Source organism: Sorangium sp. So ce693 (genome assembly GCF_051521375.1).
GTDB lineage: Bacteria > Myxococcota_A > Polyangia > Polyangiales > Polyangiaceae > Sorangium > Sorangium atrum.
In genome coordinates this window covers 6,484,045-6,599,387 of sequence record NZ_CP150347.1, presented here as the reverse complement: position 1 = coordinate 6,599,387, position 115,343 = coordinate 6,484,045, and the positions used below count along the sequence as shown (strand labels likewise).

Sequence of the window (115,343 nt, the reverse complement as noted above, 5' to 3'; positions counted from 1 at the left end):
TCAGCTGGGCGAGCGGGCGCGCGCCGACCGAGGGCCCGCCCTGCTTCTTGAAGAGCAGCTGCTCGCGCGCGATGTCGGCCTCGATGAGGTCCTGGTTGTCGTACGCGAACGCGAGCGCGTCGAGCACGCGCGCGGGCCCGAGGTTCGGGTAGCGCTTGAGCAGCGTCTCCACCGACGCGCCGCCGCGGTGCCACGCCCAGAGCCGCCGGACCGGGACGCGCGAGCCGAGGACGTGGGGGCTCCCGGCGAGCACCTGGCTATCGCATCGCACGTGAGGGTGGGGGACGCGGATTCGCGGGAGCACCGGCGCGGCCATCGCGCGGAGGAGCCTAGTACCGGTCGCGATCGGATGGAAGGGCGCCGCGAGCCGGCGGGCACGCTCGGCGCGGCGCCGGGCTGTGTGGGCGCGCGGGCGCGGCGCTCCGCCCGCACGCCCGCGGTCGTCCCCGCGTGGCGCGATCTCCGGCATCTTCATCGCGTCGTCCTCGCATCGTCCTCGCATCGTTCCGCCCGCGCCCGCGGGCGCGATCCGGACTACCCTACGCCGCGGAGGCGCGCGAGCATCGTGCCCGTCGCCGTCACCGACCGGAGCTCACCCACCATGACCCAAGCCGAGAAGAACCCGCTTCGCGAAGGGATGCCCGAGGAGCGCACCGCCTCGCCGGCCGCGCTCGTGATCTTTGGCGCCTCGGGCGACCTGACCCGGCGCAAGCTGCTGCCCGCGGTCTACAACCTGACGCTCAGCCGGCTCCTCACCGGCGGCTTCGCCGTCGTCGGCGTGGCGCGGCGCCCGAAGCCGGATTTCGCGAAGGAGATGCGCGAGGCCGTCGGGAAGCACTCGCGGCGCCCGCTCGAGGAGGCCACCTGGAGCGAGCTCGAGAAGGGCATCAGCTACGTCCAGGGGTCGTTCGACGAGGCCGAGACGTACACCCGGCTCGCCGCGGAGCTCGAGCGGCTCGACGCCGAGCGCGGCACCCGCAAGAACCGGGTCTTCTACCTGGCCGTCGCGCCCGACCAGTTCGCGCCCATCGTGCGCGGCCTGCGCGCGGCGAACCTCGTCGCGCCGCCGTCGCACGAGAAGGACGCGCCGTTCCAGCACGTCGTCGTCGAGAAGCCGTTCGGCGAGGACCTGGAGAGCGCCCGCACCCTCAACCGCGACCTGCTCGCCCACCTCGCGGAGTCGCAGATCTACCGGATCGACCACTACCTCGGGAAGGAGACCGTCCAGAACCTCCTCGTCCTGCGGTTCGGCAACACGATCTTCGAGCCGCTCTGGTCGCGCCAGCACGTCGACCACGTGCAGATCACCGTGGCCGAGGAGATCGGCGTCGAGGGCCGCGGCAAGTTCTACGAGAAGGTCGGCATCACGCGGGACATCGTGCAGAACCACGCGCTCCAGCTGCTCACGCTGGTCGCGATGGAGCCGCCGTCGTCGTGGGACGCGGACGCGGTGCGCGACGAGAAGGTGAAGGTGCTCCGCTCGCTCCGGCCGATCGAGGGCCCGGACGCGCTGTCGTCGACGGTGCGCGGGCAGTACGGGCCCGGCATGGTGCGCGGCGAGAAGGTGCCCGGCTACACGGAGGAGCCCGACGTCGCGAAGGACTCGACGACGGAGACCTACGTCGCGATGAAGCTCCACCTGGACAGCTGGCGCTGGGGCGGGGTGCCGTTCTACCTGCGCGCCGGCAAGCGGCTGGCGAAGCGGGTGGCCGAGGTGGTGCTGCACTTCAAGCCGCTCCCGCACGGCCTGTTCAAGGGCGCCCCCGGCGCGACCGAGGAGCCGAACGCGCTCGTGATGCGCCTCCAGCCCGACGAGGGCATCTCCCTCCGCTTCGCGGCGAAGATCCCGGGCGGCGGCATCGCGATCCGCGGCGTCACGATGGATTTCCGGTACGGCGCCGCGTTCGGCTCCAGCACGCCCGAGGCGTACGAGCGGCTCCTGCTCGACGCGCTGCGCGGCGACGCCACGCTGTTCACGCGCGCCGACGAGGTCGAGGCGCAGTGGGGCTTCGTCGATCCGATCTTCGAGGGGTGGCGGACCCAGAGCGCGCCGATCGCGCGCTACGCCGCGGGCAGCTGGGGCCCGACGGAGGCCGACGCCCTCGTGGAGCCGTCGTCTTCTGACGATGCGCGCGCGGTGTGCGGGGCGGGCGACGGGGGGAAGGCCCCGGAGCGGGCGTGGAGGCGGCCGTGAGCGCGGGCCGCGTCGCCGAGGTCATCAAGCGGGTCGAGTCCGAGCTCGCCGAGTTCTGGTCGGCGCCCGACGAGTCGCGGGCGGAGCCGGCCCCGAAGACGCGCGCGTCGACCCTCAATTTCGTGGCGGTGGGGAGCCGCGCCGAGGTCGAGCGACTGAAGGAGCAGGCGGAGGACCTCGCGGAGACGCACGCGGGCCGCACCCTGCTCATCACGCTCGACGACCGGCTCGACCCGGCGAACGTCCAGGCCGACTGGTCGGCCACGTGCCGCCGCGCGGGCGAGGTGCCGATCTGCTACGACCGCGTGGAGATCACGTTCGGGGTGGCCGCGGCCGAGCGCGTCGCTTCGGTCGTGAGCGCGCTCACGATCTCCGACGTGGCGGTGATCGTCGAGCTCGCGCCCGGCGCGCCGAACGTGCTCGGCGACGCGCTCGCGCCGATCTGCAATCGGCTGGTGTTCGACTCGGCCGAGACGTGCATCGAGCGCATCGCGGAGGTCGCGCGCGGGACGAGGGCGCCGCTCGCGGACCGGGCGTTCGTGCGGACGTTCTCGTTCCGCGAGCTCGTGGCCCGGTTCTTCGACGACATGCCGGAGGCGTGCCGGGCGATCCGGCGGGTGGAGATCGCGCGCAGCGCGGGGGCGAAGCCGGATCCGGCGGCGCTGTTCCTCGGCTGGATGGGCTCGCGGCTCGGCTGGACGTTCGAGTCGCGGGGGCCCGCGCAGTCCGGCGGCGGCGTGGTCGGCCGCGCCCGAGGCGCGGACGGGGCGCCGATCGAGATCGCGCTCGTCGACGGGCCGCCGGCGGACGCGCAGGCGTGGCGGCGGCTCGACGGCGTGCGCCTGTGGACGTCGCTGCGCGGCGAGCCGCTGACGCTCGGCTGCGTGCGACTCGACAAGGCGCCCGGCACGGTGCGGTGGACCATGGAGGGGGCGCGGTCGGCAGAGCACCTGCACCCGCTCGGCTACCGGGACGAGACGTGGGTGCTGGCGAAGACGATCGACTCGCTGGAGGGCGATCGGCTGCTGCGCGAGGCGGTGCTCGCCGCGGCGAAGTGGAGCGCCCTTTGACGAGGGCCGACAGGAGGACCGAGATGAACGGTGGTGAGGAGACCCTCGTCGCGGCGGACGCTGCGGAGCTGGCGCGGCTCGGGGCGGAGCTCATCGCGCGCGCGATCGCGGCGGCGGTCGACGCGCGCGGCGTCGCGCGCGTCGCGCTGTCGGGCGGGAGCACGCCGTCGGAGGCGTACCAGCGGCTCGCGGCGCTCTCGCTCCCGTGGGCCCAGACCGAGTGGTTCTGGGTGGACGAGCGCGCGGTCGCGCCCGATCACCCCCGCTCGAACTACGGCGCCGCGCGCCGGGATCTGGCGGCGGCCCCCATCCCGGAGGAGCGCTTCTTCCGCATGGAGGGCGAGTCGCCGGACCTCGCCGGGGCAGCAGCTGGGTACGAGCGGCTCCTGCGGGCGCGGTTCGGGGTCGCGTCGGCTGTCTCGTTCGACGTGCTGACGCTGGGGATAGGCGACGACGCGCACACGGCCTCGCTGTTCCCTGGGACGGGGGCGGCGGGCATCGAGGACCGCCTGGTCGCCGCGATCCCGGCGCAGCCGGACAAGGGGCTGGAGCCGCGGCTCACGCTGACGGCGCCGGTGATCCAGGAGGCGCGGCTGAAGCTGCTCCTGGCCCGCGGGGCGGGAAAGCGCGGGGTCGTGGCGCAGGCGAAGCTGTCCGGTCCGGTCGACGAGGTGCCGGCGCGGGTCGTGCGCGGCGGGCCCGGGCGGCTCGTCTGGCTGCTCGACGCCGCCGCGGCGCAGGCCGGGTAGCGAGCGGCCGAGCCGGTGCAGCGCGGCGCGTCCTGCGCGTTCCAGCGCCGCGCGTTCGGGTGATGTTCCTATGGGGCGACCCTCGGCTGCGCGGCCGGCGGGAGGTCTTGAGGGGCGCTCCACCGCCTATTGCCGAGCGATCGAATCCGCGAGCTCGAACACTCCGACCTGCTTCAGCAGAGCGAAGAGCCTGACCTTCGTCTTCTCCGAAGCGTCCTTATGCTCGGCGACGAACCTCTCCTGGGTGTCGGCGATGATGCGATCGATCTCTTCGGCGCTGAATCCCTGCGCGGCGAGCACCTTGCGCTCGAACCCGCGGTTCAGGTCGACGCCCAGAAAATCGTCGAGGTAACCGGGCAACATCGCGCGGAACGCCACCTGCGTCTCCAGGGGGAGCCGAGCCCAGCTCGACTTCAGGAGCTTCGCAAAATACTTGGAGTGCCGCCCTTCATCGAGGACGTGGTCGCCCATCACCCGCGCGAACGACCTCGCGACCTCCTTCTCCTTGCCCAGGCTCGCGATCTCGGCGGTGAGCACGTTTTCGGCGAGCGTCACCGCGAGGAGCTGGAAGTCCATCCTCATGCTCTCGGGCAAGCTCGCGCTGGCGCGCGCCGCCGCGTCGAGCTTCCAGTTCGACTCGGGTACCTGCAGCGGCTCGACGCCAATCTTCTGCTTCATCTGGACGATGTAATCGAGCGCCACGTAGGCGTGGTAGCCCTCGTCGATGATCACCGTGAGCGCCTGTAGTTTGTCGACATCGCCGGCGCCCTTGATGTGGTTGTGGAGAATATTCAGGCTGCAGTCGATGACGAACTTCGTCTCGAGCAGCCCGACCCCGTAGAGGAACTGATACGCGGCCTGGGCCAGGATGTACGACTGCACTGTACTGCCGCGCGATGCGACCAGCGGGTGATCGCAAACGATGCTGCGCGCCGTGGGGTAGAGCAGCTCCCCGCTGGAGCGCTCAGGGATCAGGATCCGTGGGGTGTAGCGCACCGTCGCCTTCTCATACCACGACGCTACGGTGTCGCCTTCCGGCGCGCTGGCCTCGACGTGTTGCATATCGCTCCTCTATCACCTCGACGCTGACATCCCGACTCCGGGGCGAACGACCAACAGGGTCTACGAGGTTCGGGGCATCGGGTACCACGAGGTCAAGCCCACCGCAAGTGACGACGTGCATCATCAATCTGGGCGAACCGCCATCGCCCGATCGTTGCTGGATGTGACCTTCAGCAATGTCGGACATCCGTCTGTGAAAGTTTATGCAAGTTCCGACTGGCCTGCTGGCCGGCCGACTGGCCTGCTGGCCGGCCGACTGGCCCGCCACTAGGCCGCGGAGCGAAGATGGCAAGGACGCGGCATCGCTCGCCGATCAAATTGAGTTGATCGAGGACAGGCCCGTGATATGGATTGCCAGCCGTCCTGACATGCCATCCTCATTGTCTTGATGCGCGTCCGCGGCGCGGTCGGCAGGGCCGGTGTACCGGCGCGCGATCGCTGCCTCAAGGCGCTGGAGGCATGCATCAGAAGACGAGCGAATCTCCAGGCGGAGGTGGAAACCGATGCTTGCGAGATGAGGAAGGTCTTCCGAACGGACGCCGTATGGCGCGGTAAACCCTTTCCGTGACGAGGCGCGCGGTGGCTTGTAGAACCCTGATCATCGACAACTTCGATTCATTCACGTACAACCTGTTCCAGTACATGGGGGAGGTCTGCGGCGAAGAGCCGACCGTTGTGCTGAATACGGAAGATTTCGCGGCGCTCGACCTCGCGCGGTACGACTGTGTGATCGTCTCTCCCGGGCCAGGGACGCCTGCGCGTCCGGTGGACGTGGGAATAAGCGTCAAGGCCATCTTGAACGCGCAGGTGCCGTTGCTGGGCGTCTGCCTCGGCCATCAGTGCATGGCGTACATCCATGGTATGGAAGTAGCGCATGCTCCGGCGCCGATGCACGGACGGGTGAGCGCGATCCACCACGATAATGAGGGAGTATTCGAGGGGCTGCCTCGGGAGCTGAGCGTGGTCCGCTATCACTCCCTCGTCGTCCGCGAGCTGAAGGACCCCTTCGTTATCACGGCGTGGGACCAGGATGGAATGATACACGGCATCCGGCACAAGACGCGCGCGCTGTATGGGATTCAGTTCCATCCTGAGTCGATCTGTACGGAGGCCGGTATGGATTTGCTGCGTAACTTCCGGGACATCGCGATGTCTCACAAGGCGCGCCGCTCGGTGCAGAACAACCATCTCGTGGCCTGACGGGGGTAGTCGTGACGTCCTTTCGCATCCACCATAGAAAAATCGGCTATTTCCCTGAAACTGTCGATCTGTTTCGGACCGAGTTCCTTCGCTCGAAGAGCGCGTTCCTCCTGGAGAGCAGCGTGACCCGGTCAGGCTTCGCGCGGTTCTCGTTCATGGGCGACGCCGACGGTCCCCTCGGCGAGACCGTCACGTACGACACGACGACGCGAGAGGCCACGGTCGTCCGGGGAGGGGACAGCCGTGCCGTCAAGGTGGAGAGCGTTTTCGACCTCCTGAGGTCGAAGCTTGCGCAGAGCAGGGTCGAGGTCCCGCAAGGATTGCCCTTCGACTTCAACCTCGGCTACGTCGGATTCCTCGGCTACGAGCTCAAGGCGGAGACCATCGGCTCGGCCGCGCATCGCTCGCCAACGCACGACGCGGCGTTCATCTTCGCGACCCGGGTCGTGGCTTTCGATCACGCCGAGAGGACCTGCTACCTCCTGCACCTCGTCACGGACGACGAGACCGGACGCGCCGCCGAGGCGTGGTTCGACACCGTGGAGGCGCGGATGAGGCGCGAGGCCGAGTCGCCGAGAGCAGCGCCGCCGTCCGCCCGCGTGTCGAAGAGGATGTCGCTGGCGGAGGTCGAGCGGTGGATCGCCGACAGCGCCGTGATGCGCTTCGGCAAAGAGGCATACATCCGGAAGATCCGCGAGTCGCTCGTCGAGATCGTGAACGGGGAGAGCTACGAGGTCTGCCTGACGAACCTGATCGACTTCTCGTTCGAGGAGCCGCCGTTCGAGCTGTACTGCGTCATGAGGAGCCTCACGCCCGCGCCTCACGCCGGCTACTTCCGCGTCGGCGACTTCCACCTCGTGAGCTCCTCGCCCGAGCGGTTCCTCAGCGTCGACAGGAACGGGCGGGCCGAGGCGAAGCCGATCAAGGGGACCCGGCCTCGAGGCCGCACCGAGGACGAGGATCGCAAGCAGGCGGAGGAACTCAGGGCGAACGAGAAAGATCGCGCCGAGAACCTCATGATCGTCGATCTCTTACGGAACGATCTCGGCCAGGTGTGCACCATCGGCTCGGTCCACGTACCGAAGCTCTTCGACATCGAAACCTACTCGCACGTTCATCAGCTGGTCTCGACCATCCGCGGCCAGCTCAAGGCGGGGGTCTCGGCGGTCGAGTGTGTCCGCGCGGTCTTCCCCGGCGGCTCGATGACCGGAGCCCCGAAGAAGCGCACCATGGAGATCATCGACCGGCTGGAGGAGGGCCCGCGCGGCGTCTATTCGGGGGCCTTCGGGTGGTTCGGGCTCTCCGGCGCGTGCGATCTCAACATCGTCATCCGCTCGGTCCCGATCGACCGAGGGCACGCGTGGATCGGCGTCGGCGGCGCGATCACGGCCCTGTCGGACCCAAACGAAGAATTTACCGAGACGATCGTGAAGGCGCGCGGCGTGGTGGAGGCCGTCGAGCAGCTGCGGAGGTCTCGACAGTGAGGAGCGAGGCGTCCATGGCGAACAGCGCGAACGCAGCTTCGGCCCGGTGCGTGGTCGTGGGAGCGAAGGGCTCGATCGGAGCGTTCCTTGCGACGAGGCTCTCCGGCGAGGGCCTCGACGTCACCGGCATCGACATCTCCGATGCGGCTCCCACCCTCCCGGCGACTGCATTCCACGCCGACGACATCACCCGCCCGAGCGATCGCACGTGCGCCGCGTTGTCGCAGGCGCGCACGGTGGTGCTCGCTCTGTCGCAGGGCGTGCTCGAGAGAGCTCTCCCGCAGATCCTGCCGCACTTGCGCCCGGACTGCCTCATCGTGGAGACGCTGTCGATCAAGACACCATTTCGCGACCTCCTCGACCAGCATCGGCCAGCTCAACCGGTGCTCGGGATCAACCCGATGTTCTCGGGCGATCTCGACCCCAAAGGCCGACCCGTCGCAGCCGTGGTTCACCGGAGCGGCGCGGCGATCTCCGGGTTCTTGTCTCTCCTGGAGCGGTGGCAGTTGAAGGTGGTCATCATCGAGCCGCACGAGCACGATCGGACGATGGCGACCCTGCAGTCGATGTGCCACGCAGCCATCCTGTCTTTCGGGAGGGCGCTGTGTCAGGCCGGGGTCTCTGCGTCGTCCATCGCCGCCCTCGCGCCGCCGCCGTTTCGTGTCCTCCTGTCCCTCGTCGCGCGCATGACGCAGAACCACCCCGACGTCTACTGGGAGATACAGTCCGCGAACCCTTACGCCGGAGAGGCGCGCGAGAGATTGCAGGCCTCACTTCGAGCGCTGGACGCCGAGGTGTCCGCAGGAGAGCGGGAGCGATTCCATCACGAGCTCCACCAGCTCAAGGCGGATCTCATCGAGCAAGACCCCCGCCTCCTGCAGACCTGCCGTCGGATCTTCCAGATCGTCGATGTTTGACGTACCGCCGCGCGCGAGGCGCGCGCATTACCAGGGGATAGCCGAGAACATGACACTTGACGGCTTCAGGGACCAGATCGACCGCATCGATGACGAGCTCGTCGACCTCCTCGGGCGCAGGCTGAACATCGTGCGGGAGGTCGCTCTCGCCAAGAAGGTGAGCGCTACGCCCGTCATGCAGCCCGCCCGCGTCATCGAGGTGAAGCGCCGCTGCAGGGAGCGGGGGAGCCACCATCAGCTCCGAGGCGAGTTCATCGAAACCATTTATCAAGCGATCATCGATGAGGCGTGCCGCATCGAGGATGACCTCCTGAGAGGCTGAACATGGCTGACGCAAAATTCGAGGCGATGAAGGCCGCGAGCATCCTGACCGACAACCTCCAGCGGGACTACCGGTACCGGGAGCGGACCCTCAGCCTCACGGCAAACGAGAACTACCCGAGCGCGCTCGTGCGCTTCACGTCGAGCGCGACCGCCGGCGCCTTCTATCATGTCTCGTTCCCCTTCGACGTGCCGCCAGGGGAGTGGTATTTCCCCGAATCCGGCCAGATGAACGAGCTCGCCGACATGGTCCGCGGGCTCGGGAGATCGCTCGTCAAATCCGAGACGTTCGACTGGCGACCGAACGGCGGTTCTCCCGCGGAGCAGGCGCTGATGCTGGCCGCCTGCAAGCGCGGCGACGGCATGGTCCATTTCGCGCACAGGGATGGTGGCCATTTCGCCCTGGAGGCCCTGGCGTCGAAGGCGGGCATCGAGATCTTCCATCTCCCGGTGGACCCGAGGTCGCTCCTCATCGACGTCGCGCGGCTCGACGACATGGTGCGAAAGAACCCTCGCATCAAGATCGTCATCCTCGATCAGTCCTTCAAGCTGCGCTGGCAGCCGCTCGACAAGATCCGAGCCGTCCTGCCCGACTCATGCACATTGACGTACGACATGAGCCATGATGGCGGGCTCATCATGGGCGGGGTCTTCGACTCGCCGCTGCGGTGCGGCGCGGACGTGGTGCACGGCAACACGCACAAGACCGTCCCCGGTCCGCAGAAGGGCTATATTGGATTTCGATCCAGCGGCCACCCGTTGCTAGCAGAGACCTCCATCTGGCTGTGTCCGCACCTTCAGAGCAACTGCCACGCCGAGCTGCTCCCGCCGCTGTGGGTGGCGCTCAAGGAGATGGAGGTGTTTGGCCGTGAGTATGCGCAGCAGGTCGTCAAGAACGCGAAGGCGCTGGCTCGGCACCTGTACGACCTCGGCTTCGACGTCTCTGGGGAGGAGTTCGGCTTCACCGAGATGCACCAGGTCCATTTCGCCGTGGGAACCCCGGACAAGGCGCTCAACCTCTGCATGAACACGCTCCATCAGGGCGGGATCCGCTCGACCAACATCGAGATCCCCGGCAAACCCGGGGTGCACGGCATCCGTATGGGCGTCCAGGCGATGACCCGCCGTAACCTCGTCGAGAAGGACTTCCAGACGGTGGCCGGGTTCATCGGTGATCTCTACTTCAAGAAGATAGAGCCTGCCATGGTCGCGGCGCGTGTCGAGGAGTTCCTCCGAGGCTTCCCGCTCGCGCCCCTCAAGTACTCGTTCGACCAGGGGCTCGACCAGGAGTTGTTGACCTCTTTGTGCCGTGGAGCTCTCAAGTGACCGCCGCTCGACCTATCGCGTTCATCGAACAGCCGATCCTTCGCGCGTCGGAGGAGATGACGCTCGGCCAGATGGTCGGCAGCGTCCTCCTCGAGCACGGCATCGAAGATCTGTTCTGCATTCCCGGCGACTTCACGATGCAGCTGTCGCGCGAACTCGAGCGCACGAGCGGGCTGCGGCTCCGGACGATGTCGCACGAATACGGCACGACGCTCGCCGCGCTGGGCTATGCGGTCGCGCGGCGCGTCCCGGGCGCGCTGTGCTTCACCTACGGCGTGGGGGTCCTCAACGCCACGAACGCCATCGCGCAGGCCTATGTGGAGCGAGTCCCCTTGATCGTGGTGTCCGGCGGTCCCGGCAAGCGCGAGCGGGAAGCCGAGATCTTCCTTCACCATCAGGTCACGGATCATGACGCGCAGTACCGGATCATGCGCGAGGTGACCGCACATCAGGCGCGGATCCACGATCCGCACGTGGCCGCGGAGCAGATCCGTGACGCCCTCCGCGTCGCCCTCGAGGCGTCCCGCCCGGTCTACGTCGAGATCCCTCGGGACCTCTACCTCACGAAGGTCCGTCATGTCCCGAGGAAGGCGCCGGCACCGCCGACGCCGGGGCGCTTCTCCGCGGACGCGTTCAGCGCCGCGCGCCACGCGCTCGATCTGCTGCGCGGGGCCTCGAGGCCGGTGTTCGTGCCGGGGCTCGAGCTCAAGCGCTTTCGGCTGGAGGGGCCGGCCGAGCGGATCGTCGATGCGCTCGGGCTGCCTTGGGTGGCGACGCCCATGTCTCAAGGGACGCTCGACCCTGCCCACCCGAACTACCGAGGTGTCTTCGCTGGTCCGGCATCGCCCGACCTCGCCACCCGTACCCTGGTCGAGGGGTGCGATCTGCTCTTCCTCGTCGGCGAGCCGAACTCGGACGTCAATATGGGCGTCGCGGGGAACGTCCCCGTGGGGCGGCTCGTTCACGCCTACGACGGTCGTGTCCGGGTTGGCCGGAAGATCTTTGCGGCGACCACGATGGAGTTCGTCTCCGCACTGGCGGAGGTCGCCGCGCCTCAGCAGCCCGGGCTGCCCCGCTCTCTCGAGGCCGGCGACGCGCCGTCGAGCTCCGAGAGGGACGTCCGCGAGGAGCCCGACAGCGAGCCGCTGACCCCGTTCACGGTCACCCAGGAGCTCGATCGGTATTTCGCGGCGGAGCCGGACGCGGTCCTCGTCGTGGACTGCGGCGACTCGTTCTTCATGTCGCTCAGCATGCGCCCCGCCGACGTCCTCACGTCGTCGCTCTACATGAGCATGGGGATCGCTGTGCCGGGAGCGATCGGCTATCAGCTCGGCAGCGGCAAGCGCCCCATCGTCCTCGTCGGCGATGGCGCGTTCCACATGACAGGGCTCGAGCTCATGCACGCGAAGCGATTCGGGGTGAGTCCGATCGTCATCGTGCTGAACAACCGCAGGTGGACGTCGCTCTCGACGGACGAGAGCGATCACGCGCTGATCCGGCAGGAGCACCTCGAGTTCTCGAGGTTCGCTCACTATATCAACGTCAAGTCGTTCACCGCGAGGACCGGCGCCGATCTCCGCCAGCAGCTCGCGCAGGCGCTCGATCTGGACGAGCCGATCCTCATCGACGCGGTGATCGACCCCTCGATGCGTTCGTACCTGTGCGAGCGCTTCTTCCATGGGATCAAGCAGCAGCAGCACCTGCCCAAGCAGTGAGCCTGGCCAAGGAGCGGAAGAATGTCTCAGGTTGCCCGCGTACTACCGCTTTCCCCAGCCCAGCAGCCGATCTGGCTGGGCCACCAGCTCGATCCCGATAGCGCAGCGTACAACGTCGCGAGCGTCATCGTCGTCGAGGGGAGGCTCGACCATTCTAGCCTCTTGCGCGCCCTCGCCAGGGCCGTGAACGAGGCAGACGTGCTGCGCGCTCGGTTTCGAGAGAACGAGGGGGACGAACAAGGCGCTCCGGTCCAGGTGATCGAGCCCGAGCTCGCCTTCGACTGCCCCCTGATCGACCTGAGCGCGCACCCCTCGCCGGAGGCGGAGGCCAGGGCCTGGATGGAGCGGGATCTCACCGCCCGGATCGACCTTGGCAGCGGTCGCCTGTTCTCGACGCGCCACTTCCAGTTCGGCGCGCGCTGCTCGTGGTGGTACTTCAAATCGCATCACATCGCGCTCGACGGCTTCGCGATGTCGATGTTCTTCAAGCGCGTGGCCGAGCTCTACTCGTGCCTCGCCGGCGGTAAGGAGATCTCGCCGACGCCGTTCGGTCCTCTCGCTGCCCTCATCGAGAGCGAGCAGGCGTATCAGGGATCGGACGCGCACCGGAGGGACCGGGCGTACTGGCGTGACAAGTGCGCCCGGGGGACCGACGTCGCGAGCTTCACCGGCGAGGTCGCGCTGCCGTCGAGGAGCTTCCTGCGGTGCGACGCCCGCATACCGCAGCAGACGGTGGCGAGGCTGCAGCGCATGGCCGAGGGAGCATCCGCCCACTGGGTTCCGGTGCTCATCGCTGCCTTCGGCGTGTTCCTGAGCCGGGTGAGCGGCCGGCAGCAGGTCGTGCTCGGGATCCCCTTCCTCAATCGCCTCGGCTCGGTCGCGACGAGGATTCCTTCGACCATGGCGAACGTGCTTCCGTTGCACGTCCGGATCCGGCCGGATGATACGGTGCGCGGCGTCCTCGCCAGCGTGTCAGGCGAGCTCTCGCAGATGCGCCTCCACCAGCGGTATCGGGCGGAGGATGTCCGCCGCGATTGCCACCTCCTCGGGGAGGATCGCCGCCTGACGGGGCCTCAGATCAACGTCGACCTCTTCACGTCTGACCTGGACTTTGGCGGGCAGCGGGGAGCGCCGCAGATGCTGAGCGCAGGGCCGGCCGATGATCTGTCGTTCCTGGTCCAGCCCGGGGCCGGAGACGACGGATTGCGCCTGATCGGCATGGCCAATCCGGCGCTCTACCGCGAGGAGGAGCTGCGCCTCAACGTCGCCCGCTTCCTGGAGTTCCTCGAGCGGTTCTCCGATGGCGTCGACACGCCGGTGGGCCGCCTGGACGCGTTCACCTCGGAAGAGCGCCGCTTCTTCTTCGCGCCGCAGCGGGCGGCCAGCGCCGCGCGATCGCCGGGCGGCGTGGAGACCGGGACACTGATCGGCGCGTTCGAGCAGCGAGCGCTCGAGGCGCCGGAGGCCGTCGCGCTCACCTTGGGCGATGAGCACATCACCTATGCGGAGCTCGACGCCCGCGCGAACCGGCTAGCGAGCGCGATGGCCGGCGCCGCCGACTTCGTCGGCAACCCGCGGGTCGCCCTGCTGATCGAGCGGTCTGTCGAGACGATCGTCGCCATCCTCGCGACGTTCAAGGTCGGCGCCGCCTACGTGCCGATCGACCCTGACGCGCCCTCCGGACGCATCGACGCGATCCTGGCCGACACGCGGCCTGTCCTCCTCCTGGCCGACGCCGGCAACGTGCGCAAGGTGGGATCGTCGCCCTTCAAGACGCTGGTCATAGAGCCGGACAAGCTCGCGTCGGCGCGGCCAGCGACTGCCGCTCTCACGCCGTGGAGGCGTGCGGCGGGGAGCCCGTCCGCCGACGACCTGGCCTACATCATCTATACGTCCGGCTCTACCGGCAAGCCCAAGGGCGTCAAGATCACGCATCACAACGTCGTACGGCTGTTCAAGACCACCGATCGGTGGTTCGAGTACCGGCGTGACGACGTCTGGACGCAGTGCTTCTCCTACGTCTTCGACGCGTCGGTCTGGGAGATCTGGGGAGCGCTGCTGCACGGAGCGCGGCTCGTCATGGTCCCGCCGGAGATCGCGCGCGCCCCCGAGGCGTTGCTCGAGCTCATCGTCAAGGAGAAGGTGACGGTGTTTGGACAGATCCCGTCGGCGTTCTACCGTCTCATGGAAGCCGAGGAGGATCGCCCGGAGCTCGCGTCGCAGCTCAGCCTCCGATATCAATGCTTCGGTGGCGAGGCCCTGGATCTCGGTCGCCTCAAGCCCTGGTTCAGGCGCCACGAGGAGGGCAAGCCGAAGCTCCTGAACATGTACGGCATCACCGAGACGACCATCAATGTGACGTATCAGTTCGTCACGAGGTCGCAGGTCCTGGCCGAGAGCGGGAGCCTCATCGGCAGGGCGTACGACGATCTGCGCGTCATGGTGCTCGACGACGCGCTGCGCCCCGTGCCGGTTGGCGGCTACGGTGAGATGTACGTCGCCGGCGAGGGGCTCGCGCCAGGGTACCTGAACCGACCCGAGCTCGACGCTGTCAGGTTCGTCGCCGACCCCTATGGCCCTCCTGGAACACGCATGTACCGAAGCGGCGATGTCGCGGTCTTGCACGAGGACGGCTTGCTCGAGTACGTGGGCCGGAGCGATCAGCAGGTGAAGGTGCGGGGCTATCGGATCGAGCTCGGCGAGATCGAGTCGCATTTGCGCGACCACCCGTCCATCTCGGACGCGGTCGCGTCCGTGCAAGTCGACGCGTTCGGCGATCCGAAGCTGGTGGCGCACGTGGTTCCGGCCACGGACGCCGCGTCGCCGCGCGCGGTCGACGCAGAATCGATTCGGGACTACCTGCGCGAGCGGCTGCCGCCCTACATGGTTCCGCACGCCATCGGGGTCCTCGCCGCGCTGCCGTTCAATCAGAACGGGAAGGTCGATCGGCGAGCGCTCCCCGAGATCAAGGTCACCTCGGAGCGTCGCGTGGAGCCCGCTCGTGACGCCCTCGACGAGCGCGTCATCGAGGGCTGGAGCGCCCACCTCGGGGTCGAGCGGATCGGCATCGACGACAACTTCTTCGAGCTCGGAGGCGACTCGATCAAGGCGATCCGCGTGTGCCGCGCGCTGGGTATGCCGGTGATGGCCCTCTTCAAGGATCCCACGCCGCGTGCTTGCGCGGACTTTCTCCGCGCGGGCGGAGGCGCCGCCGAGCAGAAGCAGGGGAGCCTCCTCCACGCCTTCGGTCGCGGAGCCGGCGACGCCGGCGTCAACCTGCTGTGCGTGCCCTTCGCCGGGGGCAACGCGCTCGCGTTCAGGCAGCTCGTCGAGAGCCTCCCCGGATCCGTCGCGTGCTGGTCGGTCAACCTGCCCGGTCATGATCCGACACAGCCCGGCGAGGAGCTCCTGAGCATCGAGGCGGTCGCCGACGGGGTCGTGAGAGAGGTCATGGCGAGCATCAAGGGCCCGATCGCCGTCTACGGGCATTGCGCCGGAAACGCCATCGCCCTGGCCATCGCGAGCAAGCTGGAGAGCGCCGGCGCCGAGCTCGTGGAGCTCGTGATCGGCGCGATGCTGCCGGATGACGACCCCCAGGCGGTCCTGTCCGGCGTATCCGGACGGACGGGGCGCGACATCATCACGTTCCTGCGCAGCCTCGGTGGGTTCAAGGACGTGCTGGACGATGAGACCCTCGCTGCCATCGCCGACATGACGAAGCACGACTCGATGGAGACGGCGACGTTCTTCGCCGCGAGGGCGAGCTCGCCGCAGCGCCTCGCGGCGCCGATCCACGCCGTCGTCGGCGATAGCGATCCGCTGACCGAGGGCTATCAGACCCGGTACCTCGATTGGAGAGCGTTCTCCGAGCAGGTGAGCCTGTCCGTCATCGAGGGAGGTGGTCACTATTTCGTGACGGATCGCGCCGCCGCGCTGGCGGAGATCCTGGAGAGGCGGCTCCTCGCCCATGCCACGTCGAGAGGCGGTCGCGCGTCGCGCAAGCTGCGGCCGTTCTATAATCCCTTCGACGAGGCCGACGGCTCGTTCTGGCTGCTCGCCAACGAGAAAGGCCAGCGCTCGCTGTGGCCGCAGTTCGCCGAGATACCTGCCGGCTGGCGCGTCGAGCTCGGCCCCGCGTCGCGGGAGGCCTGTATGGGGGCTCTCGCGCCTCGAGGAGGGCTGTCGTGAGCGATGCATTCGAGTTTCCGAGGTGGCCCGAGTCGTTCGCTGCGGCCTACCGCGCCAAGGGATACTGGACCGGCGAGACGCTCGGCGGAATGCTGAGGAGGGTTGCGCGAAGCGTGCCGGACCGCGTGGCCGTCACGGACGGGCCGGTGAACCTCACATACGCGGAGCTCGACGCGAGGGTGGACCGGCTGGCCGACGGGTTGGCGGCGCTGGGGCTCTCGCCAGGCGATCGCGTCGTCGTCCAGCTCCCCAACACCGTCCAGTTCGTCGAGGTGATCTTCGCGCTCTTCCGGCTGGGAGCGATCCCCGTCTTCGCCCTCCCGTCGGATCGGATCTCGGAGATCACCCATATCTTCCAGATATCCGGCGCAAAGGCCTATGTGATCCGGGACAAGGCGCTCGGCTTCGATTACCGGAAGATCGCCGAGAAGGTCGTCTCGCGGATCCCCCGGGTCGAGCGGGTCATCGTGGTCGGAGACCCAGGGGCGTTCGTTCCTTTCGAAACCCTCTATGGGCGTCCGAACGAGCGGCCGGAGCGGGCAGGCAGCGACCCCGCGCTCGTCACGCTCTCTGGCGGCAGTACCGCCCTGCCGAAGCTCATCGCGCGCACCCACGACGACTACCTGTACAGCGTGAGGGCGAGCGCCGAGATCTGCGGGCTCACGCCCGAGAGCGTCTTTCTGTGCGCCCTCCCGGCCGGTCACAATTTCACCCTGAGCTCGCCGGGCATCCTGGGAACGCTCTGCGCGGGGGGCAGGGTCGTCATGACGATCGATCCGAGCGGAGCGACCGCGTTCTCCATCATCGAGCGAGAGAAGGTCACGTTCGCGGCCCTCGTCCCGAGCCTCGCGCTGGCCTGGCTCCACGCCGAGCGGACGTGCGATCTGTCGAGCCTGCGATTCCTCCAGGTGGGCGGCGCCAAGCTCGGCGCGGAGATGGCTGCTCGCCTGCAATCCTCGCTCGGGTGTCGGCTGCAGCAGGTCTACGGCATGTCCGAGGGGCTCGTCTGCTACACGCGGCTCGATGACCCCTCGGAGAGGGTGCTGAACACGCAGGGGCGGCCCATCTCCGTGGACGACGAGCTGCGCATCGTCGACCAGGACGATCAGCCGGTCCCGAACGGCATTCCGGGCGAGCTCCTCGTGCGTGGGCCCTACACGATCCGCGGCTACCTCAACGCCGAGGAGCACAACGCGCGGGCCTTCACGGCCGACGGCTTCTATCGAACCGGCGATATCGTGGCGCGGCGGGACGACGGCTACCTCGTCGTCGCCGGGCGCTCGAAGGACCAGGTGAACCGCGGCGGCGAGAAGATCGCGGCGGAGGAGGTCGAGGGGCACCTCCTCGCCCACCCGCGCGTACGGGAGGCGGCGATCGTCTCGATACCGGACGTTTACCTTGGCGAAGCGTCGTGTGCGTTCGTCGTCGCAGACCCGGAGGGCGAGCTGACCGCCGCACAGATAAGGGCCTTCGTGCGCGGGCGCGGCGTCGCGGCGTACAAGGTGCCCGACCAGGTCCGCTTCGTGCCGTCGCTGCCGAAGACGACCGTCGGGAAGATCGACAGGAAGCAACTTAGGAAGCAGCACGGCGGCTCTGCCGATGCGTTGCCTTGAGGACGATATGGGAATCCCGCGAATCAAGTCCTATGACCTGCCCACCGTGATCGATTTCGCCCGCGCTCCGCACTCCTGGAGGGTCGAGCCGGCGCGCGCAGCTCTGCTGATTCATGATATGCAGAACTATTTCCTCAAGCCGTATGAATCGGCGGCGTTCACCGGCGCGCTGGTCGAACGGATCCACGCGATCCGGAGGGCGTGCAAGCTCCGCGACGTCCCGGTGGTCTACACCGCGCAGCCGGGGGGCCAGAGCAAGGCCGAGCGCGGGCTCCTCCTGGATTTCTGGGGGCCCGGCATGCCGGAAGACGGGGAGGCCCGGAGCATCGTCCGCGGGCTGGAGCCGTCCCCTGGCGACCACATGATCGTCAAGCACCGTTACAGCGCGTTCAAGCAGAGCGAGCTGCTGGAGATGCTCAAGCGATCGGGTCGAGAACAGCTCATCATCTGCGGCGTCTACGCGCACATCGGCTGCCAGGCGACGGCGCTCGACGCCTTCATGGCCGGCGTCCAGCCGTTCGTCGCCGCGGACGCGCTCGGCGATTTCTCGCTCGAGTATCACCGCATGGCGCTGAGCCAGATCGCGAGCTGCTCAGGGAAGGTGTCGACCACCGCCGAGCTGCTCGATCAGCTGGGAGGCGTATCTTGACGCCGGAGCTCGGTGAAAACAGCCTCACGCGCGACCGGTTTCTCGCCGACGTGGCCGAGGTGCTGTGCGTCAGCGCAGAGGACGCGGCCAGGATCGGCGATCCGTTCGACGCTGGCCTCGACTCGGTCCGCCTCCTCGTGCTCGCGGAGAAGTGGCGCAAGATGGGCGCCCGCGTGGGGTTCGTGGAGCTCGCGGAGCGGCGGAGCCTCGACGAGTGGTGGGATCTCGTCCGCTGACGCCCACCTCGGGCCCGAATTGGCCGCGCGGAGAGGAGCGGGGAGGCACGAACACGTGACACATTCGATGAAGCCGAGATTCGAGGACAAGTCCTTCTTGGTGACCGGGGCTGCGCAGGGCATCGGGGCCGCGGTCACGCGGATGCTCGTCGCGCAGGGGGGCTTCGTCCACGCCGTCGACGTGAAGGGCGACGCCCTGCAGGCGCTCGCGGCCGAGTTGAACCAGCGCGAGCGCGTCGTGGAGCCGCGCCGCGTCGACATCCGCGTCCCTTCGGAGGTGGAAGCCGTCGTGGCGGTCGCCGATGAGGCGCGCCCGCTCGATGGTGTCGTCAACGCAGCCGGGATCCTCCGGCCGGCCGCGTTCGAGGCGGCCACCGCCGAGAGCTGGAAGGAGACGTTCGACGTCAACACGAGCGGTGTCTTCTTCGTCTCGCAGGCCGTCGCGCGGCGCATGGCGCGGCGGAGATCGGGCGCGATCGTCACGGTCGCGTCCAACGCTGCGAGCACGCCGCGCGTCGGAATGGCGGCCTACTGCGCCTCGAAGGCGGCGGTCACGATGCTGACGCGGTGCATGGGGCTCGAGCTGGCCAGGCACGGCATCCGCTGCAACACCGTCTCTCCTGGCTCGACCGATACGCCCATGCTCCGCCTGCTCACCGGGGACTCCGCGGAGTCGCATCGAAGGCTCATCGAGGGCGATCCGGGCCGTTATCGCGTCGGCATCCCGCTGGGCCGCGTCGCCGAGCCAGACGACATCGCGCGAGGGGTCGCGTTTCTCCTCTCGGACGAGGCGCGCCACATCACGATGCACGATCTCGTCGTGGACGGCGGCGCCACCCTTGGCTGAGATCACCGTAGAGAGGGCACACGTGGAAATGAACAATCTTCAGCGCTGCGAACAACAGTATTGGCGACCGCAGGGGTGGCGAACCATGGAACAGCGCTGCGTGCCCCCCTACGCCGGCCAGGAGGTCACGGCGGTGACCGGGCGGCTCTCGGAGCTCCCGGGCCTCGTGGACGCCGAGGAGGTGCGCCGCCTCAAGGCGGAGCTCGGGGCCGTGGCCGAAGGACGAGCGTTCGTCCTGCAGATGGGCGACACCGACGAACGGTTCAGGGAGTCGAGCCCGGGTCACGTCTCCGCGCGCATGGCGACGCTCGGCTCGATGAGCAACTACGTGGGCTTCATGCTCGACAAGCCGGTGATCTCCATCGCGCTCGCGGCGGGGAGCTACGCGCAAACGCCCCTCCGCGCGACGGAGGTCGTCGATGGCGTGACGGTCACCAGCTACTACGGGGAGATGGTGAACGACCCGTCGCCGCACCCGTGGGGCCGGACGCCCGACGCGAGGCGGATGCTGTGGGCCTACGAGGCTGCGAAGGCGACGCTGGCGACGATGCGTCAGTGTGGGCTCCGGGTCTTCACATCTCATCAGGTGGCCAACCTGCTCTTCGAGGAGGCCCTGGTGCGGAGGTGCTCGTCCACGGCCAGCTATCACGCTTCGAGCGCGCACATCCTGTGGCTCGCGGCGGAGCACCTGCGCGCCGGGAGCGCTTATCTCGAGTTCCTTCGCGGCGTGGACAACCCCATCGGCGTCCGCGTCGGGCCGGATCTCTCCGCGTCGGAGCTGCTCTCCATCTACACGGCGCTCAACCCGCGGAAGGAGGCGGGAAAGATCGTCGTGATGACCAGCCTCGGGAGTCAGCTCGAGCCCTTGCGGGAGTTCGTCCGGGTGTTTCAGGGCGCTCACGCCCCCGTCGTCTGGATGTCGGCGCCGGTGCGGGCGGACTCGAGGGCGCAGCCGCTCGACGCGGCGATGGCGGAGGTGAGCGCCGAGGTCGAGAGGACCGCATCCGCGCACCTGGCCGAAGGGAGCCGACTCGGAGGGCTGCACATCGAGTCCTCGCGTCGGGCCCCCGCGGGCGGGGACGCTGACGAGCGCGACCCCGCCCCCGCCGAGGGCGGGCGGCTGTTCGAGAAGACGCTCCAGGTTTGCAGCAAGGTTGCCCACGTCTACGCGAGGACCCAATGAAGACGACCCGTGTCATTGCGTTCGACAACCCGCACCCGGAGGTGACGGTCGACGTCTATGCGTCCGCGGTGGCGCAAGCGCTGGAGGCGCGCTACCCGGCCTTCGCCGACGAGTTCCTCGGGCTCTTCAGCCACACCTCCGAGGAGGGGACCACGTCGATCGTGGCCGTCGGGAGCGAGCTCTCGATCGAATGCCACAACGCAGGCGACGCCCTCGAGCTGCGGCTCGTGAACGGAGAGACGGTCGAACGCGAGCGCTCGTGCAAGCTCGACCCTGAGGCCGATTTCCACGAGCAGCTGTTCAGGGCCGTCGCGGCTTTCGTCGACGAGCTCAGGCCCTTCCTTGCGTGCCACCACGGGCTGCCGCCGTCGACCCTCTTCCTCGGCGGATGGCGATGCGGCATCGATCCCAAGAGGCCCGGCGAGGCGCTCGTCTTCACGATCCCACGCGTCGCGTGCCGGCTGGCCGCGGGCGAGTGCAGCTTCACTCACTTCGAGAGCGGCGATCTGCACGACGTCGGGGCGCGGCTCGTGACCTTCCCTTACGAGTTCAGCCTGTCCACCAACCCGCGCGTGACGAAGCGCCAGCTGATCCCCGAGTGCCGCGAGTACGTCGACGCGCTCGTCGGCCTGATCCGCGAGCTCTCGGGTGAAGCCGAGGACAAGGTCGTCATCGGGCGTGAGGTTCGTCTCACGCTCCAGACGAAGATCTCGCCGATCCTGCTGCTCCGGGTGACCGCCCCCGCGCGAGGCAAGAAGTATGAATACGTCTTCCGCTGGCGAGGCGGGGACTCGTGGGTCGGTGTATCGCCAGAGACGCTCCTCATCAAGCAGGGCGCCGACATCGTCGTCGAGCCTCTGGCAGGCACGCGAAAGGGCTCCGACGCGAGGGAGAAGAGCGGCCGGTACCGCGAGGAGCTCCTCCGCGACGCAAAGGAGACGGAAGAGCACGAGACGGCCGCCAGGATGTTCTACGAGAATCTGAGCGCGGTTTGCGTGCCCGGGTCGATCAAGCGGGTCGAGTCTCGCAACGTCATCGATCTCGGCTATGTCCAGCACCTCAAGAGCACCATCACCGGAATGGTCAAGCCGGGCATGAACGTGTTCGGCACGCTCTCCGCGGTATATCCCCCGGCGACGATCTGGGGTAAGCCCATCGCGTTGAGCGGGCAACGCATTCGCGCCTACGAGAAGATCGATCGCGGCTTCTATACGGGAGCCTTCGGTTTCTTTACCTTGGACGATAGTGCAAAATTTGCGCTCGCGATCCGCACAGCGAAGATGAGCGGCAACAATATTCACGTGTACGCTGGCAGTGGAATCGTGAAGGGGAGCGATCCGTACCGGGAATGGCTCGAGACGTCTCTCAAGATGAGCCCATTCCTCACGAGCGAGTTTCTCGTCGGCTGATGCTGGCGACTCCGGTGTGAAAAGAAGGAAAGCAGGTTCTTTTTGATGAGCGCATCGTCTCGCACTCTCACAACCGTCGGTCTGGCGCTCGGGCTATTCCTTGCAGCCCTCGAGTCGACCGTCGTGGCTACCGCGATGCCCACCGTCATCGGCGAGCTGGGCGGCCATGCCTGGTACGCACTTCCGTTCGCCGTCTACATGCTGTCGATGACCGTGACGAGCCCGCTGTGGGGACGCGCCTCGGACCGGCTCGGACGGCGCAGGCTCTATCTGTTCGGCGTGTTCCTCTTCCTCGCCGGCTCCGCGTTGTCCGGCGCGGCGGGCTCCATGCTGACGCTCATCGCGGGGCGCGCGGTGCAGGGCCTCGGCGCGGGGGCGCTCGGCACGTTGACCTTCGCCATCGTCGGCGAGCTCTATCCGCTCAAGGAGCGCTCGCGGATCCAGGGCATGTTGAGCGGTGTCTGGGGCTTGTCAGGGCTCATCGGCCCCCTCGTGGGGGGCTTGCTCGTCGATCATGCGAGCTGGCGGTGGGTCTTCTACCTCAACATGCCCTTCGGCCTGATCGGCGCGGCCTTCGTGGGACGATTCCTCGAAGAGTCGCCGATCCCCGAGAAGGCGGCCCCCATCGATCTCGCGGGGGCCGCTCTGTTCACCGCGGGCAGCGGCGCGCTCGTATGGGGCCTGGAAGCGCGCAACTGGCCTTTCCTGGTCGCCAGCGTCGTCGTGCTCGCCTGGGCGCTGCGCATCGAGAGCCGGCACCCGGCGCCGCTCCTGCCGTTGCGCCTCTTGCAGGCTCGACTCCCGCGGGTCGCCGTGATCGGCAACTTCCTGGCCGGCGCAGCCTTCTTTGGAACGGTGTCTTATCTCCCCCTCTATGCTCAAGGCGTTGCTCGCACAGGGGCGACCGCGGCCGGTCTGCTGCTCACCCCGATGGTGCTCGGGTGGACCCTTGCGTCGATGAGCCTTGGCGCGGTCCTGCCGCGGCTCGGCGTACCGCGGCTCGCGCGGCTCGGCGCCGGGCTCCTCGTCGCGGCGTTCGCCGGGTTTGTCGCGCTCACCGGAGCGCCCCTCCCCCTGATCGGCGCGTGCGGCTTCGTCGCCGGGACAGGGATGGGCGCCATCATCTTGAGTCTGCTCGTGGGCGCTCAGGAGTGCACGCCCCGGCAGGAGCTCGGCGCGCTCACGGCGGTCCTCATGTTCGCGCGCAGCCTCGGCGGTGGCCTCGGCGTCACGCTCATGGGCGCGCTCATCGGTGATACGGAGGGCGTCGACCCCACCGATCTCGCGCGAGGGCTCCGCTTCGCCTTCGTCCTCGGTCTGGCGTTCGTTGCGCTCGGCCTGGCATTCGTGGCGCAGCTCCGAGGGGCGGATCTCAAGCGAGCAGCCGAGGCGACCTGACGCCGGGGGCCCTGGAGAAGGGCCCCACGGCGCCGCGGTGGAACGTCACGTCACGTCGGGGATCGCGCACTGCTCGCGCAAGAACTCGGCGAGCGCCTCGGTCTTCATGAAGCCGCGGTCGCTCCCGTCACGCAGCCGGACGGTGGCGCCCTTCGCCTCCACCTCCTTGTCGCCGATGACCAGCATATGCGGGATCTTCTCGACCTGCGCTTCGCGGATCTTCGCGCCGAGCTTCTCCGAGCTCCGGACGAAGCTCGCCCGGATGCCGTGAGCGCGCAGGGCCTGGGTGACCTGCTCGGCGTGATCGTTGTGCTTGTCCGACACCGTGACGACGCGCGCCTGCTCCGGTGAGAGCCACGCGGGCAGGGCGCCCGCGTGGTGCTCAAGGAGCACACCGATGAACCGCTCGATCGAGCCGAGGAGCGCCCGGTGGAGCATGATCGGCTGCTCGAGCTCTCCCTTGGCGTTCACGAACCCGAGCGTGAAGCGCTCGGGGTTGTTGAAGTCGTACTGGAGCGTCGAGCACTGCCACCTGCGGTCGAGCGCATCGACCAGCTTGATGTCGATCTTCGGCCCGTAGAAGGCCCCGCCGCCGGGGTCCACCTGGTACTCGAGGCCGAGAGCCTGGAGCGCGCCCTCGAGGGTGCGTTCGGCCTTGGCCCAGTCCTCCAGGTCGCCGACGTACTTCTCCGGCCGTGTCGAGAGGTTGATGTCGAACTGCTCGAATCCGAACGTGCGGAGCATCTTCAGGATGAAGCGGAGCACGCGGTGGATCTCCTGCTCGACCTGGTCCGCGCGGCAGAACAGGTGCGCGTCGTCCTGGGTGAACCCCCGCACGCGCATCAGGCCGTGCATGACGCCCGCGGCCTCGTACCGGTACACGGTCCCGAGCTCCGCGAGGCGCATCGGGAACTCGCGGTAGCTCCGCGTCCGGCTCTTGACCATGAGGATGTGAAACGGGCAATTCATCGGCTTGCAGCAGTAGTCGTGGCCGTCGACCGACATGGGGGAGAACATCCCCTCTCGGTAGAAGTCCCAGTGGCCCGACGTCTTCCACAGGTCCGCCTTGGCGATGTGCGGCGAGTAGACGATGTCGTAGCCCTCCTCGAGGTGCATCTTGCGCCACTGGTCCTCGATGATGGTGCGCAGGAGCCCGCCCTTCGGGAGCCACATGACGAGGCCGGCCCCGATCTCCTCGACGTAGTGCGGCTCGAAGTGCACCTCGACGTCGGCGTCCTTCCGGGCGCTCACCGCGGCCCTGAAGGCGCTCTTCGACTCCTGCGCCGCCGCGCCGCGGAGCCGGACGTGCAGGCGCGGGCGCGCCTCTTCGTTGCTGCCGCCCGCGCCGTCCGCCGACGCCTTCGGCGCCTCGCCGAACTTCACCGTTCGCCGGATGGTCCGCCCGGGGAACGCCGAGGCCGCGGCGCCGAGGGCGTGCTCCACGAGCGCGCGGTCGAGGGGCGCCTCCGCGTCCACGCCCACGTAGAGGTCGATCTCGTCCTTCTCGGAGTACGCGTGGGTGTCGTAGCGCTCGGAGACGAGGTAGAGCTCGAGATCCCGCCCGAGCGTCCTGTGGTCGCGCTTCTTCGCCTCCTCCAGGCGGCGCACGTACTTGTCGAGGTCGTCCTTGTTGGGGAAGGCCACGCCGCGCACGCGCTGGAGCGACTGCTTCGTGGCGTCGGCGCGCCAGTAGGCCGCCGAGGACGACGTGATCTTGAGCCCCTTGATGAACCCCGCGTGGGGCAGGTGCGGGCCGCGGCAGAAATCCACGAACTCGCCGCAGCGGTAGATCGACACGCTGTCCTCGGGGATCCAGGACAGGATCTCCGTCTTGTATTCGTTCTTCTGCCCGAGCCCCTCGAAGACGCCCAGCGCGTCCTTCTTGGGGACGAGCTGCCACTCGAACTTGATCTTCTGCTCGATGAGCTTCTTCACCTCGGCCTCGATCATCTCGAGGTCGGAAGGGGTGAAGGTCCGACCGGCAACATCGAAGTCGTAATAAAACTCGTCACCATGGTTCTTCGGACCCATCGTGACCTTGGCGCCCGGGAACAGCCGCAGCACGGCCGTCGCCAGGAGGTGCTCGGCCGAGTGGTTGATCGTGTCCCTGCCCTCGGGCGTATCGGCCTTCAGCAACTCCAGCTTCGCGCCGTCCCGGAGGGGCACGCGGAGGTCCTGGATCGCCCCGTCGACGCGCGCGACGACGACGGCCTCGGCGAGCCTCGGCGAGATGGCCCTGGCGGCGTCGAACGCCGTGGTGCCATCCTGGAGCGCGAGGGCCTTCCCATCAGGTAGAATGACCGAAGTTGCCATGACGTGACCTTCTTTTCTCTTTCCCCCGACTGTACGAGCGTCAGGTGTGTCGGTCTTAAAGCACCGTGGCTCCAACGTGTCAACGCCGCGAGGCCGCGCGCGGCCGCTCGATCTACGCGTGAGGCCACGCGTGGCCTCACGCGTGAGGCCGAGCGCGAGGAGCTCGGCCGCTCCTGCTCGGATCGTGCCCGGCGCGAGGCGGCGCGGGGCGATATGGCCTCTCGGTGCCTCGGGGCGAACTCGCGCTCATCCGCCTTGGACCGACGGCGCCGATTCGGCAGGAGGCATGGAGTCGCGCGCGCGACTCCATGCCTCCGTCATGGGCGCGAGGACACGGGGCGTCAGGACCGCCGGGACGCCGCGCGGGCCCGGGGCCGCTCCGCGGCGGAGAGCCCTCTGGCGAAGGCGAGCGCGCCCCGCACGCCGACCAGGGGATCGGTGACCACCGCGACGGGCACCCCCTCGAGGAGCGGCGTGAGGCGGCCCTTCTTCAGGAAGGACTTCATGAAGAGCTCGCGCCTCTGGGTGACGAGGCTCCTCGCGATGTTCCCGAGGACGAAGATCCCGCCGAGCGCGAGCTCGCGCAGGGCGAGGTTGCCGGCCTCGGCGCCGTAGATCTCGACGAACAGATCGACCGCGCGCGCGGCGGGCCGGAACGCGCGGGCGAGCCCGAGCTCGGCGATCGCCGCGTTGCGGTCGCCCTCGGCGAGGCGGCGCTCGATCGCGCGCGGCACGCGGGCGGCGCGGGAGAAGAAGTCGAAGAGGGCGCCGAGCCCGTCGCCGGAGAGGACCCGCTCGTAGCTCACGTGGTCCGGGTGGCGCTCGGCGAGGAAGCGCCACAGCTCGGCCTCGACCGCGGAGCGCGGGGCAAAGTCGGCGTGACCTCCCTCGGTCGGGAGCGTGACGTGCCGGGCGCCGTCCCAGATGAGCCGGGCCTCGCCGAGCCCCGTGCCGGCGGCGATGACGGCCACGTTGTTCCCCTTCGGCCGCGGCCTGCGCTCCGTGAGCGGCTCGATGGACGCGCGGGCGACGTGCAGGCAGCCCGTGGCGCCGACGACGAGGTCGTTCGCCAGGAGCACGCGCGCGATCTTGAGCCGGCGCGACAGCTCGCGCTCCGCGAGGCGCCAGGGCAGGTTCGTGACGGTGGCGACCTGGTCCTTGATGGGGCCCGCGACGCCGAGCACGGCGACGGCGGGGTGGGGGGCGTCGCTGCGCACGAGGAACGGGAGGGCGATCTCCTCGAAGCTCGCGTGCTCGCGGCTGCGGAAGACGGCCTCGGAGAGGGGCCGGCCGCCGGAGGCGCTGTAGAGCGCGAGCCGGGTGTTGGTGCCTCCTATGTCGCCGACGAGCAGCGACGGGGCCACCGATCTCTTGGTCGTTGCCACGCGGGCGCCCTGCCAGCGCCCTGCCTCGGCGGCAAGGCGATCCATCATCGAGCGAGCGCGGAGGGATCGAGGTTTCCGGGCGGGCTCGAGCGCGCGTGACCACCGCGAGGCGATCGCGCGTCGCCTGTCGCGGGCTGGCGGCCGAGGCCGTCTCGCGTCCGGCGCCGCTTGACCGGCGGCCTGTCTCCGGCCGAGAGTGCCAGCGTGCAGCGGTTGTTCCCCGCGCTCCTGGTCGCGCTTGCCGGCCTCATCGCTCCCGCCGGCGCTGCGTTCGCCGGGCCGGCGCAGGCCGCGTCCGCGCCCTCGCGGGTCGCGCCCGCAGCGTCGCAAGCCGCGCCCGCGGCGTCGCAGGCCAGGCCCGCGCCGTCGCAGGCGGCGCCCGCGCCGTCGCAAGCCGCGTCCGCGCCGTCGCAGGTGGCCCCCGCGCCGTCGCAAGCCGCGTCCGCGCCGTCGCAGGTGGCCCCCGCGCCCTCACAGGCCAGGCCCGCGCCCTCGCACGCTTGGCCCGCGCCGTCGCAGGTGGCCCCCGCGCCCTCGCAGGCTTGGCCCGCGTCCTCGCAGGTGGCCCCCGCGCCCTCGCAGCTCGCGCCCCCGCAGGCCGCGTTCGAGCCCACGCAGCTCGCGCCCGCGCCGGCTTCCGTGCAGCCTCCGCTCGTCCAGGTCGTGCCATCGCCCGAGCCGGCCACGCCCGCGTCCGCGGAGGTCGTGCTGGCGCCCGCCCCGGTCGCGCGGCCTCCCGCGCCGCCGCCTGCGCCGGCGTCCGCGTCGGTCGCGCCGCCGGCCCCGGCCGCTGACCAGGGCGCGCCGGTGGCTCCCGACCCCCAGCCTTCGCCTCCCGTGGTCGAGCAGCCCGAGGCGCGCGTCGAGCTGCTCGGCAGGACGGTCTTCGCCCTCCGCGTGCACCGGGGCAGCCTCTCTCCCCCGGAGCGCGCCCGTGAGGCGGCGCGCGTGCTGGAGAGCGCCGCCCAGGAGAAGGCGGTCCCGGAGGTCCGCGTCGATGAGCAGGACGGCGTGGCGGTCGTCTACGTCGGCGACCGCCCGCTCGTCCACCTGGGCCTCGAGGACGCGGCGGCGGCGGGCCACACCACGGTCGCGGCCCACGCCGCCGCCGTCGCCGGCACGGTGCGCGACGTCCTCGCCAAGGAGCAGAGCCGGAGCCGCCTCGCGACGAGCGTCTTCTCGTTCTCGCTGCTCGTCTTCTCCGGGCTGATCGCGCTGCTCCTGCTCCGCAAGGTCGGCGAGCTCGTCGAGCGAGGGCACGCCTGGGTCGCCGAGCATCCGGAGAGGCTCCCGGCGCTGCGCGTCCGCGGCATCGAGATGCTCCGGCCCGCCGCGTCGCAGGGCGCGCTCTCGGTCGCGCTCGGCGCCGCCGGCGTCCTCGTCAGGCTGGGCATCGCCTACATCTGGATCCTCTTCGCCCTCTCCCTGTTCGCCTCCACGCGCGGCACCAGCGAGAAGCTCACCGGCCTCGTGCTCGCGCCCATGTCGGAGCTCATGGGGCGCATCGCGCGGAGCGTCCCGGTGCTCGTGCTCGCGATCCTCGCGACGCTCGCGGTCGTCGTCGTCATCCGCTTCGTGGGGCTGTTCTTCGGGAGCGTGAGCCGGGGCGAGACGTCGCTGGGGTGGCTCCCGTCCGATCTCGCGGTCGCCACCGGCGTCCTTGTCCGCTTCGGCATCCTCGTGGCCGCGCTGCTCCTCGCGGCCCCGCTCATCACCGGCACCGACGAGGGGGCGCTCACGCGGATCGGCTTCGTCGTGCTCGCGGCGGCCGGGCTCGCCAGCGCCCCGCTCATCGCGTCGGCGGCCGTGGGCCTCTCGGTCATCTACGGGCGGCGCCTGCGCGTCGGCGACATCGCCGACGTGGGCGGCCGCGCCGGGCGGGTCCGCGAGCTGACGCTGATCGAGGCGCGCCTCGAGGACGAGGACGGCTGCGTCGTTCGCGTGCCGCACCTGCTCAGCCTGTTCCACCCGACGCGCATCCGCGGCCGCCCTCCGGTCGTGGCCGTCGAGATCAGCGTCGACCCCGCCGCCGATCTCGAGCGGGTGCGCGAGCTGCTCCTGAAGACGGGCTCGGGCCTCGGCAGCCGGGCCCGCGCCGCGCTCGTCGCGATCGACGAGGGGGGCGCTCATTTCCGGGCCACGATGGCCTGCGACGGCGACGACGTGCGCAGCCGCTGGCTCATCGCGGTGGCGCAGGCCCTCGTCGCCGCGGAGATCCCGCTCGGGCGCGCGCCGGCGTCCTCCGGGGGCGCGCGGCGCGCCGCGCCCGCGCCGGTCGACCGGGGCGCCGCCTCGTGAACGCCGTCTGGCTCCTGATGGGGCTCCTCGTGCTGTCGTACCTCGGCAGCTCGCTCGTCAGCGGCCGCGTGCTCCGGGGCATCGGCCTCCCCTCCGGCGCCGAGTACGTCGTGCTCGGCTTCGTGCTGGGACCCTCGGCGCTCGGGCTGCTCGAGCCCTCGTCGCTCGCCGCGTTCGAGCCCGTGGCGGGCGTCGCGCTCGGCTGGCTCGCGCTGGTCGTCGGCCTCGACTTCGGCTTCGTCGGCAGCCGCCGCGTGCGGCCGTCCCGCATGGCGCTCTGCGTGCTCATGAGCCTCCTGACCGGCGGCGCGGTGGCCGCCGCGGTCTGGTTCGCGGCGGCGTACGGCGCTCCCTCGCTCGAGCGCGGCGACCGCGCGCTGCTCGCGGCGGGCGTGGGCGCCGTCTCCGCCGAGACGACGCGGCACGCGGTGCTGTGGGTCACGCAGCGCTACAGCGCGAGCGGCAAGCTCTCGGATCTCATCGCCGACATCGCCGACTGCGACGATCTCGGCCCGCTGCTCATGATGGGCGGCGCGTTCGCGCTCGTCCCGCAGGCGACGGCCCAGTGGCCGATCCCGTTCTGGGGGTGGACGGTCGTGACGGCGCTCATCGGCGTGGTGCTCGGGCTCATCGCGGTGGTGCTCCTCGGGAGCGATTTCCGCCTGATCCAGAGCTGGGGCGTGCTGCTCGGCACCTCGCTGTTGACGATGGGCACGAGCGCCCGGGTCGGCCTGTCGCCGCTCTTCGCGGCGTTCGCGATGGGCGTGACGATCGCCGCCATCTCGCGGCACCGCGACGAGATCGTCGCCATGGTCGCGCCGACCGAGCGGCCGGTCATCCTGCCGGCGCTCCTGCTCGCGGGCGCGCACGTGAACATGAAGGCGGCGCCGTTCCTGCCCTGGATCGTGGCGATCGCGCTCGGGGCGAGGCTCGTGGGCAAGCTCGCGACCGGGCTCGTCTTCCGCGTCGTGTCGCCCGACGCGCGCGAGACGTCGCCGTGGCTCGGCCTCGGGCTGCTCTCGTCCGGCGCGGTGGCGATGAGCGTCGGGCTCGCCTTCGCGCTGCGCTTCCCGGGCCCGGTCGGGCACACCGTCCTCTTCGCCGCGGCGGCCGCGGCCGTGTTCGGCGAGCTCGTCGGGCCGCAGGCGCTGCGCGCCACGCTCCGCAAGGCCGGCGAGCTCGCCGCGCCCGAGCGGGAGTCGCTCTTCTTCGGCCGCGGCCTGGGCCGCGCCGGGCGCGACGCCGCGCCGGGCGAGGGAGGCGAGAGGGGCGCCCCGCCGTCGCCCGCGGCGCAGCGTGGGGGAGGGATGAGGAATGAAGAGGTGTCACCGTGAGCGCCGCAGCACTCCCTGAGGTCGAGCCGGCCGCGCCCGCCGGCCCGGTCACGCCCGCCGGCCCGGCTGCGCCGGCCGATCCGGCCGCGCCCGCCGAGCAGCACGGCGCGCCCTCCGCGCGCCACCACGGGTCGGCCCCCAAGGGGCCGCTGAACCACCTCACGCACGCGGTCGCGCTCGTGATCCTGTTCGGGCTGCTCTACGCCACGACGCGCGCTGTCCCTCACGAACACGGGCCTGCAGGGGCCGTCGCCTCGATCGGCTTTCTCCTGCTCGCGGGCACGCTCGCGAGCGAGCTCGTCGAGCCGCTCCGCCTGCCGCACATCTCGGGCTACATCCTCGCGGGCATCGTCGCCGGCCCGCACGTCCTGGGGCTCGTCGACCACCACGCGGTGGAGGAGATCTCGCGGGTCAACGCGCTGGCGCTGGCGCTCATCGCGCTCGCGGGCGGCGCCGAGCTTCGGATCGACGTCGTCAAGAAGAGCCTGAAGAGCATCCTCTTGCACAACGTCGTCCAGACGGCGCTCGTCTTCGTGGCGATGACGGGCGTCTTCTACGCGGCGCGCTCGCTGGTGCCGTTCGCGGCCGAGCTCTCGACCACGGCGGCGTTCGGCGTGGCCGTCCTGTGGGGCGTCATCGCGGTGACCCGCAGCCCCTCGGCCGTGCTCGGGATCCTCTCCCAGACGCGCGCGACCGGCCCCGTCGCGATGCACACGCTCGCGTTCGTGATGACGTCGGACATCATCGTCATCGTCGTGACGGCGGTCGCGCTCTCCACGGTGCGGCCGCTCCTCGAGCCGGGCACGACGATGTCGATGCACGAGATGGAGCTGCTCGGCCGCGAGATCCTGGGGAGCATCTCGATCGGCACGACGCTCGGCCTCGCGCTCGCGGCCTACATGCGGCTGATCGGCCGCCAGCTCATCCTGGTGTTCGTGGCGCTCGGCTTCGGCGCGACGGAGGTGCTTCGGTACCTCCGCTTCGACGCGCTGCTCGTCTTCGTGGTGGCCGGCTTCGTCGTGGCGAACCTGTCGAAGCAGGGCGAGAAGCTGGTGCACGCGGTCGAGGACGCGGCGAGCGTGGTGTTCGTGCTGTTCTTCGCGACGGCCGGCGCGCACCTCGACCTGCCGCTCCTGCGGCAGATGTGGCCCGTCGCGCTGCTCTTCGGCGCGTCGCGCGCCCTGGTGACGTGGGTCGCGAACCGCATCGGCAACCGGCTGGCGGACGATCCGCCGCTCTTGAGGAAGTGGTCGTGGTGCGGGCTGGTCTCGCAGGCCGGGCTGACGCTCGGGATCAGCCTGACCATCGAGCGCGCGTTCCCGAGCCTCGGCGCGGGCTTCCGCGCGCTCGTCGTCGGGTGCGTGGCGCTGAACGAGGTGTTCGGCCCGATCCTCTTCAAGTACGCGCTCGACCGCGCCGGCGAGACGGCGGTCGAGGCCTCGCGCGGGTCGCTGCCGAACCTCGGGCGCCACGGGTGAGCCGCGGCCCTGTCACGGGGTGAAGCGGAGCGAGTAGCTCACCACGGTGGGGCCTTTCCTCGGCTTGAGGAAGTCGATCCGCTCGAAGACGCCGACCACGCATTGCGTGAACGCCTTGCCCTTGAGCGCCGTCCGGGGCTTGCGCACCTCGGCCTTGCCGCCGTCCCTCTCGATCCGGAGATCGATGCCGAAGTCGCCGCCCTTGGTCGGGTCCTCGGCGAGCGCGAAGCAGCGGCGGAACTCGTCGAAGTGGGGCGCGACCGAGCGCTTGATCGGCTCCTTGGTGAAGTCGTCGTGCGGGCCGCCGCCGATGTGCATGCCGATGTTGGCGACCTTGACCTTCGGGAGCGGCCCGGCGTCGGCCGGCGCCGCCGGATCGGGCGCGGCGCTGGCGGCGGGCGCGGCGCTGGCGGCGGGCGCGGCGCTGGTGGCAGGCGCGGCGCTGGCGGCGGGGGCAGCGCTGGCGGCGGGAGCAGCGCTGGCGGTGGGCGCAGCGCTCGAGGCCGAAGCGGCGGGCTCGGGGGGAGCTGCCGGAGCGGCGGTCGCGGAGGCGGCCTGCGTCACTTCGGCTGGGGGCGCGGTGCGGGGCGAGCAGCCGGCGACAGCGGCAGAGAAGGCGAGGGGAGCGGAGAGCGCGAGGAGGAACGGAGCGGGACGGCGCATGATGGCGCGCGAATCTACACCGCGGCGCGCGCAGATCCAGGAAGCGGGGCGCTGCGCGGCCACCCCCGAGGCGACGGGAGCAAAGGCGCCCTGATCTCTCGTGGCGTCGAGGGGTGGTCAGTAGGGCCGGTCGCCGACGATCCCGGCGCGCTCCATCTTGCGCACCGCAGGCCAGTAATCCTGGACCGCGTAGTGCTGGGTGCAGCGGTTGTCCCAGAGCGCGACGCTGTTCTTCCTCCAGCGGAAGCGGACCTGGACCTCGGGGATCGCGGCCTGGCTGAGCAGGTAGCTCAGCAGGTGGCTCGCCCCGGGCGCGAAGTCCTGGCCGACGCGGACGTTGTCCGGCGTGTGGAAGTTGACGAAGTGCGTCGTGAAGCTGCTGACGAACAGGACTTTTTCGCCGGTCTCTGGGTGGGTGCGCACCACCGGGTGCTCCGCGTCGGGGTACCTCGCCTTGAGCGCGTGGCGCTCCGTCATCGGCAGGGCGGCGCCGAAGGTGGCCTCCATGCTGTGCCTGGCGCGCAGCCCGGCGATCTGCCGTTTGATGTGCTCGGGCAGGCGGCTGTACGCCTCGACCATGTTGACCCAGATGGTGTCGCCGCCGACGTCCGGCGTCTCGACGCAGCGCAGGACGCAGCCCATCGGCGGCGCTTCGCGCCATGTAGCGTCGCAATGATAGGAGTTCTCGTAGTGCTCCGGCGGGCTGTTCAGGTCCTTGTAGATGCGAACCAGCCCCGGATGATCGGGATCGCTGCCGGCGACGGGGTGGTCCTCGAGCTCGCCGAAGCGCCTCGCGAACGCGACGTGGTCGGCGCGGGTGATGTCCTGATCGCGCAGGAACAGGACCCGGTGCTTCAACAGCAGCGCCTTGATCTCGGCGAAGAGCGCGTCGTCGCGCGCGGCGTCGGCCAGGCTCACGCCGCGGAGCTCGGCGCCGATGGTGCAGGTGAGCGGCTCGACCTCGATGGATCCGCGCGTCACCGCGCGCGCGGCGCCCGAGCCGGCTGTCGCTGAGCTTGTCATGTCCGGTCCTCCTGGATGCACTGGCGTCGGCGCGCGATCTGTGGTCCCAACACGCGTCCCGACACGCGCTACACGACGAAGATCGACGAGCCCGTCGTCTTGCGCGACTCGAGATCCCGGTGCGCCTGCGCCGCGTCCTCGAGCCTGTAGCGCTGGTTGATCTCGACCCGGATCCGCCCCGCGGCGACGTGGTCGAACAGCTCGCCTGCCAGCGCTCTCTTCTCCTCCGGATCGGCGATGTAGTCGGCGAGCGCCGGGCGGGTGACGAACACCGATCCTTTGGCTCCCAGCAGCGCCACGTCGAGCGGCGGCACCGGGCCCGAGGCCGCGCCCAGGCACACGAGCAGGCCGCGCCGCTTCAGCGAGCCGAGCGAGCCGGCGAACGTGTCCTTGCCGACGCCGTCGTAGGCGACCGACACGCCGGCCCCGCCCGTCAGATCGCGCACGCGCCTGGCCACGTCGCCGCGGCCATAAATGAGGATGTGGTCGGCGCCGTGGGCGCGGGCGATCTCCCCCTTGGCCTCGGTCGACACCGCGCCGATCACCGTGAGCCCGAGGAGCTTCGCCCACTGCGACACGATCAGGCCCACGCCGCCCGCCGCCGCGTGCAGCAGGATGCTGTCGCCGGCCTTCAAAGGCCAGATGCGGCGCATCAGGTACGCCGCCGTGAGGCCCCGCATGGTCATCGCAGCGGCCGTCTCGTGGCTGATGCCCTCTGGCAGCCGGATCAGCGGAGCGGCGAGGACGATCCGCTCGGTGCAGTACGCCCCGAGCGTGTCCAGGAAGCCGGTGTACGTCACCCGGTCGCCCGGCGCGACGTTCGTGACGCCCTCGCCGACCGCCTCCACCACGCCGGAGGCCTCGACCCCGATGCCGCTGGGGAGCGGCACGGGATAGATCCCGGTGCGAAAGTAGGTATCGGCGAAGTTGAGCCCCACCGCGACGTGCCGGACCCGCGCCTGGCCGGGGCCCGGGCCGCCGACGACGGCCTCCTCGGAGCGCAGGACCTCCGGCCCGCCGGTCTCGTGGAATCGGACTGCCTGTCCCATGAAACGTCCCCCCATTCCGCGCCGCCGCTCGCTCTCCCTCGTCCCCGGCGGCTCGGAACGCAAGGGCACGGCGTGGATGAGGACGGCGGAGGGGGGCAGCTGCGCTACCCTGTGACCGGCTCGGCTCGCCCGACGGCTCTCTCTCGGCGGCCCCCTGTCGTGCCCGAGAGCGGCGCCTCGCGCAGGAGAGCTCTTTCCCGTGTCGCGCCGCCCGCGCCTAGGGCGCCGTCGCGTCCCTGCGCTTCTGTACGGCGTCGTTGTGGTCGTCCAGGCTCTCGCTGAACCGATGGCGACCGCCGCCCGCGGCCACGAAATAGAGGTACTTCGTCGCCGCGGGCGCCAGCACGGCCGCGATCGACGGCGCACCAGGGTTGGCGATCGGCCCGGGCGGCAGCCCCGGGTGCGCGTAGGTGCTGTAGCGGTTCTTCGGATCCCGCACGACGGCCGGCGTGGGCTTGCCGCTCCAATCTGCGCACGACGGCGCCTCCTCGGGCCAGGCGACGCAGCCGTAGAGCGCCGTCGCGTCGGACTGCAGCTTGCGAGAGCGGAAGCTCGGATCGAGGAGCCGGTTCAGGAACACGCTCGCGATGAGCGGCCGCTCCTCCTCGACGACGGCCTCCTTCTCGATGATGGAGGCCAGCGTGAGCACCTCGCGGCGACCCCAGCCGAGCGACGCCTGGAGCGCCGCGAGCCCGTCTTTCCCCTGCGCTGCGAGCGCGCTCCACCGCCGGTCGGACTCGGCGACGAGGCGCCGCGCCACGTCGCGCGCGTCGGAGTCCAGCGCGAGCTCGTACGTCGCCGGGAAGAGGTACCCCTCCGCGCTCTCCGCGCCCACGGCGCCGCCGCGCTCGATGCCGAGCGCGTCGAGGAGCGCGCCGTCGGCGGTGGCCGCGAGGAACGTCTTCCGGCCGGCGATGCGCAGCTTCTCCAGCCGGGCGGCGATGTCGAAGCGGCTGAAGCCCTCGGGGATCGTGAGCTTCGCCGTGGGGCGCCCCTCCGCGCGTGCGAGCAGCTGCCGGAGCTCCCGCGGCGTCGCGCCCTCGAAGAGCAGGTGAGGGCCCGGCACGAACGCCTCGGTGCCGCCCGTCGCGCCGAGGTAGAGCGCCATGGCGCGCTCGCTCTCGACGAGCCCCTCGGCCGCGAGGAGCGCGGCCGCCTCGCCCGCGTCGAGCCCGTCCGGCCAGTTGATCTCCACGACGCGCCCCTGGTCCGGCGCCCTCGTGCGCCCGAAGCCGAACACCAGCGCGAGCAGCGCGGCGCACGCCGCCGCGACCACGCCCGCGAGCCCGAGGAGCAGCGCGCGCCCGGCCCGGGGCTGGGCAGGGCGCCGCGACGCCGGCGAGCGCTGCCCCGCGCCCCGCGCGCGCCGCGCGGGGGTTGTCTTCCGCGTGGACGACGGGTCGCGCGGCGGCGAGCCTTGCGCGCCGTCGCCACCCGTCCGGCGGTTTCCCGGCCGACTCGCCCTAGGTCGAACGCCCACCGCCGGGAGTCAAAACCCGAAAGCCCGACGCGTGTCAACGCCGTCAACGCCCCGCGTCGCTGCGGGGCAGCGGCTGGAGCGCGCGCTCAGGGTTGGGGCTGGAGCGCGCTCAGGGTTGGGGCTGGAGCGCGCTCAGGGTTGGGGCTGGAGCGCGCCGTCTGCCTCGACCCGCGTCGGCGCGCGAGATCGAAGGACCCCGCCTCGTTGCGGCGGACGGCGCTCTTGCCCTGGCGGGACTGCGCAGGGGCAGGCCGCGGCGCCGCTGCCGCTGGGGCCTGGCCTGCGTTGCCGTACCGGATCACGAAGCCGTCGCTCGTCCTCAGGCTGGTCAGCGACGTGCCACCGAAGCTCAAGGTGCCCGCGAAGCTCCCGTGATGAACACGCTCCACCGTGACATGTCACGGCTGCATCTGCGGAACACCACCGTGAGCTCCCACAGGTTACGAAGCTCGCGACTTCTCCGCCGGCGCTGGCGCACGATCGTCATGTCCGCATGGCAGTGCCGGTCATATGGCCTTGCGATGAAATGTGGGGCCAGCGCCCCGCAGGCTGATGCCTGGTCTCAGCCTGCGGAGATCACCGCCGGATCTGCCGGATGCGCAAGAATCAAAATTTCTTGACAAGTTGTATGTGTGTGACCAAGGATACAAACCGTTGACGTCCCGTCGTGTGCCTAGCGGTCTATCTGCGGTGCAGGGGTGTTGCGTCGATCGTGTCGCCGGTGTGGCGGTGATGTCCCGGGTTCACCCGAGAAGGAGCAGCGTATTATCATGCGAAAATCGTGGTTTGCTGAGCTGGTCAGTGTGGCGTCCGTGGTTTGTTTGAATGCCGGTTGCGGCACGCTACCCGATGGCGATGAGCCTCGCACCTCGGAGCCTGTCACCACCTCCCGGCAGCCGCTGGTTCACGGGTGGAGCAAGCGCTACGGCGACACCTCCTTTCAGTACGCCAGCAAGATCGCTGTGGACGGGTCCGATAACATCATCATCACCGCGTGATCGGATGGGGCCATGGACTTCGGCGGTGGGCCGCTCGTCCCGACAGGATCCGAGTGCATGATTGCGAAGCTCGATGACAGCGGCGGCTATCTCTGGAGCCATATAATGCCGGCTATGGTCGTGAGGGACGTCGCTACGGACAGCGCGGGCAACGTCAACGTCATCGGCTCCGCCTACGACCCGACCTTCACCTTGGCCGACATCTTCATCAAGCAATTCGACGCCTCGGGCAACCTGGTGTGGAGTACTGGCTTCACCTCCAACCAATACGCCGAGGGAACGGCGATCGCGGTGGACTCCTCGGACAACGTGATCATCGCGGGGAACTATTGGGGTACCCTCACGTTCGGCAGCGACACCGGGACTAGCTCCTCCAATGAAGTCTTCCTGGCGAAGCTCGACAGCTCCGGGAGTCCCATCTTCGGGCGGTTCTTCGGCACCCCCTCGGCCGTTCACGACGGGGGGGCTTACGCTCTCGCGGTTGACGGCAACGACAACATCATCATCTCGGGGTGGTATGCCGGCAAGATGGACTTCGGCGGCGGGCCGACCGCCGCTACCACCTTCCCGGCTCTTTACAATGGCTACGTGGCCAGTTTCGACAGCTCCGGGACTTACCTGTGGGAAAGCGAGTTCGGCAATTCCGGAACTGTACTAGCCACCGACGTGGCGACCGACAGCCTCGGGAACGTGGTCGTCGTCGGTTCTTTCGACGGCGACATCGATATCGGCGGCAGCACGCTGACCAGCGCAGGGAACTCCGACATCTTCGTGGCGCAGCTCGACGACAGCGGCACGCATCTCTGGAACCACACGTTCGGCGACACGAACTCGGACGCGGCCAGCTCGGTGTCGATCAACGGCTCGGGGGACGTCTTCGTCGCCGGCGACATCGCGGGCGCGGTGGACTTCGGCGGCGGTACGCTGACCAGCGCAGGCAACAACGACGCGTTCGTGGCCCAGTTCGATGACAGCGGCACCCACATCTGGAGTGAAAGGTACGGCGATACGGACGTGCAGGGCGTCTCGTCCCTCAAGATCGACAGCAACGGGAACGCTGTCGTTGCGGGGTTGTTCTTCGGGTCAGTGAACTTCGGTGGCACGACACTGATCGATGCGGGGAGCGGAGACGTCTTCCTCGCCCAGCTCACTCCCTGAGGGCGTGCGCGGCATGCGCCGTTCGTTCCGAGCGGCGCGTCAGCGCGCGAGATCGAAGGCCTCCGCCTCGTTGCGGCGGACGGCGCTCTTGCCCTGGCGGGACTGCGCCGGGGCGGGCCGCGGCGCCGCTGCCGCCGGGGCCTGCGCGAAGCCGCCCGGCTCCGCGGCGGCGGCGGGCGGCGGCGTGGCGAACGTCGGCGGCGTGGCGAAGTCCGTGCCCGCCCGCTCCAGCGCGGCGAGCTGGCCCTCGAAATCGGACGCCACGTCCTTCGCGCGGTTCGCCGGGGCGCTGGCCTTCGCCTTGTCGGCCGCCTTCTTGAGCGACTCCTGCTGCGCGCCGAGCTTGCTGCGCGCCTCGTCGAGCCGCCCCTGCTCGAACAGGAAGTTGGCCTGCTTCAGCGCCGCCGCCGTCTCGCTGCGCTGCACGCGCCCCGCGACGAGCGCGTCGAGCTCGCTCGCGTCGGCGTCGCGGTCCGCGATCGCGACGCCGAGCCTGCCCACGCACCGGGCGTCGGTCCTGGCGACGAGGTCCCGGTAGGTGAGGCCCACGTCGGCGACGGGGGAGTCGCCGCGCGCGTCGCCGGCGAGGCCGCCGAGGCGCACCTTGAGCAGGACCGTCTTCACCTCCCCCGCCGCGAACGCGCCGAGCGGCACGATGACCTGACCGCCGGCCCGCCGGAACGAGCGATCGAAGACCCGGTCGAGCTCCACGCCGGGCGCGAGGTCGATCGCGAGCTCCGCGCCGCTCGCGACGGACGCCGTGAGCTGCTCGGCCTCCGCCTCGAAGATGCGCGCGAGCGCGGCGTCGTTCTCGACGAAGTAGTGCCGGCCGTTCGAGTCGAGCGCGATCGCCGACAGGATCTTCTCGTTGTAATCGACGTCGACCCCGATGGTCGTGATGGCGACGCCGCGATCGCGCGCCCGCTGCGCCATCGCGCGGAAGCCGGGGACGTCGCGGACCCCGTGGTTGGCGTCGCCGTCGCTGAGGACGAGCATCCGGCTCACGCCGCCGCTCGTCTGACCGAGCAGCGAGAGGCCCTCCTCGATGCCGCACGAGATGCACGTGTCGCCGCCGAGCGAGATGCCGCGGACGCTCGCGAGGATGCGGCCGCGCGTGTCCGGCCCGACGGTGGTGGGCGGCACGACCACGCTGGTCCTCGTGTCGAAGGTGACCACCGACACGACGTCGCCGTCGTTCAGGCGGCTCACGGCCGTCGTCGCCGCCTGCACGGCGTTCGTGAGGCGGGTGCCCTTCATCGATCCGGAGCGATCGATGACCAGCGAGAGGTTCGCCTGCGTCTGCGACCTCGCGGGCGCCCCGTCGCCGCGGACCTCGAACATCAGGAACGTCTCCTGCGCCGAGCGAGGCAGGCGGGCGTGACCGACGCGCCCCTCCAGCATCAGCCTCGATCCGGTGGTGAAGCGGCTCGGATCGACCGCCGCCACGGCGCCGCCCGTCGCCTCGGGGACCTGGCGGGGCGGCTCGGTGATCACCTCGCGGACCGCCGTGACGGAGCTCCCGCCCCCGGACGGCGCCAGGGAGTAGACGGAGAGGCTCGTGAACATCATGCCGAGGGCGGAGAACAGGGCGACGTGGGTCGGCTTCATGGCTCCTCCAGAGAACGGCCTGGGCCCCCCGAGCTTACGACGGACTCACGGCGCGGGGACCGCGGGCGTGGTCCCTTGTACGTCGCCGAGCGCGGAACGATCTGACGGCTCCGCGGTCGGCCGGACGCCGGCGGCGCGGAGGGCGCTCCATGGCGGGATGCTCCCGATCAGGACCAGCACGGCGTCGCAGGGATGCGCCCGGGCCCCCGAGGGCGAAGCGAGGGTCGCCACGAGCGCGCCGCCCGGATCTAGGGCGAGGGCGGAGGCGTCGGTCTCGAACAGGAGCGAGAGGCGGGACGCCGCTGCAAGCCGTCGCAACTCCTCGATGTTTCGCGTCTTCCCGCGGCGGAACCCGGCGCCACGGTAGATGACGGTGACGTCGGTGGCCGGCTGGCGCGACAGCGCGATCGCGGCTTCCATGGCGACGTCGCCGAGGCCGACGATCAGCACGCGGCTGCCGGCGAGGCTCCGGGCGTCGGCGAGGTGGTAGTACACCCGACCTTCCACCTCGGCGGAGAGCTCGAACGGAAGCCGGCGTGGCGAGCCGCGCTGGCCGATGGCGAGCAGCACGCGCCGCGCGTGGCGCTCGGTGCGCGGTCCGCCCTCGCGCGGCTCGGTGACGACGACGAAGCCGGCCGTGGCCTGCGCCTCGGCGGGCGCGCCTCTGCCGGCCGTCGCATCGACGGCGGGCGCGCCTCTGCCGGCCGCGCGGGCGACCGACACCATGCGGGTGTCCTGCAGGATCGGGAGCCGCTCCTTGCGCACGATGCGGAGCCAGTGGGAGAGCAGCTCTTCCTTAGTCGACTCCTTCAGCCACAGCTTCCCGGTCATCGGCAGGTCGAGCGGCTGATCGAAGACCAGCTTGCCGCGCGGGAAGCTCTGGATGCTCTGCGCCACGCTGCCCTGCTCGATCACCTCGAACGAGAGGCCGAGCTCCTTGGCGCGCAGCGCGGCGCTGATCCCGGCGGGCCCTGCGCCCACGATGATCAGGTCGAGCTCCTGACCGCTCGCGCCGCGCGGGCCGGCCTGCCGCAGGTCCTCCGCGATGCGCGTCGCGGCGTGCGCGCCCTGGTGGATGGCGTTCTTGATGAGCGGGAGCCCGGTGACGTCGCCGGCGAGGTGCAGGCCTGGCACATCGAGGCTGCCGAGGTCGTCGCCGAGGCGCGGGCGATCGGCGATCGGCGCGCCGCCCTCGATGGTGAGCGACCCGTTGGGGCAGCGCTGCTCGCACAGGGTGAGGCCGCAGCACGCCTCGGGGCGGGCCACGACCGCGACGTACTTCTCGACGGCGAGCACGTCGTACGGGCACGCGTCGACGCACGCGTAGCAGCCGAGGCAGGTGGTCGTGTCGATCCGGGGCAGGCGCACGCGCGCCGCGGGGCGGAGCATCGCGTCCTCGCCGCCGGCGTCGCGCGCCGCTCGCCGCGCGCGGCGCGCGCGCAGCGCGTGGCCGCCGCGGGCGCCCGCGAACGCGAGGGCGGCGGCGGCGAGGCCTGCGCCCATCCAGAGCAGGGCGGGCGCGCCGGGCGTGGCGCCGGCCTTCACGACGGGCAAGGCCGTGGCGGCGTCGCGCGCCGCGTCCCAGGCGAGGGCGCGGTCCTCGGTGTGCTGGCCGCTGCAGACGCCGGCGGGGCTGGTGTCGCCGCCGGCGCGACCGGCGTTGCGGCCGGCGGGGCGTGTGTCGCCGCCTGCGCGGCCGGTCGCGGCGTCCTCGGGGAGGGCAGGGCGGTGCTCGTCGAAGCAGGTGATCGGACGCGCGTCGCCGAGCGGCGACTGCGCCGCGACGAGGCAGCGCGCGATGGGATCCCGCGGCGCGGCGAGGTCGTGGCACGGCGCGCAGCTCCCGGCCGTGACGATCGCGACGGTGGCCGGCTGGCCCGGGCGGAAGGCCGACCTCGGGAGCTCGACCTCGGCGCCCGGCGCGAAGCGCACCGGCGGCCTCGCTGGATCGAACACGACGCCCTGATCGCCGCGGTGGATGGGGTGGCAGGTGGCGCAGCTCAGCGCGCCGCTCGCGAGCAGCTGCCCGTGGCTCCTGCGGGTGGAGCCGTGGGGGCCGTGGCACCCCACGCAGGCCTGATCGACGCGGGCGCCTGCAGCGGCTCCGCGCGAGGCCGCGGCCTCCCGGGCCGCGATGGCCTCCTGCGGCGCGGAGGGCGCCTGCTCGGCGTGGCAGGACGCGCACGCGAGCTGCGCGCGCGCGTGGGGCAGCGAGAGCGGCCCCGGCGCCGCGTGCCCCCCCGGCGGCGGGAAGAGCAGCGCCGCCGCGCCGGTCGCGACGGCGCCCGCGAGCGTGGCCGGCAGCACGCCACGGAAGCGGGTGACGTCGGAGGTCGCCTCGGCGCGGCGCGCGGCGCGCCCCCGCACGACCTCCCGCGGCTGGGCGGCGCGCTGGCGCGGATCGGAGAGATCGGCGCGGTAGAGCGTCCTCGTGGGATCGTGAGGGCGCGCCGCGTCGTCCGCGCCGCCGGATGGCGGCGCCGCCGTCCGGCGGCCTCCGCCGGTCGGGCTAGAGGAGCGTGACATTCAATCGATAGAAGAAGGTCGCATCGGGGACGAGCGGCGCGGCGCGGAGCCTCACATAGTAAGTGCCCGCGGCGAGGTCGGTGAGCGAGGCGTAGGAGCAATAGCCGACCCCCGAATCGTCGTCGGACGCGAGCACGGTGGTCCCGTCATTGCCGAGAATCTCGATGTAGCTGTCGATCTGCCCCCTCAGGCAAGCCTCGGTATTGTTATCGCCGACGTTCACGTGCAGCGTCGAGCGAGGCCCCGGCACGCTCACGGCGATCACGTCGACGTCGCCTGCGGGCGAGATCTCCGCGAGCCACGAGGCGGCGTACGCGTCGGCCTGCGCGGGGGTGCCGTTGGGCTCCGTCTCGTCGAGCTCGAAGCGGCAGCCGGCGCTGCACCCGTCGAGAGCGTCCGTGTTGCCGTCGTCGCACTGCTCTCCGGCGCTGATCGTGCCATCCCCGCACACCTCGTGGACGAGCGTCACGTCGAGGCGGTACGGGAACGTCGCCGCCCCGGAGCCGAGCACGGAGGAGACGCGAACATAGTAATCGCCCGCGGCGAGCGACGGCGCGACGGCGCGGGCGCAAAGGCCGTTGTCCCCACGGTCGCGCCGCACGATCAGCCCGCCGCTCTCATCGAGGATCTCGATGACGCTGTCGAGCCGGCCGGTCAGGCAGTCGGAGCTCGTGACGGCCGCGGTCTCCGCGATCAGGTCCGTCGGCCCTCTCGGCACGGTGACGCGCACGACATCGACGTCCACATCATCATCGGTCGGGGCATGAATCGCGGCGAAGAACGGAATGGTGTAGGTGTTGGCGGTGGCGATGGTGTCGTTGGGCTCCACCTCGGTCGCCTCGAGCTGGCAGCTATCGCTGCAGCCGTCGTCCGGTTGACCGAGGGCGTTGTCGCACTGCTCGGTCGGATCCTGGATGCCGTCCCCGCAGGCGGTCTGTCGGCTCCGCACGCCGAGCTCGAACGCCCCTGCCTGGTCCGCGTCGGCTCCCGTGACGATCACATAGAACGCATCGCCCTCGCGAACCGGCACGGTCAGCCGGTTGTCGATCTCGGCGCCTATGCTGGGCATGCCGCATTCGACCCGGGTCGTGGGATCGTCGCAGGCGCTGCGCAGCTCGGCGACGAGCGGCGCGTCCGTGTGCGGGGTCAGCACCACGTCGAGGAACCCGGTGGTCGTCGCGGTGAACGTGTAGGCGACGCCCGGGCTCTCCAGCGAGCAGCTGCTCTGGACGGCCGCGTGGCCGCTTGTGTCGCCGGTCGCGGCCCCGGGATCCGCGAGCGCCGCAGGCGCGGCGCACATGTCCGCGCAGGCCTCGTCGCACTCCGGATCGTCGCAGTCGACGGCGCCGTCGCCGTCGTTGTCCCGCCCGTCCTGGCACACCTCGACGCCCGTGCAGCCCGAGGCGTCGGGGATGCACCCGGGGCTGCACCGGACCTCGCCAGCATCGAAGCCGAGGCTCTGGCAGGTCGTGCCCCCGAGGTCGGGTCCGTCGCACGCCTCGTCTTGCTCGGCGACGCCGTTCCCGCAGTCGCCCGGCGGGGCGCCCCCGCTGCCCCCGCCGCCGTCGCCGCCTCCAGCCGTGCCGGCCCCGCTCGAGAGCCCCGGGGGCCTCGGCCGCCCGGCCTCGTCATCGCCGCCGCACGCCGCGACCACCCCTGCCGCGCACACCAGCGCGGCTGCCATGGTGCTTCGGCTCATTCTGTATCCGGACATGAATAGGTGATCTCCCAGTCCTGCACCTGAACGCCGCCCCCTCCGCTGCTCGTCGGATTGAGCCTCATCCGGACATCGAGGTACTCCGTTCGAGCGTCCGGCAACTCTTGCAGCACGTCGAAGAGATCGACCGCGCACGGCGGCGCCGAGGTCTCATCGCAGATCCGGGTGTCGGTCGGCGCAGCGTGGGCGGTCGCGGCGAGCCTGACGGTCGCCGAGGCGAGGTCGGCGGGGTCATCCGCCGCTCTCACGAAGAACTCGACGCTCGAGTCGCCAGGGGTCGTCGTCCTGTACCTGAGGTATCCCCACTGGGTCTTGGTCCCCGGCGGACAGACGCCGTGGTACTGCTCCCAGTTCGTGGTGATGGCCGTGACGCTCGTCGTCGTGCACGGCACGATGGCCCGGACCTTCCCGCCCGGGTTCGCGCGGATGTTGGTGCAGGTCTGCGGGCAGAGCTTCACGTTCGTGTTCCCGGACTCGAAGTACCAGCCCGTACCGCAGCTGCCGATCCCGGCCCGGGGCGTGAGCGTCGTCTCCACGCCGGCGGCGGTCTCGTAGACGACGGACACCGACGCGGGATCCGAGACGCCCGCGGTGGGGACGGTGACGTCGCAGGGCAGCGCCTCACCGCGGATCGAGACGAGCGCATTGAGGAGGGTGGTCTGCAAGCCCGCGCCGGCGTTGAGGTTGAACGCCTGTCCACCGCCTTGATCCGCGATGGAGTTGATGATCTCCGTGTTCGAGTTGCCGAAGCCCACCGCGTGCACGCGGACGCCGTAATTTGCGAACGCGTTTCGCGCCAGGGCCCCGATGTGGTTGGGGACGGTGTCGCAGTCCGACGGGATGCCGTCGGTCACGAGCACGACCGCGACCTCCTCCTCGGGATGGGCGTTCTTGTAGTTGATCGCCCAGGTCGTGGCGCCTTGCAGCGCCGGGTACATGGGCGTATCGCCGCTGGTGCTGGGGCCGGGGAAGAGCGCGTTGACGAGCGCGTTCTCTTGCTGATCCCACGGCGCGGGGTCCTCGGTCAGCCGCCGGGCCGCTGTGCCGTCGAACGGGATGAGCGCATTCCTGCAGCCGTCTCCGAGGGGGACGCCGCAGGAGGAGCCGTCGCAGTTGCCCGGATTGTTGTGCGGCCAGAACCGCAAAGCGACGCCGAGCCCGGCCGACGCCGGATCCTGGAAGAAAGCCCTGAGCGCGTTCCTCGCCGGGTCCCACCGTTGGGCGCTGACGTCCGCCCCCGCCAGCGTTTGCCGCATCGAGTTGGAGCGATCGAGCGCCACGAACAGGGTGACCGGCCTGACCAGCGACACGCTGGCCGTGGCGATGCAGGCGGGGGACTCGCACATGGCCGATTGATAGATGCTCCCGTTGTTGCCGCACCGGCACTCGGCGATATGCCCAGCGCCAGGGGGATTGACGACGAGCTCCATCCCCGCGGTGAGGCCGGTGCAGCCGGCCACGCTGATGCACTCGCCGGGGGCGATCGGCTGCGTCGTCGTGCAGGCGAGGGTGCCGCCGCTCGGGCTGCACGCGTTCAGGATCCGGTTCGGGGCGGAGGACGGAATCTGGTTTGCGCCCGCAGGATAACGGTTGATGTTGATGCCTGCGGGGGCCGCCGTGGTGCCGCGGTTGCAGACCGGGACCGTCCCGCCGCAGGGCACGCCGATCGTGAGGTCCGGGAGGGCGCACGTGGGGTCCGTCTCGTTCGGCATGTACGACTTGCAGAGGCCTTTTTGAGGGCAGGTCTCGCCGCAGACGCTCTCCACGAGGTCAACGCAGCTCTGTGTCCACTCGCCTCCCGGCGCGCAGCAGCTCGCGCCCTGCGGCGTCGCGCAGATGCTCTGCACGCACGGGTTGCACGACGCAACGAGCCGTTCGCCGGTGTAACACTTGTCGTGCGCGCAGCCCGGATCGGTGTCGCAGGTGGAGCCGCACAGCGACCCGGCCAGGGCAACGCAGCTCGCGTCCCATTTCGGCGCGATCGTGCTGCACGTCTTGCCACCGCACTCCGTGGCGACATAGCCCGCGCAGGTCGCGCTCCACGTCCCGGTGCAGCGGCCGGTCCCCAACAGTATGGTCCCAGTGGGACACATCATGGCGGAGGGCCCCATGGTGGGCCAGGTGCAGCGGCCTGGGGCGACGCAATTGCTGTACGGCCCGATGGCGTTCGTGCAGTCCATCGTCGTAGCGCACGTGATATCGCAGCAGCGCGGATGGTTCGCGCAGATGGTCTGGACGCACGCGTCGCCGCAGGTCGTGGTCATGTTGCTCGCGACGCCGGGGGTGTCCACGCAGGCGTCGTGTCCGCAGTCGGCCGGTATGGTCGTATAGGTGCAGCAGTTCGGGTTCGCGGCGCAGACCTTCTTGGCGCACCCGCTGCAGTTCTCCAGCAGCGACACGCCGGTCCCGCACGGATCGTGAACGCACGCGCCCCGCGCGGGGTCGTCGCAGTGCTGGTCGAACTGGCAGTCTTCGCTGGTCGTGCACGGCTGGCGCGTGCCCTGCCGCGCCACGTTATCGGGCAGCTCGTTGATGTCGCCGACCGACCACGTGTACGTCGGGCCGGTCCCCCCGAGGCTGATGGGCCCCCCGTCCGGCGTCTCCTCGAACGACTGGCACGTCGGATCGCACGGGTTGGTCGCGCACAGGCCGCCGTCGGAGGCATCGGAGTTGGCGAGCGGGTGGGGATACCCGCTCTCACCGCCCCCTTGCGGCGCCGAGCCGGACGGCGATCTCCGCATCGTCATCGTCCCGTCGCAGCTGCCGTAACGCCCGTTCTCGCAGCGCCGGATCCCGTCGAGGCACGTCAGCACGCCTTCGTGCTCGCCGACGGTGACGTGACACTCGATCTCTTCGCCGTCGACGCACGGGTCGCCCGTTCCCGGCCCTCCGTCGGGCCAGTCCGTCCCCCCTTGCGGCGGCTCACCGGCGTTGTTGCCTCCATGGCACGATCCGGCGATGAGGGCCGACGCGGTAAGCAACGTCACGAGCAGCAGCGCTCTCGGTGCCCACGCGCTGGCGGAGCCTGATCGGGAGAGCGCTCCCATCCACTTGGTCGAAGGACCAGCCATCGGCTTCTCTACCTTCCACTAGGGTGCTGTCGGGAAAATTGTACCTGGGCGCAGAAGGCAAAGTCCAGGCCTCTCGCCTGCGCGTTGCGTGATGCGCGAAAAGCGGTCGCGGCGCACACGCGTGCGCGTCGCCGCGCGCATCCCCGCGCCGGCGGAGACGCGCGCGGCGCACAAAGAAATGCCATGCCTCGCAACCATTTCATAGCGAGTCCGGGATATCTCGGCGCTCCGTCGCACGCCGCGGCGGCGGTGTGGGGCGGCGTGCGCGAGCTCCCGGTCCGGTGTGCGCTCATCGAGGCACGCTCAGCGCCGTGATCGCGTGGAGCACGAGCAGCGCCGCGGCGACGCCGAAGGTGATGATGTGCGCCGGCAGCCCTCCGCGGAGCGCGGCGAGGAGCGCGCGCTGGGCCGGGAGCGCGCGCAGCTCCACGGCGAGGCGGATGAGCTCCGCCAGGCCGGCGAGCCGCTCCGCGCCGCGCCCTTCGAGGACCGCGTCGACGCGGGCGCGCAGCGCGCGCTCCTCCTCGCGCAGGCCGCGCCCCGAGGCGAGCAGCACGAGCGGGCCGAGGGGGCTCTGCAGGTAGGGCACGAGGATCTTCTCGACGATCTTCTTGACCAGGTCGCTGCGCCCGCTCACCTCGCGGTAGAAGCGGTCGAGCAGCTCGCGCCTGGCGGCGCTAAAATCCTCGGGCAGCGCGGCGGTGCGCTCGATCCGGGCGAGGCGCCGAGGCGCGAGCCGGTACGCGATCGCCGTGAAGGCGCCGGCCGCCGCAGTGGCCCAGAACACGAGGTGCAGCGCCGCGCCCAGCGTCGGGCGGCTGGACCGGGGCCACGGCGCGTGCGCGAGCGCGAGGCCGGCCGTGACGAGGCCGATGGCGAGGTGCCCGGTCAGCTGCGGGCGGAGGCGGCTCTTCACCGGCGCGGCATCGCCGCCCTCCTCGGCCGCGCCGCCGCGCCGCCTGGGCCGCATCCACGCCCATCGCCCGGCGCGCTTGGGGACCGCGTAGAGCAGGAGCAGCGCCATGCCCACCGCGGCCGCGACGCCCGCCGAGAAGGCGGCGCCCTCGCCCGGGCGCGCGCCGCCGCGCGCGTGCGCCGACAGCCCCGCCGCCCCGAGCCCGGCCGCCGCGAGCGCGCTGCCAGCGACGACCGCCGCGCCGCTCCGTGGCGCGGCGGAGCGCTCCTGCTCGCGCCGCGCCCCGCCGAGCAGGTCGCGCACGTCGGCGATCTCCTCCGCCGGGTTGACGCGGAAGATCGAGCCCGTGGGACAGGCCTTCACGCACGCGGGGCCGTCATAGTCGCGGCAGAGATCGCACTTCACGGCGATGTCCGCGAAGTCTGCGCCTCCCGGGCGCGGCGCGGCCGCGGGGCGCGGCGCCATCGCGATGTTCTCCCACGGGCACGCCTTTGCGCAGGCGCCGCAGCCGGTGCAGAGCGCATCCCGGATGAACACCTCTCCCCCGGTGTCCTTGCCGATCGCGCCGGTGGGACACTCGATCATGCAGGCGGGGCTCTCGCAGTGCTGGCACGAGTTCGGCAGGAGGAGGCTGCGCGGCGCCTCCTTCCGCGCGGTCGGTTCCGCGTCGTCCACCCGCGCGCGCACCTTGTCTCCGCGGCGCACGAGCCGTGAGACCCCGTGCACGTCGGCGCACGACCACGCGCAGTGTCCGCAGCGGGCGCACGTCTCGAGATCGATGACCAGGAGCGACCGCGCGACCTGAAGGCGATAGAGGTCCCTGAAGATGTGCGCCGTGTGATTGCGCGCATGGCCGGCGATGACCGCCTCCTGCCTTTCGTGGTGCTCGCCGGTGATGCGCCGGAGTCGGGGGATCAGATCAGGGTGCTTCCGCGCGAGCGCGGCGAACGTCTTCGACGGCACGGACAGGAGCGCCGTGGCGCCGCTGGCCACGGCGCTCGCCGCCCGGCAGCGGTTCTCGTCGAGCTCGACGTCACCAAAGAAATCACCTCGGGTGAGGTACGCGCGCACATGAATCCGATCTCCGTCCTCGGTCTGAATTTGCACCATCCCCTCGGCGATGAGCCACAGCTCGGCGGCCGGATCGCCTGTGCGATAGATGGCCTGACCCCGCTCGAAGCGCCGATGACTCGTTGCGTCAAGCAGAATTTCGACGTCCTCCGAGTCCAGGTCACGCGTGAAGGCGAGGGTGCTGAGGAGGTCGCGTGTCGCGCTCCTCCGCAGCGCGCGCTCGAGCCTCTCGGCGATCTCGGCCTTGCCGGAGCGGCCGGCGGCGCGGCGGAACAGGTGGACCGGGATCTCGGCGAGCACGCTGGTGGCGAGCGCGACTGCGGTGGTCCTGCGCGACATCCCCACGACCGCCTCCTCGCCGACGACGTCGCCCGCGGCTGCGGTGCGCACCTCGGTATCGCGATCGTCTCCGCGGCGTGTCGCGCGCAGGGCGACGCGCCCGGACGCGACCACGAAGAAGGCGTCGCCGGCGTCGCCCGCGCGATAGGCGACCTCGTCCGGCGACAGGGAGCGGAGCCGCCCCGCCCCGGAGATCTCGCGCCGGGCGCGCTCGTCGAGCCCTCGCAGCAAGGGGGCGTCGAACACCGCCGGCGGCCACGGCTGGGGGCGGTCAGACCCGGCGTCGCGCGCGCCGCCGCGGGTGTGGTCCGATGAGGGCATCAGCAGGTCTCCTGGTCGAAGCACGCAGGCCGCCGCTCCTCCCGACCCGCCCTCGCCGCGCGATCACGGCCCGTGCCGCCCCGCGGAGCGAGGTCGACGGGAACCCAGCAAGCGGCGCAAGGGGCGCAAGGCGTGCAAGCGGCGCAAGGCGTGCAAGCGGCGCAAGGCGCGCAAGGAACACAACCGGCGCGAAGAACGTGGGCGCGGGTGCCGACGCGGAGGAGCAGACGAGGCCGGCGTGTCATGGCGTCGGATACCGTCGCTCCACACCGTCGCGCATCCGCTGTCTTAAGGGACGACATGGTCTTACTTCACGTTCGAGAAGGTGCAGAAAAAGGACGAGCGTCCCGAAAATGCCTTGACACCCAAGCCGATTACAGTGAATATCCATCCTGCTAGACTCGGCATCTTCGGCGCCAGGGTTCGTTTGAGGGTTCGGCATGAAATGACTAGCATCTGTTCTTGAGTGCACATGCAATGTCATTCAAAATCAACGAGGTAGAAGTATGAGTAGGCGCACGACGAGTTTGGCTGTTGCTTCCCTGGCTGCCGCGTCTTTCATCTCGCTCGCTTCGGCTTCCGCGAGCGCGAAGGGCCCCGAGGACTGGGCGGTCGAGTTCATCGACAACGCTGTCGTCAACGAGTGGGGCAATGACCCCGATTGCTTCGTGAACTGGGACGACCCTGACCAGTCGAAGGCGTGGACCGGCTCGACCAAGGCCGCGTGCTTCTTCACGTTGTCGCTGCAGAAGGCGATGGGGTACACCCAGCAGGACATCTATGCGATGTGGGGCAAGAACAGCCCGACGTCCGATTACTATTTCCAGCTCGTCAAGACGAGCCCGAAGGTCGGCGCGACCCCTTCCGGGTTCGAGACGTTCTTCCGCCGTGTCGAACGGGCGGTCGACATCCAGAAGGGCGATGTCTTCACCATCGGCGAGGTGCGCGGCGAAACGGGCGTCACCTACGCCGGCCACACGATGATCATCACCGGCGCGCCGCAGGAGATCCTCCCGCAGATCAACCCCCGCTACTCGGGGACGAGGCAGTACGCCGTGCCGATCGCGGACTCGACCAGCTCGTCGCACGGGTGCTCCGAGGGCCAGTACAGGGACAGCCGGTGGAGCGGTCCGTGCACCGGTGGCTACATGGAGCCGGGCGCCGGGACGGGCTACGTGCGTGTGTACACCGACTCGCTCTCGGGCGTCCTGCTCGGCTACACGTGGAGCGTCACGTCGTCGACGACGAGCTACTACTCGCCCTCCACGCGCCCCTACCGGATCGGTAGGCTGTTCAAGCTGCCGGATCCGATCCCGACCGATCCGCCCCCGCCCCCTCCCTGATCGGCGGCGACGCTTTTCATGACCACGGCGCGCTGAGCTCGTCAGCGCCTGACCAGCGAAGCCCTTACCCCGCAGGCCGGGGTAGGGGCTTGCCCCTTTTTGTCGGCCGGCGCGTCGAGGTGCCGGCCTCGTCCGTCGCATCGTTTGCGTCCCTTGCGTCTGTTGCGTCCGTTGCTCCATCGCGGCGACCTCGGCTCAGGGGATCTCGACCTCGGCCCGGGCGAGCTCGACGATCTCGAGGCGTTCGAGCATCGCGTCGGTGACCAGCGGGCCGGTCGGCCGCAGGCCGCGCCGCGCCTGCTCCCGCTCGTACGCGGCGAAGGCGCGGATCAGGAACGGGGGAAACGCCCGGAAGAGCAGCCTCGCCTCGGCCCGGAGCGGGCCGCGCCGCTGGCCGGTGCGGAGATCGTAGGTGTACCGGATCGGCACGCCGGGCGGCACGGAGCGCGTATCGATGATCGCGTCCGGCCCTTTCACGACGCCGCGGCTCGCGTCCAGCGCGCCGACCGGAAAATAGGTCTCGAGAAAGGCGTTCTGCCCCGACAGGTTCGAGCCGCAAGCGCCCGTGTCCAGGTCGTAATCGCCGTCCGCGAACCGATCGGCGTGGTGCAGCCCCTGGCCGGGCCCGGCCTGGCAGGTGCCGTCCGCGGCCACGACGCCGATGCATCGGACACAGCGCAGAAAGCCGTTCTGAAAGTTGATGAGCCCCCGCCCCCGGAACGAGGTGCCGCCGAGCCGTGGGGATGGGGTCCAGAGGGGGACATCAGGCCCGTCGCGCACGTCCGCGCCGAACAACCCGCCTGGAGCACCCGCCGGTGCGAAGGGGCTGTTCGCGTCCGGATCGGTGGTCACCCGAGCGAACACCTTGTCTCTCAGATCCTCGCCGGCGCGGTCGATACGGCCGACCTCGTAGACCACGCGCCCCTCTCCATCCCTCACCACGAGGTGAACCCAGAACTCGCGCTCCTGGCTGAAGCCGGCCGGCACCTTGTGCCCGGCGCCGGTGTTCTCGATCTCGACCGGGATCTCGACGCGATCCCCGGCCGCGCCGGCGCGGCGCGCGGCGCCGAGCTCGAAGCGGAACGTGTGGCGGAGCAAGAGATCGCGGCGGCGGCGCGCGCCCGCCGGAATGCCGTGTACGTCGAGCGACGGCTCACCGATCAGCGCGTCGGGGAACTCGTCCGACAGCGGTACATCCACGCCGGAGAAGTAATGGGTCGCGACGTCCGCCGGAGCGGTCGAGTGATCCGCGATCCGGCCCCGCGGGCGCGCGCCAGGCCTCCGCGGGGCGAAGCGCGTGCCGGGCGGGCACTCGGGATCTCCCGGCGACGCCTGCGCGGCGCCCGCCGCCGGGGCCGCCTCGCAGACACCCGGGTAGGTGCTCATGTGGCAGTCCTGGCAGGTCGCTGCCGGGCGGCCCGCGCGCTCCTCGGACCTCGCCCAGTCCGACCACTCGGTGTAGGCGTTGCGCAGCCGCTTGAAGTGCTCGCCCCGCGCCGCGGCGAGGCTGTCGCTGCCGAAGAGGCGCACGTCGTGGCACGCCCCGCAGAACTCGCTGGAGCGCAGGTACGCCCTCGCGCTCGCCGACGGTCGACCGTGCACCACGGGCTCGATGGCGCCCGCCGATCCCGTCGGCTGGAGCGCGGCGCGCGGCGCCGCGCCCTGACCCGAGGGGAGCAGCAGCTCCTCGGGGCGGAGGTCGTAGCCGCTGTTGGCGATCCCGAACAGGCCGCGGCCGTCCTCAGGGCGCGCAGCGAAGACGGCGCCCGTCACGAAGGACGTCCACGTCGGGTTGCCCTGGTACCCGGCGCGCCCGCGCGGGCCGACCGGGCCGTGCACCTGATGGCAGAAGCTGCAGGAGATCCCCTCCAGGCCACGCCGGGTGAGCAGGTCGCGCACGGGGAGGCGCGCGCGGGGATCGCCGCCGGCGCGGCCATCCCACGCGGGCATGGTGGCGTCGAGGTTCTCCGCCGGGCTGTGGCAGTTCACGCACCAGTGCTCGCCGCCCGAGCCGGTCACCGCGACGCCGCTCCGCCCGTCGCGGCAGGCGCGCGCGGGATCGGCCTTGCGCAGGATGCCCGCGCCGTTCGGGCAGTCGACGGTGCGGCCCACCTGCTCCTCGATGAGGCTCTCGAGCGCGTTGAAGAGCGGGCTCTTCACCGAGTGCGCCATCACCGAGCGGCGCCACTCCGCGGCCTGGCGGCCGTGGCACGCCGCGCAGTCCTCCGCCGCCGTCCGCGCCTGCGCGAGCGGCACGACCGGCGCGACGGCGATCGCGCGCGGCGCCGCTGGACCGGGCTCGCCCTGCGAGAGCGCCAGCGCGGCCGACGCGATCAGCGCGCCGGCGCCGAGGGGGGCGATCCGCCACAGCCGAGCCGCGGCGCCGGCTGGGCCGCGCGGCGGGTGGTGGTCGCCCGCGTCGCCCGGGCGCGCGCGCTCGCGCGGCGCGGGGCCGGTCCTCGCCGGGGTGGCCGCGCCAGCGCGGCGGGAGGTCCGGCCGGCGTGCACGGGAAGCGCCGGCGGGCGCTCGTCGAGGAACCCGCTCAGCGCATCGGCGATCTCCTCGGCACGCGGCGGCCGCTCCGACGGGTCCGGATGGAGCAGCCGCAGCACGTAGCCCTGCAGGCCCGCGGGGAGCGAGGTCGCGACGCCCTCGATGAACGGCGGCGGCTCCGCGCGAGCGGCCTCGCCGAGCGCGTGCCGCAGGCCAGCGCCAGCGAACGGGTGCTCTCCCGCGAGCAGGCGGTAGAGCACGAGCCCGAGCGCGTACCGGTTCGCGGCGCTGTCCCAGATCGCGCCGTCGGCCTGCGCGGGCGGCGTCCAGAGCGGCGGGATCTCCGAGGACACCCGCGCGCCCTCGCCGCGGGGCGCCGTGGCGGCGCCGCGGCTCGGCGACGCGCCGACGAGGGCGGCGACGAGCGCGCTCGCGGGCAGCGTGACGTGGCCCCCGTCGTCCACGAGGACCGCGTCGGGCGAGAGCGGACCGGGGAACAGGCTGGCCCGCTCGCACGCGGCGAGCGCGCGGGCGACCTGGATGGCGAGCCCGAGCGCCTCCTGGAAGGGAACGGGCCCGCGCCGCGCGCGCATCCAATCCGAGAGGGGCGCGCCCGCGAGCCGCCGCACGAGCCAGACGCGCGCGCCGTCCGGGCTCGCCGCGGCGGCGCGCTCGCCCTCGGCCGGCGAGGCGACGCCGCCGTCGATGAAGCCCCCGACGCCGGCGCTCCCGAGCGACAGGAGGCGCGCCGCGACGGCCTGGGGCTCGGGCCCTGCCGGAGCGGGAGCGTCCTGGTCCGCCCCGCCGAGCCGCCACAGCTCTTCGACTGCGCCTGCGCCGCAGCGCCATCGCGCGGCGCAGCCAACGGCCGGGAGGGGCGCGCCTTCCGTGTAGCCCGCTTGCTCCGGCGACGCCCGCATCACCGCGTCCCCTCCGGGGAGGCCGGGGTCGCGGTGCTGGCGGGCGGCTCCGGCGCGCCGTTCGTCGAGCGCAGCGCGCAGGTCCCGAGGCCCGCGAGCGCCGACAGCGTCACGATGATCGCGATCGCGAGCCTAATCGGGACGTCGCGCGGCCTGTCGATCTTCTCGACGAGCGCGATCGTATCGGCGCGAGGCGCGTCCGCTCCGCCGGTGACGCGCGCGGCGATCGGTGAGCTCGCGCGGTCGTGGTCCTCGGCGCGGTGCGGCGAGCTCACGCGGTCGCCGGCGCGATGCGTCGAGCTCGCGCGGTCGCGATCTCCGGTGCGATGCGGCGAGCTCGCGCGGTCGCGGTCGCCAGCGCGGTGCGGGGCGATCTCGCGGTCGTGGTCGCCGGCGTGGTGCGGCGCGCTCGTGCGGACGCGATCTCCGGCGCGGTGCGGCGCGCTCACCGCGGTCTGGAACGGCTCCAGCCGATCCACGATGTCCTGAGCGAGGTACGGCCGATCCTCGGGCGCCTTCTCGAGCAGCTGGAAGAGCAGCTGCTCGACGCCGCGGGGCAGCCCGCTCCGCACCTCGTCGCTGAGCGGCGGCGGCTCTGCCGTGCACTGCAGGTTGAGCAGCTCCCGCGGCGAGGCCGACTGGAACGGCGGGCTGCCGGAGAGCGCCTCGTACAGGATGAGCCCGAGGCAGTAGAGATCCGAGCGGTGATCGATGGATCGCGCGTCGATCTGCTCCGGGCTCATGTACTGGAGGGTGCCGACGCTCTGCGTGTTGGTCTGGTTCATCGCCTCCACGACCTTGGCGATGCCGAAGTCCATCACCTTCACGCCGCCGTCCCGCTGCACCATGATGTTCTCGGGCTTGAGATCGCGGTGGATCACGGGCGGCTGCTGCCCGTGGGCCGCCGCGAGGGCGCTCGCCACGCTGGCGGTGATCCGCACAGCTTCCGGCCAGGGGAGGCGGCCGGCGGCGCCAAGGACGGACCGCATCGTCTGGCCGTCCAGGTACTCGAGCACCATCACGAGCTCGCCGGAGGCCTCGATGCTGGCGAGGCTCCGGACGATGTTCGGGTGCTCGAGGTGGGCGAGGATCTGCATCTCGTTCAGGAAGAGCCGGCGCCCCTGCTCGCTCCGGGCGAGCTCGGGACGGAGCACCTTCAGCGCGACGCGCCGGCGGGACAGGCGCTCCTCGCCCTCGTAGACCTTGCCCATCCCGCCCTCGCCGACGAGGCGTCGAACGAGGTACTCGCCGATCTGATCCATGCGCGCCGTCTCCTCTCCCTGGCCGGGGCGTCTCTTCTACGTGCGAGCAAGGCCGAGGGCTTACACCTGAGCCTGGGCTCGGATCGCGCCGGGTCCCTCCTGCGAGCGCAACGTCCCCCGTTCGGGCGGCTCGTCGCCCGAGGAGAGGATCGCGGTTCCCGGCCGCGCGGGGTATCGAAATCCTGCGCCTCGACGGAGGGCACGGTGGTAGAACCGCCTCCATGCTCCGACGCCGGGTGTCGTTCGCTCGAGCGGCGATGATGGCGCTCGCGGTCTCGGCCTGCTCGAGGACCCCGGCGGAGCCGGAGCCGCCGCCGGCCGTCTCCAGCGCGCCCGCCGCCGCGCGGCTCGCGTGGGACGTTCCGGGGAGCTGGGCCGCGCTCGACGTGCCGCGCGACGGCTCGCGCAAGGCCCTCTACAAGGTGCTGAGGGCGGCGAACGACAAGGAGGACGCCGAGGTGCAGGTCCTCTCGTTCGGTCTGGGGAGCAAAGGAGACGTCGACGCGCGCTTCGACGAGTGGTTCGCGCAGTTCGATGGCGACGTCGGGGCGAAGGCCAAACGCGCGTCGTTCGAGGTGCGCGGCATGCCGGTCGAGCTGGTCGAGGTGGCCGGCACCTACAAGATCGCGCTCGGGCCGCAGTCCGGCGCCCGCAAGCGATCGCCCGTGGAGATGGTGAAGGACGACTACCGGCTCATCGGCGCGGCGGTGAGGGCGCCGGATCGCGGAAACTGGTTCTTCAGGATCGTCGGCCCCGACGAGACCGTGCAGTCGGCGCGGTCGGCGTTCCGGAGCATGATCGAGTCCGCGCGGTGAGCGATCGAGAGGCCCAGAGGCCGCGCTGCCGTGCGCGCTGCGAGCGCGGCGCGCTGCGCTCGCAGCACGCGCCGAGCACATGATACGTTGCGCGCCATGGATGACCGAAAGCGAGAGGCGCGCACGCCGGCCGAGATCTTCCGTGTCGAGGCGGAGGCCGAGGCGGAGCAGAGCCGGCTCTGCGAGGAGAGCAAGCACCAGCTCGCCAACCGCTGCCCGGAGTGCGGCAGCCTCGGTAGCATGGAGCTGGTCGACGGGCTCATGCGCTGTATCGATTGCGACGAGGTGGTGGCCGCGACCCGCCAGCTGCCGGGCTTCGGCCGCCGCTGAATCCCTGTCGTGCCACCTCGCGACCTCCGCTGAAATCTCGATGAAATCTCGATAGATCCCGGTGGAAGTGAAAGTGGAAGTGGAAACCGCCGCTCGAGCCTCTGCCGGAACGAATCCGCCGGGCGTGGCGCTTTCCAGGTGATTTTCAGTCGAATCCATGACTATTCTGCGAATATTGGCGTTCTCGCGCCCGGTTCGGTTTTCGCCCCAGACGCGGTGCACGGAAGTCCACGCAGGTCAGCCGGCCGGGGCGTGAACAGCAGGACTGAAGTCTTGAAGGAGTTGGAGATGAAGCGGATCGCAGCGGACAGCTCGGACCACTCGTCGCGGGAGACAAGCCAGGGATCCCGGGCGAAGACGGCACGAGGCGCGAGCGGGGGCCTGCTCATCCTGATGATCGAAGACAGCGCGATCACCAGCTTCGGTACGACGCCAGAGGGCGAGTCGACCAACGGTCCGCGTCGGTCCCGTCCGAAGCACTGACCCGGAGCGCCGCGAGGCGCCTCGCGGACGTGGGCTCCCACCGGAGCGTTGGCACGCCGCGACGCGGTGCTGCCATACATCAGGAATTCCCTGATGAAATCTCGGAACCTCGAGATGGTTGCGCCCCGGACCCCACGTCCAGCGTGCGGCGACGATCCCTCGTGAGTCCGGCGCGGGCCGCGGGGCCGCTGGCCGTCGGGTTGCCGTTTTTTCGCCCCCTCTGCTGAATCGTGGCACCTCGTCGGTGTGGACACCCGGGGAACGACACGGAAAACCATGGTCCTGGCGCTCGCCGCCGCCGCTCTCGGCGGGGCGGGGCTCGGTTGCAGCGATCCGAGCGAGGCGATCGCGCGGATCTCCCGGGAAGAGCTTCCCGCGCTGAACCGCCTGGCAGAGGGGAGGCCGGGCGGCGGGGCCGAGGGGCAGGCGAGCGCGGACGCGGCGGGCGAGGCGCGACCGGACGCGGCCAAGGCCGCCGCGGGCGGCGCTGCCGCGGAGGAGGGCCGCAGCGACGCGGCGGACGCGTCGCCCGCCCGCGGCCCGGCACGGGAGCGTCGCCGCAGGTCGGGGTCGGCTCAGGAGGGGCGCACGGCCGCCGGTGCAGCGCAGGGCGGCGTGGGAGAGGGCGCCGCTCGAGCGCCCGAGCTCCAGGTGATGCGGCTCGTCGTCTCGAAGGGCATCGCCGGCCGCGAGCCGCTCGAGCCGGCGACCTCGTTCGCGAGCGCGGAGATCGACCGCCTCTACGCCTTCGTCGAGCTCTCGAACAAGGACCAGGCCACCTCGGAGATCAGCGTCACCTTCACGCCGTCCGATGGCAGCGCGCCCCTGCGCATCCCCCTCGCGGTCGGCGCGCAACGGCGCTTCCGTACGTGGGCTGCCACGCGGAAGGCGCGCTCGGCGGGGCTCTGGGCGGTGACGGTCAGCGACGCGGCGGGCAAGGAGCTCGCGCGCGCCTCGTTCACGATCACGAAGTAGGAGGCGCCCGTGGCTCGCATGTTGTGCTCGCGCTCTTCTGCTCTCCAGGGCGCTCGCCGCGCCGTCGTCATCGCCCTCGCGCTCGCTGCGGGCGGCTGCATCTCCCGGGCCGCGCCGGCGCCCGAGCTTGTCGGGACGCCACGCCCGCCTGTCACCGTCACCGCCCCCGGTGCGCAGGTGGGGTTCGCCTTCTGGGTGCCCGACGGACCCGCCGCCCGGGTGCTCTCGCTGCACGTCCAGGAGAACGACGAGGTCGAGCCCCCTGACGCCGAGCCCCCCGACGCCGAGCCCTCCGACGCCGAGCGGCCCGCGCGGGCTCCGGCGCCCGGCGCGGCGCCGGCGGAGGCCGACGAGGAGCGCCGCTACGTACTCCTGCCTGGCGTCGAGCTCGCGCCCGCCGTGGAGCAGAAGGTCGAGAAGATCGCGTCCGCCTACTTCCGGCGAACCGGAAAGGAGCTCGTGGTCACGAGCGGCACGCGGGATCCCGCGCGACAGGCCGAGGCGATGCACGAGCTCTTCCGGCACGGCGCCGACGTCCTCGGCCTCTACAAGGACAAGACGGCGGTGCGCGAGATCAAGAGCGCCTACGACGAGGAGCGCTCGGCCGAGCACCCGCCGGAGGCCATGATCGCCGCCCTCGAGCGGGTGATCCGCGCCCAGATCGATCGCGGGGTGTTCATCTCGGCGCACCTCCGGGAGGGCGCCGTCGACATCCGGAACCGGGACATGACGCCCGCGGAGAAGCGCGCCTTCCTCGAGGGGGTCGACGAGGTCGGGGGCGTGTTCGCGCTCGAGGAGTCGCGGCCGCCGCACTACCACCTGCAGATCGATTGAGCCCAGGAGGGCCCAGCGGCCCGCGCGGGGAGGCCGCCTGGCTGGCGGCTGCGCGTCACTCGTCGTTGAAGCGGACGATCTGTCCCGAGACGGAGTTCGTCCAGTAGACGCCGGTCCGGTCCGCGGCGATGCCGGTCGGGCCCTCTTGGTTCGCCGCGATCTCCTGCGGACCGCCGGCGCCGTCCTTGCGGAGCCGGTAGACGCTCTTTGCCTCCTTGACGGTGATGTAAAGGTAGTCCCCATACGTCGCGATGCCGGTAGGAGGGCTCGGCAGCTCTTTGTCGAGGAGGAGCCCTGCGACGTCTCCGTCCGCTCCGCTCCGCGAATACCGCATGACGTTGTTTCCGTGGAGCCAGTAGAGGTTGGCCTCATCCAGCACGAGCAGCCCCGGCGGTTCGAGCTCCGAGAAGAGCTCCTTCTCGGGGGCATCACCGCTGATGTCGATGACCGAGAGCGTCTTGTTCTTGGGATCGGTCCAGTAGACGAGGGAGCCGTCGATCGCGAGGTAGAGCGGCTCGCCGCCCGCCGTCAGGTTCGTTCGACTGCCGCCTTGCTTGGACACCGAGGTGATGCGGTTGGCGTTCGGCCGAGCGCTGTAGACGTTGTCGGCGCTCAGCGCGATCGCGCTCGCGGCGCCGCAGCTACCCCACAGCATCTCCCCGCCAGCAGCGGGAATCGGCGCTGCTTTCGGTAGCTTCAACAGCTTGTCTCGGGTATCCCCCTCGTCGGGGTTGCAGTCGCCTTCGAAGGCGGCGTCGGTGCTCGACCAGTAGATGTGAGTCGCGTCCAGCGCGATCGCGTCGGGCACCTCGTTGGAAGGCCCGAGCAGATCGACGACCTCCCAGTCATCCTTGATCTGCCTCCGGAGCGCGCCGCCCTTGGAGCTCCCCTGGCTCCCGTCGCTCCGCCCGCTGGTCCAGTAGATCGCCTCCTCGTCGAGCGCGATGGCGCGAGGCTCCGCCTGGTTCTCGGCGATCGTCATCAGCTGGATCACCTGGCGATCCTCGAGCCCCGCGATCTCCGCGCAGCCGTTGAGGCCCGGCGCGAGCGCAGCGAGCGCCAGCGTCACGGCAGAGCACTTCGAGCTTCGCATCACCAATGGCCTCCGAGCACCACGCGCCCCCCGTCCGAAGCGACGCTGGGCGCGACCCACACGCGCTCTACCGCGGCAGCCTGCTCCGGCGAACGAGGGGACATCAGCACCATCGCGACGCCGGCCCCGAGGCACACCAGCCCCGCGCCGATCGCGATGTTCGAGACCATCGCCTTCGTCCGGGCGCTCTCGTTCGCCTCGACGTCCGCGCGGCTGCAGCGGAAGCTGCCGCTGCACCCCTCCTCGACGTCCCCCGCTTTCTGTATCGTCAGCACGCCGAACACCGCCCCCACGCCGAGCCCGGCGATGCCGACGCCGCCAGCGACGAAGCCGAGCGTGCGCATCGGGTTGCCTGTCGCCTCGGGCCTCGCGGCCTCCGGACGGGCAGGCGGCGGGCGCGGCGGGGCAGGGGGAGCCGCCTTTGCCGCCTGAACGGCGACGTCCGCGAGCGGCGGGATGGCGACCCGCGTCGTGCTGGGCCCGGGGTCGAGCGTCACCCGCTGCGACCAGGGCTGCTTGCCCGGCGCCTTGGCCTCGATCGTCGCCGTGCCCGGATCCACGGGGATGCCGGAGCCCGCGGCCGCGGCGGCGCTCAGCTCCTTGCCGTTCAGCGTGATCGTCATCGCAGGAGCCGTCTGCGTCGCCTGCGCCGCGTCGAGGACGAGGCGCGTCAGCCTGGCCTCCAGCTCGGACGCGCGCTTGGCCGCGAACTGGGCGCGATCCTGCTGCCCGGCGCTCGCCGCGAGCGAGGACGCCTCCGTGAACTCGGCCCATGCGCTGGCCGTCTTGCCCTCTTTCTCGTGGCAAACCGCCAGGTTCAGCAGCGTCCCGACCGTTGGATCCACGCGCTGGCTCTCCGCGAGCTTCGGACAGGCCTCCTGGAGCTTGCCCTCGTCCATGAGCCTCTTGCCGTCCTGGAACAGCCCCTCGGCGAGCGCCTTGTCCGCCGCGGTCGGCTGCGCCAGGAGCGGTGAGGTCAGGCTGGTCCCACAGAGCAGCGCGAGCCATGCGCCCGCGTGTCGCGCTCGTAACGATCTCAATGGCGGCTCCTCAGCATCTCGTCCTCGCTGATCGACCTCGGCTGTCTCGGCGGGTGGCCCGGCTTGAGCGGCGCTCCGGAGGCGGTCGCCTTCGGGCGCGCGTCGGCCGCAGCGCTGCCCGTGGGAGCCGCGCTCGGCGCAGACGCCGGCGGCGCCGCCGGGCTCGACGCCTCGGTCGTTACGCTGGCGGTCGCCGCTGGAGCGCTCGGCGCTGCGGCGGGCGACTCGGGCCCGAGCGCGTCGGCCGCGGCGCGCTCGGGCTGGCGTGACACGGCGGCGCTCGGCGCCTGCGACGCCACCTGCACGCTCGCGACGAGCCACATGCCCGCCCCGGCCGCGCTGGCCACCAGCGCGGCCACGCCGGCGGCGACGAGCAGCCTGCGCCGCGAGCGGCGCCGGTTGCTCGTGTGCGACCATGACGCGCCGGACAGCCTGTCGCTGTCCTCGGCCGCCCGCGAGTTGAGCAACGTCTGTCCGGCCGGCGACGCCGCGCCGATCGCGCTCTGGATGCGCGAGGTCGAGAGCTTCGCGAAGCTCGACCCGAGCGGCTCGAGGGCCTGCGCGAGCTTGCCGACGTTGGCGTACCGCTCGCTCACGTCGCGCTCCAGGCAGCGCGAGACGATGCGCTCCAGCGTGGCGGGCGCGTCGCTGCGCTTGTCGCGCAGCCGCGGCACCGGCTGGTGCAGGATGTTCGCCATCACCGCGGCGACGGTCTCGCCCTGGAATGGCGGCTCGCCCGTCACCAGCGTGTAGAGCAGCACACCGAACGACCAGACGTCGGCGCGCCCGTCGACCGTCCTCGGCGCCATCATCTGCTCGGGCGACATGTACCCGGGCGAGCCCATCACCTGCTTCGTCGACGTGAGCCCCGGCTCCGCCGGCGAGTCGAGGCCTTGCCCCTTCGAGATGCCGAAATCGAGGACCTTGATGTGCCGTGTGCCGTCCGTGTGCTCGGCGAGGAACAGATTCGAAGGCTTGATGTCCCGGTGGACGACGCCGGCCGCGTGCGCCTCGGCCACGGCCTCGAGGGCCTGCAGTACGTAGTCGACAGCGTCCTGGATGGGCAGCGGACCGTGGGTATCGATGACCTGCTGGAGATCGAGCCCGGTCAGGAACTCCATCACCATGAAGGGCACGCCGGTCTCGGTGGTGCCGACGTCGAACACGCGCGCGACGTGCTCGCCCGACAGGCGCGCCGCCGTCCTCGCCTCCCGCAGGAAGCGCGTGACGGCCTCCTGGTTCGCGAGGGCGTCCTGGCGCAGGATCTTGATGGCGACCTTCTGGTCGAGATCCTCGTTGCGCGCCGCCAGTACGACGCCCATACCGCCGATGGCCACGACCCGCTCGACGCGGTACTTGGCTGCGATGAGCTCTCCCGGCTGGGCCAGCGGTGCGAGGAGCTGCGCGGTGCGGTCGGGGGTCACGGCTGGCGCTCAAGCCTACATGAACGGACTCGGTTTTCCGAGCGCTGCGCGAGGCCCAGCGCCCTTTGTCGCGCGCCCGCTGGTTTTGGAGCGCCGCGCGCTGCCCGTTCGGGCCCCGGGCGCGCTCCGGACGCCACGCACGCCACCGCGCCGCCACTCTCCTGCGGTTCGCCCGTCAACCGCGCGGCCCATCAACCACGCAGCCCATCAACCGCGCGGCCCATCAACCACGCGGGAACAGACCGTGCCTGCCCGCCGTCCGGAGCTCGTCCAGCCCGGCCTCCATGCGCGCGACGATCCTCGCGAATGCGCGCTCGACCTCGTCCGGGTCGCTCGCGGCCTCTCTCGGGAGCCCGAGGTGCAGCGGGCGGAGCACCCGCGTGTGGATCTTCACCGGCAGCGGCACATGGGGGATCGGGATGCCGACGATGAGCCCCCACGGCAGGGCGAGGCCGAGCGGCGCGACGTTCGAGCGCGCGAGCTCGGGGAGGCGGAGCCACCTGGCCAGTCTGCTCCCGTCCGTGGCGATGTAGAGGGATTGGTGCGCGCCCACGCTCACGATCGGCACGATCGGCACGCCCTCGCGGATGGCGAGCCGGACGAAGCCGCGGCGCCGGCCGAAGCGGATCGTGTACTGCGCCGAGGTCGGCTTGCACGCGTCGAGATCGCCGCCGGGGAAGACCAGCACCGCCGCGCCCCGGGCGAGCGCTCGCCGCCCGTTCTCCGGGCTCGCGGCGATGGCGCCGCAGGCGTTGAGCCAGGCCCCGGCCTTCGGGACGTTGAACGGGAGATCGTGCATCAGCCCGTAAGACAGCCGCGATGGCCCATAAAGGCGCCAGAACGCCGTCATGTGGCAGTACATATCGGGCATTCCCGTCATCGCGTTGTGGTTGCTCACGGCGAGGAAGGGGCCGTCGGGCAGCTGCTCTTCGAGCTCGGTCTCGCAGCGGAAGTAGTCGTCGTAGAGGAAGCCGAGCAGCGGGAGCACCCGGGCGATGAACGCCGGATCGCGCGCGTCGAGATCGTCCGGGCGGGCGCGCCCGCGGCCCTTGAGCGCGAACGCCGCGATCGCGTCCTTCACGAGGTCAAGGCTGGGGCGAGGCTCTCTCGGTAAGGTCAGCACCGTTCAGGGTGCCCTAGCGTGCGGCCGGACCGAGGGGAAGCGGTTCGTTCAGGTTGCCTATCGCGAGGCCACGGCGCGGGATCGCGTCGGTCACCGGCGGCGCTGCGCCTGCGCTCGCGCCGAACGTCCGCTGCGCGCCGTCTGCGCTCGCGCCGAACGTCCGCTGCGCGCCGCGCCGTCGGGCCGCTCCTGTGCGGGCCCGAGCGTCGCCGCCGGGTCGCTCACTCGACGTCGCGGCAGCACCGGAAGCCGGTCTCGTAGAAGCGAAACCCGTCCCCGTGTGCCGGGTTCGTGGAGCCGCACCGCGGCTTCGCGCCGCCGAAGCAGCCGGACCAGTAACAGCCCTTGAGGACGTGAGGATACTCGTTGACGTGGTATTGGGTGCGCACCACCCACTCCTCGACGCTCCCCGTCATGTCGTGGACGCCGAACGCGCTCGCGCACCCGGGTCGCGAGCCGCTCGGCTCGGCCTGGTACAGCGCCTGGACCTCGGCCAGCGCTCCATCCGAAGGCCAGGAGCTGAGCGCGCCCTCGTCGGGCGCTCTCCACGTCTTGTTGTCGTTGCAGCGCTCCGCTTCGTGGGTGTTCCCGTACGGATAGACGAACGCCTCGGGGCCCTGGCACGCCGTGTCCCACTCGTCCTCGGTGCAGAGCCGCTTTCCGCGCTCCTCGCACCAGGCGTGCGCCGAGACGGCGCTCTCCATGACGAGCGGCAGGGCGCCTTCCACGTTCGGCGCCTCGAAGCGATCGATGCAGTATCCCTCGACCTCCGCCATGTCGGGCGGGCAGGGCGCCGGTGGCGTCGAGTCGAGGGGGAAGTCCTGCTCGTCGGTTCCGCCGCTGCCGCCTTCTCCGGGGCCCCCGCCGTCGCCTGCGCCGCTGCCTCCGCCCGATGTCACGGAGGGTGACGAGGATGCCACGGAGGCCGACGAGGACGACGAGGACGACGACGACGACGCCGACGACGCCGCCGCCGCGCCCCCGCCGCCCGGGGCGTCGTCCATGCCGGCGCCGAGACCGCCGTTGCAGGCAGCGCTGAAGAGCGCCACGAGCCCTAGCAGCGAGGTGAGCCGAGCGGCGAGGGGGAGAGCTCCAGAGCGCATTGCGGGCTCCTCATCGAACAACGTGTCAGAGCGGCGGTCGCGCGTCGAGCGCGCGCCGCGCCTCCCGTGCTCCGCGCCCTGGTTCATCGCATCGGATCGTCCTCGACACAGACATTCGCCCTCCGCCTTCCTCCCTCATCGATCCTCGTGGCTCTCGGACGGAGTGCTCCCGCAGGGGACGGCAAGGCGCGACAGCGGTGCTCGGAAGCGAAAGCGCCGGGAAAAGCAGTTCGACCGTCGAGTCGCGACGGGGGTACCTTGAATGCCAGGAAGAGAAAATTCCAGGGCTATCCGCTTCGTTGGCGCCCTACCATCCTTTCCTCCCGGGATTCGGGTTCTGGGTTCCGGGTCGCGGGACCCGGCGCGGCGGAGCGACCCGCTAGAAGCGGAGCTTACAACGGAGGATCGCGCTCGGCGTGACACGCGCGGCGGTCAGCCGGCTCGCGCGCGCGTCGACGTGGACCTGGACCGCCACCGAGCCTGCGAGCGCGCGGCTCACCAGGTCGCGCGCGAGCAGCCCCACGGCGCCGGTCAGGTGCGACATCGCAGCAGAGCCGGCCAGGAGTGAGCATGGGATGGATCCAGACAGATCCATCGCGATCGCGGCGTCCGCGCCGCTGCGCTCGACGGTGCCCGTTCCTTTGAGCTTCAGCGCGCCGGCGGCGACCTCCACGCCGCTCAGCGCGACGCGCTGGCGGTCCGCCGAGATGCTCGCGTCCGCCTTGACGGTCGTGGTGTTGCCGAAGAGGAGCCCGTCGAGCTCCCTTGGGTGGGGCAGGGTGAAGCCCTTCACCGTGAGCGCGATCGGCCCTTCGAGCGGCGCCTCGGACAGGGCGGTCCGGTCCGCCCCATCCGCGAGCCGCAGCTCGAGCGTTCCGGCGACGATCATCGTCGAGGCGCCGACGTCGACGCCGAGGAGCGCGCCCACGGCGGAGAGCGGCGTCGGCGCGAGCTCGATCGAGGCGCTCGGCGAGGGGCGCGGGCGGAGCTCGGCCCTGAGCGGCGCGGAGACGAGGTCCTCGCCGCCGAAGCCGAGGGCGATCGAGGCTGCGCCGAGGGACCAGGCGATGTCGGTGCGCGCGATCTCCTTGCCGGCGACGAGCACGCGGGCCTGCTTCAGGACGCCGATCTCCGGCCGCGGCGTGCCGGGCGGCGCGGCAGCGCCCTCGACCGGGGCGGCCGCGCGCCGCTCGAGGGCGCCGTCGGCCAGCACGAGCACCTCCGGTCCGCCGTCGCGATCCCGGAGACCCAGGCGGAGGCGGCCCGTGGTGAGCGGCAGCGCCGCCGCGCGCGGGCCGTACTGCGCGACCCACGCCGGCAGATCCTCCAGGGCGTCGGTCCCCACGAGGGTGAGCTCGACGCCTTCCGTCGCGATCCGCGCGGGCGAGAGCCCGCGCAGCTCGATGGTGGCGCGCGCAACCGTGCCCGAGACCCCGCGCACCCCGAGGAGCGAGAAGCGGCCGTCGCGCAGGCGGATCGAGCGGAGATCGACGTCGATCACGCCAGGATCGAGCGCGACGCCGCGCGCGCGGGCCTCGGCGATGATGCGCCGGCGGAGCGCGGGCGGACCGAGCACGAGGACCGCGGCGACGGCGGCCCCGATGAGGGCGACGACCACGAGCGCCGCGATCAGGGCGCGGCGGCGCCGCCTGCCGCGCGCGCCGTGTGGCGCGCCGCCGCTCTCCCCAGGGGCGCGCGGCGCAGCGTTCTCGTCAGGGACGCGCGGCGCAGCGTTCTCGTCAGGGACGCGCGGCGCGCCAACGCTCTCGCCAGAGGCACGCGGCGCGGCGAGCGGCACCTCCGCGTCGGTGTCGGGGGAAGAGGCAGAGGAGGGGCGGGGGGAGGGCGCCACGAAGTGGGATCCCTGTAGCGTCGTTCGAGCGCCGTCGCGAGCGCTTCGCGCCGCTCAGCGCGCTTGCAGCCGAGCCCTCGCCTGCGCTACGGGTCACAGAGCCGCCTGTAGTCCGGTCCCCGGAGCCCGGTATGAAGATCACCATCATCGCGAGCGGGAGCGGAGGCAACGCCACGCTGTTCGCTTCCCGTGGCACGCGGGTCCTCGTGGATGCGGGCGTCGGGCCGCGGGTGCTCGAGCAGTGCCTCTCGGCGGCGGCCGCGGGCGGCGCGGACGGCGCGGACGGCAGGCTGCTGCCCGACGCGATCGTCATCACACACGCGCACGCCGACCATGTGGGCGTGGCCGCCAGGTACAACAAGAAGCACAAGATCCCGATCTACGCCTCGGAGGCGACCGCGCGCGCGGCGGAGCTCGGCGATCCAGAGCGCGTCCGGGGCTTCTCGTCGCGCGAGCCGTTCGCTGTCGGCGCGCTCACCTTCTCGCCGAAGCCGCTGCCGCACGACGCGGCGCAGGTCGCGCTCGTCGTCGACGACGGCGCGCGGCGGGCCGCGCTCGTGACGGATCTCGGCGAGGTCCCTCCGGGGCTCCTGGAGCACGTCGCCGGCTGCGATGTGGTGATGCTCGAGTCGAACTACGACCCCGGGTTGCTCGATGCCGGCCCGTACCCACAGCACCTCAAGCGCAGGATCCGCTCGGCGCGGGGCCACCTGTCGAACGCGCAGGCGTGCGAGCTGCTGGCGGCGCTGCCCGGCGGCACCCACACGGTCGCGCTGATGCACCTTTCGGAGGTCAACAACCGCCCGGACCTCGCGCTCGACGCCGCCCGTGACGCGCTCGTCGGCCGGCGCGCGCGCCTCGTCGCCGCGCCGCCTCGGGGGCCGCTCGTCCTCGACGCGGCGGCGCCGCCGCCGGCCCCTCCGCCCGGCGCGGCGCGCTCGTCGCTCGGGCCGCCGGCTGCCCCGCGCCAGCTCGGTCTGTTCACGGGGATGTAGATCGACGCGCCCTCCGAGGAGCCGCCGCTCGGGCGAGCGTCAGATCCCGTCGAGCCGCACCTTCTGGCCCGCGGCGACGCCGTGGCGCCGCGCCCAGCCGGCGTTCAGCTCGAGGACGTACGTCGACGGACAGCCGACGTCGAAGGTCGAGTCGTTGAGCGTCGGGGTGTTCTCCTCGATACCCACGATCGTACCGTCGCTGTCGATGAACAGCATGTCGAGCGGGATGCATGTGTTGTGCATCCAGAACGAGTGATTGGTCCGCTGCTGGAAGACGAAGATCATCCCGCGGTTCTCCCCCATGCTCGTCCTGTACATGAGGCCGCGCATGCGCTCTTGCTCTCTCCTGGCGATCTCGACGGTGACGTCGGGGGCCTTGGCCTCGAGGAAGGTCACCTTGCCGGTCGCGAGCTGGAACGGGCCGGTCGGGTCGTCGGGGCACGCCGGATCCGGGCCCGTGAGCCTCGGGGACGGTCGCTCCGGCGTCGACGGCGTCGGCTGGATGCAGCGCGCGGCTTCCCGCCCCCCGGTCGAGGCGGCCGGCGTCCCGGTCGAGGCGGGAGGCGTCCCGGTCGAGGCGGGAGGCGCAACGTTGCCCACGTTGCTGCTGGGCGTGAGCGGGAGGGGCTCGTCGACGCGGCGCTCGCATGCGCCAAGGGCGAGCCCGAGCAGCAGCGTGCCCAGGGCGGGAACGAGCGAGGCGAGCACGGCGGGAATGGCGAGCGAGGCGGACGTGGCGGACGTCGCGGAGGTGAACGGACGGGTCGCGAGGGCGCAGCGCGAGCTCATGCCGCTTCCTACCACGGCGACGCTCGTCCTTGACCGCTGGACCGCGACGCGGGAAATCGTCGCACGATGAACGCTCGAACCCTCGCCATTCAGTCCATCGCCGCCCTCGCCACGCTCTCGGCCCTCGCGGGATGTTCGAAGACCCCGGAGCCCACGGCCGAAGAAGCGCCGAAGCCGAAGACCACGCCTGCGTCGACGGGGCTGGCCGGAGGCAAGGCGGAGACGGCGGAGAAGGAGCGCCCTCAGCCGCAGAAGCGCAAGGTCACCGCGAAGCCGGTCGCCGAGGTCAAGCCCAGCGAGGACGACCCGGTCAAGGGCAAGTGGACGCTCGACGACGCCACCAAGGGGCTCCCGCCGGGCAAGACGTTGACCGCGTCGATCGAGACCGACCTCGGCACGCTGTCCTGCAAGCTGCTGGACGACAAGGCGCCGATCACCGTCGCCAACTTCGTCGGCCTGGCGCGAGGGATCAGGCCCTGGAAGACGCCGGAGGGGACATGGGAGAAGAAGCCCGCTTACGACGGGACGATCTTCCACCGCGTCATCAAGGGATTCATGATCCAGGGCGGTGACGCGAAGAAGAACGGCACCGGCGAGGCCGGTTACGTCATCCCCGACGAGGTCTGGGAGGACGGCAGCCACGATCGCGCGGGGCTCCTGTGCATGGCGAACCGCGGCAAGAACACGAACTCCGCGCAGTTCTTCATCACCGACGCGGCGGCGTTCCACCTCGACAACGGCTACACCATCTTCGGTGAGTGCGGGCCCGAGGAGCTCGTCCACAAGCTGGCCGGCGTCGAGGTCAAGGGCGAACGCCCGGTCACCCCGCCGGTCATCAAGAAGGTGACGATCACCCGGCAGTGATCGCGTCGGGGCGCCCCGCGCCGAGCCCGGGCTCCCGCCGCCCCGCGGCGAGGAGCCGAGCTCGGAGGGGACGCGCTCACGGGCAGTCGTTCTCTTCGCCGGGCGTCGGCGTGGACGCCACGGTGAAGCTGATGTCGAGCCACTCGCTCGTCTCGTCGTGCCCGCTGATGCCGTTGCCTTCGGTCAAGAGCTCGCCGAACTCGACATCGCTACAGCGGACCAGGCTCGCTCCGCTGCCGGCGGCAGCGGCCGGCCGCTGGCTGCCGCGCGCGGTGTCATCGGCATAACCGGCCTTGCCGGTCTTGTACGCCATCGCCGAGTTCCCCAGCTCCTCGCCCCAGATGACGTAATCGATGTCCTTGAGCGGGCTGCGCTCCGTGCCGTCCCACTCGAAGAGGATCACCATCTCTCCGCCGTCGGTGAGCAGCGCGCCCGATTGCGCCCCGAGGGCGCCGTTCGTCGGCGCGATCATGGGCGGCACGTCGTCCCCCCCGCAGGGGATGGGCGTCTCGTCCAGGGCGAAGTCGGCGCACCGCTGGTACTCGAGCTCGAAGCCGTCATCGCTCGCCAGCACGAGGCGTCCGCCCGCAGGAATCATGGTCCCGGGGGGGAACTGGACGAGGAAGTCCGTCCCTGCGCTGCCGGTCGGCGCCCAGGCGGTACCCGTGGTGATGGCATAATAAACGCTGTTGTCCGAAAGGTAGTAGTTGGTGAGGTCGATCTCGGCCTCGGTCGGGTTCCAGATCTCGATGAACTCGGCCGCTCCGGGTCTGACGACGATCTCCGAGATCAGCACGTGGCCGGCCGGCTCACCGGGGACCGCGCCCCCGCCGCCGTCTCCTCCGCCAGCGCCGCCGGCGCCGCCCGCGCCGCCTTCCCCGCCGGCGCCGGCCTCACCGCCGCCGCCGCCTTCGCCGGAGCTGCTCGCGGTGGTGCTGGAGGAGCTCGCTCCACCTCCTCCCGTCTCGTCGTCACCGCCGCACGCCATGAGGGGGGCGAGCGCCAGAGGGGGGGCTGCGAGGAGTGCGATGGTGAGCAGGTTGCGCGTGTGCATTGTTGAGAGATACATCAGAGTGCCGGCCAACAGGCAAGTGGGATTGCAGCCTGGGGGAAACGATCCACCGCTCGTCGTGGCGTCAGGACACTGCCATCGCTGTCAAATGCATGGCGGGCGCGCGAGGAATCGATAGCATGGCGACATGCGACGGCGCTCCTCGCTCCTCCTGACACTCCTCTGCGTACCGCTCCCTGGGCTCGGTCTCGCTGTCGGTTGCGGCCAGACAGTCATCGTGGACGATCCGTCCGCAGACGGCGGGGGCGGCGGCGAGGCCGGCGCTCCGCCGGTCCCGACCGGCGGGGGGGGCGGCTCCGACGCGGGGAGGGATCCGCTCGAAGAGTACGAAGACCCCGGCTGTCCTGACACCGAGCCGCCGGTCACCGATTTCGCGTGCGATCCGTACGACCAGTCGAGCGGCTTTTGCGCCCCGGGAGAGGGGTGCTTCATCTACGTGCAGTATCCGGACGAGCCGTGCGGGCAGGAGATCTACGGCGCGTACTGCGCGCCGGCCGGTCCAGGCCGGCAGGGCGATCCGTGCAGCGGCGGCAGCCAGTGCGGCGCCGGGTTCGCCTGCGTGGTGACCGGCTCGGGCACCCAGTGCGTCGAGCTCTGCGCGCTCAGCGGCGACGTCAACTGCGATCCCGGGTTCGTGTGCGAGCCGATCGACGTCGCGGGGATGGGCGGATGTCTGTGACGAGGTACGCCATGGGTCGGCGCGCGCGCCGGAAGGCGGCGCTGGCGGCGGCCCTGCTCGGGACGGTCCTTGCCGGCGGCTCGCTCTCGGGGGGGTGCGGGGCGCGGACCGGGCTGAACATCCCGCCGCCCGCGCCGGAGTGCGAGGTGGACGCCGACTGCCCCGGCGTCGAGGATCTCTGCAAGCCTGTGTTCTGCCAGCTCTTCGAGGCGGGGCAGCCCGACGGCGGCGCGGCGCCCTCGCCCGAGGGCGCGGCCCCGCGGCGCGGCGGGGAGTGCGTCGCGCTGGAGCCGGTGGACTGCGACGACGGCGACCCCTGCACCAAGGACACGTGCGAGAGCGCGACCGGGGCGTGCATCTACGGGCCGTCGACGCTCGACATCGACGGCGACGGCTTCCGCGCGGCGCTGCCCGGCACGATCCCCGGCGAGCCGCTCTCGTGCGGCGACGACTGCGACGACGCGAGCGCCGCGGCCTTCCCTGGGGGGATCGAGATCTGCGACGGCGTCGACAACGACTGCGACGGCACGGTCGACAACGGGGCTCGCTTCGTGCCGCTCGACACCGACGCGACCCGCATCTCGGGCGACATCGCGCCGGCCGGCGCCGGCGGGCTCGCCTGGAGCGGGACGTCTTACGCGTCGCTCTACACCGGGACCACGCAGGGCTTCAACGTGTACCGCTCGATGATCAGCATCGACGGGCAGCCGCTCGCGCCGGGCGAGGAGGTCATCACGCCGAAGAACGGCGACGCCTCCGGCGGGCCGATCGTGTGGGTCGGCGATCGGTACGGCGCCGCCTGGCAGGACCGGCGCGACGGCGACTACGAGGTGTACTTCTCCCTGCTCGACGAGGACGGCCAGAAGGTGGAGGGCGGCGATCGGCGGCTCTCGAAGGCGCCCGGCTTCTCCGTCAACGTGACGCTCACCTGGAACGACGCGGAGTTCATCCCCGTCTGGCAGGACGAGCGCAACGGCCTCTTCGATCTGTTCGCGCAGCGCATCGACATCGACGGCAACCTGATCGGCGACAACGTCCAGCTCACGGAGGCGTCGAACGGCCTCGGCAACGAGGCGCCGTCCGCGGCGGCCGGCCAGGGCGGCATCGGGGTCGCGTGGTCCACGGGCGACGCGGCCACGCATTTCATCCAGTTCCGGACGTTCACCGCCGAGCTCGATCCGCGCTCGGAGATCGTCACGCTGACGACCGGCGAGACCGACGCGGTCTATCCGACGGTGGTCTGGAACCGCGATCGCTACGTCATCGCGTGGTTCGACAAATCGGCGAGCCTCAAGGCCATCTATGCGGCGGCGGTCTCGGAGGACGGCCAGATCCTCACGCCGCCCACGCCCATCTCGGACCCTGGGCCCTTCCGCTCCAGGTACCCGTTCCTGCGCCCGCTCGGCGATCGGCTGCTCGCGATCTACTCGGACGACCGCGATCAGAACGACGGCTATGAGCTCTACGCGGTCACGGTCAACGCGGATCTCGTGCCGATCAGCGCGGAGCAGCGGCTCACCTTCGCGCCCCGCGACAGCATCGGCCCGGTCGCGACGTTCGGGCCGGAGGGCGACGTGGGCATCCTCTTCCGCGACGATCGCGAGGGCGGCGAGCACCACGTCTTCTTCACGCGCCTCGGGTGCATCGCGGGCGACTGAGGGCGGCCTCGCGGCCGAGCGCGGCGCGCCGGCTCGGCGCCCCGCTGGGCCGCGCTCAGTCCCGGGTCGGCTGGCGGCGCAGCCGGAACGGGCCGGCGCGGTGGACCTTGCCCGGGAGCGGGCGGCCGATGACCTGCTCGGCGACGTTCCCCGCCTCGATCAGCTTGTCGAGATCGACGCCGGTCCGGACGCCCATCCCGTGCAGCATGAACACGAGGTCCTCCGTCGCCATGTTGCCCGCCGCGCCCGGCGCGTAGGGGCAGCCGCCGACCCCCGCCACCGACGCGTCGAAGTCGCGCACCCCGAGCTCGAGGCCGACCAGGATGTTCGCGAGCGCCGTGCCGCGCGTGTCGTGCAGGTGCAGCGCGAACCGCTCGGGCGGCATCGCGTCGAGGAAGCGGCGGACGATGTCGTGCGTCTGCCGCGGGGTGCCGACGCCGATCGTGTCGCCGAGGGAGACCTGGTAGCAGCCGAGGTCGATGAGCCGCTCCGCGATGCGAACGACCCGGGCAGGGTCGACGTCGCCCTCGTACGGGCAGCCCCACACGGTCGAGACGTAGGCCCGCACGGCGAGGCCCGCCTCGCGCGCCGGAGGGACGATCTCCGAGAACACCGAGAGCGTGTCGTCGATCGACTTGTTGATGTTGGCGCGGTTGTGCGCCTCGCTCGAGCTCAGGAAGACGGCGATCTCGCGCAGGCCCACGGCGAGCGCGCGCTCGAGGCCGCGCGCGTTCGGGCACAGGGCGCTGAAGGTCACGCCCCGCTCGGCCGGGAGCGTCCGCGCGAGCTCCTCGGCGTCGGCGAGCTGCGGCACCCACTTCGGCGAGACGAAGCTCGTGATCTCGATCTTGCGGAGACCGGCGGCGACGAGCGCCGCGATGAGCCGCCGCTTGCCGTCGATCGGGATCATCGCCGCCTCGTTCTGGAGCCCGTCCCGCGGGCTCACCTCGAAGATCGAGACCTCGTCCGCGACGCGGGCGAAGAGCGGCGCCGAGGCGGCGGCGCGATCCGCGCTCTCGTGAGCGGCGGTGCCCTCGGCCATCGGAGGACCCTCGGCGCCGGAGCGGGGCAGCGTCAACCGCTCACCATCCGTAGCTGCCGGTTCGGCGCGGCCGGCGTGAAGGAGATCGGGTAGCTCCCGGAGAAGCACGCGTGGCAGTAGCTGTCCGCCGACGGCCGCGCGCCGGCGGCGTCCCCGGCGCGCACCTCGAGGGACCGCACGCTCTCGACGAGGCCCTCCAGCGACAGGTACCCGACGCTGTCGGCCGTCAGGTAGCTGGAGATCTCGTCCACCGAGTGGCTCGACGCGATGAGCTCCGACCGCGTCGGCGTGTCGATCCCGTAGTAGCAGGGCCAGCGCGTGGGCGGGCTCGAGATGCGGACGTGCACCTCGCGCGCGCCGGCGTCGCGGATCATCTTGACGATCTTCCGGCTCGTCGTCCCGCGGACGATCGAGTCGTCGATGACGACGACCCGCTTGCCCTCGATCACCGCCCGGTTCGGGTTGAGCTTGAGCCGGACGCCGAAGTGCCGGATCGACTGCTGCGGCTCGATGAACGTGCGGCCGACGTAGTGGCTGCGGATGAGCCCCATCTCGAAGGGGGCGCGCGCGCGGTCGGCGAAGCCGATCGCCGCCGGCACGCCCGAGTCGGGCACGGGGATCACGACGAGATCGTCGCCGGGCACGACCGGCTGCTCGGCGGCGAGGCGCCGGCCGAACGCCTTGCGGACCTCGTAGACGCTGACGCCCTGGAGGGTCGAGTCGGGCCGGGCGAAGTAGACGTGCTCGAAGATGCAGAGCTTGCGCTGCTCCTGCGCGAAGGGGAACTCGGAGCGCACGCCCTCGGCGCTGATGATCAGCATCTCGCCCGGCGCGACGTCGCGCACCTTGCGCGCGCCGATGAGGTCGAACGCCGTCGACTCGCTCGCGACCACGTGGGCGACGCCGCTCGCGCTCGCCATCTCGCCCAGGCAGAGCGGCCGGATCGCGCGCGGGTCGCGCACGGCGATGAGCTCGCGCTCGGTCAAGAAGAGCAGCGAGTAGGCGCCCTCCACCTCCATGAGCGCCTCCGCGATGCGATCGCGCAGCGCTTCCTTCTTGCTCATCGCGATGAGGTGGACGATCGACTCGGTGTCGCTCGCGGTCTGGTAGATCGAGCCGCGCGCCTCGAGCCGATCGCGCAGGGCCTCATGGTTCGTGAGGTTGCCGTTGTGCGCGACCGCCAGCGAGCCGCGCGCGTAGTCGACGCCCAGCGGCTGCGCGTTCTTCAGGTGCGAGCCGCCCGCGGTGGAGTAGCGGACGTGGCCGATGGCGCGCTCGCCGGGCAGCGTCGCGAGATCGGACGGAGCGAAGCCGGACTGCACCCGCCCCATGGCGCGGTGGCCGAAGAGGCGCTCCCCGTCGCTGCTGACGATACCCGCTGACTCCTGCCCTCGATGCTGGAGCGCGTGCAACCCGAGGTAGGTCATGTTGGCCGCCTCGGGGTGGCCAAAGATTCCGAACACACCGCACATGCCGCCTATCTAGTACGAAAACGGTGCATGACCCACCGTCATGGCGATCTCTCGTCAATGATGAGGCGGCCGAGCGCCGGCGCAGGCGGGAGGTGGACGCTGGTGCGAGATCGGAGCGCAGGCAGGCCTCGAGGCCGCTCCGGTTGAAAGGTAAGGCGGTTAACGAACATCCGGCGGGCACGGCGATGGTGCTTCGCCGGATTCCGCCGTGCCCCGCTGCTGGACAAGCGCCTCGCGCGGCGTCCAGGCGGCTCCCGTCATTTCGGGATGTTCCAGAGTTTCTCGATGATCTTGGTCTCCATGGCGTCGCCGTGACACGTGCCGCACTCCATGTCCTCCTTGTTCGCCCGGGAAACCTTGTTTTGGTACTCCTCCTCCATGAACGCCTGGAGGGCCTTCTTGTCCTTGCGGTTCAGGACGTGCTCGTTCCCGGCGTGGCAGCTGTCGCAGAAGAGGGTTCCGCCGCTCTCGCTGCGGAGCGGCGCCACGAAGTTGCGCCACATCTCGCGGGCGACCTTCATGTTCCGCGTCTCTTTCTTGAAGTCGCCCTCGACGTGGCAGCCCTCGCAGGTGTCGTAGCCGAGCGCCTTCTGGAGCAGCGGCATCACCTTCTTCTTCTGCCCCGCCGGGAGCTTCTCGAGCGCGGGGATCTTCTTGAGGTTGATCCCGATCTTCTTCAGATCCGCCTCGAACTTGGTCGCCTGGAGCGGCGTCGACTTGGCGGGAGCCGCGGGCTCCTCCTGGTGCTCTTGCGCCTCCGCGTCCTTCCCCGGCTTCGCGGGCTTCGCCCCCTCGGCGTCGGCGGTCGCCTTGCCCTCGTCCGGGCTCGACTCGCCGTCGAAGTCGTTCTTGTCCGCCGCCGTCTCGGGCGGCGGCGTGCTGGAGCCGCAGGCTCCTGCGAAGGCGCCCATCCAGAGCGCGAGGGCGAGCGCTGCGTGCTTCATTCTGGCTGCCATGGTCCTCCAAGGAACGTTGAGTTCGAGCCGAACGCCGCCCCCCGTGCGGCAGGCCGCGCCGCGCTGGCGCGCGCGCCCACGGTCGCCGGGCGATCTGGCCGGCACTCTACTCGAATTTGCCTGAGACGGAGAGGAACGTGAGCTTGTTGTTCGTCTCGCGGAGCCGCTGGACGAGCATCCTGACGACGTTCCAGAGGACCTCGTACGCGAGCTCCTTGTGCAGGAAGAGCAGGTCCTCGAACGCGTCCTTCGACACGGTGAGCAACCGGCAGCGCTCGTGGACGCGCGCGTCGGCGGAGCGGGGGGCCTCGTCGAGCAGCGCCATCTCGCCGAACACGGCGCCCGGGCCGAGCACCGCGAGCGCCTCCTCGCCGATCCCGGCGATCTCCCGGCTGATCCGGACCTTGCCTTCGAGCAGGATGTAGAGCTTGTCGCCCGGATCCCCGTGCTGAAAGATCTTGGTGCCGAGGGCGTGCGTCTCTTCGCTCGCGACGCGTGAGATGAGCTCCAGCGCGGCCGGGGTGAGGCCCTTGAAGAGAGGGACCTTCGAGAGCTGCTCGATCCGTTCGGGGACGATCACAAGCCGCCGGCGAGGATAACCGAGGCGGAGGGCGCGGAGCGAATTTAAAGGGAGCTCGCGGCGAGCGGCTAGCGCGTGAACGTCACCGTGATGGGCGGCGTCGTGGCGGCGATCGAGGCGCCGGAGCGATCTTTGCCGGGGTTGTAGCGGCGGCCGAGCGCGCACATGCGCGCGGAGCGACCGAAGCCGTGGCCAGGATCACTGACGACCTTGACCGAGAGCGGGCTGCCGTCGGGGCGCACCGTGACCATGAGGACGACCTTCGCCTGGTCGATCTGGTCGACATCGGCCTCCGGAGGGAAAGGACAGTTCCAGTTGCTGCTGCCGATCAGCCCGGGCGGCGCGGAGCGGTCCGGCCCCGCGGGCGGCGGGGGCGGGACGGGGTCGCCCGTGCCCTTGCCGCCCACGACGCCCCCGACCTTCGCGTTCGGGTTGAACGTGGGGGTCTTCGCCGTGCCCGCGCCGGCCACCTGGCCGTAGCCGACGCCCTGCCCGTCGCCGCTCGCGATCCCGCGATCGGTCATGTCGAGGACCTCGTCCGGATCCGGCTCTTTCGTCAGGACCTTCGCGGCCGCGGCGGCGGCGGGGGGCGGGTCGTACGGGTCGTCCTTGGGCGGCGGGGTGTTCGCCTGGGGAGGCGGCGCGACCTTGGGGACGGGCTCGGGCTCGGGCGCCGGCGGCGGCGGCTCGGGCTCCGGCGGCTTGGGCTGCTCGACCTTCGGCGGCGGGACGTCGACCTCGTAGATCGCCCAGAGGTAGTCGTGGATGCCGGCGCGCATCTCCCCGACCACGTGCCGCATGTCGCGCAGCGACCCCGAGACGATGGCCCGGGCCGATGCCGCGCCGTGGCTCGTGACCGCCAGCGTGACCCCGAGAAAGGCGCCCACGCGCGACGCGCGGTCGCCGAGGGCGAGCACCGCGGCGAGCGGATCCGCGCCGCGCCGGCGATCGGCGGCGCGGCCCGGCGCGCGCGAGGCGAGGGCGGGCGAGGGATCGCGGGATCCCCCGGGATCGGCGCCGCCGCGCTCGTCCCGGCGGCGGCCGTCGTGGACCGCCCCCGCGGCGCGATCGCTCGTGACCTGGCTCATAAGGTCTCGCTCGGCGCGCTCACGGCGCGGGGCTCGGGGTTGCGGGCGCGGGGGCCGCCGGGGCAGGCGCGGCAGGGGCGCCCGGCGCCGTACCCGGGGCCGCGCCGGGCTCGGGCGCGATCGGCGTCACGCCGAACGCGATCTTGGAGACGCCGGCCTGCTTCAGCAGATCGAGCGCGCGGATCACCCGGCCGTGCGGGACCGTCGTGTCGGCGCGGATCACGGCGCGGAGCTCCGGGTTCTTCGCCTGGGCCTCGCGCGCGATCGGCAGGATGGCGTCCTCGCTCGCGAGCTTCTTGCCGTCGGCGAGCGTGTCGCCGTTCGCGTGCAGCTCGAGACCGAAGATGAGCTGCACCTCCTGCCCCTGCGCCGCCTTCGGCAGATCGAGGGGGAGCGACTGCGAGACGATGATCTTGGCCGTCACCATGAAGATGATGAGGAGGACGAGGGTGATGTCGACGAGCGGCGTGACGTTGATGCCGCTGATCATCTCGTCATCGTCGTTGCGGCTCATGCCGGCCATCAGCGCTCCTCCTCGCCCGCGCCGCCCTTCTTGTGCTCTTCCTGCCGCGACGCCCTCGCGGCCTTGCCCCGCGGCTGCTCGACGGCGGCGGCGGGCGCGGCCCCGGCGAACGCCGGATCGATCTTGAGGTGCGCGAGCAGGACGCGCGTCAGCGCCTCGGTGTTGGCGAGCGTCGACTTGATCATGCGCTGGAAGAAGTTGTTCGCGGCGACCGCCGGGATGGCGACCGCGAGGCCGACCGCGGTCGCGACGAGCGCCTCGGCGATGCTCGACATGACCGCCTGCGGCGCCATGGCCTGCGACGTCGCCTGCGCCACGGGCGTCTTCGCCGCCTGGCCGAGCGCGTCGAAGGCGCCGACGACGCCGATGACGGTGCCGAACAGCCCGATGAACGGCGCGTTGTTGCCGAGCGTGCCCAGGTAGGCGAGGCGCCGCTCCAGCTTCATGCGCTGGAGCGCCGCGGCGCCGGCCATGGCCTCCTCGGCCGCCTCGGGGCCCTGGTGCGCCACCGCGAGGCCGGCCGCGACGACCGCCGCCTCGGCCGAGGGCGAGGCGTCCATCCGCCGCCGCGCCGCCTCGATAGAATCGTCGAGGGACGCCTTGAGATCCCGCGCGAGGACGGTGAGGTCGTCGCGGAGCGACCAGAAGAACCAGGCGCGCTCCAGGATGATGGCGACCGAGACGACGCTGAGGGCGATCATCAACCACATGACCCAGGCGGCCCCGAATCCGACCATGATGCGCTGCAGCCACTCGACGAGGTTCATCTTGTTCCTTGGTGCCTTTCCGATGGGGGGTGGGTGGGTGCCGCGCTTCGAAGACCAGTTACGGATCGACGGCGGGCTGCCCTTCCTCGACTTCGTCCTCCTCCGGAGGAGGGGCGCTCGCCGCCCCAGGCCTGCCGATGGGGGGCCGGGGGGCGGAGGCGTCGACGAGCCGGAAGACTCGCCCAAGGACGGTCGTCGCGTAGCCGCCCTTCGGTAGCACAAACGAGACGACGATTCCGTGCCGTACATCCGGATCGTCCGCGGCTTCTCGCGTGGTGGCTCTCACCGCCGCGTCCCCGGCGGTCGCCTCCATGGCGGACACCTCGAGGTCGTCCACCTCCAGGCGCAGCGGGCGCCGCGTGCCTTCTCCGGCGTGGGCGAACGCGTCGAGCTTGCGAGGGTCGCCGATCGCCGCCGTGAGCACCTCGCGCTCCAGCGCGCCCGGGGCGCCCTCGGGCCAGCGCATCTTCCGGCCGAACATCGGGCCCGTCGCCGAGATCGCGAGCGCGGCGGCGCGCGCCTCGGCGTCCGCGAGCTCCGGGCCCTCGAGCGGCACGAGGAACAGCCCGCCGCTGTCGCGCTTCTTGGCGAGATCGCCGGGGAGCACGGCGCTCCAGGTGCCGTCCGCCTCGCGGCGCGCGAGCACCTCGTTGAACCAGAGCGACTGGAGCGCCGAGAAGAGCAGCCGCTGCTCGCGCTTGTCGCGGGGCCCGCGCTCCCGACCCGAGATCCACGCGAGCGCGCGCTCGGGGTTGTCGCCGTTCCTTCCGAACCGCTGAGGCCCGAACGCGTTCGGCACGCCGGCGCGGCCGATCTCGGCGAGGCGGCGCTCGGCGAGCGGGAGCGCCGCGGGGGCGATGCCCCGGAGCGCGATCCGGAACCGGTTGCCAAGGAGGTGCCCCGGCTTGAGCTTGTTGTCGTGGCGTGTGACCGCGAGGACCTCGATCCCGGGCAGCTCCGCCTTCTCGAGCAGGGGCGCCGGATCCTGCGCGAGGGGGAGCTGGAACGATGCGGTCTGCGTGGTGATCGCGTGCCGGTCCTTCATGCCGGCGAAGCCGGCGCCGCCCGGGTCGGCCCCGAGCGCGAGCGCGATGGCCCGGACCGCGTCGGGGGTGTTGCGCCCCGTCTTGCGGAAGGTCACGAACACGTGCTCGCCGCGGCCGCTCGGCGCGTAGGCGGGGAGCTCCTCGACGACGAAGTCGGCGGGGGAGCTCCGGAGCAGGGCCGCGGGAAGATCGTCGGGCGAGCCCGCGGGCGCGGGGAGGTCGCCGCGCGAGCCCGCGGCCGTGGCGCCCGCGTCGGGCGGGGCGGTGGCTGTCATGGGAGCGGCAGCGTGACCGAAATCGCCCGCTCGTCCAGCGTCAGCAGCGCGCGCACGCAGCGGCGCGCACACGCGCCTCCGGGCCCGCCTCCGCGAGCTGCGGCAATTTGCCCGCCGCGCCGGGGATCGGCTATGGCCGGAAGCTCGCCCCGGGTCTGGGCCTCTCCGCGATGCGATCGCCTCTCCCGCCTCACCCCCTCGCGCGCCGGCCCGTCCTGTCGCTCGCGCGCTCGCCGCTCTTCGCCGCGGGCGTCGCGGCGCTCGGCCTCGCGGTCCTCGGGCTGCCGAGCCCACGGCCGGCCGCCGCCGCGCGCGCCGCGTGCCCCGCAGGAATGGCCTCGGTGCGCGGGACGTTCTGCATCGATCGCTTCGAGGCGAGCACCGTCGAGCTGCTCTCCGGCGGCGGAAAGCGCCGGCACTCGCCGTTCGAGCCGGTCGGCAAGCTGAAGGTGAAGGCGGTGAGCCGGCGCGGCGTGAAGCCGCAGGCGTACGTCAGCCGGGATCAGGCCGAGGCCGCCTGCCAGAACGCCGGCAAGCGGCTCTGCACGGACGACGAGTGGGTCACCGCGTGCAAGGGCAAGCGGGCGACGGTGTTCCCTTACGGACGCGAGCGGGAGCGCGGCGCCTGCAACGACAGCGGCGTCTCGTCGTTCAACCGCTACTTCGGCCAGGGGGGCGAGGCCCCGCAGTCGGCGTTCACGTGGGCCAACATGAACGACGACCGCCTGAACCAGCTCCCGGGCACGCTGGCGCCCGCGGGCGCGTTCCGCCGCTGCAGGAGCAGCTTCGGCGTCAACGACATGGTGGGCAACCTGCACGAGTGGACGAGCGCGCCGCGCGGGACCTTCCGCGGCGGCTACTACCTCGACAGCGCCAAGCACGGCGACGGCTGCGAGTACAAGACCACCGCGCACTCGCCCGGGTACCACGACTACTCGACCGGCTTCCGCTGCTGCAAGTGACGCGGCGCAGGCGCGCCCGCAGGCCGCGCGCTGCGCCCCGGGCTACTTGGGTATGGGGGGGCGTCCGCCGCCGGCGCCGCCGGACATCGGCCCCTGCACCGTCGTGCACTCCTCGTCGCCGGTGTCGACCGTGGTGACGTCGTAGCAGCAGAGCTCGCCGTCGAAATCCGCCTCGCTGTCGATGGACTCGATGGAGCTCACGCAGCCTGGGTTCTCGAAGAACACGCGCGCCTCGTCGCTCGACGGGCACGCCCCTTCGAGCTCTGTCCAGTGGAAGCAGGCCCGCTTGCCGCAGCCGGCGGAGCCGGCGACGAGGAGGGCGGGGGCGACGAGCGCGACGAACAGCGGGCGGGGGCGGGCGATGCTCATGGCGATCTCCTCATGCGGCGCCCGCGCACCCGCGCGGAGGCCTCGGCGATCAGAGCTCGTGCGGCATCAGGTCGCGCGGGCTCCTGAAGTACTGCAGCGGCGAGTAGGCGAGCAGGTTCGAGACGCGGGACGTGTAGATGCAGGCGTACTCCTCGACCTGATCGCCGAAGCTGGACGTCTCGTTCGCCTCCTTGAGCAGCGAGCCCCAGTAGGGGTGGAAGCGGCGGGCGATCTCGCGCTCCAGCTTGCCGACCTCCGCGTCGACGGCCCGGAGCTGGCCGCGGATGCGCTCGACCGCGCGCTTGGTGCGGCCCCGCTCGGCCTCGTAGAACGACGTCGCGTAGTCGATCCGGACGTGCTCGCCGTTCGCCTCCGCGAGCAGCGGCGCTCCGCCCCCGTTGGTCGCGCCGTTCCTCTTCTGCTGCTCCTCTTCGATCTTGCGGGTGAGGTCCTTGTAGCGCTGCTGGTAGAACCGCAGCTGGTCCTCGAGCTCCTCGCGGCGCCCCTCGAGCAGGGCGCTCTCCATGTGCTCGCGGCGGCAGGACTCGTGGGCGGCGACCTCCGCTTCCATCTCCTGGATGATCATCGCCGTGCGCCACGCGCTCTCCTTCTTGGAGCGGAGGATGTCGCCGTAGATGTGATCGCCGACGTAGAGGACCCGATCGCCGGAGATGTTCAGGAACTTCTCGAAGTCGTTGAGGTTGCCGCCCTCGTAGATGGCGCCGCGCTCGAGCGGCGCCGTGGCGGGTCGGGGCTCGGCGCCGTCGCGGATGAGCAGCGGGCGGCGCTCCTGGAAGAACGCCGGCTTCTGCGCGGCGACGACGATGACGTCGAAGTAGTGCCGGAAGCTCGGGTACTCGGGCATCGCGTCCCCGAGCAGGTACGTCATCATCTTCTCGGTGAACGGCCAGCGCGAGTTCGTGAGCAAGAAGAGCTTCTTGCCCGCCGAGCGGAACTTGTGGAGCGTCTGCGCCAGGTTCGGGTCCCGCTCGACGAAGCGCGGCAGGTCGGACAGGACGACATCGAGGATGGTGCCGTCCCGGTGCGCCTCGTCGATGCACTCGCGGATGTCGGTGAACAGCCGCGCGTAGTCGAGCGCGACGCCGCGCTCCTCGAGGGCGTCGACGATGCCGGCGTAGAGCGTGGCCTCGCTCAGCGCGTAGAGCGTGTCGATCCAGTGGTAGCGGGCGGTGTTCGGCCGGATCTTGCGGTGCTGGTAGAGCGACCGGAGCTCGTCCTTCGTGAGCTCCCGGAGGCCGTGGTACCCGCGCTGGACCACCTTGAACCGGTCCATCTTGAGCACGTGGCCGAAGCGCTTGTCGATCAGCAGGCCGCGGATCGGGAAGTGGATCGGATAGCGGAGGCGCCGCAGGAGCTCCTCGGGGTAGCCTCGCGCCGCGAGCTTCGTGACGGTCCCCTGGATCGAGAGGTTGTCCATCTCGGTCTGGTTGTAGATCGCCAGGGTGTAGTCCATGTCGAAGCCGACCCAGTCGATCCCCGCCAGCTTGAGGTTGCGGTTGACGAAGACGCGCCGGGTCCGTGGGATGCGCGTGGGCTCGGTCTGGGGATAGAGCCCTCCGAGGGGGAGCTCGAGCTGCTCGAAGAACACAGTGGGTCGACTATGGTATCCCACCCGGGGGGGCGTACAAAGGGCGCCTCGGCGACGAACGCGCGTCTCGCGCTGCGCGGGGGGCGTCGCGTGGTCTGGCGCCGCGCAGCGTCGAGTCGGGTCAAGTCATGTACGCTTGCACGGCGTGTGCCCCCGAGCGACATGCCCCCCGGGTCGTCCGCCCGGCGACGCCCGTCGGGGCGATCGCGCGAGCGCGCAGGGAGCCGTCGACCCCGAGCTGCCTTCCGCCCTCGGCGCGCGTCTTCACGACGCGCGCGCGGCGCACCCGGGTGCGCCGCGCCAAACAACTGCGCTATGGTGCCGCCCGCCCCGTCCCGTCCTGTGCGATCGAGGAGACGGCTCCTCATCCGTCACCGACGGGCTCCTTGCCCGATGCTTTTTGCAGCGCCCCAGCCGATCTCCCGCAAGCCTCCCGCCCAGCGTCCCACCTCGTGGTGGCTCACCATGCTGCGCCGCCGCGCGGAGCGGATGTACGAGGAAGAGCTCGACCTCTCCCGGCCGATCCCGTGGGAGAGCGAGGGAGAGCGCCAGGCCGCGATCGCCTTCTTCAACGCCGCGTTCCGCGCCGAGGAGTCCGGCCTCATGCAGGCGCATGCCCTGGCCGACGAGGTGAGCGGCTGGGACCCCGAGCTCGGCGAGTGCCTGCGGCTCTACGGCGACGAGGAGGGGTGGCACCGCGAGCTGCTCACGAAGTTCCTCGCGCACATCGGCGGCGAGGTCCGGCCGATGGGCCGCGTCACCGGCACCTTTTATCGCCTGTACGGCCGCGCGAGGCGGGTGGAGACGATCGTGCTCACGAACCTCATGTTCGAGACCATCGGCGCGACGACCTACCGCCTCGCGCTGCGGGAAGCCCGGTACCCGGCGGTGCGCCAGATGCTGACGATCCTGACGCGCGACGAGTCGTTCCACGTCCCGCTCAACGTCCACTTCCTGCGCGAGGCCCTGAAGCGCAGCCCGCCCTCGATGCGGATCAGGCTGCGCGCCATCTACACGACCCTCTTCGCGGCGCTGCTCGGGTCGGCGGCCGCGAGCCGCCGGCGCGCGCTCGCCTTCGACAGGATCCCTTTCCAAGTGCTCGCCAGCGCCTACGCCGAGCACCTCGGGCGGCTCTTCGTCCACGAGAGCGACCTCGACTTCGCCCCGCCGGAGCTGCTCCTGCGCCTGTTCGGGCACAGCCGGCGCGCGCTCGCGTCGTCCGAGGACCCGTCGTCCGTCAGCGTGCTCTCGGCGGAAGCGGCGGTCGATCGCGAGCGCGTCGTCGTGACGGCGCTCGGGGACGCGCGCCGCCCCCACGCGCCTCGCGGGCCGCGGGAGAAGCCGCCGAGCGCCCCCGCCGTGGCGCGGGATGCGGGGCGCCGGAGCTGACGGACGCTGACATCGCGCGCTGACATTGCGCAAATGGCGTGGATGGCGTGGATGGCGTGGATGGCGTGGATGACGTGGAGATGGCGCGGAGCGCTCATCGCGGCGCGCACGGCGAGCTTCTCTCCGGGGCATTGTAAGCAGTACACTTGAAGCTCCGGCGCCGTGGGGTCCGCGTGGGGCGGGCGGCTGAGGCGTGGCGGGGCGTCGATGGCAGGCAAAGAGCAGCGCCGGAGCGGTCCAGAGAGCAGCCCCGGCACGAGGAGCAGCGAGTCCGCGGAGCGCGCGCTCGCGCCGCAGGAGCCGGCCGCGCGGCCGTGGGCGCTCGCCCATGAGGAGGATGAGGCGAGCGCGGTCGCGCAGATGCGGCACGAGATCCGGGCGCTGCTCAGCGGGATCGTCGGGTTCAGCAGCCTCTTGCTCGACAGCGAGCTCGACCCGGAGCAGCGCTCCTGGGCGCGGCGCATCCGGAGCAGCGGCGACGCGGTGCTCTCGATGGTCGACGATCTCATCTCGCTCGGCCAGCCGGACGGCCGCGGGCCGCACGTCGATCACGCCGACTTCGATCTGCGCCGGGCGATCGAGGACGCGGCGGAGCTGCTCGGCGATCGCGCGCATGACGACGGGACCGAGCTCGTGCTCGACGTCGACCCGGACGTGCCGGCGGCGGTGCGCGGAGATGCCGCGCGGCTGCGGCAGATCCTGCAGAACGTCGTGGCGACCGCGATCGGCGCGGCGCCCCGAGGCGAGGTGCTGGTGCGCGCCGCGCTGGACGCGGCCCGCAACGACGAGGCGAAGGGCAGGCTCGACGCCGCGCCCGAGCGATCGCGCGCGCGGGTGCGCTTCGATGTGCGCCTCACGGGCGGGGCAGGGCGCGCGGACGGCGCGGCGGCGCCGGGCGCGTCGGGCGCGCCGGCCGGGGGAGCGCGGCCTGCGCCCGGGCGGGATCTCGGCGTGGCGTCCGGGTTGGCCATCGCGAAGCGCCTGGTCGTCGCGATGGGCGGCGAGCTCTGCGAGCCCGCGGACATCGATGCGCGCCGGCATGGGATCTCGTTCGCGCTGCCGTTCGAGCGGCGCGCGCGCGGCGCGGAGCGCGCGCTCATCCCGCGCATCGACCTGCCCGGGAAGCGGGTGCTCGTGGTCGACGACAGCGGCTCGGTGCGCCAGGTGGTGCGAAAGCTGATCGAGGAGCTCGGGCTCGCTTGCCGCACCTCGGGCAGTGGCGCCGCCGCGCTGGCCGCGCTGCGCGAGGCGGCGGACGCCGGCGCCGACTACGACATGGTGCTGATCGACCTCGAGCTGGCCGATCTCGACGGCCTGAGGCTGCTCCAGCACATCAAGGCGGACCCCGCGATCGCGCCCGTTCGCGTCGGCCTCATGACCTACCCCGGCAGGGAGGCGCCCAGCCGGGCCGAGGTCGACGCCGTGCTCATCAAGCCGATCCGGCGCGCGCAGCTGCACTCGAGCCTGCGGCTGCTCGCAGGGCTGCCGCCGGAGCACATGTCCGCCGGGGCGCGCGCGCACCCGCCGAGGTCGCCGCGAGCGGCGGCCTCATCGAAGCCGCCGAGGCAGGACGAGGGCGACCGCGCGCGGCGGCCTCCCGGCGCGGCGTCGCGGTCCGGCGCCTACGAGGCCGCCCACCTCGACGGCGCGCCGCCGAGCGTGGAGCTCGCTCCGCCGACCCTGGTCACTCCCTCGCCCCCGTCGACGTCGAAGCGCGGCCAGCCCGCCTCCTCGCGGACGCGGGGCGGGCTGCGCGCCGTCGAGCCCGACGTCGTCACCGAGGTGATCGAGCTCTTCCTCACGGAAGCCCCGACCCGGGTGGCCTCGATGCGCGAGGCCGCGGCGCAGGGCGCGCTCGGCGAGCTCGAGCGGCTCGCCTGGGCGCTCTACGAGAGCGCCGACGCGCTCGCGGCCTTCAGCCTGAAGGAGCTCTGCGCGCGGCTCGATCGGGAGGCCCGCGCGGGGACGCTCGAGAGCGCGACGGAGGCGGTGCGGGCCATCGGCCGGGAGGTCGAGCGCGTGCAGTCGTCGCTCGCTGCGGAGCTCAAGAAGCGCGGACCTCGATGAGCCGGGTGGGGCGTCCGTTCAGGTGAAGCCGACGAGCCTCGAGCTCATCTCCCAGAGCCGCGAGGCCGCCTCGGCGTCGGTCGCCATTCCCTTGAGCGGCCTCGCCCTGGTCCGCTCGAAGAAGGCGGGGCTCCCGGTGGGCGCCGTGTCGGCCAGGATCGCGAGGAGGTTCGCGGCGGCCTGCGCCGGGGTCGCGCCCACGACGTCGATCAGCGCCTTGAGGACGCGCGATGTCCCCTCGAACAGCCCTGAGCGCACGAGGCCAGGGTAGTAGCAGAGCACCTGGGCTCCGGTGCTCGAGAGCCTCTCCGAGAGGCGGCGCGCCGCGAGCACGAGCGCGAGCTTCGACCGCGCGGAGGCGGAGAGGAACGAATAGGAGCGCTTCGACATGAGATCGTCGAAGTCGAGCCGGATGCTGTCCACCGGCGCGACCATGTTGACGACGCGCGCGTCGCGCGCGGCCTTGAGCCGGTCGAGCAGCAGGTTCGACAGCAGGAAATGCGACAGGTAGTTCACCTGGAACGTCATCTCGAGGCCGTCGGCCGACTCCGCTCGTTCACGCAGGAACACGCCCGCGTTGTTCACGAGCAGGTGAACGACCCGACACCGGTCGGCCACCTGGCGGGCCGCCGCGCGTACGGAGGCGAGCCGGCCGAGGTCACACTCGATGAGGCTGACCTCGCCCAGCGCCTTCAGCGCGGCGAGCTTCCTCGCGCCGTCGGAGCCGGTCCGGCGACAGAGCACGGTCACCCGGGCGCCCTGCCGCGCCAGCGCGGATGCCGTCGCGAGCCCGATCCCCGAGGTGCCCCCCGTGATCACGGCGACTTTCCCCCTCATGCTCCCCGCACCCCCCATCCCCCGTCTCCTCGTCCTCGTCCATCTCATCGCCTGCGGTGGGCCGGTCACAAAGCTCCGGGAGCTCGCTGGGACAGGCGCACGCGCTGGACGGACGTCGATGCGCCGGCGGGCGCGGTGCCTGTCGAGAACCCGAGAGAGGAAGAGTCGTCGCCCGCCCGCGACACAGGTACGACCGTGCGTTCATCACGTCAAGAAAGCTTTGCGCGATGCAGCACAGTGGCAAAGAAAACCATGTTCCATGGTTTTCCGAGGCAGGAGGCCGATCTGTCCACGTCACAGCCGTGCACGTGGACCGCGCTTGAGAAGCGCCTGGCGAGGAGCGTCAGGGGGCTTTCGTCTCTTCGAAGACGCGCAGGCCGTACTTCTCGAGACACCAGAGCACGCCGATGACCAAGCTCCGCTTGTCGTCCACGAACGACGGCTTCTTTCCCTCGAAGTAGTGGCCCACGAACTGGAAGCCCCAGCCCGTCGTGAACATCGCGGCCGCGAGCGGGAGGCCGATGAGCGTCGCGCCCACCGGGAAGCTCGCGACGATCAGCGGTATGCCGACCTGGTGACACGCCTGGTTGCGTGGATCCTGGTGGTCTTCCTTGTACCGGCGGAGCACCTGTGTCCATTCGGCGTTGAGGCGGAGCATACGACCTCCTTACCATGCGGACGCCCCGCGCGGCGCCCCCGGCCTTCGACGAAAGCGCGCGCGGGCAGCGAAAACGCCGAAAACGCCCGTCGGCGGCGCGGACACGCGGCGAGGCGAGCGCTAGGCGGACTGCTCGCCCCCGCGCGCCTTCGTCGAAGGCCGGGGGCGCCGCCGCTTCCCGGTTGCCGTTGGAAGGAATGAGGCGTAGTTGGGCAGTGTGAGCGGTTACAGGACCGGCCCCATGGCGACGACCGCGCCGCTGTCCATCAAGACAGGGGAGCTCCTCCAGGGCGCGCGCTCGGAGAAGCGGCGTGTGCTCCTGCTCGTCTACCATCATGACGGCGTCGAGATGGCCCCGATGAACCCCGGCGTCGGCGTCGTCGTCGGCAGGGAGCCCCCGGCCGACGTGGTGATCCGGGACAGGAGCATCTCGCGGCGGCACGCGCGCTTCACGCTCGTGGGCGGCGAGGTCGTGGTCGAGGACCTCGGCTCGCGCAACGGGACGCGCATCTCAGGGCAGCGGGTCGAGAGCGGCGTGGTCAAGGCCGGGGACGAGGTGCTGCTCGGCGGCATCGTCGCGTCGGTCCACGTGCTCTCCGGGGGCGAGATGCCCCCGTTCGGCCTGGAGGGCTCCGACGCGCTCCGCTTCGCGCTCCAGGCCGAGATCGTGCGGTCCAGGTTCTTCGGCCGCAAGTTCGCGCTCGTCGTGGTCCGCTCGCTCGGCGCGCAGGCGAGCCACCTCCGCCACTGGGGGCTCCGCGTGCGCGAGGCGCTGAGGCCCGTCGATCGCGTCGCGTTCTACAGCGCCGACACCCTCGAGATCCTGCTCCCCGAGGTCACCCCCGAGCTCGCCGAGGAGCTCGCGAAGGCGATCGTCGCGCGCCGCGAGGGTGAGCCCGTGCTGGTCTCGGGGGTCGCCGTGTCCCCCGACGCCGCGACGTCCATCGACAAGCTCATCGAGGTCAGCCACGAGGCGTCGCGGAGCGCCACGCCCGCCGAGCCCGTGCGCCTCGCGCCTCCGGAGGGCGCGCTGTTCTACGTCGCGCCGAAGGTCGACAGCACCCGGCCGCCCGACGAGGCGGGCCCGCCGGGCGCGCCGCCGGAGAGCCAGTGGGAGGCCGACGGCCACCTCCTCGCGACCAAGAGCCCGCTCATGCGATCGCTCGTCGAGGTGGCGCTGCGGGCCGCGCGCTCCTCGATCCCGGTGCTCCTTCGCGGCGAGACCGGGACGGGCAAGGAGGTGCTCGCGAGGTTCATCCACGACCGCAGCCCGCGCCGCGGCGAGCCGCTCATCTGCGTGAATTGCGGGGCGATCCCGGCGCTGCTCGTCGAGAGCACCCTCTTCGGCCACGAGCGCGGCGCCTTCACCGGGGCGAGCCAGCAGCACAAAGGCGTCTTCGAGGCGGCCACCGGCGGCACGGTCCTGCTCGACGAGATCGGCGAGCTGCCCGCGGCCGCGCAGGCCGCGCTCCTGCGCGTGCTCGAGACCAAGCGGGTGACGCGCGTCGGCGCGACCAAGGAGCTGGAGGTCGATGTCCGCGTGATCGCGGCGACGCACCGCGATCTCGACGCGATGTGCGACGCGGGCACGTTCCGGCTCGATCTGCTCTACCGGCTGAACGCGATGACGCTGAGCATCCCGCCGCTCCGCGCGCGCCGCGACGACATCGCGACGCTCGCGGCGGGCTTCCTGGCGCAGGCGAACTCGGCGAACATCAGCAGGGTCCAGTCGCTCGCGCCCGAGGCGCTGGCCCTCCTGAAGTGCTACTCGTGGCCGGGCAACGTGCGTGAGCTCCGGAACGCGATCGAGCGGGCGGTGGTGATCGCGGAGGGCGAGGCGATCATGGCGCGCGATCTCCCCGAGCGCATCCGCCTGGCGGTGACCTCTCCCAGCTCGCCGCCCACGCCCTCCCGCGCCGTCGACGTCTCGCGCTCGTCCGAGCCCGGCGTCGGGCCGGCCCTCTCCCAGCGCGCGTCCGAGCCGCTGCCCTCGCGCCCGTCCGAGCCGCTGCCCTCGCGCGCGTCCGATCCGGGGCAGGCGGCGGCCCCCACGGTCGGCCTCAAGACGCGCCTGGATCAGATCGAGGCCGAGCTCCTGCTCGAGGCGCTGCGCGCGTCGGACTGGAACCAGACGGAGGCGGCGCGTCGCCTCGAGCTGCCGCTGCGAACGCTCCAGCACAAGATCAAGGTCTACGGCATCAAGAAGCTCGGCTACGGCGTCGCTCGTTAGCCCTCGCCAGGCGGGCGTCCGGCCGCCCGGCCGCCCAACCGACCGATCGCGCGCCGGACGCGCGCCGCTCTCGTCATTTCGCCGAGCTCATTGGGAGAACCCTTCCAGCATGTAGTGCGCCTCGATCCGCTTGAGCGCGAGCACCATCGCGGCGAGCCGCATCGGCAGGCGCTTGCCCATGACGAGCCTGGTCGAGTCGTGATCTTCCGAGCGGCGCGGCCGGTCCTCCGCGATGTCGCAGATCAGGCGGTAGTTGCTCTTGATGGCGCGCTCCAGCCGCGCGTTCACCTCGCCCTCCGTCCAGTGCTCCATGCGCTTGTTCTGGACCCATTCGTAATAGGAGACGGTCACGCCCCCCGCGTTGCCGATGATGTCGGGGATGACGCTGATGCCGCGCTCCGCGAGCACCTTGTCGCCCTCGGTCGTGGTCGGCCGGTTGGCGCCCTCGGCCACGAGCTTCGCCTTGAGCCGCTCGGCCACCTCGCCGGTGATGGCGTCGCCGAGCGCGGCCGGGATGCAGATGTCCGCGTCCACGCTCCAGAAATCGTCCCGCGCGATCGCCTGGGCGCCGCTGTAGCCGGCGACCGACCGCCGGAGGTTCTGCGGGTTCTCGTTGACGTGGGTCATCAGCGCGCCGACGTCGACGCCGTTCGGGTCGTAGATCGCGCCGTCGGCGTCCTGCACCGCCACGCACCGCGCGCCCATCCGGCACAGGATCTCGGCGGCGGCGGAGCCGACGTTGCCGAAGCCCTGCACGATGAAGCGCGCCCCCGCGAGGGAGGCGCCGCGCTGCGCGTACCACTCCTCGATGCAGTACGCGAGCCCCTGCCCGGTCGCCTTGACGCGCCCCTCGGAGCCGCCGATGCGCACGTCCTTGCCCGTGACGACGCCGCGGTGATTGACCCGCTCGCGCTCGCCGTCGCTGTACTGGCGCAGGAGCCACGCCATCACCTCGGCGTTCGTGCCCACGTCCGGCGCGGGGATGTCCACGTTGGGCCCGACGAGCTGCTTCAGCCGGTACATGTACCGGAGCGAGATCGCCTCGAGCTCCTCCTTGCTGTGCTCGCGCGGATCCATGCGAATACCCCCCTTGGCGCCGCCGAACGGGACATCGGCGATGGCCGTCTTCCAGGTCATCTCGGCGGCGAGCGCGTTGAACAGGTCGAGCGACACGGCCTTGTGGAAGCGCAGCCCGCCCTTGTAAGGCCCTCGCGCCTGGTTGTGCTGGACGCGATAGGCCTTGAAGCGCACGAACGCACCGGGCTGGATGCGGTAAAGTCCCTGGTCGCCGAGGCGGATCGCTCCGTCCTGCACGTGGATCGAGCCGCTCCGGAGCGCCTCGGGGCGGAGGATGAGCTTGCCGTTGAAGAGCGGGGTGATCGCGGCCCGGTTCGGGATCACCGACGCAGGGAGCCGCTCGTAGGCCGCGGCCGCCTCTCCGCGGAAGGGGACGAGGCGGTCCTGGAGCTGTGTGGTGATGTAGAAGATGTGCTCGTAGTCGGGCTGCTCGAGCTCCAGCCGGATGCGGGGAGCCAGGCCGATGAGGTCCGCGGCCGTGTGAAACACCGCCATGGATTCGCCGAAGATGTTGGTCTCCGGTTCGCGCTCTAGGAGGGGGGCGTCTTCCATCCCCGTATGCTGCCTCGACCGCGCGGCGGGGGTCCAACGTTTCGCGGGGTCGACCGACGGGCCGCCCGCCTCGCGGGGAGCTGATGTGACTCTCCCCGCAGGTTCGGGCGGATCCTCGTATCGATTCACCACGGCTCGCGGCGGCCGCGTGGCCGTCGCGCCCAGGGAACGACGTCAGGGAAAGCCAGGGAGACCACCTCCGCCGCAGCACCCACCGCCGCCGAAGCCACCGAGCGGCGCGCCGAAGCCGCCGGGGAAGCCGAAGCCGCCGTACGGATAGCCGCCCATGCCGAGCGGCCACCCGAATCCGCCCATGCCCCCCGGGTAGCCGCCGAGGCCTCCCGGGTAGCCGCCGAGGCCGGGGATCCCGCCCATCTGCCCGACCGGGCCGCCGGGCATCTGCCCGACCTGACCAACGGGGCCGCCGGGGCCCTGGAGCGGGCCGCCGGGGCCCTGGAGCGGGCCGCCGAGGCCGCCCTTGCTGATGTCGCCGGGGCCCTGGAGCGGGCCGCCGAGGCCGCCCTTGCTGATGTCGCCGGGGCCCTGGAGCGGGCCACCGGGCCCCTGTCCGACGCCGCCGAGGCCGCCCTTGATGGGGCCCTGTCCGACGCCGCCGGGGCCCTGGAGCGGGCCGCCCTTGATGGGGCCCTGGCCGATGTCGCCGGGGCCCTGGAACGGGCCGCCGAGGCCACCCTTGATGGGGCCCTGTCCGACGTCGCCGGGGCCCTGGAACGGGCCACCGGGGCCCTGGAGCGGGCCGCCGAGGCCACCCTTGATGGGGCCCTGTCCGACGCCGCCGGGGCCCTGGAGCGGGCCGCCCTTGATGGGGCCCTGGCCGATATCGGTCTTGCCCGGCACCCCGGGCGCGCCGATCAGGCCGCCGCCCCGCGTCTCCTCGTCCGTCGCTTCGTCTGCCTCCAACGCCTGCTCACTCGACGCCACGTCGACGTCAGCCTGGTCCGAGTCGGCCTCTTGCGGAGCCACCGCGTCGACCGCGCACCCGGTCATCAACACAGAAAAGAGCATCGCCGCGTGCGCCATCTTCATATCGATTGAGCGAACCATCCGTCCTCCTTCCATGCCCTGCTACGGCCCTCGGGCCCGCGCCGGCATGGTGAACGGCGTGGAGAGCAGGCTGCGTGCCTGACCGCGCGTGTGCAGAGCCTGCCGCGTCGGCGACGGCGAAAGTGCATTGTCTGAATCCACGCCCGGTGAGCGTTCTGCCCCGTTTCGTCGCGCCGGGGAGCCGCCGCGCCCCGCGCGCGCCGACGCCGCCTCGCAGCGCCGATGTGGGAGCCTTTCGAGCGCTGGAGAAAGGCAAATGTCGACGTCCATCGCGGGGCGCCCCCCGCGCGTCGCGCGCGGCGGGACGGCATGAGACGGGGGAGGACGACCCGACTTGCGGCTTTATCGCGCTCGGCAAGCCGCATTTCCGAAGACCTGGTCGATCCCTGCAATCAAGGGCTGCGGAGACTCGACATCTGCGCTCGTCGGCGGCGATGTTCTCATCGCTTGCGGCCATCTGGTCACGCCCTGCTCAGCCCACTTCGGCCGACAAGGGCCCTGTGCGGCGCTCCTCCTGCGGCAACCTCGTCGTCGTCGCGCGCCTGTGCCGCGCTCTGCGCTGCGCCGCGCGTCGCCACGTCGTCCGGAACGACGGCGCGGCCGCCGCCTTCAGCCGCGGACGGCGAGCCTGCGGTGCAGCGGGAGCGGCCGCCTTGGCGAGGCATCCCTGCGCCGCGCTCGGCCGGCTCGACGTGGTTGACAGAAGACGTCTGACCCACACGCTCGGCCGCGCGCGCGAGCCTCGGTGTCAGCGAGGCGCGCGCGCCCACGCCGGGAGACCCGGCGCGGCGTAGCCGTCCGCGGCGCTGCAGGGAAGGGAAAGTCGGCGCGATCACGACCCCTTTGCCTGGCAGGAGCGCATCTCCCGTTGTAGGATTCATTACGCTAAAGGAGTTCGCGCGGCGCCGCTCGGGCGCTCAGGCGCACAGGCGGCGTCCTCGTCATCCTGGCGCGGGCTCATCGACGATCTCGGGCGCTCGGAGCGCCTGTTCATGGAGGCTACGCGCGGTATCCGCGCTGCCGCGGGAGCTCAGGAGAGCTGTTCGCCCGAGGAGCGGAGCCCGCGAGGCAGCGCTTTCCAAGGAGGGGATTGCATGCGCTTCTGCGCGACGCGCGCGGGTTCGTCTTGCCTGGCCGCCAGCATCGCGGCCCTTCTATCGGTCGTCTCGGCGTGCAGCGACCCCTCGCAGAGCTCTGTCGCCCCGCTCGGTTGCGAGGGCGTCGCGCCGCGGACGCCGAGCTGCGCGCCCGGGCACGTCCTCGGCCCCGCGGACGCGTGCATGCCGGTGGGCATCCAGGGGTGCGCCGAGCTGTTCGTGGAGGACGACGGGCTCTGCCATCCATCGATGGCGAAATGCCCTGCGGGGACGATCCCGAAGTTCGATGAGGGCTGTATTCCCGCGGGCATCCCGCGCTGCGCTCCGGAGCTCGCGGGCGACGACGGGCTCTGCAGGCCGGCCATGGCGAGGTGCCCGACAGGCACGTTCGCGACGCCGGAAGCGGGGTGTGTGCCGGTCGACGGCCCCGCCGGCTGCGGGCGCGGGCCGTGGGGGAGCGTCGCGCGCGTGTCCGGGAACGTCTATGTGGATCCGAGCTACTCCGGCGCGGACGGCGACGGATCCGAGGCGAGGCCGGTCACGACGATCGAGGCGGCGCTCGGGCTCGTCGCCGACGGCGGGACGATCGCGCTCGCGGAGGGGACCTACGACGAGCCGGTCGTCGTCACCAAGCCGCTCGAGATCGTTGGCCGGTGCGCCTCGCGCGTGCGGATCCGCGGGGTGAGCTCGACCGCGCGTCCTCCCGCGATCGTGGCCGTGCTCGACGCAGGGGAGGTGACGCTCCGGGGGATCGAGATCGGCGGAGACGGCGCCGGCGTCGTGGCGACCGGCGCGAGCGCCGTGACGCTCGAGCGCGTTCACATCAAGGACGCCATGCACGCCGGCGTCCTGTCGGGCGATGGCGCCCGCGTCTCGGTGGCGCAGAGCTGGATCGAGGGGACGCGCGACGGCGGCGCGTGGGCCGGCATCGGCGCCTTTGCGGACGCCGGCGGCGCGCTCCTCGTGAAGGAGAGCGCCGTGACGGGCAACCGCGCGGCCGGCGTGGCGGCGCTCCAGGCGGGCGCCACGGCGTCCGTGGTGGGCAGCCTCGTCGAGGGGACCGTGTCGACGGGGCGCTACCCGGCGGACGGCCAGGGGATCGTCGTGCAGGACGGCGCCGAGGCGTCGATCGAGAGCACGGCGGTCGTCGGTAACCAGCTGTCCGGGATCCTCGTGGCGGCCAGCGCGTCCGCGACCCTCTCCGGCGTCCTCGTCGAGAGGACCAGCCCCGGGAGCTCCGACCCGCCTTACGGCGTCGGCGTGTACGCGACGAGGCGAGCGCGCGTCGCGATCGACTCGAGCGTGGTCCTCGGCAACACGGAGATCGGCGTCGCCGTCATCGGCGAGGGCACCGCGGCGACGATGACGCGCAGCCTGGTGCAGGGCACGGTGGCGGCCCCGACCGGGTCGCTGCTCGGCGGATTCGGCGTCGCCGTCGCCCGCGGCGCGGCCATGCGCCTCCACGACAGCGCGGTCGTCCGGAACCGCGGCACCGGGGTCCACGTCGGCGACTCGTCCGCCGAGCTGATCGCCGGCGGCAACCTCATCGAAGGCACCGTCGCCGACGGCGGCTGGGGGGACGGCGCCGGGCTGACCGTGGCGGAGGGCCGAGTGACGCTCGCGTCGAATGCCATTCGCAGCAACGAGGGCACCGGTCTGCTCGTGGGATATGACGGGTCCGAGGCGACCGTGACTGGCAACCTCGTCGAGGGGCATGTCGCGCCGGACCGCCGCGCGCCGGTGGGGCAGGGGATCGTCATCCACCGGGGCGCCACCGCCGTGCTCGAGGGGAACGTCGTGAGCGGCAACCGCTCCGTCGGCGTCTTCGCCGGCACGGAGGTCCTCGGCAGCAGGGTCGAGATCATCGGGAACCTGATCGACGGCACCGCGGGCGGCGAATCCGGCGAGGACGACGACGAAGCACACAACGACAGCACGGGCATCGGCGTCGCCGCCGCGGGGTACGAGATCCGCCTCGCCTCGTCCATCGTCCGCGGGAGCCGCACGGCCGGCGTCGTGCTGTTCGCCTCCGAGGCGGAGATCTCGCAGACCGTCGTCGACGGGGTGACCGGTGATCCCCGCGCCGCCCGGGGCAGGCGGCGCGACGAGCTCGTCGCCGATGGCGTCCTCGCGCTCGCCGGCTCCACCGTCGCGCTCGATGACGTGCGGGTGGAAGGCTGTGCGCGCGCCGGCATCCTGTACGACCGGAGCTCGGGTCGCCTCTCCCGGGTTCGCGCCCTGGACAACCGCTTCGGGCTGATCGTGCAGGGCTCGCCCGAACCTGAGCTGAAGCGGGATGACGATAAGGAGAGCGCGTTCCTCGACGACTGCACCGCAGAAGAGCTCTCCGGCAGCGAGCTCCGCGTGCCAGCGTCCGCTCCCCCGCTCCCTTGAGGCGCGCTCGCGGCCGCCCGCCTGCCCCCGCGCCTGCGCGCGAAACATGGATGACATCGAAGGGAGCCTTTCCTGATACGTGGTACTCGCGGCCACCGCGGAGAGGACCAGCGCATCAGGCGTCGAATCGCGGCCCGCACTACGACGCTGAGCGCACCCGACGCTCCGCCCGCGCCCGCCTCCCTGAGGCGGCCTTCCCGCGCCGTTCGCCCAGGGGGTGTCCGCGCTCGCCCTGGAAGCGTGCCCGCCCGTCACCGTCGCGAAGTTGGAAATTTCTGGTCTTGTAATCGCCCGCGGACGTCTGTATAGACCTGCCCCGGACGCGCGTGGACCGCGGCGCACCTGAGGTGCCTGAACCGACGCAGTCCGTGACTGCTTACTTTCTTGCTGCGTCCAAAGAAAATAACAGTGTCAGTGCTTAGGCCATCATTCCTCATGAAGCGTGATGACACCATGAGCATGAGCATGAGACGGAGTTGCTGCTGCGAGACATGACGCGCCACGACATCTCCCTTGAAAACGCGCCTGAGTAAGCGGCGCGAGAACTTGACAGCGACCTCGAATCCCCGTTGACACTGCTGTGCGAAAACGGCTACAGTGCCGACGTCTGGATGCTGGTATGGCGCACTGCGTCGCGGTGTCGAATTCCGGCGAGCCGCTCTGCCGCGTGGTGGCTTCCAGGGAGATCGAGGAGTGGGAGAGGGACGGTGGGCGCTCGGGCGTAACCACGAGGGCCCCGCGAGGAGCATTCTCATGAGGAACTGGTTGTTGCCGCGTCGGACCTTCGTGTTGTCGACGTTGCTGCTTTCGGTCGGTGTCACAGCGGGGTGCGGGAAGACCGAACCGACCAAGGAGTCCACGGGCGGCGCGAGCACGGCGCCGGGCAAGCCCTCGCCGGCCGCCGACACCTTCCTGACCGTCTCGATCGAGCAGCAAGCGTCATGGGTGCGGAACTTCAATCCCCTGCTCGCATCAGGCAACGTTCGCTGGCCAACCGTCGCTGGCATCTACGAGCCGCTCCTCGTTTACAACACGATGAAGGGCGAGTTCACCCCCTGGCTCGCATCGAAGTACGAGTGGGGCAACGGGAACAAGACGCTCACCGTCACGACGCGGCCCGGCGTCAAGTGGTCCGATGGCCAGCCGTTCACGGCGAAGGACGTGGCCTTCACCTTCGGGCTCCTGAAGAAGCACGTCGCCCTCGACCTGCAAGGCGTCTGGAAGTGGCTGACCTCGGTTGAGGCGAAGAGCGACTCCACGGTCGAGTTCACGCTCACGCGGCCGTACGTCCCCGGGCTCGTCTTCCTCGGCCACCAGCCGATCGTGCCGGAGCACAAGTGGAAGGACGTGGCGGATCCGGTCACGTACACGAACGAGAACCCGGTCGCGACGGGGCCCTTCACCGAGGTGAAGACCTTCCAGAACCAGATCTACGAGCTCGGCCGGAACCCGAACTACTGGCAGCAGGGCAAGCCGGCGATCAAGGGGCTCCGCTTCCCGGCGTACCCGGGCAACGATCAGGCGAACCTGGCGCTCTTGAACGGCGAGGTCGACTGGGCCGGCAACTTCGTCCCGGAGATCGAGAAGGTCTACGTCGGCAAGGACCCGACGAATCACCACTACTGGTTCCCGCTCGTCGGCAGCACCGTGTTCGTCTACACGAACACGACGAAGAAGCCCCTCGACGACGCGCGGGTGCGCAAGGCGATCAGCATGTCGCTCGACCGCGAGCAGATCGTCAAGGTCGCGATGAACAACTACACGCGGCCGGCGGACGCGACGGCGCTGAGCGACGCGCACGAGCGCTGGCGCAGCCAGAAGACGGTCGAGGCGGGCGACTGGGTCAAGTTCAACGTGGCCAAGGCGAACCAGATCCTCGACGAGGCGGGTTATGCCAAGGGAGCGGACGGCATCCGCGTGAAGGACGGGAAGCCGCTGCGCTTCGATCTCAACGTCGTCACGGGCTGGTCCGACTGGGTGCGCGCGGCGCAGATCGTCACGCAGCAGGTGAAGCAGATCGGCGTCGAGGCCACGCTGAAGACGTACGACTTCAGCGCGTTCTTCGAGGCGCTCCAGAAGGGCACGTTCGACCTGTCGATGGGCTGGTCGAACGAGGAGCCGACCCCCTACAATTTCTACCGAGACCTCCTCGGCACCGCGACCGCGAAGCCGGTCGGCGAGACGTCGGCGCGCAACTGGCACCGCTTCGGCGCCAAGCAGGCCGACAGCCTCTTCGAGGCGTTCGAGGCCGCGACCGATCCGGCGGAGCAGAAGAAGATCATCGAGCAGCTCCAGGAGATCTTCTCCGAGACGGCGCCCTCGATCCCGCTGTTCCCCGGGCCGTCCTGGGGCGAGTACAACACACGCCGCTTCACGGGGTTCCCCAGCAAGGAGAACCCGTACGCGAAGCTGTCGCCCAACAACCCGCCCGAGTACCTGCTGGTCCTCACCGAGCTCAAGCCGAAGTGAAGTTGGGCGTGACCTGATCCGGAGCGCAGGTTAAAAGAGAGAGCTTCTGTGCGTTACCTTCTGCGACAGCTGGGCTTGTACTTCATCGCGGCGTGGGCCTCGCTCACCCTGAACTTCCTTATTCCGCGCGCCATGCCGGGCGATCCAGCCTCGGCCATGTTCGTGCGCTTCCGGGGGCAGCTGCAGCCGGAGGCGATCGATGCGCTGCGGAAGGCGTTCGGGTTCACGGGTGAGCCGCTCTACAAGCAGTACTTCACCTACCTGAGCCACATCCTGGTCGGCGATTTCGGCACGTCGGTCGCGCACTTCCCCGCGAAGGTGACGGAGGTGATCGCGACCGGCCTCGGCTGGACGCTGCTCCTGTCGGGCGCCGCCGTGCTCGTCAGCTTCGGCCTGGGGACGCTGCTCGGGATCATCGCGACGTGGAAGCGGGGCGGCTGGCTCGACTCGGTCATGCCGCCGGTCCTGATGTTCCTCGGCGCGTTCCCCTACTTCTGGCTCGCGATGGTGTCGCTCTACATCCTCGGGTTCGTGCTCGGGGCCTTCCCGCTGCGCCACGCCTACAGCGACACGCTCTCGCCCGACTGGAGCCTGGAGTTCATCGGGAGCGTGATCTCGCACATGATCCTACCCGCCCTGTCGATCGTCATCGCCACCATCGGCGGCTGGATGCTCGGTATGCGCAGCGCGATGGTCACCGTGCTGTCCGAGGAGTACATCACGATGGCCCAGGCCAAGGGGCTCTCGCAGTGGCGGGTCATGTTCACCTACGCCGCGAGGAACGCGCTCCTGCCCAACGTCACCGGCTTCGGCATGGCGCTCGGCTTCGTCCTCGCCGGCTCGTTGCTCACCGAGATCGTCTTCTCGTATCCGGGGCAAGGTTATCTGCTCATCCAGGCGGTTCGAAACCAGGACTATCCGCTCATGCAGGGGATATTCCTCACCATCACGTTCGCCGTGCTGGGGGCGAACTTCCTGGTCGACGTGATCTACGTGTTTCTTGATCCCCGCGCCCGCGGGCGCTGACGGCTGGGTCCAGGAGAAGCGATGGCTGCGCAACAAGGCAACAGCGGGGGCGGCGGCTCCCGTGCGGCGGGATGGCTCCGCCTGCTCCTCTCGAATCGCAAGGCGATGGCGGGCACGCTCATTGTGCTCTTCTTCCTGCTCCTCTCGCTGCTCGGCCCCTCGATCGTGGGCCAAGATCCGCACGCGTTCGTGGGCATGCCGCACGAGGCTCCCTCTGCCGAGCACCTGTTCGGCACGAACGGCCAGGGGCAGGATGTGCTCGCGCAGACGATCGTCGGCGCGCGGACCTCACTGGCCGTCGGCTTCGCCACGGGCTTCGCCGTGATGGCGATCGGCGCGGCGATCGGCATGGCCGGGGGCTACTTCGGCGGCTGGATCGACAGCGTCCTCTCGCTGTTCACGAACGTGTTCCTGATCATCCCCGGCCTGCCGATGGCCGTGGTCATCGCGGCCTACCTGCCGGCCGGGCCGATGACGATCCTGCTCGTCCTCGTCATCACGGGCTGGGCGTGGAACGCGCGTGTGCTCCGCTCGCAGGTGCTCGCGCTGCGCGACAAGGACTTCGTGTCCGCGGCCCTCGTGAGCGGCGAGAGCAGCGCGCGCATCATCTTCGTGGAGATCCTGCCGAACATGACGTCGCTCCTCATGTCCGGCTTCATCGGCGCGACGACCTACGCCATCGGCGCCCAGGTCGGCCTCGAGTTCCTCGGTCTCGGCGACCTGAGCGCCGTCACCTGGGGGACGAACCTCTACTGGGCGAGCAACAACGCCGCGCTCCTCACGGGCGCCTGGTGGACCATCGTGCCCACCGGCGTGTGCGTCGCGCTCGTCGGGTTCGCGCTCACGCTCATCAATTACGCGATCGACGAGATCTCGAATCCGCGGCTCCGCGCGGAGGGAGCCTGGTCGCGTCTCCTCAGGAGCCGCAAGGTCACGGCGGGTTCGTCAACGCCGGTGGTGAGGACTCATGGCGCCTAGTCCGCTTCTTTCGGTTCAGGATCTCCGGGTCGAGTTCATCACCCCGACAGGTCCGGTGTGTGCGGTCGATAACGTCTCCTTCGACATCGCCCCGGGCGAGGTGCTCGGCCTGGCGGGCGAGTCGGGGAGCGGCAAGTCGACGGTGGCGATGGCCATCATGCGGCTGCTCCGTCCGCCGGCGGTCATCACGGGCGGGCACGTGTACTTCGCCGGGCAGGACGTCCTGGCGATGAACGAGGAGCAGCTCCGAGCCTTCCGCTGGCGGAAGATGGCGCTGGTGTTCCAGAGCGCGATGACCGCGCTCAACCCGGTGCTGACGATCGGCGAGCAGATCGCGGATCCGATCATCGCGCACGACGGCGTGACGCCCGCTCAGGCGATGGAGCGCGCCGCCGCGCTGCTCAAGCTCGTGAACATCGACTCGTCGCGCCTGACCAGCTACCCGCACCAGCTGTCGGGCGGCATGCGCCAGCGCGTGGTGATCGCGATCGCGATGGCGCTCAAGCCGCCGTTCCTCATCATGGATGAGCCCACGACGGCGCTCGACGTGGTCGTGCAGCGGGAGATCCTGCAGCAGATCGCCGAGCTCAAGGAGCGCCTCGGCTTCTCGATCCTCTTCATCACGCACGACCTCTCGCTCATCGCCGAGTTCTCCACGCGCATCGCCATCCTCTACGCGGGCAAGCTCGCGGAGACCGCTCGCGCGAAGGACCTCTTCAGCGATCCGAAGCACCCGTACACGCAGGGGCTGCTCGGGTCGTTCCCCTCGGTACGGGGGCCGCGCCGCAAGCTGCAGGGCATCCCGGGTTCGCCGCCCGACATGCGCAACCCACCCGCTGGCTGCCGCTTCCATCCCCGGTGTCCGCAGGCCTTCGCGACCTGCCAGAACGAGCTGCCCGTCCTTCGTGAAATCGCGCCCGAGCACCGCGGCGCTTGCCACCTCTACTGACGATGACGATGACGCAACCTTCTGTCTCGCCTGTCCTCGACGTGGTGCGCCTGGGGAAGTACTTCCCTGTCGGCGGCGGGCTGCGATCGCAGCAGCTCCGGGCGCTGCACGACGCATCGTTCTCGCTGGCAGTGCGTGAGGTCATCGCGCTGGTCGGCGAGTCGGGCAGCGGCAAGAGCACGATCGCACGGCTCCTCGCGCGGCTGATGCCCCCGAGCAGCGGGCAGATCGTGTTCAAGGGTCGCGACGTGCTGAAGGAGGAGCCGACCCGCGCCTCGCTCGCTTACCGCGGGCAGGTGCAGATGATCTTCCAGGACCCGTTCGGCTCGCTCAACCCGGTGCACACCATCGGCTACCACCTCGAGCGGCCGCTCCTGCTCCACAACAAGGCGCCCACCCCGGCGATCCTCCGGGAGAAGGTGCACGAGCTGCTCAAGACGGTCGATCTGAACCCCCCCGCGGAGGTCGCGCTCAAGTACCCGTACCAGCTGTCGGGCGGTCAGCGGCAGCGCGTGGCGATCGCCCGTGCCCTCGCGGTGGATCCCAGCGTGATCCTCGCGGACGAGCCGATCTCGATGCTCGACGTCTCGATCCGCATGGGCGTCCTGAACCTGATGGAGAAGCTCAAGGAGGAGCGCGGTATCTCCTACCTCTACATCACGCACGACATCGCGAGCGCGCGCTACGTCGCGGATCGCACGATGGTGATGTACGCCGGCCACATCGTGGAGGGCGCGCCGAGCGAGGAGCTGATGCAGCAGCCGGCGCACCCGTACACGAAGCTCCTGCTCTCGGCGGTTCCGGATCCGAACGGCTCGATCCGCGGCGATCTCCCGGCCCGCTCCGGGGCGCCGAAGCTCATCAACCCGCCGCCGGGCTGCCCCTTCGCAGACCGCTGCCCGAGCGTGATGAACACGTGCCGTGAGCAGATGCCGGGGGCCGTCGACGTCGGGTCGGGGCACTGGGTCCGCTGCCACCTCTACGCGCCCGGCTCCGTCATCGCGCCTTCCGCGCTCTACGATCGCAAGGTGCCCGCCTCCGTCGAGGCCGGACCGCTCTAAGGAGAACCACGAACCGACATGCCGTCTCTGAGATTTCCCGACAATTTCGTCTGGGGGACCGCGACGTCCTCCTATCAGATCGAGGGGGCTACGAACGAGGACGGCCGCAGCGAGTCCATCTGGGATCGCTTCGCGAAGACGCCCGGTCAGATCGTCGACGGGACCAACGGCGACATCGCGTGCGACCACTACCACCGGTGGCCTGAGGACATCGCGCTGATGAAGAGCCTGGGCATGATGGCCTACAGGTTCTCGATCGCGTGGCCGCGCATCCTCCCGAATGGCCGGGGCGCGGTGAACCAGAAGGGGCTCGACTTCTACAGCCGGCTCGTGGACGGCCTCCTCGCGGCCGGGATCGAGCCGTACGCGACGCTCTTCCACTGGGACCTGCCGCAGGTGCTCCAGGACCAGGTCGGGGGCTGGCAGCACCGCTCGACGGCGGATGCGTTCGTGGAGTTCGCCGACGTCATCTCGCGGAAGCTCGGCGATCGCGTGAAGAAGTGGATCACGCACAACGAGCCGTGGTGCACGGCGTTCCTCAGCTACGAGAAGGGGATCCACGCGCCGGGCGGGCGCGATTTCAAGAAGGCCCTGACGGTGAGCCATCACCTCTTGCTCTCCCACGGCCTCGCTGTGCCCGTGCTGCGCCAGAACTGCCCCGGCGCCGAGGTGGGCATCACGCTGAACATGAACTACGCGATGCCCGCGTCGCCGAGCGCCGCCGACTACGACGCGTGCCGCCACTACGACGGGTATTTCAACCGCTGGTTCCTCGATCCGCTGTACGGCCGGCGTTACCCGGCGGACATGATCGAGGACTACATCGCGCTGGGCTACCTCCCTCCGGAGGGGCTGACCGTGTGCAAGCCGGGCGATCTCGACATCATCGCCACGCAGTGCGACTTCCTCGGCCTCAACTACTACTCGCGGGCGGTCCTGCGGAGCAGCAAGGTGCCCGAGGAGCAGAACCTGCCGAGGACGGTGCACGTCGCGCCCCTCTCCGAGCAGACGGAGATGCACTGGGAGGTCTACCCGGAAGGGCTGCGGCGGCTGCTCCTCCGGCTGCACGTGGAGTACGGCGTGCCGAAGCTCTACGTGACCGAGAACGGCGCGGCCTACTCGACCGAGCCCGACAAGGACGGCCGCATCCCGGACACGCGGCGGCTCGAGTTCCTGCGCGATCACTTCGTCGCCGCGCGGCGCGCGATGGACGCGGGGGCGCCGCTCGCGGGGTACTTCGTGTGGTCGCTGATGGACAACTACGAGTGGGATCGCGGCTATTCGCAGCGGTTCGGCATCGTCTGGGTGGACTACGAGACGCAGCGGCGCATCCCGAAGGACAGCGCGCTCTGGTACAAGGGCGTCATCGCTGCCAACGCGGTCGACGACGGCTCCTCGCAGGCGACCTGACCGGCGGCGCGCCGCGGATCACGCGGCGCACCGCTCCAGCCATCTCACGTCACGCGGAGCACCTCGTCCAGGGAGGTGATCCCCTCCTTCACCTTGGCGAGCCCGGCCTCGCGGAGCGGCACGAGCCCTACCCTGCGCGCGGCGTCCCGGTAGGCGCGCTTTCCTGCCCGCGCCTTCACGAGATCCCGCAGGTCGTCGTCGAGCTCCAGCATCTCGAAGAGCCCCATGCGCCCCCGGTAGCCCGTCATGTGGCACGTCTGGCACCCGACGGCGCGCTTCAGCTCGGCGCCCTCCTCGATGAGGACCTTGTCCTCTTCGCCCGTCACGGCGGTCTCGAGCTCGTACGTCTCCGCGCACTCCTCGCAGAGCTTGCGGACGAGCCGCTGCGCGACCACGGCGAGCAGGGCGTTCGCCACGATCCACGACTCCGCGCCGAGGTCCACGAGGCGCGCGACCGTGTCGACAGCGTCGGAGGTGTGCAGCGTCGACAGCACGAGGTGCCCCGTGAGGCTCGCCTGCAGCGCGATCTGCGCCGTCTCGGGATCGCGCATCTCGCCCACCATGATCACGTCCGGGTCCTGCCGCAGGATCGCGCGCAGGCCCGTCGCGAACGTGAAGCCCTGCCTCGGGTTGGTCTGCCCCTGCGTGATGTCGGCGAACTCGACCTCGATCGGATCTTCCAGCGTGACGATGCTCAGCTCGCTCGTCTTCATGACCTTGATCAGCGAGTAGAGCGTCGAGGTCTTGCCGGACCCGGTCGGCCCGCACACGACGATCAGCCCCGAGGGCCGGTCGGCGAGGCGCTCGAGCCGCGGCAGGTCCCCCTCGGAGAGCCCGAGCTTGTCGAGCGCGATGAGCTGGTGGCTCAGCAGCACGCGCAGCACGAGCGTCTCGCCGTGGATCGCGGGGAACGTCGAGGCGCGCAGGTGGATGAGCGGGTGGCCATGGAGCTCCAGGCTGAACTGGCCGTCCTGCGGCAGGCGCCGCTCGGTCATGTCCATCCGCGCGAGCACCTTCACGCGCGAGGTGAGCGACGGCGCGATCTCGATCGGGATCTGCCCCTGCGCCACCATCACGCCGTCGACGCGGTAGCGCACGCGGATGCCGTCGCGCTTCGGCTCGACGTGGATGTCGCTCGCGCCCATCGAGACCGCGCGGCGGACCAGGTGATCGAGCACCTTGACCGCGTCGAGCTCCTCGGACGCCGAGGGGGGGCGGCTCTGGCTCATCGCGCGCCTCCCTTGCCGACGACGTCGATCGTGCGGAGCGAGACCATCTTGAGCTCATCCGAGGGGGGGAACGTCGCCCAGACGCTGACGCCGTAGAGCCCGGGCCGCCCGCGGTCGTCCAGCGGGACCTGGATGTCGAATCGATTGCCGGTCACCTGGAGAGGAATAGGCGTCTTGAAGCCCTTCGGGAAGAACGTCGCGTAGGGGGGCGGGATCGGGTATCCGCCCATCTTGAGCAGCTTCTCCGGCTTGATCGGCTTCCCCGCCTCGACCCGCGAGATCCCGACGCCCGCGATCTTCGCCGGCGCGGCGAGCTCGCCGCCCACCCGGATCCGCTCGCCGATCTTCGCCCGCCTGGGCAGCGGCTGGTACGTCCCGTAGTCGTCGACGAACTCCTGCGCCACGCAGGCGATGTCGAACCCCTTCGCCTTGGCCAGCCCGACCCCGAGCGACGTGTGCGACGCTGTGAGCACGTTGCGCCGGTGCCCGTCGGCCGGGGGCCTCTCGTTCATGAAGGCCTGGTGCACGCGCTCGAGGCTCTCCGCGGAGAAGCGCGGATCCGGATCGAGCTCGCGGGGGATCGCGTCGGCGAAGCAGCCGGCGTTCTCCATCGGGAACCCGTCGCCGCCCGCGGCCGTGTAGCGCTCCTCCGGGACCGAGCCGTCGCTGCCCCAGTGGCCGGTGAAGCCGATCCGGACCATGTCCTCGGCGTGCCGCCGCCCCGCGCGCGCCGCTGTCTCGTCCCACCGGACGGGCGGCAGCTTGTGCGCCGCGCGATCGCGGTTCACGAGGCCGAGCACGTACCGGCCTGCCTCCGCGCGGGTCATCTGCTGGCCCGGCGCGGGCGGGGCCTGGGCGCCCTGGGCCTCGCCGCTGGCCTCCACGCCGGCGGCCTTGCCCTCCGAGGGGCGCGCGCTCTCCTCCGTCGCGCCTTCTCTTGCCGTGCCCCCGGAGGGCCCCTCCGCCGGCTCCTTCGCGGCGCTGGCGCCGCACCCGAGCGCGTGGGCGCTCACGGCGACGAGCCCGAGCCAGAGCGCTCCGGACCGGCGTCTTCGCTGACCATCCATCGCTCCTGTCCTGCATCCCCTGGTGACTCCGATGATCGCGCGCATCGCTGCGACCGTAGCGCCTCGATGCCGCGCACGCACCCAGGAGCGCCGACGCCTCCGGGCGCACGGCGGCGTGTACGGCGGCGAGGTCGAGGTGGTAAGCGATGCGCTACGTGAGCACGTCGTCATCGTCGCAGGGCGCCGTCGCCGCGCACCCGCCCGGGGCCTCCGCGATCGTCCTCGCCGCGGAGCGCGAGGGGCGCGCGGCGCACCCGACCGCGGGCGTCCTGTGGATGCTCCTGGCCCAGTCGCTCTTCGCCGCGATGAACGTCCTCGCGCGGCTCTCCTCGGCGCACGCGCCGTGGCCCGAGGTGGCGGCGTCGCGCACGATGGTGGGCGCGGCCACCGCGCTCGGCGTCGCGCTCGTCCGCCGGGCGCCGCTCACCATGGGTCGGGGCGACCGGCGGCTCGCGTGGGCGCGCTCGCTCTGCGGCACCGGGGCGATGCTCTGCGGCTTCTACACGCTCGGCACGCCGCAGATCGCGCTCGGCGACGCGGTCACGCTCGGCGCGACGAGCCCGATCTTCGTCGCGATCCTCGCCCCGCGGCTGCTCGGCGAGCGGACGAGCCCGCGCCTCTGGCTCGCGACCCTGCTCGCCTTCGCGGGCGTCGGGCTGGTCGCCGCGCCGAGGCTCGCGATCGCGGGCGAGATCGCGCTCATCGCCACGCTCGGCGCCGTCTTCTCCGCGTTCGCCATGATCTGGCTGCGCAGGATCGGCGCCGGCGGGGAGCGCGCGAGCCCCGAGGCGATCGCGCTGCACTTCTCGCTCGTGGCGAGCGCCGCGATGGTCGCGCTGTCGATCCCGGTCTGGCGGACGCCCGACGCGCTCGGCGCCGTCCTGCTGATCGGGACGGGGCTCGCCGGCGGCCTCGCGCAGCTCGCGATGACGCGCGCCTACGCGCTCGACAGCGCGGCGCGCATCGGCGCGATCGGTTACCTCGGGGTCGTCCTGTCGCACGTGCTCGCCGCCGCCTGGCTCGGCGAGAGCCCGTCGGCGGACCAGCTGCTCGGGACGGCGCTCGTGATGGCGGCCGGCCTGTGGCTCGCTTCCCAGGCGCTGCGCGACGCGCGCCGGCCGGCGCGTTGACCGGCCTCCATCCCGCGTGGGATAGCGGAGCTCCGCTCAAGGAGGATCTGCATGAAAGCGTTCGCTCTCCAGGGTTCGTTCGGTCTCGACGCGCTCCGCCCGATCGATCTTCCGGATCCTGAGCCGGGGCCTGGGCAGGTCGTCCTCCAGATGAGGGCGGCGTCGCTCAACTTCCGCGACCTGCTCGTGGCGAAGGGGCTCTACAACCCGAAGTTCTCGCTGCCGCTGATCCCGCTCTCCGATGGGGTCGGCGAGGTCGTCGCCGTGGGGGACGGGGTGACGCGGGTGAAGGTCGGCGATCGCGTGAGCCCGACCTTCCACCAGCGCTGGATCGACGGGGAGCTCTCCGCGGACAAGGCGCGGGCGGCGCTCGGCGGGGAGCTGCCGGGCGTGGCGGCGGAGCGGGTGCTGCTCGATGAGGAGGGGGTCGTCAAGGTTCCGCAGCACCTCACGGACGAGGAGGCCGCGTCGCTGCCGTGCGCCGCGGTGACCGCATGGAACGCGCTCTTCGCGGCGAGCCACCTCAAGGCGGGCGACACGGTCCTCGTCCAGGGCACGGGCGGCGTCTCGATCTTCGCGCTGCAGTTCGCCCGGCTCGCGGGCGCCCGCGTCATCGTCACCTCGAGCAGCGACGAGAAGCTCGAGCGCGCCAGGTCGCTCGGGGCGTCGGAGACCATCAACTACCGCACGAACCCCGACTGGGACGCGCCCGCGCGCTCGTTCACCGGCGGCGCCGGCGTGGATCACGTGATCGAGGTGGGCGGCGCGGGCACGCTCGCCCGCTCGCTCCGCGCGGTCCGGTTCGGCGGCCGCGTGAGCCTCATCGGCGTGCTCACGGGCGGCGCGCTGGGGGATGTCGGCCTGTTCCCCATCCTGATGAAGCAGATCACCGCGCAGGGCATCTTCGTCGGGTCGCGGGCGATGTTCGAGGACATGAACCGCGCGATCGCGGCGAGCGGGCTCCGGCCTGTCGTCGACCGCGTGGTCCCCTTCGCCGAGGTGCGCCAGGCGATCGAGTCCATGGCGAGCGGCTCACACTTCGGGAAGATCGCGATCCGGTTCTGACGGAGCCAACCGCGACGGGCTGCGCCCCTCCGGCGCCGCGGCCTCCCCTCCGGCGCGCCGGCATCCCCCGGAAGTGGCCTCGTCGGCTCAAGTCGTTTACGAGTCGTCCACGAACGGATTCCGCGGCCGGCCACTCGCCTGCGCCGCGCGAGAGGTGGTGGACGATGCGGCTCGATCTGGAGCTCGAGGTCCTGTGTGGTCAGCTCATCGTGGGCGGCTTCGACGGCGTGGAGCCGCCGGCCCGGTACCTGAAGGCCCTCGCCGAGGGGCGGCGGGGCGGCGCGATCCTGTTCCGGCGCAACGTCCCTGACGCGGCCGCCACGACGCGGCTCTGCCAGGCGCTCGCCGCGGCGGGCGGCCCTGAACGGCCTCCCTTCATCGGCATCGATCAGGAGGGGGGCCGCGTCACCCGCTTGCCCGCGCCGTTCCTGACGCTGCCGTCGATGCGCTCCCTCGGCGAGCTCGCGGACCTCCCGCTGCTGCGCCGCGCGGCGCGCGCCGTCGCGTCCGAGCTCCGGGCGGTCGGCATCAACCTGAACTTCGCCCCGGTGCTCGACGTCGACTCGAACCCGGCGAACCCGATCATCGGCGATCGCGCGTTCGGCCGCGATCCCGGCGCGGTCGCGCGGAGCGCCGTCGCGTTCCTGGAGGGGCTCCAGGAGGAGGGCGTGCTCGCCTGCGGCAAGCACTTCCCCGGGCACGGCGATACCGCGCTCGACAGCCACCTCGCGCTCCCGACCATCGCCCACGGGCGCGGCCGCCTCGACGAGATCGAGCTGCCGCCGTTCCGCGCCGCCTGCGGCGCCGGGGTCGCGTCGCTCATGACGGCGCACATCGTCGTCGAGGCGCTGGATCCCGGCGTCCCGGCGACGCTGTCGCGCGCCATCTGCACCGACCTCCTGCGCGGCGAGATCGGCTTCGAGGGGGTGCTCTTCTCGGACGATCTCGAGATGGCCGCGATCGCCGCGCACCACGCCGTCGAGGAGGCCGCCGCCGCGGCCGTCTGGGCTGGCTGCGACGCGCTGCTCGTCTGCCACCGCGAGGACCTGCAGGATCGCGTGCACGAGGCGCTCGTGCGCAAGGCCGAGCGCGAGCCGCGCTTCCGCGAGCGCTGCGCCGAGGCCGCCGCGCGCTGCCTGGGCCTGCGCCGGCGGTGCCCGCCGCGGCCGGCCTCCTCGCCCGCGGCGTTCGCCGAGATCGTCGGCGGGCCCGCGTCCCGGGCGGTGCTCGAGGACATCGAGCGGGCGCGCGGCGCGCGCGGCGCCGAGGCGGCGACGTGACGGCGCCGCCGGGGGCCGCGCCCGCGGAGGCCGCGCAGCACCCCGAGCGCCCGTTCGCCATCACGGCGCGCCGGCTTGTCACCTGCGACCCGTCCCGCGCCTCGGCCGGCGACCCCCTCGGCGTGATCGAGGACGCCGCGATCGTGGTGCGAGGCGGCGCGATCGACGCCGTCGGACCGCGGCACGAGGTCCTGCGGCCCGAGGCCGGCGTGCCGATCGCGATCGAAGCCGGGGGGGTCGTCACGCCCGGGCTCGTCGACTGCCACACGCACGCGCCCTGGATCGGCTCGCGGGACGCCGAGTACGCGATCCGCATGGCCGGCGGCGACTACGAGGCGATCGCCGCGGCCGGCGGCGGCATCGTCGCGAGCATGCGCGCGGCGCGCGCCGCGGCCGCCGGCGAGCTCGCGGACACGCTCCGGGCCCGCCTCCGCCGGATGGCCGCGCTCGGCGTGACCGCCGTGGAGGCCAAGAGCGGCTACGGCCTCGACGAGGCGACGGAGCGCAAGCAGCTCGAGGCGGTCGCCGAGGCGGGGAGGGACGCGCGGCTGCCCCGCGTCGTTCCGACGTACCTCGCGCTGCACGCGTTGCCCCCGGAGGCCGGCGGCGACCGCGCGGCCTACGCGGCGACCGTCGCGCGCTCCTGGCTCCCCGCGATCGCCGCGGCCGGCCTCGCGCGCTACGTCGACGCCTACATCGACCGGGGCGCGTTCTCGGTGGACGAGGCGCGGCCGGTCCTCGAGCGGGCGCGCGCGCTGGGGCTCGGCGTGCGCGTGCACGTCGGGCAGTTCGCGGACGTGGGCGGCGCCGAGCTCGCCGCCGCGCTCGGCGCCGCGTCGGCCGATCACCTCGAGCACGTCGCCCCGGCCGGCATCGCGGCGCTCGCCCAGGCGGGCGTCGCCGCCGCGCTGCTGCCCGTCGCGAGCTTCACGCTGCGGCAGGAGCCGCCGCCCGTCGCCGCGCTCCGGGCCGCCGGCGTCCCGCTGATCGTGGGCAGCGACGCGAACCCCGGCACGGCGCCGACCGAGAGCCTGCCGCTCGCGCTCGCGCTCGGGGTGCGGCTCTACGGCCTCACCGTCGCCGAGGCGATCCTGGGCGCGACGCGCGAGGCGGCGGTCGCGCTCGGCCTCGGCGGCGTGTGCGGCGCCGTCCGTCCGGGGCTGCGCGCGGATCTCGCCGTGTGGGACCTGCCCCACGAGAACGCGATCGTGCAGCCCTGGGGCGCGCCGCGCGCGCGGGCCGTGCTGCGCGACGGCGACATCATCGCGGCGGGGTGCTGAGGCAGACAGCAAGTCAAGCCTGGACGCGCGTGCACCCTGCGCGTATGCCGCGCCCATGACTGAGACGCAGAGCCCTGTCGCTGTCCCGAGCCGCGCGGACAGCTCGTTCGATCCGGTCCCGCTCCTGGCCGAGGAGCTGAGCCTCCCGCGCCAGGGGGTCTCGGCGGTGGCCAAGCTGCTCGCCGAGGGGGCGACGGTCCCGTTCATCGCCCGCTACCGCAAGGAAGCGACCGGCGGGCTCGACGAGGTGCAGATCCGCGCCATCGAGGAGCGCCGCGCCTACCTCATCGAGCTCGAGGAGCGCCGCGCCGCGGTGCTCACGGAGATCCAGAAGCAGGGCAAGCTCACCGACGCGCTCGCCTCGAAGATCCGCGCCTGCCACACGAAGGCCGAGCTCGAGGACCTCTACCTCCCCTTCAAGCCGAAGCGCCGCACGCGGGCCATCATCGCGAAGGAGCGGGGCCTCGAGCCGCTCGCGGATCGCATGTGGTCGCAGCCGGGGGACGGCAGCCCCGAGGAGGAGGCCCGCGTGTTCGTCAGCGCCGAGAAGGAGGTCCCCGACGCGGCGGCCGCCCTCGCCGGCGCGCGCGACATCTGCGCCGAGCGCATCGCCGAGCACGCCGACGTGCGCAAGCTCGTCCGCGAGGCCTACGCGAAGGAAGGCGTCATCAAGGTCCAGAAGAACGAGGAGCACGCGGCCAAGCAGACGAAGTTCGACATGTACGGGAGCTTCGAGGAGCCCGTCGCGAACATCCCGTCGCACCGCTACCTCGCGATCCGCCGCGGCGAGGCCGAGGGCGTGCTCCGCGCCTCGATCGAGCTCGCGCCCGAGCCGCTCGTCCCGCCCATCCACGCCGCGGTCGGGCTGAAGCCGAAATCGCCGTGGGCCGGCGAGCTCACGAAGGCCGCGGACGACGCCGTGAAGCGGCTCCTGCTCCCGGCGGTCCAGAGCGACGTGCGCGTCGACCTCAAGATGCAGGCCGATCGCGCCGCGGTCGAGGTCTTCGCCCAGAACCTCCGCGAGCTCCTCCTCGCCGCGCCCTTCGGCACGAAGGCGGTGCTCGGCATCGACCCCGGCCAGCGCACCGGCTGCAAGTGCGCCGTCGTCGACGAGACGGGCAAGCTCCTCGAGCACACGACGATCTACCTGGTCGGGAGCGGCGACTCGCTCGAGCGCGCGCGCCAGGACCTGCGCCGCATCTGCCGCAAGTACCCGCTCCGCGCGGTCGCCGTGGGCAACGGCACGCACGGCCGCGAGACCGAGGCGTTCGTGAAGGACGTGCTCGCGTCGGAGGGGTTGACGGAGCTGTTCTGCGTCCCGGTGAGCGAGGCTGGCGCGAGCGTCTACTCGGCGAGCGACGTCGCGCGCGAGGAGTTCCCCGAGCTCGATCTCACGGTGCGCGGCGCGATCAGCATCGCCCGCAGGCTGCAGGACCCGCTCGCGGAGCTCGTGAAGGTCGACCCGAAGAGCATCGGCGTCGGCCAGTACCAGCACGACGTCTACCAGGGGCTGCTCGCGCGGAAGCTCGACGAGGTGGTCGAGAGCTGCGTGAACCGGGTCGGCGTCGAGCTCAACACCGCGAGCGCCCCGCTGCTCGCCCGCGTCGCCGGCATCGGCCCGAGCCTCGCGAAGAAGATCGTCGCGCACCGCGACCTGAACGGCGCGTTCAAGAGCCGCAAGGCGCTGCTCGACGTGCCCGGCGTCGGCCCGCGGACGTTCGAGCAGGCGGCGGGCTTCGTGCGGGTCCGGGGCGGGGAGCACCCGCTCGACGCGAGCGCCGTGCACCCGGAGCGCTACGGCCTCGTCGAGCGCATCGCGGCGGACCTCGGCGTGCCGGTCGGGTCGCTCATCGGCGACACGGCGGCGATCGCGCGGATCGATCCGAAGAAGTACGAGGCCGGCGACGTCGGCTCGTTCACGCTGAACGACATCCTGAGCGAGCTGAAGAAGCCGGGCCGCGACCCGCGCGCGACGTTCGAGCCGCCGAAGTTCCGCGACGACGTGCGGACCATGGAGGATCTCAAGCCGGGCATGGAGCTCGAGGGCGTGGTGACCAACGTCACGGCGTTCGGCGCCTTCGTCGACATCGGCGTCCACCAGGACGGCCTCGTGCACGTCTCGCAGCTGGCGGACAGGTTCGTGAAGGACCCGAACGAGGTCGCGAAGGTGGGCGACAAGATCAAGGTGCGCGTGCTCGAGGTCGACCTCGTGCGCAAGCGCATCTCGCTCACCGCGAAGAAGGGCGGCGCTCCCGCCGGCGCGCGTCCCCAGGCGGGCGGCCCGTCCGCCGGCGGCGACGCGCGCGGCCGCAACGATCGCGGCGACGGCCGCCGGCCGGCCCAGGGGCAGGGGCAGGGGCAGCAAGGGAAGGGGCAGGGGAGCTCGTCGGGCGGCTTCCGCAACAACCCGTTCGCTGATCTGCTCCGGAAGTGAGCGGCGCATGCCCGCCTGGCCCCGGGCCAGGCGGGCGGGCGGCGCTAGAACCCGTGATCGGCGAAGAAGCGCTCGATCCGGAGCGAGACGAGCTCGGGGAACTCGACCGCGGTGGTGTGGGTCCCGCCGCGGACCACGAGGATCTCCGCCATCGGGATGCGGCGTGCCATCGACTGCGCCAGCGCCCGCGGGGTGAACGCGTCGCGATCGCCGGTGATGAGCAGCGTCGGGACGTCGATCTGCTCGAGCACGTGCTCGGCGTCGTGGGCGTCCAGCGCGCGCAGGTTGCTGAAGAGCGCGTCCATGTCGAGCCGGCCGAAAGGCTGCACGAGCTCGGCGAACGCATCGCCGTCGAGCGTCTTGCCGAGCAGCCCCATTCGCTTCAGCCAGTGCACCGCGTCCGGCGGGGCCATGGTGCTGCCCGTCACCCGGGCCGCCAGCGTGTGAGCGCGC

General features: G+C 71.3%; 88 protein-coding genes (2 of these 88 only partly in view). 48 read left to right on the top strand and 40 right to left on the bottom strand.

Going from position 1 to position 115,343, the window contains the following annotated elements; all coding sequences use genetic code 11:
* Positions 1–253, bottom strand: partial view of a DUF433 domain-containing protein gene (locus tag WMF14_RS24440; protein WP_437804081.1) — the 5' portion only. 29 nt of this gene lie to the left of the window's left edge; only the first 253 of its 282 coding nucleotides appear in the window; its start codon is at positions 251–253; the stop codon falls past the left edge of the window.
* A 348-nt stretch (positions 254–601) separates the two neighbouring features.
* Here WMF14_RS24440 and zwf point away from each other — a divergent pair, with 348 nt between their 5' ends.
* Genes zwf through pgl form a run of 3 tightly spaced genes read left to right on the top strand, consistent with a single transcriptional unit; the run spans position 602 to position 4,013 of the window.
* Positions 602–2,194: a glucose-6-phosphate dehydrogenase gene (zwf, locus tag WMF14_RS24435; RefSeq protein WP_437804080.1), complete on the top strand. Its 1,593-nt coding sequence runs from the start codon at positions 602–604 to the stop codon at positions 2,192–2,194.
* Positions 2,191–3,264 carry a glucose-6-phosphate dehydrogenase assembly protein OpcA gene (locus WMF14_RS24430; protein WP_437804078.1) on the top strand — a complete coding sequence of 358 codons (1,074 nt, stop codon included), beginning with the start codon at positions 2,191–2,193 and terminating at the stop codon, positions 3,262–3,264. Before zwf ends, WMF14_RS24430 begins: the two co-directional genes overlap by 4 nt.
* Positions 3,265–3,287: 23 nt before the next feature.
* Positions 3,288–4,013, top strand: coding sequence for a 6-phosphogluconolactonase (gene pgl / locus WMF14_RS24425; protein WP_437804076.1), 726 nt, complete (start codon positions 3,288–3,290; stop codon positions 4,011–4,013).
* Positions 4,014–4,139: 126 nt separating this feature from the next.
* Here pgl and WMF14_RS24420 read toward each other — a convergent pair whose 3' ends face one another.
* A complete protein-coding gene (locus WMF14_RS24420; protein ID WP_437804074.1) occupies positions 4,140–5,075 on the bottom strand; it encodes a diiron oxygenase in 936 nt (311 codons plus the stop codon).
* Positions 5,076–5,654: 579 nt separating this feature from the next.
* Between WMF14_RS24420 and WMF14_RS24415 the strand changes: the two genes are divergently transcribed.
* From WMF14_RS24415 to WMF14_RS24350, 14 genes are all read left to right on the top strand, one after another.
* Entirely contained in the window at positions 5,655–6,275 is a 621-nt protein-coding gene (locus WMF14_RS24415; protein WP_437804072.1) for an anthranilate synthase component II, read from the top strand.
* An 11-nt stretch (positions 6,276–6,286) separates the two neighbouring features.
* Positions 6,287–7,759, top strand: a complete 1,473-nt coding sequence (gene pabB, locus WMF14_RS24410; protein WP_437804071.1) for an aminodeoxychorismate synthase component I — start codon at positions 6,287–6,289, stop codon at positions 7,757–7,759.
* A 14-nt stretch (positions 7,760–7,773) separates the two neighbouring features.
* Positions 7,774–8,676 carry a prephenate dehydrogenase dimerization domain-containing protein gene (locus WMF14_RS24405; RefSeq protein ID WP_437804069.1) on the top strand — a complete coding sequence of 301 codons (903 nt, stop codon included), beginning with the start codon at positions 7,774–7,776 and terminating at the stop codon, positions 8,674–8,676.
* Between the two features lie 49 nt (positions 8,677–8,725).
* Positions 8,726–8,998 (top strand): chorismate mutase, encoded by a 273-nt coding sequence (locus WMF14_RS24400; protein WP_437804067.1) that lies wholly within the window; start codon positions 8,726–8,728, stop codon positions 8,996–8,998.
* A 2-nt stretch (positions 8,999–9,000) separates the two neighbouring features.
* A complete protein-coding gene (locus WMF14_RS24395) occupies positions 9,001–10,323 on the top strand; it encodes a hypothetical protein (RefSeq protein WP_437804065.1) in 1,323 nt (440 codons plus the stop codon).
* Positions 10,320–12,038 carry a thiamine pyrophosphate-binding protein gene (locus tag WMF14_RS24390; protein WP_437804063.1) on the top strand — a complete coding sequence of 573 codons (1,719 nt, stop codon included), beginning with the start codon at positions 10,320–10,322 and terminating at the stop codon, positions 12,036–12,038. The genes WMF14_RS24395 and WMF14_RS24390 overlap by 4 nt, the downstream gene beginning before the upstream one ends.
* 21 nt (positions 12,039–12,059) lie before the next feature.
* Positions 12,060–16,226, top strand: coding sequence for an amino acid adenylation domain-containing protein (locus WMF14_RS24385; RefSeq protein ID WP_437804061.1), 4,167 nt, complete (start codon positions 12,060–12,062; stop codon positions 16,224–16,226).
* On the top strand, positions 16,223–17,839 hold the full coding sequence (locus WMF14_RS24380) for a (2,3-dihydroxybenzoyl)adenylate synthase (RefSeq protein ID WP_437804059.1): 1,617 nt from the start codon (positions 16,223–16,225) through the stop codon (positions 17,837–17,839). Before WMF14_RS24385 ends, WMF14_RS24380 begins: the two co-directional genes overlap by 4 nt.
* Positions 17,840–17,846: 7 nt before the next feature.
* Positions 17,847–18,488: an isochorismatase family protein gene (locus WMF14_RS24375; protein ID WP_437804057.1), complete on the top strand. Its 642-nt coding sequence runs from the start codon at positions 17,847–17,849 to the stop codon at positions 18,486–18,488.
* Complete coding sequence (locus WMF14_RS24370; RefSeq protein ID WP_437804055.1) at positions 18,485–18,724, top strand: phosphopantetheine-binding protein; 240 nt, start codon at positions 18,485–18,487, stop codon at positions 18,722–18,724. The genes WMF14_RS24375 and WMF14_RS24370 overlap by 4 nt, the downstream gene beginning before the upstream one ends.
* A gap of 67 nt (positions 18,725–18,791) precedes the next feature.
* Positions 18,792–19,571 carry a 2,3-dihydro-2,3-dihydroxybenzoate dehydrogenase gene (locus WMF14_RS24365; RefSeq protein WP_437804053.1) on the top strand — a complete coding sequence of 260 codons (780 nt, stop codon included), beginning with the start codon at positions 18,792–18,794 and terminating at the stop codon, positions 19,569–19,571.
* Positions 19,572–19,599: 28 nt separating this feature from the next.
* A complete protein-coding gene (locus WMF14_RS24360; RefSeq protein ID WP_437804051.1) occupies positions 19,600–20,754 on the top strand; it encodes a 3-deoxy-7-phosphoheptulonate synthase in 1,155 nt (384 codons plus the stop codon).
* The gene (locus tag WMF14_RS24355) at positions 20,751–22,163 is read left to right on the top strand and encodes a chorismate-binding protein (protein WP_437804049.1); all 1,413 of its coding nucleotides are present in this window, start codon (positions 20,751–20,753) and stop codon (positions 22,161–22,163) included. Before WMF14_RS24360 ends, WMF14_RS24355 begins: the two co-directional genes overlap by 4 nt.
* Before the next feature lie 135 nt (positions 22,164–22,298).
* The gene (locus WMF14_RS24350) at positions 22,299–23,561 is read left to right on the top strand and encodes an MFS transporter (RefSeq protein WP_437804047.1); all 1,263 of its coding nucleotides are present in this window, start codon (positions 22,299–22,301) and stop codon (positions 23,559–23,561) included.
* 45 nt (positions 23,562–23,606) lie between these two features.
* Here the strand turns inward: WMF14_RS24350 and thrS are convergent, their stop codons facing one another.
* Both thrS and WMF14_RS24340 read right to left on the bottom strand, forming a co-directional pair.
* Positions 23,607–25,874 (bottom strand): threonine--tRNA ligase, encoded by a 2,268-nt coding sequence (gene thrS, locus WMF14_RS24345; RefSeq protein WP_437804045.1) that lies wholly within the window; start codon positions 25,872–25,874, stop codon positions 23,607–23,609.
* 341 nt (positions 25,875–26,215) lie between these two features.
* Positions 26,216–27,307, bottom strand: a complete 1,092-nt coding sequence (locus WMF14_RS24340) for a glucokinase (protein WP_437804043.1) — start codon at positions 27,305–27,307, stop codon at positions 26,216–26,218.
* Between the two features lie 156 nt (positions 27,308–27,463).
* Here WMF14_RS24340 and WMF14_RS24335 point away from each other — a divergent pair, with 156 nt between their 5' ends.
* From WMF14_RS24335 to WMF14_RS24325, 3 genes are read left to right on the top strand one after another with little or no spacing between them, the layout of a single operon-like run.
* Positions 27,464–29,557, top strand: a complete 2,094-nt coding sequence (locus tag WMF14_RS24335; protein WP_437804041.1) for a mechanosensitive ion channel family protein — start codon at positions 27,464–27,466, stop codon at positions 29,555–29,557.
* Entirely contained in the window at positions 29,554–30,891 is a 1,338-nt protein-coding gene (locus WMF14_RS24330; protein ID WP_437804039.1) for a cation:proton antiporter, read from the top strand. The genes WMF14_RS24335 and WMF14_RS24330 overlap by 4 nt, the downstream gene beginning before the upstream one ends.
* Positions 30,888–32,369, top strand: coding sequence for a cation:proton antiporter (locus WMF14_RS24325; protein ID WP_437330993.1), 1,482 nt, complete (start codon positions 30,888–30,890; stop codon positions 32,367–32,369). Before WMF14_RS24330 ends, WMF14_RS24325 begins: the two co-directional genes overlap by 4 nt.
* 12 nt (positions 32,370–32,381) lie before the next feature.
* Here the strand turns inward: WMF14_RS24325 and WMF14_RS24320 are convergent, their stop codons facing one another.
* The 4 genes from WMF14_RS24320 to mltG form a co-directional block, all read right to left on the bottom strand.
* On the bottom strand, positions 32,382–33,032 hold the full coding sequence (locus tag WMF14_RS24320) for a hypothetical protein (RefSeq protein ID WP_437804037.1): 651 nt from the start codon (positions 33,030–33,032) through the stop codon (positions 32,382–32,384).
* Positions 33,033–33,149: 117 nt separating this feature from the next.
* A complete protein-coding gene (locus tag WMF14_RS24315) occupies positions 33,150–34,055 on the bottom strand; it encodes a TauD/TfdA dioxygenase family protein (RefSeq protein WP_437804035.1) in 906 nt (301 codons plus the stop codon).
* Between the two features lie 68 nt (positions 34,056–34,123).
* Entirely contained in the window at positions 34,124–35,104 is a 981-nt protein-coding gene (locus tag WMF14_RS24310) for a quinone oxidoreductase family protein (RefSeq protein ID WP_437804033.1), read from the bottom strand.
* 217 nt (positions 35,105–35,321) lie between these two features.
* The gene (mltG, locus tag WMF14_RS24305) at positions 35,322–36,584 is read right to left on the bottom strand and encodes an endolytic transglycosylase MltG (protein WP_437804032.1); all 1,263 of its coding nucleotides are present in this window, start codon (positions 36,582–36,584) and stop codon (positions 35,322–35,324) included.
* Positions 36,585–37,354: 770 nt separating this feature from the next.
* Between mltG and WMF14_RS24300 the strand changes: the two genes are divergently transcribed.
* Complete coding sequence (locus tag WMF14_RS24300) at positions 37,355–37,582, top strand: hypothetical protein (RefSeq protein WP_437804030.1); 228 nt, start codon at positions 37,355–37,357, stop codon at positions 37,580–37,582.
* Between the two features lie 57 nt (positions 37,583–37,639).
* Positions 37,640–38,740, top strand: coding sequence for a hypothetical protein (locus WMF14_RS24295; protein ID WP_437804028.1), 1,101 nt, complete (start codon positions 37,640–37,642; stop codon positions 38,738–38,740).
* A gap of 39 nt (positions 38,741–38,779) precedes the next feature.
* Here the strand turns inward: WMF14_RS24295 and WMF14_RS24290 are convergent, their stop codons facing one another.
* The 5 genes from WMF14_RS24290 to WMF14_RS24270 all read right to left on the bottom strand — a co-directional run bounded on the left by WMF14_RS24290 (position 38,780) and on the right by WMF14_RS24270 (position 50,309).
* Positions 38,780–40,348 (bottom strand): vWA domain-containing protein, encoded by a 1,569-nt coding sequence (locus WMF14_RS24290; protein WP_437804026.1) that lies wholly within the window; start codon positions 40,346–40,348, stop codon positions 38,780–38,782.
* 45 nt (positions 40,349–40,393) lie between these two features.
* Positions 40,394–42,874 carry an NAD(P)-binding domain-containing protein gene (locus WMF14_RS24285; RefSeq protein ID WP_437804025.1) on the bottom strand — a complete coding sequence of 827 codons (2,481 nt, stop codon included), beginning with the start codon at positions 42,872–42,874 and terminating at the stop codon, positions 40,394–40,396.
* A complete protein-coding gene (locus tag WMF14_RS24280; protein ID WP_437804024.1) occupies positions 42,858–44,558 on the bottom strand; it encodes a pre-peptidase C-terminal domain-containing protein in 1,701 nt (566 codons plus the stop codon). Before WMF14_RS24280 ends, WMF14_RS24285 begins: the two co-directional genes overlap by 17 nt.
* A gap of 11 nt (positions 44,559–44,569) precedes the next feature.
* A complete protein-coding gene (locus tag WMF14_RS24275; RefSeq protein ID WP_437804022.1) occupies positions 44,570–47,578 on the bottom strand; it encodes a vWA domain-containing protein in 3,009 nt (1,002 codons plus the stop codon).
* A 373-nt stretch (positions 47,579–47,951) separates the two neighbouring features.
* Positions 47,952–50,309 carry a cyclic nucleotide-binding domain-containing protein gene (locus WMF14_RS24270; RefSeq protein ID WP_437804020.1) on the bottom strand — a complete coding sequence of 786 codons (2,358 nt, stop codon included), beginning with the start codon at positions 50,307–50,309 and terminating at the stop codon, positions 47,952–47,954.
* A gap of 527 nt (positions 50,310–50,836) precedes the next feature.
* Between WMF14_RS24270 and WMF14_RS24265 the strand changes: the two genes are divergently transcribed.
* On the top strand, positions 50,837–51,652 hold the full coding sequence (locus WMF14_RS24265; protein WP_437804018.1) for a hypothetical protein: 816 nt from the start codon (positions 50,837–50,839) through the stop codon (positions 51,650–51,652).
* A 195-nt stretch (positions 51,653–51,847) separates the two neighbouring features.
* On the opposite strand, the gene WMF14_RS24260 is transcribed toward WMF14_RS24265, so the two are convergent.
* Both WMF14_RS24260 and WMF14_RS24255 read right to left on the bottom strand, forming a co-directional pair.
* Positions 51,848–55,066, bottom strand: coding sequence for a serine/threonine protein kinase (locus tag WMF14_RS24260; RefSeq protein WP_437804016.1), 3,219 nt, complete (start codon positions 55,064–55,066; stop codon positions 51,848–51,850).
* Complete coding sequence (locus tag WMF14_RS24255) at positions 55,066–56,328, bottom strand: serine/threonine protein kinase (protein ID WP_437804014.1); 1,263 nt, start codon at positions 56,326–56,328, stop codon at positions 55,066–55,068. The genes WMF14_RS24260 and WMF14_RS24255 overlap by 1 nt, the downstream gene beginning before the upstream one ends.
* Before the next feature lie 221 nt (positions 56,329–56,549).
* Between WMF14_RS24255 and WMF14_RS24250 the strand changes: the two genes are divergently transcribed.
* From WMF14_RS24250 to WMF14_RS24230, 5 genes are all read left to right on the top strand, one after another.
* Positions 56,550–57,143 carry a hypothetical protein gene (locus tag WMF14_RS24250; protein ID WP_437804012.1) on the top strand — a complete coding sequence of 198 codons (594 nt, stop codon included), beginning with the start codon at positions 56,550–56,552 and terminating at the stop codon, positions 57,141–57,143.
* Positions 57,144–57,239: 96 nt separating this feature from the next.
* Positions 57,240–57,473: a hypothetical protein gene (locus WMF14_RS24245; RefSeq protein ID WP_012236968.1), complete on the top strand. Its 234-nt coding sequence runs from the start codon at positions 57,240–57,242 to the stop codon at positions 57,471–57,473.
* A gap of 288 nt (positions 57,474–57,761) precedes the next feature.
* Entirely contained in the window at positions 57,762–57,956 is a 195-nt protein-coding gene (locus WMF14_RS24240) for a hypothetical protein (protein WP_437804010.1), read from the top strand.
* A gap of 276 nt (positions 57,957–58,232) precedes the next feature.
* Positions 58,233–58,931, top strand: coding sequence for a DUF2914 domain-containing protein (locus WMF14_RS24235; RefSeq protein WP_437804009.1), 699 nt, complete (start codon positions 58,233–58,235; stop codon positions 58,929–58,931).
* A gap of 18 nt (positions 58,932–58,949) precedes the next feature.
* The gene (locus WMF14_RS24230) at positions 58,950–59,765 is read left to right on the top strand and encodes a hypothetical protein (protein ID WP_437804282.1); all 816 of its coding nucleotides are present in this window, start codon (positions 58,950–58,952) and stop codon (positions 59,763–59,765) included.
* 55 nt (positions 59,766–59,820) lie between these two features.
* Here WMF14_RS24230 and WMF14_RS24225 read toward each other — a convergent pair whose 3' ends face one another.
* The 6 genes from WMF14_RS24225 to WMF14_RS24200 all read right to left on the bottom strand — a co-directional run bounded on the left by WMF14_RS24225 (position 59,821) and on the right by WMF14_RS24200 (position 67,400).
* A complete protein-coding gene (locus WMF14_RS24225; protein ID WP_437804007.1) occupies positions 59,821–60,858 on the bottom strand; it encodes a hypothetical protein in 1,038 nt (345 codons plus the stop codon).
* The gene (locus WMF14_RS24220; protein WP_437804005.1) at positions 60,858–61,898 is read right to left on the bottom strand and encodes a hypothetical protein; all 1,041 of its coding nucleotides are present in this window, start codon (positions 61,896–61,898) and stop codon (positions 60,858–60,860) included. Before WMF14_RS24220 ends, WMF14_RS24225 begins: the two co-directional genes overlap by 1 nt.
* Positions 61,895–63,322 carry a serine/threonine-protein kinase gene (locus tag WMF14_RS24215; RefSeq protein ID WP_437804003.1) on the bottom strand — a complete coding sequence of 476 codons (1,428 nt, stop codon included), beginning with the start codon at positions 63,320–63,322 and terminating at the stop codon, positions 61,895–61,897. Before WMF14_RS24215 ends, WMF14_RS24220 begins: the two co-directional genes overlap by 4 nt.
* 223 nt (positions 63,323–63,545) lie before the next feature.
* On the bottom strand, positions 63,546–64,403 hold the full coding sequence (locus tag WMF14_RS24210; RefSeq protein ID WP_437804001.1) for a 1-acyl-sn-glycerol-3-phosphate acyltransferase: 858 nt from the start codon (positions 64,401–64,403) through the stop codon (positions 63,546–63,548).
* 263 nt (positions 64,404–64,666) lie between these two features.
* The gene (locus WMF14_RS24205) at positions 64,667–65,548 is read right to left on the bottom strand and encodes a formylglycine-generating enzyme family protein (RefSeq protein WP_437803999.1); all 882 of its coding nucleotides are present in this window, start codon (positions 65,546–65,548) and stop codon (positions 64,667–64,669) included.
* 379 nt (positions 65,549–65,927) lie between these two features.
* Entirely contained in the window at positions 65,928–67,400 is a 1,473-nt protein-coding gene (locus WMF14_RS24200; RefSeq protein WP_437803997.1) for a hypothetical protein, read from the bottom strand.
* Between the two features lie 131 nt (positions 67,401–67,531).
* Between WMF14_RS24200 and WMF14_RS24195 the strand changes: the two genes are divergently transcribed.
* The gene (locus WMF14_RS24195; RefSeq protein ID WP_437803995.1) at positions 67,532–68,395 is read left to right on the top strand and encodes an MBL fold metallo-hydrolase; all 864 of its coding nucleotides are present in this window, start codon (positions 67,532–67,534) and stop codon (positions 68,393–68,395) included.
* A 39-nt stretch (positions 68,396–68,434) separates the two neighbouring features.
* Here WMF14_RS24195 and WMF14_RS24190 read toward each other — a convergent pair whose 3' ends face one another.
* Positions 68,435–69,184 (bottom strand): DUF192 domain-containing protein, encoded by a 750-nt coding sequence (locus WMF14_RS24190; RefSeq protein WP_437803993.1) that lies wholly within the window; start codon positions 69,182–69,184, stop codon positions 68,435–68,437.
* Positions 69,185–69,250: 66 nt separating this feature from the next.
* Between WMF14_RS24190 and WMF14_RS24185 the strand changes: the two genes are divergently transcribed.
* A complete protein-coding gene (locus tag WMF14_RS24185) occupies positions 69,251–70,048 on the top strand; it encodes a peptidylprolyl isomerase (RefSeq protein ID WP_437803991.1) in 798 nt (265 codons plus the stop codon).
* A gap of 76 nt (positions 70,049–70,124) precedes the next feature.
* Here the strand turns inward: WMF14_RS24185 and WMF14_RS24180 are convergent, their stop codons facing one another.
* On the bottom strand, positions 70,125–71,102 hold the full coding sequence (locus WMF14_RS24180; RefSeq protein WP_272093158.1) for a lamin tail domain-containing protein: 978 nt from the start codon (positions 71,100–71,102) through the stop codon (positions 70,125–70,127).
* Positions 71,103–71,247: 145 nt separating this feature from the next.
* Between WMF14_RS24180 and WMF14_RS24175 the strand changes: the two genes are divergently transcribed.
* On the top strand, positions 71,248–71,799 hold the full coding sequence (locus tag WMF14_RS24175) for a hypothetical protein (RefSeq protein WP_272093156.1): 552 nt from the start codon (positions 71,248–71,250) through the stop codon (positions 71,797–71,799).
* Positions 71,800–71,810: 11 nt separating this feature from the next.
* Positions 71,811–73,457 carry a putative metal-binding motif-containing protein gene (locus tag WMF14_RS24170; protein WP_437803989.1) on the top strand — a complete coding sequence of 549 codons (1,647 nt, stop codon included), beginning with the start codon at positions 71,811–71,813 and terminating at the stop codon, positions 73,455–73,457.
* Between the two features lie 55 nt (positions 73,458–73,512).
* Here the strand turns inward: WMF14_RS24170 and WMF14_RS24165 are convergent, their stop codons facing one another.
* The 8 genes from WMF14_RS24165 to truD all read right to left on the bottom strand — a co-directional run bounded on the left by WMF14_RS24165 (position 73,513) and on the right by truD (position 81,206).
* A complete protein-coding gene (locus tag WMF14_RS24165; protein ID WP_272093153.1) occupies positions 73,513–74,499 on the bottom strand; it encodes a hydroxymethylglutaryl-CoA lyase in 987 nt (328 codons plus the stop codon).
* Positions 74,500–74,531: 32 nt separating this feature from the next.
* Positions 74,532–75,971, bottom strand: a complete 1,440-nt coding sequence (purF, locus tag WMF14_RS24160) for an amidophosphoribosyltransferase (protein WP_437803988.1) — start codon at positions 75,969–75,971, stop codon at positions 74,532–74,534.
* A 257-nt stretch (positions 75,972–76,228) separates the two neighbouring features.
* Positions 76,229–76,927: a hypothetical protein gene (locus tag WMF14_RS24155; RefSeq protein ID WP_437803986.1), complete on the bottom strand. Its 699-nt coding sequence runs from the start codon at positions 76,925–76,927 to the stop codon at positions 76,229–76,231.
* 106 nt (positions 76,928–77,033) lie between these two features.
* A complete protein-coding gene (locus WMF14_RS24150; protein ID WP_012236950.1) occupies positions 77,034–77,507 on the bottom strand; it encodes a cyclic nucleotide-binding domain-containing protein in 474 nt (157 codons plus the stop codon).
* A gap of 68 nt (positions 77,508–77,575) precedes the next feature.
* Positions 77,576–78,595: an energy transducer TonB gene (locus WMF14_RS24145; protein ID WP_437803984.1), complete on the bottom strand. Its 1,020-nt coding sequence runs from the start codon at positions 78,593–78,595 to the stop codon at positions 77,576–77,578.
* 19 nt (positions 78,596–78,614) lie between these two features.
* Positions 78,615–79,118 (bottom strand): ExbD/TolR family protein, encoded by a 504-nt coding sequence (locus WMF14_RS24140; RefSeq protein ID WP_272093147.1) that lies wholly within the window; start codon positions 79,116–79,118, stop codon positions 78,615–78,617.
* A complete protein-coding gene (locus WMF14_RS24135; RefSeq protein WP_437803982.1) occupies positions 79,118–79,885 on the bottom strand; it encodes a MotA/TolQ/ExbB proton channel family protein in 768 nt (255 codons plus the stop codon). The genes WMF14_RS24140 and WMF14_RS24135 overlap by 1 nt, the downstream gene beginning before the upstream one ends.
* Before the next feature lie 58 nt (positions 79,886–79,943).
* Complete coding sequence (gene truD / locus WMF14_RS24130; RefSeq protein ID WP_437803980.1) at positions 79,944–81,206, bottom strand: tRNA pseudouridine(13) synthase TruD; 1,263 nt, start codon at positions 81,204–81,206, stop codon at positions 79,944–79,946.
* Between the two features lie 170 nt (positions 81,207–81,376).
* Here truD and WMF14_RS24125 point away from each other — a divergent pair, with 170 nt between their 5' ends.
* Complete coding sequence (locus tag WMF14_RS24125; RefSeq protein ID WP_437803979.1) at positions 81,377–82,168, top strand: formylglycine-generating enzyme family protein; 792 nt, start codon at positions 81,377–81,379, stop codon at positions 82,166–82,168.
* 42 nt (positions 82,169–82,210) lie between these two features.
* Here the strand turns inward: WMF14_RS24125 and WMF14_RS24120 are convergent, their stop codons facing one another.
* Positions 82,211–82,537, bottom strand: a complete 327-nt coding sequence (locus WMF14_RS24120; protein WP_272093140.1) for a hypothetical protein — start codon at positions 82,535–82,537, stop codon at positions 82,211–82,213.
* 49 nt (positions 82,538–82,586) lie between these two features.
* Positions 82,587–84,146, bottom strand: coding sequence for an HAD-IG family 5'-nucleotidase (locus WMF14_RS24115; protein ID WP_272093138.1), 1,560 nt, complete (start codon positions 84,144–84,146; stop codon positions 82,587–82,589).
* Between the two features lie 465 nt (positions 84,147–84,611).
* Here WMF14_RS24115 and WMF14_RS24110 point away from each other — a divergent pair, with 465 nt between their 5' ends.
* Together WMF14_RS24110 and WMF14_RS24105 are read left to right on the top strand one after the other, a co-directional pair.
* Complete coding sequence (locus WMF14_RS24110) at positions 84,612–85,535, top strand: ferritin-like domain-containing protein (RefSeq protein ID WP_437803977.1); 924 nt, start codon at positions 84,612–84,614, stop codon at positions 85,533–85,535.
* A 207-nt stretch (positions 85,536–85,742) separates the two neighbouring features.
* Positions 85,743–87,602, top strand: coding sequence for a response regulator (locus tag WMF14_RS24105; RefSeq protein WP_437803975.1), 1,860 nt, complete (start codon positions 85,743–85,745; stop codon positions 87,600–87,602).
* Between the two features lie 18 nt (positions 87,603–87,620).
* Here the strand turns inward: WMF14_RS24105 and WMF14_RS24100 are convergent, their stop codons facing one another.
* Together WMF14_RS24100 and WMF14_RS24095 are read right to left on the bottom strand one after the other, a co-directional pair.
* A complete protein-coding gene (locus tag WMF14_RS24100) occupies positions 87,621–88,439 on the bottom strand; it encodes an SDR family NAD(P)-dependent oxidoreductase (protein ID WP_272093133.1) in 819 nt (272 codons plus the stop codon).
* 343 nt (positions 88,440–88,782) lie between these two features.
* Positions 88,783–89,097: a DUF962 domain-containing protein gene (locus WMF14_RS24095; RefSeq protein ID WP_272093131.1), complete on the bottom strand. Its 315-nt coding sequence runs from the start codon at positions 89,095–89,097 to the stop codon at positions 88,783–88,785.
* Between the two features lie 217 nt (positions 89,098–89,314).
* Between WMF14_RS24095 and WMF14_RS24090 the strand changes: the two genes are divergently transcribed.
* Positions 89,315–91,327, top strand: a complete 2,013-nt coding sequence (locus WMF14_RS24090) for a sigma 54-interacting transcriptional regulator (protein ID WP_437803974.1) — start codon at positions 89,315–89,317, stop codon at positions 91,325–91,327.
* 87 nt (positions 91,328–91,414) lie between these two features.
* Here the strand turns inward: WMF14_RS24090 and WMF14_RS24085 are convergent, their stop codons facing one another.
* Both WMF14_RS24085 and WMF14_RS24080 read right to left on the bottom strand, forming a co-directional pair.
* A complete protein-coding gene (locus WMF14_RS24085; protein WP_272093128.1) occupies positions 91,415–92,956 on the bottom strand; it encodes a Glu/Leu/Phe/Val family dehydrogenase in 1,542 nt (513 codons plus the stop codon).
* Positions 92,957–93,130: 174 nt separating this feature from the next.
* On the bottom strand, positions 93,131–94,021 hold the full coding sequence (locus tag WMF14_RS24080; RefSeq protein WP_437803973.1) for a hypothetical protein: 891 nt from the start codon (positions 94,019–94,021) through the stop codon (positions 93,131–93,133).
* 1,094 nt (positions 94,022–95,115) lie between these two features.
* Here WMF14_RS24080 and WMF14_RS24075 point away from each other — a divergent pair.
* The 7 genes from WMF14_RS24075 (at position 95,116) to WMF14_RS24045 (ending at position 105,405) form a co-directional block, all read left to right on the top strand.
* Positions 95,116–97,512 carry a right-handed parallel beta-helix repeat-containing protein gene (locus WMF14_RS24075; RefSeq protein ID WP_437803971.1) on the top strand — a complete coding sequence of 799 codons (2,397 nt, stop codon included), beginning with the start codon at positions 95,116–95,118 and terminating at the stop codon, positions 97,510–97,512.
* Positions 97,513–98,265: 753 nt separating this feature from the next.
* Positions 98,266–99,981, top strand: coding sequence for an ABC transporter substrate-binding protein (locus WMF14_RS24070; RefSeq protein WP_272093124.1), 1,716 nt, complete (start codon positions 98,266–98,268; stop codon positions 99,979–99,981).
* 48 nt (positions 99,982–100,029) lie between these two features.
* A complete protein-coding gene (locus tag WMF14_RS24065; protein WP_437803969.1) occupies positions 100,030–101,007 on the top strand; it encodes an ABC transporter permease in 978 nt (325 codons plus the stop codon).
* A gap of 21 nt (positions 101,008–101,028) precedes the next feature.
* Positions 101,029–101,985, top strand: coding sequence for an ABC transporter permease (locus WMF14_RS24060; protein ID WP_437803967.1), 957 nt, complete (start codon positions 101,029–101,031; stop codon positions 101,983–101,985).
* Positions 101,975–102,934, top strand: coding sequence for an ABC transporter ATP-binding protein (locus WMF14_RS24055; protein WP_437803966.1), 960 nt, complete (start codon positions 101,975–101,977; stop codon positions 102,932–102,934). The genes WMF14_RS24060 and WMF14_RS24055 overlap by 11 nt, the downstream gene beginning before the upstream one ends.
* Positions 102,935–102,936: 2 nt before the next feature.
* Entirely contained in the window at positions 102,937–103,995 is a 1,059-nt protein-coding gene (locus WMF14_RS24050; RefSeq protein WP_437803965.1) for an ABC transporter ATP-binding protein, read from the top strand.
* 18 nt (positions 103,996–104,013) lie between these two features.
* On the top strand, positions 104,014–105,405 hold the full coding sequence (locus tag WMF14_RS24045; protein WP_272093118.1) for a GH1 family beta-glucosidase: 1,392 nt from the start codon (positions 104,014–104,016) through the stop codon (positions 105,403–105,405).
* 44 nt (positions 105,406–105,449) lie between these two features.
* Here WMF14_RS24045 and WMF14_RS24040 read toward each other — a convergent pair whose 3' ends face one another.
* A complete protein-coding gene (locus WMF14_RS24040; RefSeq protein WP_437803962.1) occupies positions 105,450–106,634 on the bottom strand; it encodes a GspE/PulE family protein in 1,185 nt (394 codons plus the stop codon).
* Complete coding sequence (locus WMF14_RS24035) at positions 106,631–107,701, bottom strand: CAP domain-containing protein (RefSeq protein ID WP_437803961.1); 1,071 nt, start codon at positions 107,699–107,701, stop codon at positions 106,631–106,633. Before WMF14_RS24035 ends, WMF14_RS24040 begins: the two co-directional genes overlap by 4 nt.
* A 146-nt stretch (positions 107,702–107,847) precedes the next feature.
* Here WMF14_RS24035 and WMF14_RS24030 point away from each other — a divergent pair, with 146 nt between their 5' ends.
* The 5 genes from WMF14_RS24030 (at position 107,848) to WMF14_RS24010 (ending at position 114,890) form a co-directional block, all read left to right on the top strand.
* On the top strand, positions 107,848–108,831 hold the full coding sequence (locus tag WMF14_RS24030; protein WP_272093114.1) for a DMT family transporter: 984 nt from the start codon (positions 107,848–107,850) through the stop codon (positions 108,829–108,831).
* A 51-nt stretch (positions 108,832–108,882) separates the two neighbouring features.
* Entirely contained in the window at positions 108,883–109,896 is a 1,014-nt protein-coding gene (locus tag WMF14_RS24025; protein ID WP_272093112.1) for a zinc-dependent alcohol dehydrogenase family protein, read from the top strand.
* A 164-nt stretch (positions 109,897–110,060) separates the two neighbouring features.
* Positions 110,061–111,176 carry a beta-N-acetylhexosaminidase gene (nagZ, locus tag WMF14_RS24020; RefSeq protein WP_437803959.1) on the top strand — a complete coding sequence of 372 codons (1,116 nt, stop codon included), beginning with the start codon at positions 110,061–110,063 and terminating at the stop codon, positions 111,174–111,176.
* Complete coding sequence (gene hutI, locus WMF14_RS24015) at positions 111,173–112,456, top strand: imidazolonepropionase (RefSeq protein WP_437803958.1); 1,284 nt, start codon at positions 111,173–111,175, stop codon at positions 112,454–112,456. Before nagZ ends, hutI begins: the two co-directional genes overlap by 4 nt.
* A gap of 55 nt (positions 112,457–112,511) precedes the next feature.
* The gene (locus WMF14_RS24010; RefSeq protein WP_437803956.1) at positions 112,512–114,890 is read left to right on the top strand and encodes a Tex family protein; all 2,379 of its coding nucleotides are present in this window, start codon (positions 112,512–112,514) and stop codon (positions 114,888–114,890) included.
* Between the two features lie 44 nt (positions 114,891–114,934).
* Here WMF14_RS24010 and WMF14_RS24005 read toward each other — a convergent pair whose 3' ends face one another.
* On the bottom strand, positions 114,935–115,343 hold the 3' portion of the coding sequence (locus WMF14_RS24005) for an alpha/beta fold hydrolase (RefSeq protein ID WP_437803955.1). The gene runs 467 nt beyond the window's last position; only the last 409 of its 876 coding nucleotides appear in the window; its start codon lies beyond the right edge, outside the window; the stop codon is at positions 114,935–114,937.

Excerpts from the sequence above, each read along its gene's own strand:
- WMF14_RS24125 (WP_437803979.1), top strand. The coding sequence starts at position 81,377 with ATGCGATCGCCTCTCCCGCCTCACCCCCTCGCGCGCCGGCCCGTCCTG.
- pgl (WP_437804076.1), top strand. The coding sequence starts at position 3,288 with ATGAACGGTGGTGAGGAGACCCTCGTCGCGGCGGACGCTGCGGAGCTG.
- WMF14_RS24280 (WP_437804024.1), bottom strand. The coding sequence starts at position 44,558 with ATGGCAGCCGCGCTGGTGTGCGCGGCAGGGGTGGTCGCGGCGTGCGGC.
- WMF14_RS24045 (WP_272093118.1), top strand. The coding sequence starts at position 104,014 with ATGCCGTCTCTGAGATTTCCCGACAATTTCGTCTGGGGGACCGCGACG.
- WMF14_RS24145 (WP_437803984.1), bottom strand. The coding sequence starts at position 78,595 with ATGAGCCAGGTCACGAGCGATCGCGCCGCGGGGGCGGTCCACGACGGC.
- WMF14_RS24050 (WP_437803965.1), top strand. The coding sequence starts at position 102,937 with ATGACGATGACGCAACCTTCTGTCTCGCCTGTCCTCGACGTGGTGCGC.
- thrS (WP_437804045.1), bottom strand. The coding sequence starts at position 25,874 with ATGGCAACTTCGGTCATTCTACCTGATGGGAAGGCCCTCGCGCTCCAG.
- WMF14_RS24085 (WP_272093128.1), bottom strand. The coding sequence starts at position 92,956 with ATGGAAGACGCCCCCCTCCTAGAGCGCGAACCGGAGACCAACATCTTC.
- zwf (WP_437804080.1), top strand. The coding sequence starts at position 602 with ATGACCCAAGCCGAGAAGAACCCGCTTCGCGAAGGGATGCCCGAGGAG.
- WMF14_RS24030 (WP_272093114.1), top strand. The coding sequence starts at position 107,848 with ATGCGCTACGTGAGCACGTCGTCATCGTCGCAGGGCGCCGTCGCCGCG.
- WMF14_RS24135 (WP_437803982.1), bottom strand. The coding sequence starts at position 79,885 with ATGAACCTCGTCGAGTGGCTGCAGCGCATCATGGTCGGATTCGGGGCC.
- WMF14_RS24070 (WP_272093124.1), top strand. The coding sequence starts at position 98,266 with ATGAGGAACTGGTTGTTGCCGCGTCGGACCTTCGTGTTGTCGACGTTG.
- WMF14_RS24285 (WP_437804025.1), bottom strand. The coding sequence starts at position 42,874 with ATGTCACGCTCCTCTAGCCCGACCGGCGGAGGCCGCCGGACGGCGGCG.
- WMF14_RS24010 (WP_437803956.1), top strand. The coding sequence starts at position 112,512 with ATGACTGAGACGCAGAGCCCTGTCGCTGTCCCGAGCCGCGCGGACAGC.
- WMF14_RS24105 (WP_437803975.1), top strand. The coding sequence starts at position 85,743 with ATGGCAGGCAAAGAGCAGCGCCGGAGCGGTCCAGAGAGCAGCCCCGGC.
- WMF14_RS24195 (WP_437803995.1), top strand. The coding sequence starts at position 67,532 with ATGAAGATCACCATCATCGCGAGCGGGAGCGGAGGCAACGCCACGCTG.
- WMF14_RS24110 (WP_437803977.1), top strand. The coding sequence starts at position 84,612 with ATGCTGCGCCGCCGCGCGGAGCGGATGTACGAGGAAGAGCTCGACCTC.
- WMF14_RS24120 (WP_272093140.1), bottom strand. The coding sequence starts at position 82,537 with ATGAGCATCGCCCGCCCCCGCCCGCTGTTCGTCGCGCTCGTCGCCCCC.
- WMF14_RS24320 (WP_437804037.1), bottom strand. The coding sequence starts at position 33,032 with ATGCGCCGTCCCGCTCCGTTCCTCCTCGCGCTCTCCGCTCCCCTCGCC.
- nagZ (WP_437803959.1), top strand. The coding sequence starts at position 110,061 with ATGCGGCTCGATCTGGAGCTCGAGGTCCTGTGTGGTCAGCTCATCGTG.
- WMF14_RS24355 (WP_437804049.1), top strand. The coding sequence starts at position 20,751 with ATGAAGACGACCCGTGTCATTGCGTTCGACAACCCGCACCCGGAGGTG.
- WMF14_RS24165 (WP_272093153.1), bottom strand. The coding sequence starts at position 74,499 with ATGGCCGAGGGCACCGCCGCTCACGAGAGCGCGGATCGCGCCGCCGCC.
- purF (WP_437803988.1), bottom strand. The coding sequence starts at position 75,971 with ATGTGCGGTGTGTTCGGAATCTTTGGCCACCCCGAGGCGGCCAACATG.
- WMF14_RS24040 (WP_437803962.1), bottom strand. The coding sequence starts at position 106,634 with ATGAGCCAGAGCCGCCCCCCCTCGGCGTCCGAGGAGCTCGACGCGGTC.
- WMF14_RS24025 (WP_272093112.1), top strand. The coding sequence starts at position 108,883 with ATGAAAGCGTTCGCTCTCCAGGGTTCGTTCGGTCTCGACGCGCTCCGC.
- WMF14_RS24095 (WP_272093131.1), bottom strand. The coding sequence starts at position 89,097 with ATGCTCCGCCTCAACGCCGAATGGACACAGGTGCTCCGCCGGTACAAG.
- WMF14_RS24405 (WP_437804069.1), top strand. The coding sequence starts at position 7,774 with ATGGCGAACAGCGCGAACGCAGCTTCGGCCCGGTGCGTGGTCGTGGGA.
- WMF14_RS24230 (WP_437804282.1), top strand. The coding sequence starts at position 58,950 with ATGTTGTGCTCGCGCTCTTCTGCTCTCCAGGGCGCTCGCCGCGCCGTC.
- WMF14_RS24080 (WP_437803973.1), bottom strand. The coding sequence starts at position 94,021 with ATGGTTCGCTCAATCGATATGAAGATGGCGCACGCGGCGATGCTCTTT.
- WMF14_RS24180 (WP_272093158.1), bottom strand. The coding sequence starts at position 71,102 with ATGCACACGCGCAACCTGCTCACCATCGCACTCCTCGCAGCCCCCCCT.
- WMF14_RS24100 (WP_272093133.1), bottom strand. The coding sequence starts at position 88,439 with ATGAGGGGGAAAGTCGCCGTGATCACGGGGGGCACCTCGGGGATCGGG.
- WMF14_RS24255 (WP_437804014.1), bottom strand. The coding sequence starts at position 56,328 with ATGGATCAGATCGGCGAGTACCTCGTTCGACGCCTCGTCGGCGAGGGC.
- WMF14_RS24420 (WP_437804074.1), bottom strand. The coding sequence starts at position 5,075 with ATGCAACACGTCGAGGCCAGCGCGCCGGAAGGCGACACCGTAGCGTCG.
- WMF14_RS24395 (WP_437804065.1), top strand. The coding sequence starts at position 9,001 with ATGGCTGACGCAAAATTCGAGGCGATGAAGGCCGCGAGCATCCTGACC.
- WMF14_RS24235 (WP_437804009.1), top strand. The coding sequence starts at position 58,233 with ATGGTCCTGGCGCTCGCCGCCGCCGCTCTCGGCGGGGCGGGGCTCGGT.
- WMF14_RS24295 (WP_437804028.1), top strand. The coding sequence starts at position 37,640 with ATGATTGCGAAGCTCGATGACAGCGGCGGCTATCTCTGGAGCCATATA.
- WMF14_RS24365 (WP_437804053.1), top strand. The coding sequence starts at position 18,792 with ATGAAGCCGAGATTCGAGGACAAGTCCTTCTTGGTGACCGGGGCTGCG.
- WMF14_RS24060 (WP_437803967.1), top strand. The coding sequence starts at position 101,029 with ATGGCTGCGCAACAAGGCAACAGCGGGGGCGGCGGCTCCCGTGCGGCG.
- WMF14_RS24175 (WP_272093156.1), top strand. The coding sequence starts at position 71,248 with ATGCGACGGCGCTCCTCGCTCCTCCTGACACTCCTCTGCGTACCGCTC.
- truD (WP_437803980.1), bottom strand. The coding sequence starts at position 81,206 with ATGACAGCCACCGCCCCGCCCGACGCGGGCGCCACGGCCGCGGGCTCG.
- WMF14_RS24290 (WP_437804026.1), bottom strand. The coding sequence starts at position 40,348 with ATGAAGCCGACCCACGTCGCCCTGTTCTCCGCCCTCGGCATGATGTTC.
- WMF14_RS24300 (WP_437804030.1), top strand. The coding sequence starts at position 37,355 with ATGCGAAAATCGTGGTTTGCTGAGCTGGTCAGTGTGGCGTCCGTGGTT.
- WMF14_RS24240 (WP_437804010.1), top strand. The coding sequence starts at position 57,762 with ATGAAGCGGATCGCAGCGGACAGCTCGGACCACTCGTCGCGGGAGACA.
- WMF14_RS24260 (WP_437804016.1), bottom strand. The coding sequence starts at position 55,066 with ATGCGGGCGTCGCCGGAGCAAGCGGGCTACACGGAAGGCGCGCCCCTC.
- WMF14_RS24245 (WP_012236968.1), top strand. The coding sequence starts at position 57,240 with ATGGATGACCGAAAGCGAGAGGCGCGCACGCCGGCCGAGATCTTCCGT.
- WMF14_RS24055 (WP_437803966.1), top strand. The coding sequence starts at position 101,975 with ATGGCGCCTAGTCCGCTTCTTTCGGTTCAGGATCTCCGGGTCGAGTTC.
- WMF14_RS24170 (WP_437803989.1), top strand. The coding sequence starts at position 71,811 with ATGGGTCGGCGCGCGCGCCGGAAGGCGGCGCTGGCGGCGGCCCTGCTC.
- WMF14_RS24350 (WP_437804047.1), top strand. The coding sequence starts at position 22,299 with ATGCCCACCGTCATCGGCGAGCTGGGCGGCCATGCCTGGTACGCACTT.
- WMF14_RS24375 (WP_437804057.1), top strand. The coding sequence starts at position 17,847 with ATGGGAATCCCGCGAATCAAGTCCTATGACCTGCCCACCGTGATCGAT.
- WMF14_RS24250 (WP_437804012.1), top strand. The coding sequence starts at position 56,550 with ATGCTCCGACGCCGGGTGTCGTTCGCTCGAGCGGCGATGATGGCGCTC.
- WMF14_RS24155 (WP_437803986.1), bottom strand. The coding sequence starts at position 76,927 with ATGGCAGCCAGAATGAAGCACGCAGCGCTCGCCCTCGCGCTCTGGATG.
- WMF14_RS24400 (WP_437804067.1), top strand. The coding sequence starts at position 8,726 with ATGACACTTGACGGCTTCAGGGACCAGATCGACCGCATCGATGACGAG.
- WMF14_RS24205 (WP_437803999.1), bottom strand. The coding sequence starts at position 65,548 with ATGCGCTCTGGAGCTCTCCCCCTCGCCGCTCGGCTCACCTCGCTGCTA.
- WMF14_RS24340 (WP_437804043.1), bottom strand. The coding sequence starts at position 27,307 with ATGATGGATCGCCTTGCCGCCGAGGCAGGGCGCTGGCAGGGCGCCCGC.
- WMF14_RS24140 (WP_272093147.1), bottom strand. The coding sequence starts at position 79,118 with ATGGCCGGCATGAGCCGCAACGACGATGACGAGATGATCAGCGGCATC.
- WMF14_RS24315 (WP_437804035.1), bottom strand. The coding sequence starts at position 34,055 with ATGACAAGCTCAGCGACAGCCGGCTCGGGCGCCGCGCGCGCGGTGACG.
- WMF14_RS24360 (WP_437804051.1), top strand. The coding sequence starts at position 19,600 with ATGAACAATCTTCAGCGCTGCGAACAACAGTATTGGCGACCGCAGGGG.
- WMF14_RS24190 (WP_437803993.1), bottom strand. The coding sequence starts at position 69,184 with ATGAGCTCGCGCTGCGCCCTCGCGACCCGTCCGTTCACCTCCGCGACG.
- WMF14_RS24075 (WP_437803971.1), top strand. The coding sequence starts at position 95,116 with ATGCGCTTCTGCGCGACGCGCGCGGGTTCGTCTTGCCTGGCCGCCAGC.
- WMF14_RS24225 (WP_437804007.1), bottom strand. The coding sequence starts at position 60,858 with ATGCGAAGCTCGAAGTGCTCTGCCGTGACGCTGGCGCTCGCTGCGCTC.
- WMF14_RS24310 (WP_437804033.1), bottom strand. The coding sequence starts at position 35,104 with ATGGGACAGGCAGTCCGATTCCACGAGACCGGCGGGCCGGAGGTCCTG.
- WMF14_RS24035 (WP_437803961.1), bottom strand. The coding sequence starts at position 107,701 with ATGGATGGTCAGCGAAGACGCCGGTCCGGAGCGCTCTGGCTCGGGCTC.
- WMF14_RS24385 (WP_437804061.1), top strand. The coding sequence starts at position 12,060 with ATGTCTCAGGTTGCCCGCGTACTACCGCTTTCCCCAGCCCAGCAGCCG.
- WMF14_RS24185 (WP_437803991.1), top strand. The coding sequence starts at position 69,251 with ATGAACGCTCGAACCCTCGCCATTCAGTCCATCGCCGCCCTCGCCACG.
- WMF14_RS24270 (WP_437804020.1), bottom strand. The coding sequence starts at position 50,309 with ATGCCCTCATCGGACCACACCCGCGGCGGCGCGCGCGACGCCGGGTCT.